Annotated in this window: 108 protein-coding genes (1 of these 108 cut by a window edge); 57 read left to right on the top strand and 51 right to left on the bottom strand. The window is 67.4% G+C overall.

All coding sequences use genetic code 11. The features are described from left to right. The 5 genes from AC1REK_RS11855 to AC1REK_RS11835 all read left to right on the top strand — a co-directional run. Positions 1-452, top strand: the 3' portion of a protein-coding gene (locus AC1REK_RS11855; RefSeq protein ID WP_492267890.1) for an amino acid ABC transporter permease. 742 nt of this gene lie to the left of the window's left edge; the window shows 452 of its 1,194 coding nt (coding positions 743-1,194); its start codon lies beyond the left edge, outside the window; its stop codon occupies positions 450-452. A 10-nt stretch (positions 453-462) separates the two neighbouring features. Further along, a complete protein-coding gene (locus AC1REK_RS11850) occupies positions 463-1,842 on the top strand; it encodes an amino acid ABC transporter permease (protein ID WP_492267891.1) in 1,380 nt (459 codons plus the stop codon). A gap of 20 nt (positions 1,843-1,862) precedes the next feature. Next, positions 1,863-2,657, top strand: coding sequence for an amino acid ABC transporter ATP-binding protein (locus AC1REK_RS11845; RefSeq protein ID WP_390893257.1), 795 nt, complete (start codon positions 1,863-1,865; stop codon positions 2,655-2,657). A 190-nt stretch (positions 2,658-2,847) separates the two neighbouring features. Next, positions 2,848-3,180 (top strand): hypothetical protein, encoded by a 333-nt coding sequence (locus AC1REK_RS11840; protein WP_492267892.1) that lies wholly within the window; start codon positions 2,848-2,850, stop codon positions 3,178-3,180. Positions 3,181-3,312: 132 nt separating this feature from the next. Next, positions 3,313-3,600: a hypothetical protein gene (locus tag AC1REK_RS11835; protein ID WP_492267893.1), complete on the top strand. Its 288-nt coding sequence runs from the start codon at positions 3,313-3,315 to the stop codon at positions 3,598-3,600. 89 nt (positions 3,601-3,689) lie between these two features. Here the strand turns inward: AC1REK_RS11835 and AC1REK_RS11830 are convergent, their stop codons facing one another. After that, positions 3,690-4,850 carry a glycerophosphodiester phosphodiesterase gene (locus tag AC1REK_RS11830; RefSeq protein ID WP_492267894.1) on the bottom strand — a complete coding sequence of 387 codons (1,161 nt, stop codon included), beginning with the start codon at positions 4,848-4,850 and terminating at the stop codon, positions 3,690-3,692. 120 nt (positions 4,851-4,970) lie between these two features. Continuing rightward, positions 4,971-5,111, bottom strand: coding sequence for a hypothetical protein (locus AC1REK_RS11825; RefSeq protein WP_316017254.1), 141 nt, complete (start codon positions 5,109-5,111; stop codon positions 4,971-4,973). A 148-nt stretch (positions 5,112-5,259) separates the two neighbouring features. On the opposite strand from AC1REK_RS11825, the gene AC1REK_RS11820 reads away from it, so the two are divergent. Together AC1REK_RS11820 and guaA are read left to right on the top strand one after the other, a co-directional pair. Continuing rightward, the gene (locus AC1REK_RS11820; RefSeq protein WP_492267895.1) at positions 5,260-6,558 is read left to right on the top strand and encodes an RsmB/NOP family class I SAM-dependent RNA methyltransferase; all 1,299 of its coding nucleotides are present in this window, start codon (positions 5,260-5,262) and stop codon (positions 6,556-6,558) included. Between the two features lie 51 nt (positions 6,559-6,609). After that, positions 6,610-8,184, top strand: a complete 1,575-nt coding sequence (gene guaA, locus AC1REK_RS11815) for a glutamine-hydrolyzing GMP synthase (RefSeq protein WP_492267896.1) — start codon at positions 6,610-6,612, stop codon at positions 8,182-8,184. Positions 8,185-8,282: 98 nt separating this feature from the next. Here guaA and pdxR read toward each other — a convergent pair whose 3' ends face one another. Next, positions 8,283-9,770, bottom strand: coding sequence for a MocR-like pyridoxine biosynthesis transcription factor PdxR (gene pdxR / locus AC1REK_RS11810; protein WP_492267897.1), 1,488 nt, complete (start codon positions 9,768-9,770; stop codon positions 8,283-8,285). A 111-nt stretch (positions 9,771-9,881) separates the two neighbouring features. Here pdxR and AC1REK_RS11805 point away from each other — a divergent pair, with 111 nt between their 5' ends. Next, a complete protein-coding gene (locus AC1REK_RS11805; RefSeq protein WP_492267898.1) occupies positions 9,882-11,111 on the top strand; it encodes a benzoate/H(+) symporter BenE family transporter in 1,230 nt (409 codons plus the stop codon). 49 nt (positions 11,112-11,160) lie between these two features. On the opposite strand, the gene AC1REK_RS11800 is transcribed toward AC1REK_RS11805, so the two are convergent. Further along, entirely contained in the window at positions 11,161-11,790 is a 630-nt protein-coding gene (locus tag AC1REK_RS11800; RefSeq protein ID WP_492267899.1) for a Vgb family protein, read from the bottom strand. A 54-nt stretch (positions 11,791-11,844) separates the two neighbouring features. Continuing rightward, the gene (locus AC1REK_RS11795) at positions 11,845-13,065 is read right to left on the bottom strand and encodes a helix-turn-helix domain-containing protein (protein ID WP_492267900.1); all 1,221 of its coding nucleotides are present in this window, start codon (positions 13,063-13,065) and stop codon (positions 11,845-11,847) included. Between the two features lie 119 nt (positions 13,066-13,184). Between AC1REK_RS11795 and AC1REK_RS11790 the strand changes: the two genes are divergently transcribed. The 3 genes from AC1REK_RS11790 to AC1REK_RS11780 all read left to right on the top strand — a co-directional run bounded on the left by AC1REK_RS11790 (position 13,185) and on the right by AC1REK_RS11780 (position 14,929). Continuing rightward, positions 13,185-13,964, top strand: a complete 780-nt coding sequence (locus tag AC1REK_RS11790) for a DUF899 domain-containing protein (protein ID WP_492267901.1) — start codon at positions 13,185-13,187, stop codon at positions 13,962-13,964. A 7-nt stretch (positions 13,965-13,971) separates the two neighbouring features. Next, positions 13,972-14,232, top strand: coding sequence for a hypothetical protein (locus AC1REK_RS11785; RefSeq protein WP_492267902.1), 261 nt, complete (start codon positions 13,972-13,974; stop codon positions 14,230-14,232). Between the two features lie 121 nt (positions 14,233-14,353). Continuing rightward, a complete protein-coding gene (locus AC1REK_RS11780; RefSeq protein ID WP_492267903.1) occupies positions 14,354-14,929 on the top strand; it encodes a 2'-5' RNA ligase family protein in 576 nt (191 codons plus the stop codon). Between the two features lie 15 nt (positions 14,930-14,944). Here the strand turns inward: AC1REK_RS11780 and AC1REK_RS11775 are convergent, their stop codons facing one another. Then, positions 14,945-15,529: a phosphoribosyltransferase family protein gene (locus AC1REK_RS11775; RefSeq protein ID WP_492267904.1), complete on the bottom strand. Its 585-nt coding sequence runs from the start codon at positions 15,527-15,529 to the stop codon at positions 14,945-14,947. A gap of 199 nt (positions 15,530-15,728) precedes the next feature. On the opposite strand from AC1REK_RS11775, the gene AC1REK_RS11770 reads away from it, so the two are divergent. The 3 genes from AC1REK_RS11770 (at position 15,729) to AC1REK_RS11760 (ending at position 18,099) form a co-directional block, all read left to right on the top strand. Next, on the top strand, positions 15,729-16,085 hold the full coding sequence (locus AC1REK_RS11770) for an ArsC family reductase (RefSeq protein WP_492267905.1): 357 nt from the start codon (positions 15,729-15,731) through the stop codon (positions 16,083-16,085). Positions 16,086-16,171: 86 nt separating this feature from the next. Then, on the top strand, positions 16,172-17,296 hold the full coding sequence (tgt, locus tag AC1REK_RS11765; protein ID WP_492267906.1) for a tRNA guanosine(34) transglycosylase Tgt: 1,125 nt from the start codon (positions 16,172-16,174) through the stop codon (positions 17,294-17,296). Next, complete coding sequence (locus AC1REK_RS11760; protein ID WP_492267907.1) at positions 17,293-18,099, top strand: hypothetical protein; 807 nt, start codon at positions 17,293-17,295, stop codon at positions 18,097-18,099. Before tgt ends, AC1REK_RS11760 begins: the two co-directional genes overlap by 4 nt. A gap of 27 nt (positions 18,100-18,126) precedes the next feature. Here AC1REK_RS11760 and AC1REK_RS11755 read toward each other — a convergent pair whose 3' ends face one another. Then, positions 18,127-19,044: a DMT family transporter gene (locus AC1REK_RS11755; protein WP_492267908.1), complete on the bottom strand. Its 918-nt coding sequence runs from the start codon at positions 19,042-19,044 to the stop codon at positions 18,127-18,129. A gap of 90 nt (positions 19,045-19,134) precedes the next feature. Then, entirely contained in the window at positions 19,135-20,418 is a 1,284-nt protein-coding gene (gene eno, locus AC1REK_RS11750; protein ID WP_316017239.1) for a phosphopyruvate hydratase, read from the bottom strand. 227 nt (positions 20,419-20,645) lie between these two features. Between eno and queF the strand changes: the two genes are divergently transcribed. Beyond that, complete coding sequence (gene queF / locus AC1REK_RS11745; protein ID WP_066468859.1) at positions 20,646-21,101, top strand: preQ(1) synthase; 456 nt, start codon at positions 20,646-20,648, stop codon at positions 21,099-21,101. Positions 21,102-21,158: 57 nt separating this feature from the next. On the opposite strand, the gene AC1REK_RS11740 is transcribed toward queF, so the two are convergent. The 3 genes from AC1REK_RS11740 to AC1REK_RS11730 form a co-directional block, all read right to left on the bottom strand. Beyond that, positions 21,159-22,364, bottom strand: coding sequence for an MFS transporter (locus AC1REK_RS11740; RefSeq protein WP_492267909.1), 1,206 nt, complete (start codon positions 22,362-22,364; stop codon positions 21,159-21,161). Next, the gene (gene kdsA / locus AC1REK_RS11735; protein WP_492267910.1) at positions 22,357-23,226 is read right to left on the bottom strand and encodes a 3-deoxy-8-phosphooctulonate synthase; all 870 of its coding nucleotides are present in this window, start codon (positions 23,224-23,226) and stop codon (positions 22,357-22,359) included. The genes AC1REK_RS11740 and kdsA overlap by 8 nt, the downstream gene beginning before the upstream one ends. A 154-nt stretch (positions 23,227-23,380) precedes the next feature. Continuing rightward, entirely contained in the window at positions 23,381-23,989 is a 609-nt protein-coding gene (locus AC1REK_RS11730) for a LysE family translocator (RefSeq protein ID WP_492267911.1), read from the bottom strand. Between the two features lie 129 nt (positions 23,990-24,118). On the opposite strand from AC1REK_RS11730, the gene gcvA reads away from it, so the two are divergent. The 4 genes from gcvA (at position 24,119) to AC1REK_RS11710 (ending at position 27,682) form a co-directional block, all read left to right on the top strand. Then, positions 24,119-25,024: a transcriptional regulator GcvA gene (gene gcvA / locus AC1REK_RS11725; protein WP_492267912.1), complete on the top strand. Its 906-nt coding sequence runs from the start codon at positions 24,119-24,121 to the stop codon at positions 25,022-25,024. A 72-nt stretch (positions 25,025-25,096) separates the two neighbouring features. Continuing rightward, complete coding sequence (locus AC1REK_RS11720) at positions 25,097-25,759, top strand: tetratricopeptide repeat protein (protein ID WP_492267913.1); 663 nt, start codon at positions 25,097-25,099, stop codon at positions 25,757-25,759. 49 nt (positions 25,760-25,808) lie between these two features. Beyond that, a complete protein-coding gene (gene der, locus AC1REK_RS11715) occupies positions 25,809-27,206 on the top strand; it encodes a ribosome biogenesis GTPase Der (RefSeq protein WP_492267914.1) in 1,398 nt (465 codons plus the stop codon). A gap of 23 nt (positions 27,207-27,229) precedes the next feature. After that, the gene (locus AC1REK_RS11710; RefSeq protein WP_492267915.1) at positions 27,230-27,682 is read left to right on the top strand and encodes an NUDIX hydrolase; all 453 of its coding nucleotides are present in this window, start codon (positions 27,230-27,232) and stop codon (positions 27,680-27,682) included. A 111-nt stretch (positions 27,683-27,793) separates the two neighbouring features. On the opposite strand, the gene AC1REK_RS11705 is transcribed toward AC1REK_RS11710, so the two are convergent. From AC1REK_RS11705 to rpsF, 10 genes are all read right to left on the bottom strand, one after another. Continuing rightward, a complete protein-coding gene (locus AC1REK_RS11705) occupies positions 27,794-28,534 on the bottom strand; it encodes an SDR family NAD(P)-dependent oxidoreductase (protein WP_492267916.1) in 741 nt (246 codons plus the stop codon). A 17-nt stretch (positions 28,535-28,551) separates the two neighbouring features. Then, positions 28,552-30,024 carry an amidophosphoribosyltransferase gene (purF, locus tag AC1REK_RS11700; protein WP_316017230.1) on the bottom strand — a complete coding sequence of 491 codons (1,473 nt, stop codon included), beginning with the start codon at positions 30,022-30,024 and terminating at the stop codon, positions 28,552-28,554. A gap of 29 nt (positions 30,025-30,053) precedes the next feature. Then, positions 30,054-30,752 carry a CvpA family protein gene (locus tag AC1REK_RS11695; protein ID WP_316017229.1) on the bottom strand — a complete coding sequence of 233 codons (699 nt, stop codon included), beginning with the start codon at positions 30,750-30,752 and terminating at the stop codon, positions 30,054-30,056. Between the two features lie 194 nt (positions 30,753-30,946). Continuing rightward, entirely contained in the window at positions 30,947-32,371 is a 1,425-nt protein-coding gene (gene radA / locus AC1REK_RS11690) for a DNA repair protein RadA (RefSeq protein ID WP_492267917.1), read from the bottom strand. Between the two features lie 6 nt (positions 32,372-32,377). After that, on the bottom strand, positions 32,378-33,508 hold the full coding sequence (alr, locus tag AC1REK_RS11685; protein ID WP_492267918.1) for an alanine racemase: 1,131 nt from the start codon (positions 33,506-33,508) through the stop codon (positions 32,378-32,380). After that, a complete protein-coding gene (locus tag AC1REK_RS11680) occupies positions 33,505-34,995 on the bottom strand; it encodes a replicative DNA helicase (RefSeq protein WP_316017226.1) in 1,491 nt (496 codons plus the stop codon). Before AC1REK_RS11680 ends, alr begins: the two co-directional genes overlap by 4 nt. 254 nt (positions 34,996-35,249) lie before the next feature. Continuing rightward, positions 35,250-35,816, bottom strand: coding sequence for a 50S ribosomal protein L9 (rplI, locus tag AC1REK_RS11675; protein WP_316017225.1), 567 nt, complete (start codon positions 35,814-35,816; stop codon positions 35,250-35,252). Between the two features lie 36 nt (positions 35,817-35,852). After that, positions 35,853-36,797 carry a DUF2232 domain-containing protein gene (locus AC1REK_RS11670; protein WP_492267919.1) on the bottom strand — a complete coding sequence of 315 codons (945 nt, stop codon included), beginning with the start codon at positions 36,795-36,797 and terminating at the stop codon, positions 35,853-35,855. A 179-nt stretch (positions 36,798-36,976) separates the two neighbouring features. Further along, positions 36,977-37,222 carry a 30S ribosomal protein S18 gene (gene rpsR, locus AC1REK_RS11665; protein WP_038367644.1) on the bottom strand — a complete coding sequence of 82 codons (246 nt, stop codon included), beginning with the start codon at positions 37,220-37,222 and terminating at the stop codon, positions 36,977-36,979. Between the two features lie 3 nt (positions 37,223-37,225). Then, positions 37,226-37,675, bottom strand: coding sequence for a 30S ribosomal protein S6 (rpsF, locus tag AC1REK_RS11660; protein ID WP_316017223.1), 450 nt, complete (start codon positions 37,673-37,675; stop codon positions 37,226-37,228). Positions 37,676-38,019: 344 nt separating this feature from the next. On the opposite strand from rpsF, the gene fabD reads away from it, so the two are divergent. The 7 genes from fabD (at position 38,020) to gmk (ending at position 44,718) form a co-directional block, all read left to right on the top strand. Next, entirely contained in the window at positions 38,020-38,967 is a 948-nt protein-coding gene (gene fabD, locus AC1REK_RS11655; protein WP_492267920.1) for an ACP S-malonyltransferase, read from the top strand. Between the two features lie 75 nt (positions 38,968-39,042). Next, positions 39,043-39,780: a 3-oxoacyl-[acyl-carrier-protein] reductase gene (gene fabG / locus AC1REK_RS11650; protein ID WP_492267921.1), complete on the top strand. Its 738-nt coding sequence runs from the start codon at positions 39,043-39,045 to the stop codon at positions 39,778-39,780. 254 nt (positions 39,781-40,034) lie between these two features. Further along, a complete protein-coding gene (locus AC1REK_RS11645; RefSeq protein WP_066468900.1) occupies positions 40,035-40,268 on the top strand; it encodes an acyl carrier protein in 234 nt (77 codons plus the stop codon). Positions 40,269-40,321: 53 nt separating this feature from the next. Continuing rightward, the gene (gene fabF / locus AC1REK_RS11640; RefSeq protein ID WP_492267922.1) at positions 40,322-41,587 is read left to right on the top strand and encodes a beta-ketoacyl-ACP synthase II; all 1,266 of its coding nucleotides are present in this window, start codon (positions 40,322-40,324) and stop codon (positions 41,585-41,587) included. A 138-nt stretch (positions 41,588-41,725) separates the two neighbouring features. Next, a complete protein-coding gene (gene mltG, locus AC1REK_RS11635; RefSeq protein WP_316017219.1) occupies positions 41,726-43,099 on the top strand; it encodes an endolytic transglycosylase MltG in 1,374 nt (457 codons plus the stop codon). A gap of 84 nt (positions 43,100-43,183) precedes the next feature. Further along, positions 43,184-44,065 carry a YicC/YloC family endoribonuclease gene (locus tag AC1REK_RS11630; RefSeq protein ID WP_492267923.1) on the top strand — a complete coding sequence of 294 codons (882 nt, stop codon included), beginning with the start codon at positions 43,184-43,186 and terminating at the stop codon, positions 44,063-44,065. Beyond that, on the top strand, positions 44,065-44,718 hold the full coding sequence (gene gmk / locus AC1REK_RS11625) for a guanylate kinase (RefSeq protein ID WP_414644909.1): 654 nt from the start codon (positions 44,065-44,067) through the stop codon (positions 44,716-44,718). The genes AC1REK_RS11630 and gmk overlap by 1 nt, the downstream gene beginning before the upstream one ends. Before the next feature lie 37 nt (positions 44,719-44,755). On the opposite strand, the gene rsmA is transcribed toward gmk, so the two are convergent. Genes rsmA through lptF form a run of 5 tightly spaced genes read right to left on the bottom strand, consistent with a single transcriptional unit; the run spans position 44,756 to position 51,543 of the window. After that, on the bottom strand, positions 44,756-45,619 hold the full coding sequence (rsmA, locus tag AC1REK_RS11620) for a 16S rRNA (adenine(1518)-N(6)/adenine(1519)-N(6))-dimethyltransferase RsmA (protein WP_492267924.1): 864 nt from the start codon (positions 45,617-45,619) through the stop codon (positions 44,756-44,758). Then, a complete protein-coding gene (pdxA, locus tag AC1REK_RS11615) occupies positions 45,616-46,635 on the bottom strand; it encodes a 4-hydroxythreonine-4-phosphate dehydrogenase PdxA (RefSeq protein WP_492267925.1) in 1,020 nt (339 codons plus the stop codon). Before pdxA ends, rsmA begins: the two co-directional genes overlap by 4 nt. A gap of 46 nt (positions 46,636-46,681) precedes the next feature. After that, entirely contained in the window at positions 46,682-49,216 is a 2,535-nt protein-coding gene (locus AC1REK_RS11610; RefSeq protein WP_492267926.1) for an LPS-assembly protein LptD, read from the bottom strand. A gap of 48 nt (positions 49,217-49,264) precedes the next feature. Then, a complete protein-coding gene (gene lptG, locus AC1REK_RS11605) occupies positions 49,265-50,353 on the bottom strand; it encodes an LPS export ABC transporter permease LptG (protein ID WP_492267927.1) in 1,089 nt (362 codons plus the stop codon). After that, a complete protein-coding gene (gene lptF / locus AC1REK_RS11600; protein ID WP_327521487.1) occupies positions 50,353-51,543 on the bottom strand; it encodes an LPS export ABC transporter permease LptF in 1,191 nt (396 codons plus the stop codon). Before lptF ends, lptG begins: the two co-directional genes overlap by 1 nt. 179 nt (positions 51,544-51,722) lie before the next feature. Here lptF and AC1REK_RS11595 point away from each other — a divergent pair, with 179 nt between their 5' ends. Genes AC1REK_RS11595 through AC1REK_RS11585 form a run of 3 tightly spaced genes read left to right on the top strand, consistent with a single transcriptional unit; the run spans position 51,723 to position 54,123 of the window. Further along, positions 51,723-53,216 (top strand): leucyl aminopeptidase, encoded by a 1,494-nt coding sequence (locus tag AC1REK_RS11595; RefSeq protein WP_492267928.1) that lies wholly within the window; start codon positions 51,723-51,725, stop codon positions 53,214-53,216. Between the two features lie 47 nt (positions 53,217-53,263). Beyond that, complete coding sequence (locus tag AC1REK_RS11590) at positions 53,264-53,716, top strand: DNA polymerase III subunit chi (RefSeq protein ID WP_327521485.1); 453 nt, start codon at positions 53,264-53,266, stop codon at positions 53,714-53,716. After that, positions 53,713-54,123 (top strand): hypothetical protein, encoded by a 411-nt coding sequence (locus AC1REK_RS11585; RefSeq protein WP_327521484.1) that lies wholly within the window; start codon positions 53,713-53,715, stop codon positions 54,121-54,123. Before AC1REK_RS11590 ends, AC1REK_RS11585 begins: the two co-directional genes overlap by 4 nt. Before the next feature lie 87 nt (positions 54,124-54,210). Here AC1REK_RS11585 and AC1REK_RS11580 read toward each other — a convergent pair whose 3' ends face one another. Both AC1REK_RS11580 and AC1REK_RS11575 read right to left on the bottom strand, forming a co-directional pair. Beyond that, the gene (locus AC1REK_RS11580; protein ID WP_327521483.1) at positions 54,211-55,227 is read right to left on the bottom strand and encodes an exonuclease domain-containing protein; all 1,017 of its coding nucleotides are present in this window, start codon (positions 55,225-55,227) and stop codon (positions 54,211-54,213) included. A gap of 81 nt (positions 55,228-55,308) precedes the next feature. Continuing rightward, complete coding sequence (locus AC1REK_RS11575; protein ID WP_492267929.1) at positions 55,309-57,189, bottom strand: ABC-F family ATP-binding cassette domain-containing protein; 1,881 nt, start codon at positions 57,187-57,189, stop codon at positions 55,309-55,311. 154 nt (positions 57,190-57,343) lie between these two features. On the opposite strand from AC1REK_RS11575, the gene AC1REK_RS11570 reads away from it, so the two are divergent. The 6 genes from AC1REK_RS11570 to AC1REK_RS11545 all read left to right on the top strand — a co-directional run bounded on the left by AC1REK_RS11570 (position 57,344) and on the right by AC1REK_RS11545 (position 63,730). Next, the gene (locus AC1REK_RS11570) at positions 57,344-57,526 is read left to right on the top strand and encodes a hypothetical protein (RefSeq protein WP_492267930.1); all 183 of its coding nucleotides are present in this window, start codon (positions 57,344-57,346) and stop codon (positions 57,524-57,526) included. A gap of 57 nt (positions 57,527-57,583) precedes the next feature. Further along, entirely contained in the window at positions 57,584-59,722 is a 2,139-nt protein-coding gene (locus AC1REK_RS11565) for a methyl-accepting chemotaxis protein (protein WP_492267931.1), read from the top strand. 39 nt (positions 59,723-59,761) lie between these two features. Beyond that, positions 59,762-60,262, top strand: coding sequence for a pantetheine-phosphate adenylyltransferase (gene coaD, locus AC1REK_RS11560; protein ID WP_492267932.1), 501 nt, complete (start codon positions 59,762-59,764; stop codon positions 60,260-60,262). Between the two features lie 120 nt (positions 60,263-60,382). Continuing rightward, positions 60,383-61,714 carry a proline--tRNA ligase gene (gene proS / locus AC1REK_RS11555; protein WP_492267933.1) on the top strand — a complete coding sequence of 444 codons (1,332 nt, stop codon included), beginning with the start codon at positions 60,383-60,385 and terminating at the stop codon, positions 61,712-61,714. Positions 61,715-61,727: 13 nt separating this feature from the next. Further along, the gene (locus AC1REK_RS11550) at positions 61,728-63,026 is read left to right on the top strand and encodes a lipoprotein-releasing ABC transporter permease subunit (protein WP_492267934.1); all 1,299 of its coding nucleotides are present in this window, start codon (positions 61,728-61,730) and stop codon (positions 63,024-63,026) included. Between the two features lie 14 nt (positions 63,027-63,040). After that, the gene (locus AC1REK_RS11545) at positions 63,041-63,730 is read left to right on the top strand and encodes an ABC transporter ATP-binding protein (protein ID WP_327521478.1); all 690 of its coding nucleotides are present in this window, start codon (positions 63,041-63,043) and stop codon (positions 63,728-63,730) included. A gap of 135 nt (positions 63,731-63,865) precedes the next feature. On the opposite strand, the gene AC1REK_RS11540 is transcribed toward AC1REK_RS11545, so the two are convergent. Continuing rightward, positions 63,866-64,819, bottom strand: coding sequence for a DMT family transporter (locus AC1REK_RS11540; protein ID WP_492267935.1), 954 nt, complete (start codon positions 64,817-64,819; stop codon positions 63,866-63,868). A gap of 445 nt (positions 64,820-65,264) precedes the next feature. Here AC1REK_RS11540 and dnaE point away from each other — a divergent pair, with 445 nt between their 5' ends. From dnaE to pncA, 3 genes are all read left to right on the top strand, one after another. Then, positions 65,265-68,735, top strand: coding sequence for a DNA polymerase III subunit alpha (gene dnaE / locus AC1REK_RS11535; RefSeq protein WP_492267936.1), 3,471 nt, complete (start codon positions 65,265-65,267; stop codon positions 68,733-68,735). Positions 68,736-68,972: 237 nt separating this feature from the next. After that, positions 68,973-69,695 (top strand): FkbM family methyltransferase, encoded by a 723-nt coding sequence (locus tag AC1REK_RS11530; protein WP_492267937.1) that lies wholly within the window; start codon positions 68,973-68,975, stop codon positions 69,693-69,695. Continuing rightward, positions 69,692-70,318, top strand: coding sequence for a bifunctional nicotinamidase/pyrazinamidase (gene pncA / locus AC1REK_RS11525; protein WP_492267938.1), 627 nt, complete (start codon positions 69,692-69,694; stop codon positions 70,316-70,318). The genes AC1REK_RS11530 and pncA overlap by 4 nt, the downstream gene beginning before the upstream one ends. A 14-nt stretch (positions 70,319-70,332) precedes the next feature. On the opposite strand, the gene AC1REK_RS11520 is transcribed toward pncA, so the two are convergent. Both AC1REK_RS11520 and AC1REK_RS11515 read right to left on the bottom strand, forming a co-directional pair. After that, on the bottom strand, positions 70,333-71,499 hold the full coding sequence (locus tag AC1REK_RS11520; protein ID WP_492267939.1) for a GGDEF domain-containing protein: 1,167 nt from the start codon (positions 71,497-71,499) through the stop codon (positions 70,333-70,335). A gap of 131 nt (positions 71,500-71,630) precedes the next feature. Then, entirely contained in the window at positions 71,631-71,795 is a 165-nt protein-coding gene (locus AC1REK_RS11515) for a hypothetical protein (protein WP_492267940.1), read from the bottom strand. Positions 71,796-71,817: 22 nt separating this feature from the next. On the opposite strand from AC1REK_RS11515, the gene AC1REK_RS11510 reads away from it, so the two are divergent. From AC1REK_RS11510 to pyrH, 4 genes are all read left to right on the top strand, one after another. Further along, positions 71,818-72,144 carry a pore-forming ESAT-6 family protein gene (locus tag AC1REK_RS11510; protein ID WP_316017281.1) on the top strand — a complete coding sequence of 109 codons (327 nt, stop codon included), beginning with the start codon at positions 71,818-71,820 and terminating at the stop codon, positions 72,142-72,144. A 315-nt stretch (positions 72,145-72,459) separates the two neighbouring features. Continuing rightward, positions 72,460-73,464: a 30S ribosomal protein S2 gene (locus AC1REK_RS11505; RefSeq protein ID WP_316017196.1), complete on the top strand. Its 1,005-nt coding sequence runs from the start codon at positions 72,460-72,462 to the stop codon at positions 73,462-73,464. A gap of 167 nt (positions 73,465-73,631) precedes the next feature. Continuing rightward, the gene (gene tsf, locus AC1REK_RS11500) at positions 73,632-74,555 is read left to right on the top strand and encodes a translation elongation factor Ts (RefSeq protein ID WP_316017195.1); all 924 of its coding nucleotides are present in this window, start codon (positions 73,632-73,634) and stop codon (positions 74,553-74,555) included. Between the two features lie 107 nt (positions 74,556-74,662). Beyond that, positions 74,663-75,370, top strand: coding sequence for a UMP kinase (gene pyrH / locus AC1REK_RS11495; RefSeq protein ID WP_316017194.1), 708 nt, complete (start codon positions 74,663-74,665; stop codon positions 75,368-75,370). Positions 75,371-75,397: 27 nt separating this feature from the next. On the opposite strand, the gene AC1REK_RS11490 is transcribed toward pyrH, so the two are convergent. Further along, complete coding sequence (locus tag AC1REK_RS11490) at positions 75,398-75,811, bottom strand: VOC family protein (protein WP_316017193.1); 414 nt, start codon at positions 75,809-75,811, stop codon at positions 75,398-75,400. A 264-nt stretch (positions 75,812-76,075) separates the two neighbouring features. On the opposite strand from AC1REK_RS11490, the gene frr reads away from it, so the two are divergent. From frr to lpxB, 11 genes are all read left to right on the top strand, one after another. Beyond that, complete coding sequence (frr, locus tag AC1REK_RS11485; protein ID WP_316017192.1) at positions 76,076-76,639, top strand: ribosome recycling factor; 564 nt, start codon at positions 76,076-76,078, stop codon at positions 76,637-76,639. A gap of 57 nt (positions 76,640-76,696) precedes the next feature. Further along, a complete protein-coding gene (locus AC1REK_RS11480; protein WP_316017191.1) occupies positions 76,697-77,461 on the top strand; it encodes an isoprenyl transferase in 765 nt (254 codons plus the stop codon). A 20-nt stretch (positions 77,462-77,481) separates the two neighbouring features. Then, complete coding sequence (locus AC1REK_RS11475) at positions 77,482-78,285, top strand: phosphatidate cytidylyltransferase (RefSeq protein WP_492267941.1); 804 nt, start codon at positions 77,482-77,484, stop codon at positions 78,283-78,285. A gap of 7 nt (positions 78,286-78,292) precedes the next feature. Then, positions 78,293-79,474 (top strand): 1-deoxy-D-xylulose-5-phosphate reductoisomerase, encoded by a 1,182-nt coding sequence (dxr, locus tag AC1REK_RS11470; protein ID WP_492267942.1) that lies wholly within the window; start codon positions 78,293-78,295, stop codon positions 79,472-79,474. A gap of 23 nt (positions 79,475-79,497) precedes the next feature. After that, complete coding sequence (gene rseP, locus AC1REK_RS11465) at positions 79,498-80,646, top strand: RIP metalloprotease RseP (protein ID WP_316017188.1); 1,149 nt, start codon at positions 79,498-79,500, stop codon at positions 80,644-80,646. 300 nt (positions 80,647-80,946) lie between these two features. Next, the gene (gene bamA, locus AC1REK_RS11460; RefSeq protein WP_390893234.1) at positions 80,947-83,466 is read left to right on the top strand and encodes an outer membrane protein assembly factor BamA; all 2,520 of its coding nucleotides are present in this window, start codon (positions 80,947-80,949) and stop codon (positions 83,464-83,466) included. 42 nt (positions 83,467-83,508) lie between these two features. Next, positions 83,509-84,573, top strand: a complete 1,065-nt coding sequence (lpxD, locus tag AC1REK_RS11455; RefSeq protein ID WP_492267943.1) for a UDP-3-O-(3-hydroxymyristoyl)glucosamine N-acyltransferase — start codon at positions 83,509-83,511, stop codon at positions 84,571-84,573. A 90-nt stretch (positions 84,574-84,663) separates the two neighbouring features. After that, on the top strand, positions 84,664-85,122 hold the full coding sequence (fabZ, locus tag AC1REK_RS11450; protein ID WP_316017185.1) for a 3-hydroxyacyl-ACP dehydratase FabZ: 459 nt from the start codon (positions 84,664-84,666) through the stop codon (positions 85,120-85,122). Between the two features lie 66 nt (positions 85,123-85,188). Then, positions 85,189-85,998: an acyl-ACP--UDP-N-acetylglucosamine O-acyltransferase gene (gene lpxA / locus AC1REK_RS11445; RefSeq protein WP_327521467.1), complete on the top strand. Its 810-nt coding sequence runs from the start codon at positions 85,189-85,191 to the stop codon at positions 85,996-85,998. 44 nt (positions 85,999-86,042) lie between these two features. Further along, positions 86,043-86,864: an LpxI family protein gene (locus AC1REK_RS11440; RefSeq protein ID WP_492267944.1), complete on the top strand. Its 822-nt coding sequence runs from the start codon at positions 86,043-86,045 to the stop codon at positions 86,862-86,864. After that, on the top strand, positions 86,861-88,051 hold the full coding sequence (lpxB, locus tag AC1REK_RS11435) for a lipid-A-disaccharide synthase (protein ID WP_492267945.1): 1,191 nt from the start codon (positions 86,861-86,863) through the stop codon (positions 88,049-88,051). Before AC1REK_RS11440 ends, lpxB begins: the two co-directional genes overlap by 4 nt. A gap of 7 nt (positions 88,052-88,058) precedes the next feature. Here lpxB and AC1REK_RS11430 read toward each other — a convergent pair whose 3' ends face one another. From AC1REK_RS11430 to gltX, 3 genes are all read right to left on the bottom strand, one after another. Further along, positions 88,059-89,057: a Bug family tripartite tricarboxylate transporter substrate binding protein gene (locus AC1REK_RS11430; RefSeq protein ID WP_316017181.1), complete on the bottom strand. Its 999-nt coding sequence runs from the start codon at positions 89,055-89,057 to the stop codon at positions 88,059-88,061. A 144-nt stretch (positions 89,058-89,201) separates the two neighbouring features. Beyond that, complete coding sequence (gene gltA / locus AC1REK_RS11425) at positions 89,202-90,491, bottom strand: citrate synthase (RefSeq protein WP_316017180.1); 1,290 nt, start codon at positions 90,489-90,491, stop codon at positions 89,202-89,204. A gap of 310 nt (positions 90,492-90,801) precedes the next feature. Next, entirely contained in the window at positions 90,802-92,220 is a 1,419-nt protein-coding gene (gene gltX / locus AC1REK_RS11420; protein ID WP_492267946.1) for a glutamate--tRNA ligase, read from the bottom strand. Between the two features lie 289 nt (positions 92,221-92,509). Between gltX and AC1REK_RS11415 the strand changes: the two genes are divergently transcribed. Next, complete coding sequence (locus AC1REK_RS11415; RefSeq protein WP_492267947.1) at positions 92,510-94,654, top strand: ComEC/Rec2 family competence protein; 2,145 nt, start codon at positions 92,510-92,512, stop codon at positions 94,652-94,654. Here the strand turns inward: AC1REK_RS11415 and lexA are convergent. Then, positions 94,648-95,379 carry a transcriptional repressor LexA gene (gene lexA / locus AC1REK_RS11410; RefSeq protein ID WP_492267948.1) on the bottom strand — a complete coding sequence of 244 codons (732 nt, stop codon included), beginning with the start codon at positions 95,377-95,379 and terminating at the stop codon, positions 94,648-94,650. The two genes, AC1REK_RS11415 and lexA, sit on opposite strands and share 7 nt — an antisense overlap. A 177-nt stretch (positions 95,380-95,556) precedes the next feature. Here lexA and AC1REK_RS11405 point away from each other — a divergent pair, with 177 nt between their 5' ends. After that, positions 95,557-95,916, top strand: coding sequence for a hypothetical protein (locus tag AC1REK_RS11405; RefSeq protein WP_492267949.1), 360 nt, complete (start codon positions 95,557-95,559; stop codon positions 95,914-95,916). Positions 95,917-95,922: 6 nt separating this feature from the next. Here AC1REK_RS11405 and AC1REK_RS11400 read toward each other — a convergent pair whose 3' ends face one another. The 9 genes from AC1REK_RS11400 to AC1REK_RS11360 form a co-directional block, all read right to left on the bottom strand. Further along, positions 95,923-97,134 carry a molybdopterin molybdotransferase MoeA gene (locus tag AC1REK_RS11400; protein WP_492267950.1) on the bottom strand — a complete coding sequence of 404 codons (1,212 nt, stop codon included), beginning with the start codon at positions 97,132-97,134 and terminating at the stop codon, positions 95,923-95,925. Beyond that, on the bottom strand, positions 97,131-97,619 hold the full coding sequence (gene moaC, locus AC1REK_RS11395; RefSeq protein ID WP_492267951.1) for a cyclic pyranopterin monophosphate synthase MoaC: 489 nt from the start codon (positions 97,617-97,619) through the stop codon (positions 97,131-97,133). The genes AC1REK_RS11400 and moaC overlap by 4 nt, the downstream gene beginning before the upstream one ends. Beyond that, positions 97,616-98,428: an indole-3-glycerol phosphate synthase TrpC gene (trpC, locus tag AC1REK_RS11390; RefSeq protein ID WP_492267952.1), complete on the bottom strand. Its 813-nt coding sequence runs from the start codon at positions 98,426-98,428 to the stop codon at positions 97,616-97,618. The genes moaC and trpC overlap by 4 nt, the downstream gene beginning before the upstream one ends. 7 nt (positions 98,429-98,435) lie before the next feature. Continuing rightward, complete coding sequence (gene trpD, locus AC1REK_RS11385) at positions 98,436-99,449, bottom strand: anthranilate phosphoribosyltransferase (protein ID WP_492267953.1); 1,014 nt, start codon at positions 99,447-99,449, stop codon at positions 98,436-98,438. Between the two features lie 14 nt (positions 99,450-99,463). Next, complete coding sequence (locus AC1REK_RS11380; protein ID WP_316017171.1) at positions 99,464-100,081, bottom strand: anthranilate synthase component II; 618 nt, start codon at positions 100,079-100,081, stop codon at positions 99,464-99,466. Between the two features lie 143 nt (positions 100,082-100,224). Next, positions 100,225-100,755, bottom strand: coding sequence for a DUF1579 domain-containing protein (locus tag AC1REK_RS11375; RefSeq protein ID WP_492267954.1), 531 nt, complete (start codon positions 100,753-100,755; stop codon positions 100,225-100,227). Positions 100,756-100,860: 105 nt separating this feature from the next. Then, positions 100,861-101,280 carry a DoxX family protein gene (locus tag AC1REK_RS11370; RefSeq protein WP_492267955.1) on the bottom strand — a complete coding sequence of 140 codons (420 nt, stop codon included), beginning with the start codon at positions 101,278-101,280 and terminating at the stop codon, positions 100,861-100,863. A 119-nt stretch (positions 101,281-101,399) separates the two neighbouring features. Beyond that, a complete protein-coding gene (locus AC1REK_RS11365; protein WP_492267956.1) occupies positions 101,400-101,825 on the bottom strand; it encodes a VOC family protein in 426 nt (141 codons plus the stop codon). Between the two features lie 141 nt (positions 101,826-101,966). After that, entirely contained in the window at positions 101,967-102,383 is a 417-nt protein-coding gene (locus AC1REK_RS11360; protein WP_492267957.1) for a VOC family protein, read from the bottom strand. Positions 102,384-102,489: 106 nt separating this feature from the next. Between AC1REK_RS11360 and AC1REK_RS11355 the strand changes: the two genes are divergently transcribed. Beyond that, a complete protein-coding gene (locus tag AC1REK_RS11355) occupies positions 102,490-102,999 on the top strand; it encodes a MarR family winged helix-turn-helix transcriptional regulator (RefSeq protein WP_492267958.1) in 510 nt (169 codons plus the stop codon). 111 nt (positions 103,000-103,110) lie between these two features. Here AC1REK_RS11355 and AC1REK_RS11350 read toward each other — a convergent pair whose 3' ends face one another. From AC1REK_RS11350 to AC1REK_RS11335, 4 genes are all read right to left on the bottom strand, one after another. Beyond that, positions 103,111-104,373 (bottom strand): RNA polymerase sigma factor, encoded by a 1,263-nt coding sequence (locus AC1REK_RS11350; RefSeq protein WP_492267959.1) that lies wholly within the window; start codon positions 104,371-104,373, stop codon positions 103,111-103,113. Positions 104,374-104,375: 2 nt separating this feature from the next. After that, the gene (locus AC1REK_RS11345; protein ID WP_492267960.1) at positions 104,376-104,741 is read right to left on the bottom strand and encodes a YciI family protein; all 366 of its coding nucleotides are present in this window, start codon (positions 104,739-104,741) and stop codon (positions 104,376-104,378) included. 220 nt (positions 104,742-104,961) lie between these two features. After that, positions 104,962-105,996, bottom strand: coding sequence for an aldo/keto reductase (locus AC1REK_RS11340; RefSeq protein WP_492267961.1), 1,035 nt, complete (start codon positions 105,994-105,996; stop codon positions 104,962-104,964). Between the two features lie 34 nt (positions 105,997-106,030). Continuing rightward, positions 106,031-107,221 carry an MFS transporter gene (locus AC1REK_RS11335; RefSeq protein ID WP_492267962.1) on the bottom strand — a complete coding sequence of 397 codons (1,191 nt, stop codon included), beginning with the start codon at positions 107,219-107,221 and terminating at the stop codon, positions 106,031-106,033. 102 nt (positions 107,222-107,323) lie between these two features. Here AC1REK_RS11335 and AC1REK_RS11330 point away from each other — a divergent pair, with 102 nt between their 5' ends. Further along, positions 107,324-108,238: a LysR family transcriptional regulator gene (locus AC1REK_RS11330; protein ID WP_316017161.1), complete on the top strand. Its 915-nt coding sequence runs from the start codon at positions 107,324-107,326 to the stop codon at positions 108,236-108,238. A 98-nt stretch (positions 108,239-108,336) separates the two neighbouring features. Here the strand turns inward: AC1REK_RS11330 and AC1REK_RS11325 are convergent, their stop codons facing one another. Beyond that, positions 108,337-109,131: an ABC transporter ATP-binding protein gene (locus tag AC1REK_RS11325; RefSeq protein WP_492267963.1), complete on the bottom strand. Its 795-nt coding sequence runs from the start codon at positions 109,129-109,131 to the stop codon at positions 108,337-108,339. Beyond that, complete coding sequence (locus tag AC1REK_RS11320) at positions 109,128-110,051, bottom strand: ABC transporter permease (RefSeq protein WP_492267964.1); 924 nt, start codon at positions 110,049-110,051, stop codon at positions 109,128-109,130. The genes AC1REK_RS11325 and AC1REK_RS11320 overlap by 4 nt, the downstream gene beginning before the upstream one ends. Positions 110,052-110,167: the final 116 nt, after the last annotated feature.

The raw sequence follows: 110,167 nt of genomic DNA, 5'->3' as shown, positions 1-110,167 counted from the left end.
CGGAGCTCGCCGGCTTCAACCTGCGCGGCGGCATCCAGATCTTCCCCGAGTTCGTGGCGCTGCTGCTCGGCCTGACTACCTATACGGCGGGCTTCATCGCCGAGGTCGTGCGGGCCGGCATCCTCGCGGTCTCCAAGGGCCAGACCGAAGCGGCCAATGCGCTCGGCCTCAGGGCAGGGCCGACGCTCAAGCTCGTGGTGATCCCGCAGGCGATGCGGGTGATCATCCCGCCGCTGACCTCGAACTACCTCAACCTGACCAAGAACTCCTCGCTCGCGGTCGCGATCGGTTATCCCGATCTCGTCCAGGTCTTCACCGGGACGGTGCTGAACCAGACTGGCCAGGCGGTCGAGGTCGTCGCCATCACCATGGCGGTGTACCTCACGATCTCGCTGGTGACGTCGCTGTTCATGAACATCTACAACCGGCGCATGGCGCTGGTCGAACGGTGAGGGCGCCCCGATGACCGATGCAACCACCGAACTGGCGCCCTACGCCTTCGTCCGCAAGGAAACCCTCGAGCAGCAGGCGGCGCCGCTTTCCGTCGCCGGGCCGCTGGCCTGGGTTCGCAACAATCTGTTCTCCGGGCCGGTGAACACGCTGCTGACGCTGCTCTGCGTCTACATCGTCGTGGTCTCGGTGCCGGAGCTCGTCCGCTTCTACTTCATCGACGCGGTCTGGACCGGTGCCAATCGCGATGCCTGCCTCGCCGAAAAGGTCGGCCGGCCGGTCGGGGCCTGCTGGGCCTATGTCGCCGACCGCCTGCAGTACTTCATCTACGGCTCCTATCCGATCAGCGAGCGTTGGCGGGTCAACATCGTCTTCGCGCTGTTCGCGATCGGCGTGGTCTGGATGCTCTGGAACCAGGCGCCGAAGAAGAAGCTCGGCCTGTTCTACTTCTTCGTGCTGATGCCGATCGCCGCCTATGTCCTGCTCCTGGGCGGGGCTGGCGCCGAACGCCTGCTGCGCAACGGCCTGATCGTGTCGCTGGTGCTCGCGGCGATCTATGTCGTGCTCTCCTTCGTCCCGCAGCTGGTGGGCTCCTATCTCGGCGCGGCCAACCTCGCCGTGGTCCGGGAGGCTTCGCCGCTGAAGCGCTTCTCCGGCCCCAAGCAGCTGGTGCTCTTCGCGCTGGTCGTTTTCGTGCTGCTCGGCCTGCTGGCCAGCTCGATCGGCCTGCCGCGCGTCGATACCGGCCTCTGGGGCGGCATGACGGTCACCTTCCTGATCGCGGCGGTGGGCATCGTCTTCTCGCTGCCCTTCGGCATCCTGCTCGCTTTGGGCCGGCGCTCGAAGCTGCCGATCATCCAGCTGCTCTCGGTGATCTTCATCGAGTTCGTGCGCGGCGTGCCGCTGATCACCGTGCTGTTCATGGCCAACACCATGCTGCCGCTGTTCGTGCCGCAGGAATGGTCGCCGGACCGGCTGCTGCGGCCGCTAGTCGGCGTCGCCATGTTCGCCGCCGCCTACATGGCGGAGGTGATTCGCGGCGGCCTGCAGGCGATGCCCAAGGGCCAGTACGAGGGCGCGATGTCGCTCGGGCTCGGCTATTGGAGCATGATGCGGCTGATCATCCTGCCGCAGGCACTGCGGATCGTGATCCCGGGCATCGTCAACACCTTCATCGGGCTGTTCAAGGATACGACGCTGGTCACCATCGTCGGCATCTTCGACTTCCTGCGCACCATCGAGGCGACCCTGGTCGACCCGACCTGGGCAACACCGACCACCCGCGCGACCGGCTATGCCTTCGCTGCGATCTTTTATTTCCTGTGCTGTTGGGGCATGTCTCGCTATTCGATCTCGGTCGAGAAGCGGCTTGCCGCCGGCCAGAAGCGTTGAGGAGGACCAGAAACATGGCCATGGCAGAGACCAAGACCAGCGCCGCGCGCCCCGCCGCCCTGAAGCAAACCTCGCTGAACACGGCGACGGCGGTCGAGATGATCGGCGTCAACAAGTGGTATGGCGAGTTCCACGTGCTGCGCGACATCAACCTGAAGGTCGGTCGCGGCGAGAAGCTGGTGATCTGCGGCCCGTCCGGCTCGGGCAAGTCGACGATGATCCGCTGCATCAACCGGCTGGAAGAGCACCAGAAGGGCCAGATCATCGTCGACGGCACCGAGCTCACCAACGACCTCAAGAAGATCGACGAGATCCGCCGCGACGTCGGCATGGTCTTCCAGCACTTCAACCTGTTCCCGCATCTGACGATCCTCGAGAACCTGACGCTGGCGCCGATCTGGGTGCGCAAGATGCCCAAGAAGGACGCCGAGGAGATCGCGATGCACTATCTGCGCCGGGTCAAGATCCCGGAGCAGGCGGCCAAGTACCCGGGCCAGCTCTCGGGTGGTCAGCAGCAGCGCGTCGCGATCGCCCGCTCGCTCTGCATGAGCCCGAAGATCATGCTGTTCGACGAGCCGACCTCGGCGCTCGATCCGGAAATGGTCAAGGAGGTGCTCGACACCATGGTCTCGCTCGCCGACGAGGGCATGACCATGCTCTGCGTCACCCACGAAATGGGCTTCGCCCGCCAGGTCGCCGACCGGGTGATCTTCATGGACGCCGGCCAGATCGTCGAGATGAATGAGCCGAACGAGTTCTTCAAGAACCCGCAGCACGAGCGCACCAAGCTCTTCCTCAGCCAGATCCTGCACTGAAGTCGTCCATTTCCGACTTCAGCTCGGCTTTCGAGAACGGCGTCCGCACAAGCGGGCGCCGTTCTCCGTCATGGCGCCGGTGGCGCGCGCCGCTTGGACCTGCGTTCACGATCGGTTCAAAAATTCTTGCCCATGGTCGCGCCAAGTCCGCGGCAGCGCTATCGGCTGCCGCCGTGTTTGGAGAATGACCATGAAGCGCATCATCCCCGCCCTCGTCGCGGTTCTGCTGGCCGGCGGCGGCGCCTATGCCCAGAGCCTGAACATCGGGCCGGGCGGCATCACGGTCGACCCGCGCACCCCGCATGAGCGCGCGATGGATCGCGAGATTCGGCGCGAGGAGAGGGCGCGCGAGATCCGTCGCGAAGAGCGCGCCCGCGAGCGCGAAGCCTATGAGCGCCGGCGCGATTGGGAGCGTCGTCGCGACTGGCGCGACGGCCGCCGCGGCGGGCGCTGCCGGACCATCACCACCACCGAGGAGACCCGCCGCGGCGCGGTGCGCCGCACGACCCGCATCTGCGATTGAGCGGGTTTTCCGGACGGCATCGGGCCGGCGCTGATCGCGCCGGCCTTTTTCGTTCCCGGCTCCGTAAAAGGGGCCATGCGGAACTTTTCGGCGATTTTCCCGTTGTTTGCCCCGAAAGCGGAGGAAAACGTCATGAAACTTCTTCTCAGTACGCTCGCCGTCGGTCTGATGCTCGGCACTGCGGGCGCGAGCGCCCAGTCCGTCAACATCGGTCCCGGCGGCGTCACCGTCGATCCCCGCAGCCCGCGTGAGCGCGCGATCGACCGCGATATTCGCCGCGAGGAGCGCTGGCGCGAGCGCGATCGTTATGAGCGCCGCCGCGACTGGCGGGCCGAGCGCGGACGCGATTGCCGGACCGTGACCGAGACCCGCGAGACCCCGCGCGGCGAGGTCAGGCGCACGACACGCGTCTGCGACTGACCGCTGGAAATTCCACAGCAGGAATCGAAAGGCCCGTCCCGTGGCAACGGGGCGGGCCTTGCTCTTGTCGGTCTGCTGCGCGGTGCGGGTTACTTCGCGTCGCGCGCCTTCACGGCCGTGCCCGGAAAATCGGAGAACAGCCCGTCGATGCCGAGCGCAAGGAACGCCTTGTACTCGGCCGCCGGATCGCCCTTGAAGTCGGAGGCGAGGCGCTTGGGCTCGCTGCGGAAGGTCCAGGTGTGGACGAAAAGGCCCGCGGCGTGAGCGTCCTTGACCACATTGGTCGGCGCGATCAGCACCCGGTCCTGCTCGTCGATATTGCCGTCGCCGTTCAGGTCCTTCGGCTTGCCGTCGTCGCCGATGACCTGCTTGCCCGCCAGAATATAGGGCTTCCAGGGGCCGACACCGTCGGCATAGGTCTTGATCTCCTTCAGCCCCTCGGCGGTGACGAGGTCCTTGAAGGTGCGCTTGTCGCCGGTGACGACGAAGTCGTAGGGCTTGTCGAAGGGGGCGGCGAGCACGATGCCGCCGTCCTTGTCGACATCGTCGGCATCGACCAGCTGGACGAGGCGCAATTGCGTCTTGCCGCGCAGATATTTGAGATTGGCGGTCTCGAAGCTCTGGATGATCACCGGCGAGCTCTTCTCGGTCCAGCCGGCGGCCTTGAGCTGGTCGAGCAGGCGATCCTCGAGCGGCAGACCGATCGCGGCATGGAAGATCGGGTGCTTGGTCTCCGGATAGATCCCGATGGTGCGGCCGGTGCGGGCGCTCTCGGCCTTGGCGAGGTCGATCACCTGCTGCAGGGTCGGGATCTCGAACTTGCCGTTATGCGACTGGTCGCGATCGGCAAAGGCCTGCTTGGCCCGCAGGGTCTTGAGTTCCGCCAGGGTGAAGTCGCCGGCGAACCAGTCATTGGTGTCGACGCCGTCGACCTTCCTCACGGTCTTGCGCGCGGCGAATTCCGGCCGGGTCGAGACGTCGGTGGTGCCCGACAGCATCGGCTCGTGCCGTGCCACCAGCACCCCGTCCTTGGTCGCGACCAGGTCCGGCTCGATGAAGTCGGCGCCCTGTTCGATCGCGAGCTTGTAGGCTTCCAGCGTGTGCTCGGGCAGGGTGCCGCTGGCGCCGCGATGGGCGACGATCAGCGCCGGCTTGCCGTCGAGCGTCGGAGCCTGGGCGAGGGCGGCTGGCGCCCCCAAAGCGAGGGCGAATGTGGCCAGCAGCGAGGCCGAATACAGCAAGGGCTTCATGACGATCCGATCCTTGGTCGCAAAATCAGGCGGCAAGCGTGGTCGGTCGATATGACAGCGCTTTGAAGGCGGCGCTCTTGTTGTTGGGGCGCCGGTTTCCGGCGCCCACTCCGGCAAATTTCAGCGCCGGCCGCTTTCCAACTTGGTCTTGGCATCGACCGGCTTGGCAGGCGGCGGGGTCAGATCCTGCTGCTGGGTGGCGCAGGCGGCGAGCGAAAGGCAGAACAGGCCGGCGAGGGCAAGGCGGGTAAGCTTGGTCATTGACGGCGTCCCGAAGCTGGGTTGGCGTTGCGTAAGCTATTGTGTCGTCTTTCTGCTTGTGGAACGACGGCGTCAAGAGCCCCTAGCCCAGTTCAGAATCGGTCGAGATCGCGCACGATCCGACAGGCATAATCCCAGGAAGCCGGACATGACTCCCGCCGCCCGCATCAGCGCCGCCATCGAGGTCCTGGCCGATCTGATCCAGCGCCGCCGGCCCGCCGCCGATGCCTTGAAGGATTGGGGCCTGGCCCGCCGCTTCGCCGGCTCGAAGGATCGCGCTGCCGTCGCCTCGCTGGTCTACGACGCGCTGCGGCGCCGGGCGTCATCCGCCCATGCGCTCGGCGAGGAGACGCCGCGGGCGCTGGTGCTCGGCATGCTGGTCAGCCAGCGCGGGCTTCGGCCCGACGAGATCGCCGCGCTGTTCACCGGCCAGAACCATGCGCCCGCGCCCCTGACCGAGTTCGAGGTCGCCGGGCTCGCCACCTTCGACCTCTCGGCTGCGCCGGGCTGGGTCCGGGCCGACGTTCCCGAATGGCTATGGCCCTCCTTCGTCGAGGCCTTCGCCGAACATGCCGTCGCAGAGGGCGAGGGGCTTTCGGCGCGCGCACCCGTCGACATCCGCACCAACCGCCTGAAGACCGGGCGCGACGCGTTGCGCGCGGCGCTGTCGCATCTCCAGCCGGAAATGGGCGCCTGGTCGCCGGATGCGCTGCGCTTCCAGCCCGGCCCCGACGGGCGTGGCCCCACGCTGCAGAGCGAGCCCGCCTTCTTCGCCGGCGAGTTCGAGATCCAGGACGAGGGCTCGCAGCTCGTTGCTGCACTGGCCGGTGTGAAGCCCGGCGACACCGTGATCGATCTCTGTGCCGGCGCCGGCGGCAAGACCCTGGCGCTCGCTGCCCTGATGGGCAATGAGGGCCGCATCTTCGCGACCGATCTCGACAGCCGCCGCCTATCGCCGCTCCACGACCGGCTGACGCGCTCCGGCGCGAGCAATGTCGAGGTGCGCGTGCCGCGCAGCCGTGGCCATGACGCGCTCTCCGATCTCGCCGGCACCGCCGATCTCGTGCTGGTCGACGCCCCTTGCACGGGATCCGGCACCTGGCGGCGCAATCCCGACGCCAAATGGCGCGTGCGTCCGGGCGCGCTCGCAGAGCGGATCAGGGAACAGGCCGAGGTGCTGGACCGTGCTGCCGGTCTGGTCAGGCCGGGCGGGCGGATCGCGTACATCACCTGCTCGATCCTGCCCGAGGAGAACGATGTCGCGGTCGAGGCATTCCTGGAGCGGCATCCCGGCTTCGCCTTGGTCCCGATGCGCGATCTGCTGAGCGCTGGCGAGGTCGATTACGGCCTGCTCGTCCGTTTTGCGACGCAGAGCGGGCTGCAATTGTCGCCGGCGCGGACCGGGACGGACGGGTTCTATCTGAGCTGCCTCGCGGCGCCGGGCTGAGCTGCTCGCTCGCCCGTTGCGCGCTCGCCCGCGATGGCGTAACCGAGCGCGATGAGCGCCCAGCCCCAAAACCCCGTCCACGACTCCATCCTCATCATCGACTTCGGCAGTCAGGTGACGCAGCTGATCGCGCGTCGCGTGCGCGAGATCGGCGTCTATTGCGAGATCGCCCCGTTCCAGTCGGCTTCCGAGGCTTTTGCCCGGATGAAGCCGAAGGGCGTGATCTTCTCCGGCGGCCCCGCCTCGGTGCCGGACGCGAATTCGCCGCGTGCGCCGCAGGAGGTCTTCTCCTCCGGCCTGCCGGTCCTCGGCATCTGCTATGGCCAGCAGACCATGGCCCACCAGCTCGGCGGCAAGGTCGAGGGCGGCCACGCCGCCGAATTCGGCCGCGCCGATGTCGAGATCGTCACGCCTTCGGCGCTGTTCGCCGGCGTCTGGGAGCAGGGCGGGCGCTATCCGGTCTGGATGAGCCATGGCGACCGGGTCACGCAGCTCCCGGCCGGCTTCAGCGTGAAGGCCACCTCCGAGAACGCCCCCTATGCGGTGGCGAGCGACGAGGATCGCCGCTTCTACTCGACCATGTTCCACCCCGAGGTCGTGCACACCCCGGACGGGGCGAAGCTGCTGCGCAACTTCGTCGTCGACATCTGCGGCTGCAAGCCCGACTGGAGCATGTCGGCCTATCGCGCCGAGATGCAGAAGAAGATCCGTGATCAGGTCGGCAAGGGCCGGGTGATCTGCGGGCTCTCCGGCGGTGTCGACTCGGCCGTCGCCGCGGTGCTGATCCACGAGGCGATCGGCGACCAGCTGACCTGCGTCTTCGTCGATCACGGCCTGATGCGGATGAACGAGGCAGAAGAGGTCGTTCGCCTCTTCCGTGACCACTACAACATCCCGCTGGTTCATGTTGAAGCCGAAGAGCTTTTCCTCTCCGAACTCGCCAAGTGCGGTTCCGATCCCGAGGCCAAGCGCAAGACCATCGGCCGGCTCTTCATCGACGTCTTCGACGCCGAGGCCGCCAAGCTCGGCGGCGCCGACTTCCTCGCCCAGGGCACGCTCTATCCAGACGTGATCGAGAGCGTCTCGTTCTCCGGCGGCCCTTCGGTGACGATCAAGAGCCACCACAATGTCGGCGGCCTACCCGAGCGCATGAAGATGAAGCTCGTCGAGCCGCTGCGCGAGCTGTTCAAGGACGAGGTCCGCGTGCTCGGCCGCGAGCTCGGCCTGCCCGACGCCTTCGTCGGCCGCCACCCCTTCCCGGGGCCGGGCCTCGCCATCCGCTGCCCGGGCGAGATCACCAAGGAGAAGCTCGACATCCTGCGCAAGGCGGATGCGATCTATCTCGAGGAGATCCGCAAGGCCGGGCTCTACGACGTGATCTGGCAGGCTTTTGCTGTGCTGCTGCCGGTGCGCACCGTCGGCGTGATGGGCGACTACCGCACCTACGACCATGTCTGCGCCCTGCGCGCCGTGACCTCGGTCGACGGCATGACGGCGGATTTCTACCCCTACGACATGGCCTTCCTCGGCCGCACCGCGACCCGTATCATCAACGAGGTCAAGGGCATCAACCGGGTGGTCTACGACGTGACGAGCAAGCCGCCCGGCACGATCGAGTGGGAGTGACCCGGTCGAGCCGATAAATCTCCGGAGGGCGTCGAAGTTGTCAGCGCCCTTTTTTGGGCCGACGTGCCCGAAACGGAGATGCGCCGGGGCTCGGCGTGTCAGCGCTTTGCCTCCCGCAGCGCGTTCGCGAGCGTCCTGACTGCGCCGTCGATCTCGTTCGGCGCATAGGCGGCAAAGCCCATCAGGAAGCCCGGCTTGCCGTCCCCGGCAGCGTAGAGCGACGACAGTCCCAGCAGCGCGATCCCTGCACGTCGCGCTGCGTCGACGGCAGCGCGCTCGGACAGGCCGGGAGGCAGCAGGCAGGGCATCTGCAGCCCGCCGGCAGGCACCTGCGCCTCGGCGATCCCCGAAAGATGCTTGCCGACAAGGCCGGCTAGCAGACCAAGGCGCTCGGCATAGATGCCGCGCATGGTGCGGACATGCGCGCCGAAATGACCGCCTTCGATGAAGCGGGCAAGCGTCATCTGCGCCAGCGGCGCCGAATGTCCGTCGAGCAGCGTGCGTGCCACCGTCATCGGCGCCACCAGCTCACGCGGCAGCACGACATAACCGATCCGCAGGCCCGGAAAGAGCGATTTGGTGAAGGTGCCGATGTAGATGGTCCGCTCATGCGGATCGAGCCCCTGCACGCAGGCCGTCGGCTTGCCGGCATAGTGGAACTCGCTGTCGTAATCGTCCTCGATGATCCAGGCCTGATGGCGGGCGGCCCATTCGATCAGCGCCAGGCGGCGGTCGAGCGACAGCGTCGTGCCGGTGGGAAACTGGTGCGAGGGCGTGAGGAACACGGCCCTGGCCCGGCGCGGCTCTGAGACGATCTGCTCGACCAGCAGGCCTTGGTGATCCAGTTGGATCGGAACGCACTCCAGCCCGGCGGCATCGAACGCCTTGCGCGCGCCGTAATAGGCGGGGTCCTCGATGAAGATGCGCTCGCCGGCGTCGAGCAGCACGCTCGCGCACAGTGCCAGCGCCTGCTGCGAGCTGGTCAGGATCAGAACCCGGTCGGCCGTGGCATGAGCCCCGCGCTCGAGGTTCACATAATCGGCTATCGCCCGCCGCAGCGGCTCGACGCCCTGCGGGTCGCCATGCAGCAACGCTGTCGTGCCGGTTTCCTTCAGTACCTGCCGCTCCAGGCGCTCCCAGAGCCGGAGGGGAAAGCTGCGCGTCTCCGGTATCCCGGGCGCGAAGGGCCGCGGCGACAGGAGCTCGCGAACGCCGCCGCTGCGGAACATCGCCTCGCCGCGCCGGCTGAGATTTGGTGCCTGGCTGCGGAAGGCCGTGTCGCGCGAGGCGTGACGACGACTGGACGCCAGCTCCGTCGCTTCAGCCACGAAGCTGCCGCTGCCGACGCGCCGCTCGATGAAGCCCTCGGCATGAAGCTGCGCATAGGCGGTTTCGATCGTGTCGCGCGAGAGGCCGAGCGATTTTGCGAGGGCGCGCGAGGCGGGCAGCGGCTTCCCGCGCCTTAGGGCGCCGTCGAGGATGAGCTGGCGGATCGCACGCTGGATCCTGGCATGCAGCGGCAGCGCGGCATGGGCGGGATGGGCCAGCCCGGCTTTCACTGTCTCCAGTTGCGAATGCTTGAACAAATGGTCTGAGCCTCCTTTCGAAAGTGGCTGGGATTGTCAGACCATTGATCGGCTAGTTGTCAACGCGCCCCGCAGCGCCTGCGCCCATCTCTCGGAAGACCCGTCACGACCATGCCGTCCGGTTTCGCGCCATCCAGCCGCCTCAACGATCTCGTGCATCCCGTCGTAGCGGGGCTGATCTCGGTGATCGTCAACTATGGCGGTACCTTCATCCTGGTCTTCCAGGCCGTCAAGGTTGCGGGCCTCAGCCCGGAGCTGACCGCCTCCTGGGTCTGGTCGGTCTCGATCGGCGTCGGGCTGACGGGCCTTGTCCTGAGCTGGCGCTATCGCGAGCCGATCATCACCGCATGGTCGACGCCGGCGGCCGCCTTCCTCGTCACCGCGCTCGCGACGACGCCCTATGCCGAGGCGGTGGGGGCCTACATGGCCTCGGCCGCAGCCTTCGTCGCACTCGGCCTGTCGGGCTGGTTCGACAAGGTCATCCGCCTGATCCCGGCCGGAATTGCGTCCGGCCTGCTGGCCGGCATCCTGCTGCAATTCGGTATCGGCGCCTTCGGCGGCGCAAGCGTCGATCCGCTGCTGGTCGGGCTCTTGATCCTCGCCTATCTTGCTCTGAAGCGTTGCGCGCCGCGCTATGCCGTGGTCGGCATCCTGATACTCGGTCTCGTCTTCCTGCTGGCGCAGGGCCGCGTCGACCTGTCCGGCCTGCGGCTTCAGCTCGCGGCGCCGGTCTTCACCATGCCGGAATTCTCGCTGAACGCGCTGCTCAGCGTCGCGCTGCCGCTGTTCCTGATCACTCTGACCGGCCAGTACATGCCGGGAATGCTGGTGTTGCGGAACGATGGCTTCAAGACCAGCGCCGACCCGATCGTCACCGTGACCGGCCTCGGCTCGCTGCTGATGGCGCCCTTCGGCTCCCACGCTTTCAACCTCGCCGCGATCACCGCGGCGATCGCCACCGGCAAGGAGGCGCATGAGGATCCCGCGAGGCGCTGGATCGCCGGCATCGCCGCAGGCTGCCTCTACGCGCTCGTCGGGGTGTTCGGCGTCACGCTGGCGGCGGTGTTCATGGCATTCCCCGCGACCTTCATCACGACGCTCGCGGGCCTTGCCCTGCTCGGCACGATCGGCGGCAGCCTCGCGGGTGCTCTGGCCGATCCGGCTTCCCGCGAAGCGGCGCTGATCACCTTCCTCGCGTCCGCCGCCAACATCCAGCTGCTCGGCATCGGCGGCGCGTTCTGGGGCCTGCTGATCGGCCTCGTCGCCTACGCCGTCCTGAACGGTCGCCTGCCGCGCCGCGCGCGCAGCGTTGTGGTCGCAAGCGGTGGCGCCGCAAAGTGACGGCTGTGACCCTGGCCACCGGGCCGCTCTGCGGAGATGCCGGACGGTCTTAGCGCGGCCGCCGCACGGCCCTGAGCAGGCCGATCTTGCCGCCGCCGCAGTAGAAGCGGTCGCCGCCATCGGCCTCGAGACCCGAGACGCCGGTGCCGGCCGGCATGTCGAGCCGTTCCAGCACCGCCCCGGTTTGCGGATCGACGCGCCGGAGCTCGCTCTCGTCGTTTTCCCAGGTGCCGTGCCAGAGTTCTCCATGGCTCCAGGTGACGCCGGTGACGAAGCGGTTCGACTCGATGGTGCGCAGGATGGCGCCGGTTTCCGGGTCGATCTGGTGGATCTTGCGGTCGCGATGCTGGCCGACCCAGAGCGTGCCTTCCGCCCAGGCCAGCCCGGAATTGCCGCTGCCCGGTGCCGGGATCGTATTCAGAACCCTGCCTGTCTGCGGGTCGATCTTCTGGATGCGGTCCTCGGCGATCTGGAACAGGTTCTGGCCGTCGAAGGCGGTGCCGGCATCGGCGGCGACATCGAGCGAGCGTTCCGTCTTGCCGCTCTCGGGATCGAGCGCGTTCAGCCTGCCGTCGGTTGCGAACCAGACATGCCGGCCGTCATAGGAAACGCCGTGAACGCCGTCGACGCCGGGGAAGGGGCCGTATTCGCGGATGATCTCGGCTGCTGATCGTTTCATGGCGCGGCTCCGGAACGGGGCGGGGGCTTGCGGATCTGGTTGTCGCAGTCCCTTCTAGCTGCCCGGCGGCGGGGCCGGGAGTAACAAGACTGTCGGGAAGCCGGGCACTGGCGGCGTCACCCAGCGGCGCGCCGGCCCGCGGCCGAAGGACTGGACCCGGCCCGCCGCGGCGAGGGCGTCGAGGGCGCGCTGCACGCTGCGCGAGCTCGTCCCGAGCGCGAGCGCGAGCCCCGAGCTTGACCACGCCTCGCCATCCGCGAGCAGGGCGAGCAGTGTCGCATGCCGTTCCTCGACCGGCGGAGCCAGAACCACGATGCCGGAGACGTGGTGCGGCAGGAGGGCGAAACCGTCGGCGGTGGCGCTGATCTCGGCGAGCCCCCGAAGCGCTGCGCGCAACCGCCCGATCTCGACCCGCAGCCGGGCGCGATGCGATTCATCGGCCTCTTTCGCCCGGAAGGCCCGCGCGACCAGTGCGTTGCGGGAGACGTCGCCGGGCCAGGCTTCCGCAAGGGCGCGCGCGAGCGCGAACAACACCGGCCGGGTGGCGAGCGCGACGATCGCATCGGCGGTCCGCACGCTGTTCCGGCAGGCGTCGATGATCAGCGCGCCCGTTGCGGGAAGTCTCTCGACCTCTTCCAGCAGGAGCAGCCTGGCCCCGCCGCGCGCGATCAGGCGCGCAGCCGGGGCGCGTAGCAGAGCCGTCGCGCTTTCGACCTCGGCGACCAGCGCCGCGATGCCGGAGTGACGCGCGGCGCGCGCGGCCTGCGCCAGGGCCGTGCGGGCGACCTGCGTCCGCAGCCGCCTGATCGCGATGCCGGCGATGACGAGTTCGTGCGCCGCCCGCAGGGCCGGCGGGAAGGGGGCGGGGTCGATTTCGGCGAGCGTTTGCTCCGCCTCTTCGAGCTGTCCGATCAGCACGAGGCGTCGGACCGAAAGGTGCCGGGCATGGGCGGCGTTCAGCCGGTCGCCGCGCCGCTCCAGCACCGCCCGCGCCGCTTCGAGGCTCTTGGCAGGCCAGCCGAGATCGCGTGAGACCAGGGCGATCTCGGCCTGTGCGACGATGCATCGCGCGCGGGCCACCGCTTCCCTCGGGCCGAAGCCGCGCGCCGCCTTCTGCAGCAAGGCTTTGGCGCGGGCAAAGTCTCCGAGCCGGGCCATGGCGATGCCGCGCAGCGCCAGTGCCGGCGGGTCTTCGCGCAGCGCGACGCGGTTCAGCACTCCGAGCAGATCGCCCGCCGCCAGCGCACGCGCCGCGGCCGTGATCATCGAGTCCATTCAGATCCCGCCAAACTTGTCACTCCCACCGTCTCACGGCCGGCGACTACCAACAAGGCGACGCCGCACCGACACGAAAACCCGCGGCGATGGCCAGGCGACGACAGGAGACGAGATCGATGACGATGCATCAGACCGGTTCACGCGACGAATGGCTCTCAGCGCGCATCGCGCTGCTCGAGAAGGAAAAGGAGCTGACGCGGCTCAGCGACGAACTCGCCCGGCAGCGCCAGCAACTGCCCTGGGTCCGTATCGACAAGGTGTTCCGCTTCGAGACCGAGGAGGGCCCGGCCTCGCTGGCCGATCTGTTCCGCGGGCGCTCGCAGCTCCTTGTCTACCACTTCATGTTCGGGCCCGATTACAAGGCGGGCTGCCCGTCCTGCTCGGCGATCGCCGACGGCTTCAACGGCATCACGGTGCATCTCGCCAACCACGACGTGACGCTGATGGCGGTGTCGCGGGCGCCACTGGCCAGGCTCCTTGCCTACAGGGAGCGCATGGGCTGGGGCTTCCCCTGGGCCTCGTGCTCGGACGGCGCCTTCAATTTCGACTTCAACGTCTCTTTCACCGAGCAGCAGCAGCGCGACGGTGCGATCGAGTACAATTTCCAGCGCGAGCCGGCCTTCGTATGGCGTTCGCGTCTGGAGGGCGACAGCGCCTCGGTCACTGAGCGCTTCGCCGCCACGACTGGCACCGATGTGGCGAGCTATACTCGCGAGCGGCCGGGAGTGAGCGCCTTCGTCATCGAGGATGGCGTCGTCTATCACACCTATTCGACCTATGCGCGCGGCGTCGACGGCATCTGGAGCATGTATCCCTGGCTCGACCGGGCTCCCAAGGGCCGCAACGAGGCGAACGGTCCGTGGTGGCGTCGCCATGACGAATACGGCCGGAGCTGAGACGGCCATGGTGAGCCGTCGCGATCTCGCCGGTGTCGCATCTCTCCGCGCGGCGGACTGGCTGGCCTTGGCCGCTGCGCCGACCTTCGCCGCCATGGGCCTGCTCACCCTGGTCTTCGAGAACGACGCGCCGACGCTGCTTTGCGCGGCCATGCCGGGCGGCGCGCCGATGAACGGTATGGCTGCGATGTACCTGCTGATGAGCGTCTTCCATCTGGCGCCCTGGCTCAGGCTGGCCGCCGGTCTGAGTTCAAGCACCTCGGCCTGATGCCGGCAGCAAGGCGGGCGCGCTCGCCTTGCTGAAAATTCGCCAGCGGGGCGCTAGGTTCTTGCGTTTTTGTTCTCTATATGTTCTTGTCCATCGTGGGGGCGCATCCGAGGAGAGGCGCATGTTCATGGTCGAACCGGGCGGGTATCCCCGCCACCAGCCTAACAATAACTATTTCTTCGCGATCGTGCCGACCGCCGAGGCGGGCAGGGCGATCGACCGCATCGCCGACGGTTTCCGGCGATTGCACGATCTCCGCGGCTCGATCATCGGTCCCGGCCGCTACCATATCTCGCTCTGCGGTGTCGGAGGGCCCGGTCCGGCGCCGGACGAGGTGCTGTCCAAGCTGCAGGCCATCGGCGACCAGGTTCGTTGCCGGCCATTCGATGTCGGTTTCGACCATGCGGTGAGTTTCAGCCAGGGCGCGCGCAAACGGCCTCTCGTCCTCGCCAACAGCGAGGGCTTGCCGGCGCTGGGCTGGCTTCAGGCCGGACTCCGACGCGCGATGGCAGCCTGTGAACTCCAGGCGAAGAGCCAGTTCAATCCGCATCTGACCATGCTCTATGACGAGCAGATCGTGCTGGAGACCGGAATCCGGCCGCTGCGCTGGACGGTTCTCGACTTCGTACTGATCCAGAGCGTGCATGGCGAAAACCGGCATCGCCATCTGGCGCGCTGGCCGCTGGGCGGCGGGTAAGCGTGCCCGCGTTCTTCAGGCGCTCTCCGCTGCCTCCGGCGCCGTTCGCGGAACGGAGCGCAGCACTTCCGCCCGGATGCCGCCTTGGGCGAGGCGCTCGCGGCCGCCCATGCCCTCGATCTCGAAGACGAAGAGCGCCGTGTCGCAACGGCCGCCGAGCCGGCGGATCAGCCGCGCAGTCGCCAGCGCCGTGCCGCCGGAGATCAGGCAGTCGTCGACGATCGCGACATGGCGGCCCGCCAGCCCGGCGCCTTTCGAGATCACGACACCTTCGCCGAGTTCGTAGTTCGCGATGATGCTGCGCATCACTTCGTTGCGCAGCGAATCGACCTTGCGGATGTCGATGAAGCCGAGGCCGTTGCGATAGGCCAGCGCTCCGGCGAGGCCGAGCCCGCCGATATCGATCCCGGCGAGCACTTCGACATCGGCCGGTATCCACGACGCGAGCGCATCGACGATGGGGCGCGTCCGGGCCGCTTCGCTGGTTGCGATGGAGAGGTCGGGGAAATCCACCCCGGCAGCCGGATGGTTCTTCCAGGAGCGGAACGGAATATCGAGCTCGTCGTCGCGCTTCGCGGCCTGTTGCAGCTGATCGATCATGACGCGTCCATGCGATTCTCCGCTCGCCCGATACATGCCATCGTTGCCGATCGGATGACGGAACGCGAGAGACGGCTGCTTGTCCGCGCTATTCAACCAGCCCCGCGCGCCTGGCATGCCGATGCCCTGTGGCGCGCCCGCTTGATCTCATAAGGCCGCCATGCCACCCCCGCGCCGACAGCAATCAAGGACAGGCGCGATGATGGTTACGCTCTACGGCATCAAGAACTGCGACACGATGAAGAAGGCCTGGAGCTGGCTCGACGCGAACAAGGTGCCCTACGCCTTCCACGATTACCGTGTCTCCGGCATCGACAAGACGAGCCTCGAGGCCTGGTGCCGCGAGTTCGGCTGGGAAAAGGTGCTCAACAAGGCCAGCACCACCTTTCGGGCCCTGCCCGAGGCGGAGAAGCAGGGGCTCGATGCCGGGAAGGCCGTCGCCCTGATGCTTGCACAGCCGACCATGATCAAGCGTCCGGTGCTCGATCTCGGCGAACGTCGCCTGCTCGGCTTCAAGCCGGACGCCTACGCGGCGGCTTTCGCCACCAAGGCCTGAGGCGGCAAGCCGTTCGGCGGCGCCGGAACGTCCGGTCGGCGTCGGCTGCACTTCCTTCGCCGGCCCGGCTGGGCTAGGCCGGCGAAATGACAACCGATTTCAGCTTCCATCTGCTCGGCCGCGATGGTGCGGCGCGCACCGGCGAGGTCCGGATGCCGCGCGGCGTGATCCGCACCCCCGCCTTCATGCCGGTCGGCACGGCCGCGACCGTCAAGGGCATGTATCCGGAGCAGGTCAAGGCGCTCGGCGCCGACGTCGTGCTCGGCAACACCTACCATCTGATGCTGCGCCCGGGTGCGGAGCGCGTCGCCAAGCTCGGCGGGCTGCACAAGTTCATGACCTGGCCGCATCCGATCCTGACCGATTCCGGCGGGTTCCAGGTGATGTCGCTCGCCAATCTGCGCAAGCTGACCGAGGAGGGCGTGACCTTCCGGTCCCATATCGACGGCTCCAAGCACGTGCTGACGCCGGAGCGCTCGGTCGAGATCCAGAACCTGCTCGGTTCCGACATCGTGATGCAGCTCGACGAATGCGTCGCCCTGCCTTGCGAGCACAAGGTCGCCGAGAAGGCGATGCGGCTTTCGCTGCGCTGGGCCGAGCGCTGCAAGGCGGCCTTCGGGACGCAGCCGGGCAGGGCCCTGTTCGGGATCGTCCAGGGCGGCGACGTGCCCGCTCTGCGCGTCGAGAGCGCCCGCGAGCTCGCGGCCATGGACCTCAAGGGCTACGCCATCGGCGGGCTCGCGGTCGGCGAGCCGCAGGAGGTGATGCTGGCGATGATCGAGACGGTCGAGCCGCACATGCCGCAGGAGAAGCCGCGCTATCTGATGGGCGTCGGCACGCCGGACGACATCGTCGAGGCGGTTCGCCGCGGCGTCGACATGTTCGATTGCGTGATGCCGACCCGGGCCGGGCGCCATGGCCAGATCTTCACCCGCTTCGGCCGGATGAACCTGAAGAACGCCAAGCATGCCGAGGATACGAGGCCGATCGATCCGCAATCGAGCTGCCCGGCGGCGAACACCTATTCGCGCGCCTATCTCCATCACCTCGTCAAGGCCGAAGAAATGCTCGGCAAGATGCTGCTGACCTGGATCAACCTCGCCTACTATCAGGATCTGATGGCGGGGCTGCGAGCCGCGATCGCGGCTGGGCGTCTCGACGATTTCATCGCCGAGACCAAGCAGGGCTGGGAGCGGGGCGAGCCGGCGTGATCGAGCCCTGGCTCGGCCTGCTGCTCATGAAGATGGCGGTCGCGGCCGCCATCGTCGTCAGCTGTTCGCTGCTCGCCGAGCGGTCGGGGCCGCTGCTCGCGGCGATGATCGCGACGCTGCCGATCTCGGCCGGGCCGGTCTATGTCTTCCTGGCGCTCGATCACGATGCGGCGTTTATCGCCGGCAGCGTGCTCGGCAGCATGAATTCCAATCTCGCCAATGCCGGGCTGTCGCTGGTTTACGTCCTGCTGGCGCAGCGCTTCGGCACGGTCATCTGCCTCGCGGCGGCCTTGCTGACCTGGCTGCTGATCGTCAGCGCCCTGCAGAGGCTGGCATGGCCGTTCGTCGTCGCATTGGCGGTGACGCCGATCGTCTTCCTGACCTTGCACCGTATCGTTCACCCGTACCTCGCGGCGCGTCCGGCGATCACGCCGCGGCGGCCATGGTATGCGATCCCCTTGCGCGCCGCTGCGGTCGCGATGCTGGCGGGAACGGTCACCACCATCAGCGCCCGCGTCGGTCCGGCCTGGTCAGGCGTTCTGGCGACCTTTCCGATCGTTCTGTCGAGCCTGATCGCGATCCTGCAGCCGCGCATCGGCGGGCCGGCCAGCGCCGCGGTGATCGCCAACGGCGTGCTCGGCCTGCTCGGCTTCGGCTTCGCGCTCGCGCTGGTCCATGTCACGGCCGTGCCGCTCGGTTCCTGGGCGGCGCTCGGCCTCGGCCTGCTGGTCTGTATCCTCTGGAATCTCGGCCTGATGGCGCTGGCGCGCATTTCGGTCGGCAGGAAGCGGCCGAACGAATAGAGCTCGCGCGGGCTCCGGGCGAATGCCCTAGCGCGCCGGGCGCCGCCATGAGGCGATGAACAACCCGCCGATGATCATGGCGATGCCGCCGATCTGCAGGCCGCTCGGGATCTCGCCGAGCATGGGAATGGCGAGCAGCGTGCCGACGACGGGGATCATCGGCGGGAAGCGCCCGGCGACCGAGGGACCGAGCACCGGCGTCGACCAGCTCCAGATCCACAGCCCAACGATGACGTTGAGCACGCCCTGATTGATCGCGTGCGCCAGCAGAACCCACCAGGGTGCAACGTCGAAGCCGCGGAAATAGAAGGCGAAGTAGATCGGCAGATAGGCCATCGACAGCACGGACACGACCGCGGTCGCCTTGAGCGCATCGACACGCCAGAGCTGGATCAGCAGGGGATAGCCGCCCCAGATCAGTCCGACGCCGAGGAAACAAAGATCGCCGAAGACGATGCCCGGATTGGCATAGGCTGTGCCGGCGATGCCGAGGCAGGCGAGGCCGATGAGCACGGCCGCGACGCCGAGCACGAGCTGCCGGGTCAATACCGCGCCGAACAGGACGACGCTGCCGACGATCCCGATCACCGTGACGGTGCCGGGGCCGATCACCGCGCCATGCGCCGCGGGGGCGTAGGTCAGCCCGGTCATAAGCAGGAAGCTCATCGGGAAGCCGCTCATCACGGCCAGGACGAGGCCTCGGCCCCAGCCGAGCCCTGCGCAATCGCGCAGTCCCCCGGCCATCATGAAGCTGGGCAGCAACAGGAAGCCGGCGGTCACGAAGCGCAGCGCCAGCATGTCGTGCGAGGAGAGGCCGTTCAGCACCGCATGGCGGCTGACGACGAAATTGGCCCCGAAGATCAGCATGGCGAAGGCCATGCCGACAAAGGCGAGCTTGCGACGCCGGCGCAAACGCTCGTCCGAAAGGGGCACGGTCTGATGCATGCTCCGGCTTAGCGCCGGAGCATGGACTTCGTTAGTGGGTTTGCCGCATGGGCCGTGCGCGCCGCTAGCGCTGCAGCGCACAAGAAAGCGTCAGGCGAGCGCCTTCAGGGCGGAACGACCGGCATAGATCGCCTGGTCGCCGAGCTCCTCCTCGATGCGCAGGAGCTGGTTGTACTTCGCGGTCCGGTCGGAACGGGCGAGCGAGCCGGTCTTGATCTGCCCGCAATTCGTCGCGACCGAGAGGTCGGCGATGGTCGAATCCTCGGTCTCGCCCGAGCGATGCGACATCACGGCGGTGTAGCCGGCGCGCTGGGCCATCTCGACGGCGGCAAGGGTCTCCGTCAGCGTGCCGATCTGGTTGACCTTGACCAGGATCGAGTTGGCGGTCTTCGTCTTGATGCCCTGCGACAGGCGGGTGACGTTGGTGACGAAGAGGTCGTCGCCGACGAGCTGGCACTTGGAGCCGACGAGGTCGGTCAGCGCCTTCCAGCCCTCCCAATCATCCTCGGCCATGCCGTCCTCGATCGAGACGATCGGATAGCTGCCGACGAGCTTGGCGAGGTACTTGGCCTGCGCCTTCGGATCGCGGGTTTTGCGTTCACCCGCATAGACATAGGCGCCGTCCTTGAAGAACTCGGTCGCGGCGCAGTCGAGCGCCAGCGCGATGTCCTCGCCGGGCTTGTAGCCGGCCTTCTCGACCGCCTGCATGACGAAATCGAGCGCCGCTTCCGCCGACTTGATGTTCGGAGCGAAGCCGCCCTCGTCGCCGACATTGGTGTTGTGGCCGGCGTCGTGCAGCGCCTTCTTCAGCGTGTGGAAGATCTCCGCGCCCATGCGCAGGCCTTCGGCGAAGGAGGCGGCGCCGATCGGCATCACCATGAATTCCTGGAAGTCGATCGGGTTGTCGGCATGGGCGCCGCCATTGACGATGTTCATCATCGGCACCGGCAGGACGCGGGCCTGGGTGCCGCCGACATAGCGGTAGAGCGGCAGGCCGGAGGCGTCGGCGGCGGCCTTGGCGACGGCGAGCGAGACGCCGAGGATCGCATTGGCGCCGAGCTTGCTCTTGTTGGGCGTGCCGTCGAGATCGATCATCGCCTCGTCGATGGCGACCTGGTCCTCGGCGTCCATGGCGACGAGGGCTTCGGCGATGGTGATGTTGACGGCCTCGACTGCCTTCTGCACGCCCTTGCCGAGATAGCGGCTCTTGTCGCCGTCGCGCAGCTCGACCGCCTCATGCGCGCCGGTCGAGGCGCCCGACGGGACGGCGGCGCGGCCCATCGAGCCGTCCTCGAGGATGACGTCGACCTCGACCGTCGGGTTGCCGCGGGAATCGAGGATCTGGCGGCCGATGATGTCGATGATCGCGGTCATGGCTGGCTCCGGAGAAGAGGCGGGAACGGATGGATGCCGCGCTTCTAGACATAAGGAGCGGCGACGGGAAGGGGCGGTGGCGTTTGCGGGGTGTCGGCGATACAAGCCGCGCTTGAAAAGAACCGGACGCCGCTTGCCGGCGCTGTCACTGAAACATCCCCGATCCCTAGCGGCGCGCTCTTTCGAGCGTTCCTCGGGATGCGGGATGGATGTCGATTGGAGCGACCATGACCCTCGATGCCTCGACCCTGCAGCTCGGCCAGGCGAGCGCCCTGCCGCAATCGCCGGAGGAAGCCCGCCTCGACCGCGTGCCGAACCCGCATGCCGGCACGGACTATCTCGCCCGCTTCACCTGCCCGGAGTTCACCTCGATCTGCCCGGTCACCGGCCAGCCCGATTTCGGCATCCTGGTGATCGACTATCTGCCGGGCGACTGGCTGGTCGAGTCGAAGTCGCTGAAGCTCTATCTCGGCGCCTTCCGCAACCACGGCGCCTTCCACGAGGACTGCACCGTCAACATCGGCAAGACGCTGGTCGAGCTGCTGCAGCCGAAATGGTTCCGGATCGGCGGCTACTGGTATCCGCGCGGCGGCATCCCGATCGACGTGTTCTTCCAGACCGGAGAGCCGCCCAAGGGCCTGTGGTTGCCCGACCAGGGCGTGGCGCCCTATCGCGGACGCTGAACCGTCGTCCTTCCGGGCCTCTCGACATGCGACGGCCCGGAGGGAGGTCGGTCGTTCTCAGGTCCTGCTGCCTCCGAGCCGCAGGGCCCGCGGCACCAGGAGGCCGAGCAGTCCGACCGCCACGGCGAAGGACAGGATCGCGCCGCTGGTGCCGAACAGATGCAGGGCCGTGCCCATCAGCAGCGGCCCGAGCGCATGCCCGCAGAACAGCGCGCAGGCGAACAGCGCCACCGCCGAGCCGCGAGCGCTCGGCGCGAGCTCTGTCGCCAGCGCCTGGAAGGTGCCGTGCATCAGGAAGAAGCCGAAGCCGCTCAGCGTGAAGATCGCGATCGCGCTCCACCAGGGCAGCATCGGCAGTGCGAACAGGCAGTAGGCCAGCGCCATCAGGGCACCGCCGGCCGTGGTCATCCGCGCCGGGCCGAGCCGCTCGACCAGCACCCGTGTCAGGATGCCGTAGACGATGCCGCCGAGGCCGGTGCCGGCGATGACGATGCCGGCCTGCGAGGGGCCGGCCCCGGCCCGTTCGTGCAGGATCGCCGCGACATAGGGGGGCATGCCGAAGACCAGCGCGCCCTCGATGATGACGAGGCCGTAGAGCACCTTGGTCTGCGGGTTCGCGAAGACGGTGGCGTAGCGCGCCAGTGCGCCTGAAAAGCTCAGCTTCGGGCGCTGCGCGTCCGGCCGCGGCTTCAGCACGATCATCACGAGGACGCCGGCGATGGCGGCTAGCGCGCCGGCGACCAGGAAGACGCCGCGCCAGCCGATATGCGCGGCGATCAGGCCGGAGCAGGCCGCCCCCGCCATCTGTCCGACGATCATCAGCACGAGGAAGCGCCCGAGCTGGACCTGGCGCTCGGCCATCGGGGCCCGGTCGCCGATCGCTGCCATCGCTGCGGGAATCACGCCGCCGGCGACGATGCCGGCTGCGGTGCGGACCAGCATGAGCGTGTCGAACGAGCCGGCGAAGGCGGCTGCGGAGGAGAGCAGCGCGAGCACGAGCAGACAGGTCGAGATCGTCCGCAGCTTGCCGAGCGAATCCGCCACCGGCCCGAGGAAGGGCTGGCCGACGGCGTAGGCGAAGGAGAAGGCGGTCGCGATCGCGGCGACCTGCGGGATGCTGCGCGTGAATTCGCTCGCCAGCGTCGGAACCAGCGGATCGAGGATCCGCATGGTGAAAGTCGAGGCGAAGCCGCAGGCACCGAGGACGAGGATCAGCGCCTTGAGCGAGCCGGGGGCGGGCCGCGGCTGCGCCGCCTCAGCCATGGGCTGGCGCTGCCTGCGCGAAGCGCTTGGCGACGCGGTCGAACTCCTGCAGCTGACTGATCAGAGCCGGGAACTCGCGCAGCGGTACCATGTTGGGGCCGTCGGACGGCGCCTTGTCCGGGTCGGGATGGGTCTCGATGAAGACGCCGGCGACGCCGACCGCCACCGCCGCGCGGGCCAGAACCGGCACGAATTCGCGTTGTCCGCCGGTCGAGGCGCCTTTGCCGCCGGGCTGCTGCACCGAATGGGTGGCATCGAAGATCACCGGCGCGCCGATCTCCGCCATGATCGGCAGGCTGCGCATGTCCGTGACCAGCGTATTGTAGCCGAAGGACGCGCCGCGCTCGGTCAGCATCACGTTCGGATTGCCGCTCTCCGTGACCTTGGCGGCGACGTTGACCATGTCCCACGGCGCCAGGAACTGGCCCTTCTTGACGTTGACGATCTTGCCGGTCGCAGCGGCCGCGACGAGCAGGTCGGTCTGGCGGCAGAGGAAGGCGGGGATCTGCAGGACGTCGACGACTTCAGCGACGGCCGCGCATTGGCCGGCCTCGTGCACGTCGGTCAGCACCGGCAGGCCGGTGCGCTCGCGAATCTCGGCGAAGACGGGCAGGGCGGCTTCCAGTCCCATGCCGCGCTGGCCCTTGACGCTGGTGCGGTTGGCCTTGTCGAAGGAGGTCTTGAAGACGAGGCCAATGCCGAGCTTCTCGGAGGTTTCCTTCAGCGCCAGCGCGACTTCCAGCGCATGCTCGCGGCTTTCCATCTGGCAGGGGCCGGCGATCAGGGCGAGCGGCAGGGCGTTGCCGAAGCGGACCGGCTGGGCGAGATCGGCGCCGGCGGTGACGATGGCATTGGCGCTCATGGCAATCTGATCCTGCTGTCGGGCGGGCCGATGGCCCTCGCGTCGGGCAGGGGATCGATCGGTCTGCCGCGGACCGCGGTGCCACCCCTCCGGCGCGCCCCGGCTCTAGGGCCTCGGCAGGTCGCAGGTCAAGCTGGCGCGGTCCGCGCGGCGCTCACGACAGCGCCAGATAGGCGGCCACCAGCAGCATGCAGGCGCCGAAGACGATGCCCTGGACCCGGAGTGCGCCTGGCGAACGGAAGCGCCCGAGAATCACCTTGCCGCCATAGATCCAGGGGAAGTGACAGGCGATGCCGACCAGCAGGAAGGCCAGGGTGAACTGCCCCACCTGGGCCGCAGTCGAGCCGGCGGGATCAAGAAACTGCGAGAACATCACCGCGATCGTCGAATGGATCTTCGGGTTGAGCACGACCGCCAGGAAACCGTCGGCGAAGCTCAGCCTTGCCGGGTTCGCAGCATCCGGCTCGGCCGCCGGTACCGAGCTGCGGATGAAGCTCCAGCCGAGATAGACGAGGTAGACGATGCCGCCCCATCTCAGCGCGAACTCGAACTCCGGGTGGCCCTGCAATGCCCGCCCGAGCCCCAAGCCGTACAGCAGGCAGAGGGCGACGTTCGCGGCCTCGAAGCCGGTCCAGAATGGCACGGTCCCGCCGACGCCGAAGCGTGCGCCGGCCGTCGCCAGCAAGGTGTTGCCCGGCCCCGGACTGAACACCATCGGAACAGCGAACCCCAGGAACAGCAGCCAGACATCCCAGGCGATCATCGTTCTCATCCACATTGCGGGGAGGGGCGGGCAACACCTTGCTGACGCCGGCGGCGCGAATAGAGCTCGCTTCCAGGGGCCGGCAAAGCGAACTATCCTCACCCGCTCGATAAGCTGGGATCATCGAGCATGCGTCGTCTTCCGCCGCTCGGCGCACTGCGCGCCTTCGAGGCCGGCGCCCGTCATCTCAGCTTCACCCGGGCGGCGAACGAACTCTGCGTGACGCAGGCGGCGGTCAGCCATCAGGTGCGCCAGCTCGAGGATTGGCTGGGCGTGCGGTTGTTCGCGCGACGCGGGCACGCACTGGCGCTGACGCCGGAGGGCGCGGCCTACCTGCCGGAGCTGACCGAGGCCCTGGACCGGATGGCCGCGGCGACGCAGCGCCTGCGCAGACGCACGGACGGGCCCTTGCGCCTGACCGTGCTGCCATCCTTCGCGATGTGCTGGCTGGTGCCGCGTCTCGGCCGCTTCCGTGCCCTGCATCCGCAGGTCGATCTCAGATTGACCACCACGGCGGCACTCTGGAACTTCGCGAATGAGGGCTTCGATCTCGCCATTCGTTCCGGTCTGGGCCGTTGGCAAGGGCTGCGGGCGGACCTGATCGCGCGTGAGGACCTGAGCCCGGTCTGCAGTCCGGCACTGGCCGCAGGCCCGCCGCCGCTGCGCGAGCCGGCCGATCTGCGAAACACCACGCTGCTGCACGATACGCCGCGCTCCGGCTGGGCGCGCTGGCTCGCCCATGCCGGCATTACGGGTGTCGATGCCGGGAGCGGCATTGCCTTCGATGATGCCGGTCTGGTGCTGCAGGCGGCGACCGAGGGGCAGGGCATCGCGCTCGGGCGGCTCACTCTGGCGGCCGCAGCCCTGCAGGCCGGGCGGCTCGTCCAGCCCTTCGAGACCGTGCTGCCGAATGACTATAGCTATTGGCTCGCCTATCCCCGGCTGGTGCTGGAGCGGCCGGAGGCCGTCGCGTTCCGGGACTGGCTTCTGGCCGAGGCGAAGAAGGGCGCAGCCTTCGAAAGCTCGCCCAATTGAGATTCAGCGATCCGGCTCGCAATCTGCCGGCGAAAGTGCTACCCGGCAGGGCAGCAAGCATTCCGAGGCATTATGTCCGATATTTTCCGCGAGATCGACGAGGAGGTCCGCCGCGAGAAGGCGGCCGCCATCTGGAGCAAGTACAGCACCGTCTTCATCACCGTCGCCGTGATCGCGGTGGCCGGCGTCGCCGGTTGGCAGTTCTGGCAGCACCAGGAGCGGCAGAAGGCCGAGGCCGTCGGCGCGAAGTTCGAAACCGCGATCCGCGCCGCCCGCGACGGCAATGGCAGCGAGGCCGAGTCGCTCCTGTCCGAGCTTTCGGCCAATGCGCCGGCCGGTTACCGCCAGCTCGCCCGCTTCCGCCTCGCCGGCGAAGTCGGCAAGCGCGATCCGGCGGCCGGCGCCGCGGCCTTCGATGCGCTCGCCAATGACGGCTCGCTCGATGCGAACTATCGCGATCTCGCCCGGCTGCGGGCCGGGTTGCTCCGTATCGACCTCGTGCCCTATGCCGAACTGCGGACCGCGCTCGAGCCGCTTGCAACGCCGACCGGCAACTGGCGCCATTCCGCCAGGGAGGCGCTCGGCATCGCCGCACTGAAGGGCAACCTCTATGAGGATGCCGGTCGCTGGTTCGACGCCATCGTGACCGATGCCGACGCCCCGCCGGGACTGCGCCAGCGGGTCGAACTCTATCTCACTCTGGTACGCGGCGGCGCCGTCGAGACCAAGAACTGACGCCGAGCGCCGGTCCGTATCGGCCGGTGCCGGCCCAACTGGACGGATCATGACCGCGACCATCGCCATTGTCGGCCGCCCGAATGTCGGCAAGTCGACCCTGTTCAACCGGCTCGTCGGCAAGAAGCTGGCGCTGGTCGACGACCGGCCCGGCGTCACGCGCGACCGGCGCGAAGGCGAAGCCAGCCTCGGCCATCTGCGCTTTTCGGTGATCGACACCGCCGGCCTCGAGGAAGCCGACGAGAACACGCTCGCGGCCCGCATGCGGGCGCAGACCGAGACTGCGATCGAGCAGGCCGATGTCATCCTGTTCATGATCGACGCCAGGCTCGGCCTGACGCCGATGGACCAGGTCTTCGCCGATCTGGTGCGCCGTTCCGGCAAGCCCGTCATCCTGCTCGCCAACAAGGCGGAAGGGAACAAGGGCAAGGACGGCGTCATGGAGTGCTATTCGCTCGGCCTCGGCGACCCCGTGCCTTTTTCCGCCGAGCATGGCGAGGGCACCTCCGACCTGCTCGAAGCCCTGATGCCCTATGTCGCCGACGAGCCGGAGGAGGAGGACGAAGAGGAGGCCTGGGCCGATGCGCCCGCCGCGCTGGCGGACGATGAGGACGAGGGCGACGACCCCAACAAGCCGCTGCGCGTGACCATCATCGGCCGCCCCAATGCCGGCAAGTCGACCCTGGTCAACCGGATGATCGGGCAGGACCGCCTTCTGACGGGCCCGGAGGCCGGCATCACCCGCGACACCATCTCGGTCGACTGGGAATGGCGCGGCCGTCCGGTGCGGCTGTTCGACACGGCAGGCATGCGTAAGCGCGCCCGCATCGAGGAGAAGCTCGAGAAGCTCTCGGTTGCCGATGCGCTGCGCGCCATCCGCTATGCCGAGGTTGTGGTCGTGCTGCTCGACTCGACGATTCCCTTCGAGAAGCAGGACCTGACGCTGGTCGACCTGACCGAGCGCGAAGGCCGCTGCGTCGTCATCGGCCTCAACAAATGGGACCTCGTCGCCGACAAGCAGGGCCTGCTCGCCGAGCTGAAGGAGAAGGCGCACCACCTGCTGGCGCAGGTCCGCGGCGTCGAGATCGTGCCGCTCTCCGGCCTTGCCGGCGAGGGCATCGACCGGCTGATGCAGGCGGTCTTCCGCGCTTATGGCGTCTGGAACCGCCGTGTCTCGACGGCGCGGATCAACCGCTGGCTCGAAGGCGTGCTCTCGGCCCATCCGCCGCCGGCGGTCGCCGGCCGCCGGATCAAGATCCGCTACATGACGCAGGCCAAGGCGCGTCCGCCGACCTTCGCGCTGTTCGGCAACCAGCTCGACCATCTGCCGGTGTCCTACACGCGCTATCTCGTCAACAATCTGCGCGACGCCTTCGAGCTGCCGGGCACGCCAATCCGGCTGCATACCCGCGGCGGCGACAACCCGTTCGACAAGAACAAGCGCTGATGCTTCGAGACTGAGCAGGATCGATGCGAAAAACCGGTTCCCACTTTTTCGCATCCTGCTCCGGCGCACCCGAAACGGTCAGCGCGCTCTTCCTCAGATCGGACGGCAAGGTGCTGCTCGGCCTGCGCGCTTCCTGGAAGCGCGCCTGGGCGGATCATTGGGACGCGATCGGCGGGCGGGTCGAGGCCGGTGAAGGGCTCGACGAAGCGCTGCTGCGCGAATGCGGCGAGGAGGTCGGGCTCCGGCCGACGGTCTATCGCCTGATGCTCTCCGCGCCGGAGCATTTCCCGGAGCGCAACGGCGCGGCGCTCCACCACATCTACGTGGTTTCCGCCTGGGACGGCGGCGAGGCGGAAAACCTCAGCGACGAGCACAGCCAGATCGGCTGGTTCTCGCTCGACGAAATGGCGGCCCTGCCGAATCTGACGGTGGCCGAGCTGATCGCGGTGGTGCGCGAGTATGGGGCGGCGCGGTGACAACGCCGTCATGCTCGGGCTCGACCCGAGCATCTCCTGACGAGAAGGCGCGCTTACCGGCCTGAGATTCTCGGTTCTACGCTTCGCTTCAACCGAGAATGACGGCTGCGCTCACGCCGGCATCTGCGGCGTCAGCACCTTGCCCTGCGGGAAGTCGAAGATCTTGCCGGTCTCTCTCCAATCCGGCGAGGCGAGCTCGACGAGATGCGGCGCCAGCTCCTCCGGCGTCCTCAGCGTCTGCGGATCCTCGCCGGGCATGGCCTCGGCGCGCATCCGCGTCCGCAGCGGGCCGGGATTGACCAGCATGACGCGCAGCGGGGTCCTGAGCGTCTCGTTGGCATAGCTGCGCGCCATCGCCTCGAGAGCGGCCTTGGAGATCGAGTACGGCCCCCAATAGGCCATGCATTTATGCGCAGCGCCCGAGGAGAGCATGATCACCCGGCCGGCATCGGAGGCCTGCAGCGCAGGCTCGATCGACTTCAGCAACCGCCAGTTGGCGGTGACGTTGATGTCGAAGACCTTCGCCCATTCCTTGGGGCTGGCATGGGTCAACGGCGAAAGCGGCCCGAGGATGCCGGCATTGGCCAGGAAGATGTCGAGCTTGCCCCAGCGCTGCAGCAGGGCCGGGCCCAGGCGCTCGATCGCGCCGGCATCGGCGAGGTCTGCCGGGACCAGGGTGGCGCTGCCGCCGACTGCCCGGATCGCGTCGTCGAGCTCCTCGAGCGCGCCGGTTGTGCGCGCCATCGCCACGACATGGGCGCCGGCTTCGGCATAGGCGATGGCCGCCGCGCGGCCGATTCCGCGCGAGGCGCCGGTAACGAGCGCGACGCGCCCCTGCAAAGGCTTGGTCATGACAATCCGCCGAAGGTTCAGCCGGCTTCGGCCAGCAGCGACAATTTCTGCTTGGCGCTCTCGCCGATCACGTCGGTCAGCGAGGTCGGGTAGTCGCCGGTGAAGCAATGATCGGTGAAGGCCGGCTTGGCCGGGTCGCGGCCGGGATGGCCCATGGCGCGGTAGAGCCCGTCGACCGACAGGAAGGCCAGCGAGTCGGCCCCGACGAACTGGCGCATCTCCTCGAGCGTATGCGTCGCGGCCAGCAGCTTTTCGCGGTCCGGCGTGTCGATGCCGTAATAGTCCGGATGGGTGATCGGGGGCGACGAGATGCGGAAATGCACCTCGCGGGCGCCGGCCTCGCGCATCATCTTGACGATCTTGAACGAGGTCGTGCCGCGCACGATCGAATCGTCGACGAGGACGATGCGCTTGCCCGCGACGACGCTGCGATTGGCCGAGTGCTTAAGGCGCACGCCGAGCTCGCGGACCTTCTGGGTCGGCTCGATGAAGGTACGGCCGACATAGTGGTTGCGGATGATGCCGAGCTCGAACGGGATGCCGCTCGCCTGGGCATAGCCGAGCGCCGCCGGGACGCCGGAATCCGGCACGGGAACGATCACGTCGGCGTCGGCCGGCGACTCGGCCGCGAGCTGGGCACCCATGCGCTTGCGGCGCTCATAGATGCTCTGGCCCTTCACGACGGAGTCGGGACGGGCAAAATAGATGTACTCGAAGATGCAGGGCCGCTCGGGCGCCGGCGGGAAGGGCTTGTGGCTCTCGATGCCCTGCTCGGAGATGACGATGACCTCGCCATTCTCGACCTCGCGCACGAACTTGGCGCCGATGATGTCGAGCGCGCAGGTCTCGGAGGCGAGGATCGGGCAACCGTCGAGCTCGCCCAGCACCAGCGGCCGGATGCCGAGCGGATCGCGCACGCCGATCAGCTTCTTGTTGGTGATGCCGACGAAGGCATAGGCGCCCTCGATCTGGCGGATCGCCTCGACGAGGCGGTCGATGAAGCGGCCCTTGCGGCTGCGCGCCACCAGATGCAGCAGCACCTCGGTGTCCGAGGTCGACTGGTAGATCGCGCCGTCGCGGACGAGGTTGCGCCGCAGCGTCAGCGCATTGGTCAGGTTGCCATTATGGGCGACGGCGAAGCCGCCGCCATGCAGCTCCGAGAAGAGCGGCTGGACATTGCGCAGGATGGTCTCGCCGGTGGTCGAGTAGCGCACATGGCCGATCGCCTGCGTGCCCTTGAGCTTGTCGATGACGCCTGCGTCCGAGAAGGCGTCCCCGACGAGGCCGAGGCGCCGCTCGGAATGGAAACGCTTGCCGTCGAAGGAGACGATGCCGGCCGCCTCCTGGCCGCGGTGCTGGAGCGCATGCAGGCCGAGCGCCGTCAGCGCCGCCGCATCGGCGTGCCCGAAGATGCCGAAGACGCCGCATTCCTCACGCAGACGGTCGGCATTCGGGTCGAACGCAGCCTCGCTATCGCGGATTTGGCTCATCTTTGGCTCCATCGGGAGGGGCTCTCCAGTCAGGGACGCGGTGCGGCCGGGGCGGTGGTGCCGGTCGGGCCGTTGGAATCGATCACGCGCTGCAGCGCCTGGCGGTCGGTCGCGCCCGGGGCCTGGGTCCGCCGCTGCGGATCGGTCGAAGGCGTGCCGGCGGGCGGGGTGCGCGGCTCCTCGGCCGGCGCCTCGGTCGGCTCGCCACCGGTCTTGGGCTGAAGCAGCTTCTTGATGAACTCGGAATCGATGTCCTGCGGCAGCATGGTCAGCAGGCTGCGGCCGGTCTCTTCCAGAATCGGCTTCGAACGGGAATCGCGCGCCCAGGCCGGCTGCATCTTCTCGGGAACGAGCGCGGTGAAGAAGAGATAGCCGACGACCGCCAGGAGCAGGCCGCGGCCGGCGCCGAAGACGAAGCCGAGGGTGCGGTCGAGCGCGCCGATGCGCGAATCGAGCACGAAGTCGGAGATCCGCGCCGTGATCAGCGAGACGATGATCAGCGTTGCCAGGAAGAGGCCGGCGATCACCACGACCAGCGCCACGGTCTTGTTCGGAATATGCTGCTGGGCGATCGGCAGGAGCTGCGGATGGAATATCCACGCGACGACCGCCGCAGCCGCCCAGGAGGCGATCGCGAGCACCTCGCGGGTAAGCCCGCGCACCGCCGCGAGCAAAGCGGAAACGAGAACCACGCCGATGACGACGAGATCGAGAAGGGTCACAGGCATGTCGGGGCCGCTTCGCTGAAAAACCGGGGCCAGCCCCCGAGAGATGGGGAGGCCATGCGGGTTTTGCTATACAAGTTCGTGTGTCGCACGTCACCCATGCAGTCGGCTCATTTTGCACTGCGAGAGCCGGGGCCGACCAGGGCGTATCCAGAGTGAGCGGTGAACCGGTCTCGCCATAGTCGGACAGGGATGCCTTACCGGTCGGCTTGCTGGGCGCGCTGGCCGGAACGCGCGCGTGGCGCCATTGCGGCGATCTCCGCGACGAGCTCGCCGACATGGCCGAGCCGCTTCAGCCCGAGGCCGCCGCCATCGCCCGATTCGGCCCCGCCTGCGGGCATGACCGCGCTGCCGAAGCCGAGCTTCGCAGCTTCGCGCAGCCGGGCCGCCGAGACGGAGACCGGGCGGATGGCGCCTGAAAGCGCGATCTCGCCGAAATAGACCGATCCCGCCGGCAGGATCGCGCCGGTCAGGGAGGATACCAGTGCCGCCGCGACCGCGAGGTCTGCGGCCGGCTCGGCGACGCGCAGGCCGCCGGCGACGTTGAGATAGATGTCGTGCTGGCCGAGCTTCAGCCCGCCATGCGTTTCCAGCACGGCGAGCACCATGGCGAGGCGGCTGTTTTCCCAGCCGACCACGGCGCGCCGCGGCGTACCGAGCGCGGTCGGCGCGACCAGCGCCTGGATCTCGACCAGAACCGGCCTCGTGCCCTCGACGCTGGCGAGCACTGCGGCGCCGGGCGCGCCCTGATCGCGGCCGGTCAGGAACAGGGCCGAGGGGTTGCCGACCTCGGACAGGCCCTGTCCGGTCATCTCGAAGACGCCGATCTCGTCGGTCGCCCCGAAACGGTTCTTCTGGCCGCGCAGGATGCGGAAGGCATGCGCGCCTTCGCCCTCGAAGGAGAGCACGGCGTCGACCATGTGCTCGACGACCCGCGGGCCGGCGATCTGCCCGTCCTTGGTGACATGGCCAACCAGGATCAGGCAGGCACCCGAGGTTTTGGCATAGCGGATCAGCGCCTGGGCCGAGCCGCGGACCTGGGTCACCGTGCCCGGGGCGCTTTCAACCTCGCCCGACCACATGGTCTGGATCGAATCGATCACCACCAGGGCAGGGCGCTCGCCCTGGCCGAGGGTCGCGATGATGTCCTCGACATTGGTCTCCGAGGCGAGGTCGACCGGCGCCTCGGCGAGGCCCATGCGCTGCGCCCGCAGGCGGACCTGGCTGGTCGATTCCTCGCCCGAGACATAGACGACGCGGCGCCCTGTCAGCGCCATTGCGGCGCAGGCCTGCATCAGCAGCGTCGACTTGCCGATGCCGGGATCGCCGCCGATCAGCAGGACAGAGCCCGGCACGAAGCCACCGCCGGTGACGCGGTCGAGCTCGCCGATTCCGGAGACGATGCGCGGCGCGTCCTGCGTCTCGCCCTTCAGGCTCTCGAGCGCGAAGATGCGGCCGCGTGCCCGCCCGCCGGCTGGCGCCCTGCCGCCGCCCGGGATCGGGGCGGCCTGCGCCTCTTCGGACAGCGACGACCAGGTGCCGCAGGCATCGCATTTGCCCTGCCAGCGGTGATAGACCGCGCCGCAGGCCTGGCACGCATAGGTCGGACCACGCTTCGCCATTACGGCCTAGAGTCCGGTATAGCGCCGGGCGTGGCGCCAGCCGAGGCTGGTGAGCACCTCGTAGCCGATGGTCTTGGCGCCGGCGCCGACCGTTTCGAGATCGAGTTCGCCGCCGATCAGGGTGACGGGCGCTCCGCGCACGGCCGCACCGGCCGGGGCATGGGTGACGTCGACGATGATCAGGTCCATCGAGACCGTGCCGACGAAGGGGCAGCGCAGCCCGCCGACCAGCGCCGAGCCGCCCGGCGTGATATCGGTCCAGCTCGCATTGCGCGGATAGCCGTCGGCATAGCCGAGACTGATCGTCGCCAGCTTGCGGCGCCCCGGCGCCGTCCAGCGGCCGTTATAGCCGACCTGTGTGCCGCCAGCGATCTCGCGGACCTGGATGATGCGCGCCTCGAGGCCGATGACCGGCTGCATCGGATTGGGTTGGCCGGGGGTCGGGTTGCCGCCATAGAGCGCATAGCCCGGGCGGGTGAGCTGGTAGGACGGGCAATCCGGCAGGAAATGCGCCGACGAGTTCTTCAGCGAGGCCGGCACGTCCGGAAAGGCTGCCGCGATCTCGGCGAAGGCGGCGATCTGGCGGGCATTGGCCGGATTGGCCAGGTCCTCCGAAGCGGCGAAATGGCTCATCACCAGCCCGATCCCGGCGGCAGCAATGACGCCGGAGCGCTCGCGGGCGAGGTCGAGCCCTTCGCCGGCCCAGAGGCCGAGCCGGTTCATCGCCGTATCGACATGCAGCGCCGCCGGCCGGACCTTGGCACCGCTCTGGCGGAAGCCGGCCCATTCGAGCAGCTCTTCATGCGAGCCGAGCACCGGCGAAAGGTCATGCTCGGCGAACAGCCCGGAACTGTCGGGAGGCAGGCCGTTGAGCACATAGATCGTCGCGTCGGGAGCGGTCGCGCGGGCACGGATGCCTTCGGAGAGATGCGCGACGAAGAAAGTGCGGCAACCGGCGGCGGCGAGAGCCGTCACGGCCGGCTCGATACCGATGCCGTAGGCGTCGGCCTTGACCACGGCGGCCGCTTCGGTGCCGGCCCGCGCGCCAAGTGCGCGCCAATTGGCGACGAGCGCGCCGAGGTCGATCGTCAGCAGCGGGCCGTGGTCGGCATTGGTCGGCGTGTCGAAGGGGTTCATTCAAGACGCTCCGGAAGTCCACTCTGGTCGGCCCTGTCGGAGAAGCGCGTCACGTCGGCGTCGAACTGCAGGGCGATGGTGCCGGTCGGGCCGTGGCGCTGCTTGCCGATGATGAGCTCGGCGAGGCCGTGGGCCGCCTCCATCTCGATCTGCCACTTGTTGTGCTCTTCGGTGCCGGGGCGCGGCTCCTTGCCCTTCAGATAGTACTCGTCGCGATAGACGAACATGACCACGTCGGCGTCCTGCTCGATGGAACCTGATTCACGCAGGTCGGAAAGCTGGGGGCGCTTGTCGTCGCGGGATTCGACCTGGCGGGAGAGCTGGGACAGCGCGATGATCGGGACGTTGAGTTCCTTGGCCAGCGCCTTCAGGCTGGTCGTGATCTCGGTCAGCTCCTGCACGCGGTTCTGGCTGTTCTTGGAGGAGCCGGCGAGCAGCTGAAGGTAGTCGATGAACAGGACGTCGAGCCCCTTCTGGCGCTTCAGGCGCCGGGCGCGCGCCATCAGCTGGGCGATCGAGATACCACCGGTCTGGTCGATGTAGAGCGGCAGCTTCTCGATCTGCGCGGCGACGTCGCTGAGCCGGGCGAATTCGCCCTCGGTGAGGCGGCCTTGCCTGATCTTGTAGGAGGAAATGCTCGCCTGCTCGGCGACGATACGGGTCGCGAGCTGGTCGGACGACATTTCGAGCGAGAAGAAGCCGACGATGCCGCCATCGACGGATTTGAGCTCGCCGTTCTCCTGACGCTCGGCCCGCCAGGCCTTGGCGATATTGAAGGCGATGTTGGTGGCGAGCGAGGTCTTACCCATGGCGGGGCGGCCGGCGAGCACGATCAGGTCGGAGCGCTGCAGGCCGCCCATGCGGGCATCGAGGTCGCGCAGGCCGGAGGAAATGCCGGAAAGGCCGCCCGCGCGCTGGAAGGCGCTGGCCGCCATGTCGATGGCGAGGCGCATCGCCTGGTCGAATTTCTGGAAGCCGCCTTCGTAGCGGCCCTTTTCGGCGAGTTCGTAGAGCTTGCGCTCGGCGTCCTCGATCTGCTCGCGCGGCGCCATCTCGACCGGCGCGTCATAGGCGACGTTGACGAGTTCCTCGCCGACGCCGATCAGCTGGCGGCGGATCGCCAGGTCGTAGATCGTGCGCCCGTAGTCCTGGGAGTTGATGACGGTCGTCGCTTCGGCCGCGAGCCGCGCCAGATATTGCGAGGCGGTGATTCCGCCGAGGTCGAGCTCGCCGACATAGGTCTTCAGCGTGATCGGCGTCGCGATCTTGCCGGCGCGGATCAGCCCCGACATCAGTTCGAAGATGCGCCGGTGCAGCTCCTCGAAGAAGTGCTCCGGCTGCAGGAAGTCCGAGACCCGGTAGAAGGCTTCGTTGTTGACCAGGATCGCGCCCAGCAGCGCCTGCTCGGCCTCGATGTTATGAGGCTGGACGCGGAAGTTCGCCTCGCTGTTGTCGAGGCGGGCGATGAGGGCGGTAGCGCTGGACATGGCCTTGGATAGGTCAGAGTCGGCGAGTCATGAACCTGAACAAAGTGGGAACGGAGGGAATAGCCGGAACTCTGCCCGCTGTCCACAGCGCCTACGAAAAGGGCGCCGTGTTGCCACAGCGCCCATTGACTCCAATCTGGATCGCCACGCGTCCGTCCGGGCGCGATCGCGGCGATCCATTTCATTGTTATCGCATCAGAGCTTCCGAAAAGTGGGGTCCACTCTTCGGTCCGATGCTATCGCTGGAAAACCGATCAGCGATCGTCGTCCTCGCCGGCTTCGGCCAGCGCGGCACCGACCTCGAGGCCGAGATCGTCGAGATCGAAGGTCTCGCGAGCGGTGACGTCCTCGCCGCGCACCTGGCGCTCGGCCTCTTCGGCCGAACGGGCGATGTTGACGGTGACGGTGACCGAGACTTCCGGATGCAGCACGACCGGGACGGAGTGCAGGCCGAGCGTCTTGATCGGCGCGTTCAGGGTGATCTGACCGCGGTCGACCGAGAAGCCGTCATTGCTCAGCGCCTCGGCGATGTCGCGGGTCGAGACCGAGCCGTACAGCACGCCCGATTCGCCGGACTGACGCAGCATCACCACCGAGTGGCCGTCGAGCGTCTCGGCGACCGAGTCGGCCTCGCGCTTCAGCTCGAGATTGCGGGCCTCGAGCTGGGCGCGCTGGTTCTCGAAGCGCTTCTTGTTCTCCTCGGTCGCGCGCAGGGCCTTGCCGCGGGCGAGCAGGTAGTTGCGGCCGTAGCCGTCGCGCACGCGCACGGTCTCGCCCATCTGGCCGAGCTTGGCGACGCGTTCGAGCAGGATCACTTCCATGGTCTTTCTCCTTGATGTTCGTCGATAGGATTGATGTCAGGCGGTAGGCGGCGTCGACGATCTGCGCCGGCGCAAGTCGATCAGCGCGTCGGCAATGCCGAGCAGCGCGAGGAAGGGGAACACCGTGATCAGCATGATCAGCAGCGCCAGATAGACCGCGAACAGGGTCGGCATCCGCCAGGCCTTGCCGCGGCTGAGGTCGTGAACTGCGGCAAGGCCGGCGAGCCCGAAGGCTGCGATCAGTGCACCGGTCATCGCGGCGCCGGCCAGGCCGACGAAGCCACCCATCAGGCTCAGCAGGAAGCCGACGCCGAGCGCAGCGACGGCCTTGGCAGGAAGGCGGGTCGCCGGAATGAAGGGCCAGGGGCGGGGCAGGCGGCCCGAAAGCTGGACGGCCTTGGCCGCCAGCCAGAGATTGGCGACGATCATCGGCACGAAGGAGGCGCCGGCGGCGGCCGGAACCAGCGCGGCGAGACGGGCTGCGAGATCGGCGACATCGATACCGCTCGGCAGGCGCACCGACGGGCCGACGCCCTCGCCGCCGCTGAGCACCAGCTGCAATCCGCGCGTCATCACGCTGCGATAGGTCTCGTAGTCGGACGAGATCGCCAGCGCGCCGCCGATCGTCACCAGGGTGGCGACCGCGGCGATCCAGACCAGCAGACGCCCGAGCGGATACCATTCGCTGGTGCCGTCGCCATTGTCGCGGGCCAGCAGGGCGAGATAGGCGATCCACCAGGCCGGCAGCGCGGCGCCGATGGCGAAGGCGAGCCCGAGCGGGACCTTCAGCACCAGCGCGACGGCGGCCGTCCCGCAGGCGGCAGCGACCAGTCCGGCACGATGGTTCCAGCCGAGCGCTGCGATGAAGACCGGGAGCGGGGCGACGTAGGACAGCAGCAGCGCCAGCGGCGATCCGGTGATCACCACTGTGAAAAGGAGGGCTGAAACCAGCCCGGCGCCGATGCCGACGATGGGTAGCATGTCCGTCCTGCTGTCCCGCTGCTCTCGCGTGCTTTCCGTCAGATCGGAACAGGCTCGCGGCAGGGTGAGAGGGTTCTTCGCCTCAACATACCCGGAGGGGTTTCACCGCCGGGCGACTAATGGTCTATCGATCTAGAAAACCGGTGGCGCCGAAGCGCCACCGGGAAACATTCAGCCGCTCAGCGGATGACGTAGGGCAGCAGGCCGAGGAAGCGGGCGCGCTTGATCGCCTGGGCGAGCTCACGCTGCTTCTTGGCCGAGACGGCCGTGATGCGCGACGGCACGATCTTGCCGCGCTCGGAGATGTAGCGCGAGAGCAGACGCACGTCCTTGTAGTCGATCTTCGGAGCGCCTTCGCCCGAGAACGGGCAGGACTTGCGACGGCGGAAGAAGGGGCGACGGGCGCCAGCAGATGCGGTCGACATGGATCAGGCCTCCCCGGCGGGCGTTTCGGTGGCTTCGTCTTCGCGGCGCGGACGCTCGCGGCGCGGGCCACGGTCGAAGCGATCGCCGCCGCCAGGGCCGCGGTCGAAACGGTCGCCGCGCTCGTCGCGGTCGCGCTTCTGGAGCATGACCGACTGGCCGTCCTCGAGAGCCTCGACGCGGATGGTCATGAAGCGCAGCACGTCTTCATTGATGCGCATCTGGCGCTCCATTTCGGCCACGGCGGCCGCCGGGGCGTCGATGTTCAACAGCGAATAGTGCGCCTTGCGGTTCTTCTTGATGCGGTAGCCCAGGGACTTGACGCCCCAGTACTCGACCTTGGCGACGGAGCCGCCATTGGCCTCGAGGATGCCCTTGAACTGCTCGACAAGGGTCTCGACCTGCTGCGCGCTGACATCTTGTCGCGCGAGCATCACATGCTCGTACAATGCCATGAGTGGCCTTCCTTCTTTCACCTGCTTCGTCCGGCGCGGAGCCCTCCGAGCCCTGGATAAGGCCCGACAGGATTTCATCGAAGGCGGAGACACGGGATGATGGCTGCCCAGGAGAGAAGCCGAGCGGAGCACCTCCGGAAAGGAAAGCTCCGCCATCCGTTCAGCCTCCGGCCGAACAAGCAGAGGGCTCGTTACAGGGAGACGGCCTTCCGCGCAAGCCGAAAACATCGGAAAATGTCCGCGCAAGTCGAGTTTGGGGCTGTCGAAGCCTTGACTTGCCGGGCCGCACGGTGCGACTGCGCCCCGCAACGTTAACCAGGCGCGATCTTCAGGACCAGCAGGACATGGCGACGGCTTTCATCTTTCCAGGGCAAGGTTCGCAGGCGGTCGGCATGGGCAAGGGCCTGGCCGAGGCCTTTCCGGCGGCCCGCGCCGTCTTCGACGAGGTCGATGCGGCTCTGTCGCAGAAGCTCTCGACTCTGATGTGGGAGGGGCCGGGCGAGGAGCTCACCCTGACCGCCAATGCCCAGCCGGCGCTGATGGCGGTGAGCCTGGCGACGATCCGCGTGCTCGAGGCGGAGGCGGGCCTGTCGCTGGCGCGCGATGCCGCCTTCGTCGCCGGCCATTCGCTCGGCGAGTACTCGGCCCTGGCCGCCGCCGGCACCTTCTCGATCTCCGATGCGGCGCGCCTGCTGCGCATTCGCGGCGACGCTATGCAGAAGGCCGTGCCGGCGGGCGAGGGCGCCATGGCGGCGCTGCTCGGCGTCGATCTGGAGCAGGCCCGCGCTATCGCGGCCCATGCGGCTGAGGGCCAGGTCTGCGAGGCCGCCAACGATAATGGCGGCGGGCAGGTCGTGCTCTCCGGTGCCAAGGCCGCGGTCGAGCGCGCCATCGCCCTTGCAGGCGAGCGCGGCGTGCGCCGCGCCATGCTGCTGCCGGTCTCGGCTCCGTTCCATTGCGCATTGATGAAGCCGGCTGCCGATGCAATGCAGGCTGCCCTGGCCGAGGTATCGATGCAGGCGCCTGCCGTGCCCGTGATGGCCAATGTCGGCGCCGCGCCGCTGAGCGATCCGGCCGCGATCCGTGCCTCGCTGGTGGCCCAGGTCACCGGTACCGTCCGCTGGCGCGAATGCGTCGAGGCGATGGCCGGCGCCGGCGTGACGCAGTTCTACGAGATCGGCTCGGGCAAGGTGCTCGCCGGACTGGTCAAGCGCATCGCCGCCGGGGCGTCGTCCGCCTCGGTCGGCACGCCGGACGATATCGCGAGCTACAAGGCCCAGCAGGGCGTCTGACTGGCTGTGACGAGACGGGCCGGCTCCTCGCATGAGCCGGCCGAGAAGACGGCAGAACGCCGAAAAGGAGGAAGAATGCTTGATCTGACCGGAAAGAAGGCGCTGGTCACCGGCGCTACCGGCGGGCTCGGCGGCGCCATCGCACGGCGGCTGCATGCACAAGGCGCCACCGTCGCCTTGTCGGGAACCCGGGTCGAGGCGCTGGAGGCTCTGGCGAAAGAACTGGGTGAGCGTGTCGAGATCGTTCCCTGCAATCTCTCCGATCGCGATTCGGTCGAAGCGCTCGTGCCGGCGGCCGAGGCCAAGCTCGGCGGGCTCGATATCCTCGTCAACAATGCCGGCGTGACCCGCGACAACCTGTTCATGCGCCTCAAGGACGAGGACTGGGACCTCGTCCTCGCCGTCAACCTGACCGCGGCCTTCAGGCTCTCGCGCGCGGCGGTGAAGAGCATGATGCGCCGGCGCTATGGCCGCATCATCTCGATCGGCTCGGTGGTCGGCACCTCCGGCAATCCCGGGCAGGGCAACTATGCGGCGTCGAAGGCCGGCCTGATCGGCATGTCGAAGTCGTTGGCAGCCGAGGTCGCCAGCCGCAACATCACCGTAAACGTCGTCGCGCCGGGCTTCATCGAGTCGCCGATGACCGAGGTGCTGAACGAGAAGCAGCGCGAGTCCATCCTCGCCGACGTGCCGATGGGCCGTTTGGGTGTGGGTGACGACATTGCCGCGGCAGTGGCCTATCTCGCCAGTTCGGAAGCTGGCTACGTCACCGGTCAGACGCTTCATGTAAACGGCGGAATGGCAATGATCTGAGGCGGTTAGAGAATTTTCCTGGAGCGGTTCGAGGCTTTGGGACAACTCTCGCCAGCCCATTACGAGTGTGTTAACTAGCCAGCCGGCCGCGTGACGATCGGCAACCGGGGGGCTTGACGCCAACCTGGTTGTTGCGTTTGTGCAGCCATGAACACCCCGACCGGCGCACCGCAAGGTGCGAGCGCCGGCCGGGAAACCGATTTCAACCACGCGTCGCTTCCGGCGGTGTGTTTTCAAGGTTTGAGGAAAGACCCATGAGCGATGTCGCCGAGCGCGTGAAGAAGATCGTGATCGAGCACCTCGGCGTCGACGCCGACAAGGTGGTCGAAGGCGCGAACTTCATCGAGGATCTGGGTGCGGACAGCCTCGATACCGTCGAGCTGGTCATGGCCTTCGAAGAGGAATTCGGCGTCGAGATCCCCGATGACGCCGCCGAGACGATCGTGACGGTCGGCGACGCCGTCAAGTTCCTCTCGAAGTCCGCCTGAGCGGCTCAGAGTCTGGCGCGCGATCCAGCGTCTTGACCGAGCGAGGAATACCGATGCGGCGCGTCGTCGTCACCGGACTTGGCATGGTGACCCCGCTTGGATGCGGGGTCGATGCGACATGGTCCCGTCTGATTGCCGGCGAGAGCGGCGCAGGGCCGATCACGAGCTTCGACGCTTCTGATCTGCCTGCGCAAATCGCATGCAATATTCCGCGTGGCGACGGCTCGGCCGGCACATTCAATCCCGACGATTGGATGGAGCCCAAGGAGCAGCGCAAGGTCGACGACTTCATCGTCTTCGCCATGGCTGCAGCGACCCAGGCCCTGCGCGACGCAGACTGGAAGCCGCAGTCCTATGAGGATCAGATCGCGACCGGCGTCGCGATCGGCTCCGGCATCGGCGGATTGGGTGGCATCTACGAAGCCTCCATCCTGCTGAAGGAACGTGGCCCGCGGCGCCTCTCGCCCTTCTTCATCCCGGGGCGACTCAGCAATCTCGCGGCCGGCTACGTCTCGATCGAGCACGGGCTGAAGGGCCCGAACCACGCCGTCGTCACCGCCTGCTCGACCGGCGCGCACGCCATCGGCGATGCGGCCCGCATGGTCGCGCTGGGCGATGCCGAGGTCATGGTCGCCGGCGGCACCGAATCGGCGATCAACCGCATCGGCATTGCCGGATTCTGCGCCTGCCGCGCATTATCGACCAGTTTCAACGATACGCCCGAAAAGGCTTCGCGGCCTTACGACAAGGACCGTGACGGCTTCGTCATGGGCGAGGGCGCCGGCGTCGTCGTTCTCGAGGAACTCGAGCACGCCCTGGCGCGTGGCGCGAAGATCTATGCCGAGGTCGTCGGCTACGGCATGTCGGGCGACGCCTATCACATCACCTCGCCGGCCGAGGACGGGGACGGCGCCTATCGCTGCATGCAGGCCGCGCTGAACCGCGCCGGCTTGCGCGCCTCCGATGTCGATTACATCAATGCCCACGGCACCTCGACGCAGGTCGGCGACGAGATCGAGCTGCGCGCGGTCGAGCGTCTGCTGGCCAATGCGCCGCAGCGGCCGGCCATGTCCTCGACCAAATCGGCGACCGGCCATCTGCTCGGAGCCGCCGGTGCGATCGAGGCGATCTTCTCGGTCCTGGCGATTCGCGACCAGGTTCTGCCGCCGACGATCAATCTCGATAATCCCTCCGTCGAGACCGAGATCGACCTCGTGCCGCACAAGGCCAAGAAGCGTAAGGTCGACGTAGCGCTTTCCAATTCCTTCGGTTTCGGCGGCACCAACGCCTCGCTGGTCATGCGGCGTTTCGTCGGCTGATTCCGCGACAGCGCGCTTTCGCCATAATTTTCGCTAGCCTGTCGCCGCTGCCGTGCCAGAATGCCTGGAGCGCGGCCGACAGGTGGAATCCATGCCGGCAAAGCGGATCGTGATGTCGGGAGATCGAGCGTAAGCATCATGAATCAGCCGCCCCGCGTTGCGCCGAGGAGCCCGAACGAGGCGTTGAAGCCGGTCGCGCCGCCATCACCGCCGCCGAAGGTGCGCCGCCGCCGGCGCTCGCCCTTTATCGCCATGCTGAGCGGCCTGTTCACCACAGCTCTGGTGCTGGCTGGTGCGGTGGGAGGCGGCATCGCCTATCTCGACAGTCGCAGCAAGGCGCCCGGGCCGCTCGCGACCGATCGCGTCCTGATCATCCCGAAAGAGAACGGGGTGACGGAGATCGCCGATCTCCTGCAGCGCGAGGGGTTGATCGAGCATCCCTGGGCCTTCAAGGTCGCGGCCTATACATCGGGCAAGGCAGCGAGCCTCAAGGCCGGCGAGTACCTGTTCAAGGCACGCGCCAGCCAGAAGGACATCCTCGACATCATCGCCGAGGGCAAGGCTGTCGAGCACTCCGTCACCATCCCCGAGGGCCTGACCAGCGAACAGATCATAGCCCGCCTGAAGGAGAACGATCTGCTCTCCGGCGAGATCATCCAGGTTCCGCGCGAGGGTGCAATTCTGCCGGACACCTACAAGTTCCAGCGCGGCTCGACGCGGCAGGCCATGGTCGACCGGATGACCCGCGACCAGCGTCGCATCCTCAACGACATCTGGGCCCGCCGTCCGGCCGACCTGCCGATCAAGACTCCCCAGGAGCTCGTGATCCTGGCTTCGATCGTCGAGAAGGAAACCGGGCGCGCCGACGAGCGCACCCGCGTCGCCGGCGTCTTCATCAACCGGCTCAACCGCAAGATGAAGCTGCAATCGGATCCGACGATCGTCTACGGGCTGGTCGGCGGCAAGGGCACGCTCGGACGCGGCATCATGCGGACCGAGATCACCCAGGCGACGCCCTACAACACCTATGTGATCGATGGCCTGCCGCCGGGGCCGATCGCCAATCCCGGCCGGGCCGCGCTTGAGGCGGTGGTCAACCACTCGCGCACCAAGGATCTCTATTTCGTTGCGGACGGCAGCGGCGGCCACGCCTTCGCCGAGACGCTGGAGCAGCACAACCGCAATGTTGCGCGCTGGCGCCAAGTCGAGGCCAACAGGCGCGAGGCGGGCAAGCCGGCGCCGGAGGCCAGCATCGACAAGGCCGAGCCGCCCCCGTCGCCCGATTCCCGCACCGAAGCGCCGGGCGGCGCCGGGCAGGGCATGCAGGCCGCGGGGCAGCCCGAGAGCTTCCCGGTACCGGGCAACCGCCGTGCCGGCCAGACGGCGCAGGGCGGGACTGACGGTACCCGCGCGCGCGCCTTCGACGCTTCGGAAGGAACCGATCGCGATCCGCTGCGCAACCGGACCTTCGACCTGAACAGCCCGAAGGTCGTTCCGGCCCTGCGGCCCTGACCGCGTCTTTCCACATCGCGCGCTTGTCGTTGTGACAAGCGCTGTCTAGGGTCCGGCCGCATTCGCGGGCAGGAAGATCGTAATATGGCAATCGAAAGCATGACGGGCTTCGCGCGTGAGGCCGGGACCGTCGCCACCCACGCCTTTGCCTGGGAGGTGCGCAGCGTCAACGGCCGCGGCCTCGATGTCCGTGTCCGCGTTCCGCCGGGCTTCGAGCAGTTCTCGGAAGCCGCGCGCAAGCAGATGTCCGCTGCCTTCTCGCGCGGCACGCTGCACGTCAATCTCGCCATCACGAGCGCGGCGGCGCCGGCGCGCCCACGGATCAACCAGGAGGCGCTGGCCGCCCTGGTCGAAGCTGCGGCCACCGTGTCCCTGCCGGCCGGCATGGCTCCGGCCTCGCTCGACGGTCTTCTCGCCATTCGGGGCGTCGTCGAGATCGCCGAGGAGGCGGAGGATGCCGCCTCGGCGCTCGAGAAGCCGGTTCTGGCCGCGCTCGAGCGGCTCGTCGCCTCGCTCAAGCAGGCGCGTCTCGGCGAAGGCCTCGCGCTGGAGACCGTGATCGGGGGGCATCTCGCCACCATCGCCCGGTTGACTGGGGAGGCCGAGAGCCACCCCGCGCGCAGCGTCGAGGCGGTGAAGGCGCGTCTCGCCGCGCAGGTCGCCGCGCTGCTCGAAACCGGCAATGCCCTGGACGCCCAGCGCCTGCATCAGGAGGCGGCCCTGCTCGCCGTGCGGGCCGATATCCGCGAGGAGATCGACCGGCTGCATGCACACGTCACCGGTCTGCGCGAACTGCTCGCCCAGGGCGGGCCTATCGGCCGCAAGCTCGACTTCCTCGCGCAGGAGTTCGGCCGTGAATCCTCGACGCTCTGCGCCAAGGCCGGCGATCCCGGCCTGTCGCGCATCGGCCTCGATCTGCGCACGACGGTCGACCAGCTCCGCGAACAGGTTCAGAACGTGGAATGATGGCGATGGCTGATCTCGTCCGCCCGGCCCGTCGCGGCCTGATGCTGATCCTGTCGTCGCCCTCCGGCGCCGGCAAGTCGACCCTGACGCGCACGCTGTCGCAGAAGGAGACCAATCTCGACCTCTCCGTGTCGGTGACGACGCGCGCCCGCCGGCCGTCGGAGATCGAGGGTGTTCACTACCATTTCATCGAGCGCGATTTGTTCGACGGTTTGCGCCAGCGCGACGAGCTGCTCGAATCCGCGGAAGTCCATGGCAATGGCTATGGCACGCCGCGCAAGCCGGTCGAGGAGGCGCTCAAGGCCGGTCGCGACGTGCTCTTCGACATCGACTACCAGGGCACGCAGCAGATCCTCGAAAAGGCCCGCGACGACGTCGTCGCGATCTTCATCCTGCCGCCCTCCATGGCCGAGCTGCGCTCGCGCCTTGTGCGGCGCGCCGAGGATGCACCCGAGGTCATCGCCAAACGCCTCGCAAATGCCCGCGACGAGATCGCGCGCTGGAGCGTCTACGACTACGTCATCATCAATGACGATCTCGGCGCGGCCTATGAATCGGTTCGCGCGATCCTCGTCGCCGAACGCCTGAAGCGCGCACGCGCGACCGGAATGGCGAGCTTTGTTGAGCAACTGCTCGAGGAGCCGACGGTCTGAGAAGCTGGCGGGGCCGCTGATTGCGCCGCCCCCCAGCCTACAGCGCTTCTGCCAGCGCGTTCGCGAGGCGCACGAAGCCCGAGACCGGGATCTCTTCGGCCCGCGCCGTCGGCAACAGGCCTGCGGCCTCGATGATCGGCGTCGGCTCGGCGAGCACCGGCTTCAGGCTCTGGCGCAGCATCTTGCGACGCTGCCCGAAGGCGGCGAGCGTGACCCGCTCCAGCAGCCGGCGGTCGCAGGGCTCGGGGTGCTGCCGCGGCATGAGTTGCACGATCGAGGAGGTGATCTTCGGCGGCGGCACGAAAGCGGTCTTCGGCACATCGAACAGGATTTTCGCTTCGCAGCGCCAGCCGGCAAGCACCGCAAGGCGTCCGTAGGCGGCGCGCTGATCGGGCGTCGCGACGATGCGTTCCGCAACCTCGCGCTGGAACATCAGGGTCAGCGAACTCCACCAGGGCGGCCAGGGCTCGGCGCTGAGCCAGCCGACGAGCAGAGGCGTGCCGATATTATAGGGCAGGTTGGCGACGATCCGCGCTTCGCCGCCGCCAAGCAAATGCGAGAGGTCGACGGCGAGCGCGTCGCCGTCGACGACCTCTAGCCGCCCGGGATAGTGCGCCGCAATCTCGGCCAGCGCCGGCAGGCAGCGGCGGTCGCGCTCGATCGCGATCACGCGTTCGGCGCCGTTCGCCAGCAGCGCCCGTGTCAGTCCGCCGGGGCCAGGCCCGATCTCGACGACCGTCTGTCCGGCGAGCGGCCCGGCCGCCCGCGCGATCCGACCGGTCAGGTTGAGGTCGAACAGGAAGTTCTGGCCGAGCGCCTTCTGGGCCATCAGGCCATGGCGCTCGACCACCTCGCGTAGCGGCGGCAGCCCGTCCTGGGCAAGGCCATCCGATGCGCTCATGCCTGCGTCTCCATCTCGGCTTCCGCCATCCTGGCGGCGAGCCTCAGCGCCGCGCAAAGGCTGTCGGGCCGCGCCGTGCCCTTGCCGGCGATATCGAATGCGGTGCCATGGTCCGGCGAGGTCCGGATGAAGGGCAGGCCGAGCGTGACGTTGACCCCCTCGTCGAAGGCGATCGTCTTGATCGGGATCAGCGCCTGGTCGTGATACATGGCGAGCGCGACATCATAACTGGCGCGCGCCCTTTCATGGAACATCGTATCGGCCGGGTAGGGTCCGCTGGCGTCGATGCCGAGCGCGCGCAGTTCAGTGACCGCCGGGGCGACGACCGCATCGTCCTCGGATCCGAGCGCTCCGCCTTCGCCCGCATGCGGATTGAGCCCGCTCAGCGCCAGCCGGGGACGGGTGATACCGAAGCGCCGCGCAAGATCGGCCGCGACGATCTTTCCGGTCTCGACAATCAGTTCGGTGGTGAGCAGACCCGGCACGGCCGAGAGCGGCACATGGATCGTCACGGGTACGACGGCGAGCCCCTCCGACCAGATCATCATCACCGGCTGCGGCACGGCCTTGCCGCTGCGTCCGGCGAGCTCGGCGAGGAACTCGGTGTGGCCGGGATGGCTGAAGCCTGCGGCATAGAGCACGCTCTTGGCGATCGGGTTGGTGACGAGCGCCGCCGCCAGTCCGGATTCAACGGCTGCGACACCGCGCTCGATCGCTCCGATCACGCCCGCCGCATTGGCCGGGTTGGGCCTACCCGGCTCGGCGGGCGACGCTCCATCGATCTCGACAACCGGAAGTGCCTCGTCGAAGGCGGCGGTCGCCTCTTCCCACGTGACGCTCCGGACCGGTACCGCCAGCCCAAGCCGTTCTGCCAGCGCCTGCAGGGCAAGGGCATTACCGAGATAGGCGAAGGCCGGCAGCCGCTGCTGCCTGCGCAGCAGCCAGGCCATCAGGCTGATCTCCGGGCCGACCCCGGCGGGATCGCCCTGTGTCAGGGCCAAAAGATGATTGCGCAAGCGCGGCCTCCCTCCGGAGCGATGGCGAGACCGCGTCTTTACTTCGTCAGTTGCTGGCGACGCCGTCGCCAGAGCTGTTGGTGCCGAGATTCTGCGAATAGCTGATCTCGCCCAGGGTCCGCAGTTCGAGCCGGAACATCACGGTCCGCGTGTCGTCCTTCGCTCCCGCCTGCCGGTCGGCATAGGACTGCGTATAGGTCACGTCGAAGATCGTGCACTCGTCCTGGTATCGCAGCCCCGCAGACAGACCGGCCGTCTGGAACGGCCCGGTCTTGGGATAGACCGGGGCAGCATAGAGCGCCGGATTGAGCTGGTTGGCGACAAAGGCGTCGCGATAGCGCTCGCGGTCGTACTTGTACTTGTCGAGGTCGAACAGCACGCTACCGCGGACGCTCCAGTACTGCGCGAAGCTGAAGGACTGGCTCAGGCTGAGACCTTCACGCCGCCGCGGGATGCCGAGTTGCGGCTGCGGCTCGTAACGGCTGTAGCCGACGGTAGTCGCGAAGAGCTTGTGCGTGTAGGAGGCCGAGGCGTCGATGCGCTGCGCCTCCCAGTTCGACTCGTCGAACCTCGCTCCGCCCTGGAAGAGCAGCCCCTTGAACGGCTGGTACTGTGCGCGGGCGACGTAATCCGAGTTGCGGGTATCGAGGCCGGACTGGAGGCCGGTATTGACCAGATCGCCGGTCGCGTACGAGTTGCGGCCACCGAGATGGTAGGACTGGCCGAAGAGCAGATTGGCGTAGGAATCCTTGCCGAACGTACCGGAATAGCGCAGGCCGATATTGGCGCGGGTGCCGCCCTCGACCCGGTCGTAGCCCGAGAATTTGTTCCACTCGAACAGGTTGGTGTCGTCGAAGACCATGCTCTGCGCATCTTCGTTGGCGACGCGCATGCTGTTGGTTTCGTTCGGCCGGGCGACGATCTGAGCCACGGGCTCGAGAATGTGCGTGCCCCACGAGGTCGTGGCAACGAAGGGGTAGCGGTACATCAGGCCGGCCGCCGGCATCACCCGCCCGAACACGTCGTCCGTCGCGTCGGCGATCGTGCGGACATGGTAGTTGGTGTAGTCCGTCGTGTTCGGATTCACGGAGAAGATGTCGGCCCGCATCGAAGCGTAAGGCGTCCAGATCTGGCCGAACGAGTCGGTGAAATTACGCCGCCAGGCGACCTCGGCCGTCGCACGGGCGATGTTGCCAGCGAGGCCACGGATCAGGCAGCGGTCCTTCTGGTAGACGGCGCAGCCGTCGTACAAACCATAGCCGGCCATCGTCGGGGTCGCCGGGATGTTCAGGAGATATCGGTCCTGGTTCGGGATGCCCTGGAACGCCGCCGCCTCACGCGAAAGATGCGTGATGTTGACGGTGAAGGAGAGCTCGCCGCCGATCAGCGAGGGCTTGTGGAGCCGCTTGTTGTAGTCGACCACCGGTAGCGCGACTGGCTGCTGCTTCTGCCAGTCGAGATAGCTGAGCGGTTGGAAGTAGTAGCCCCGCATATCGAACCAGGCGTTGGCGCTCTGGCCGTTAAGCCCCACGCTCGACGTCGATTCCTGCAGGTAACTGCCGTTCGTGATGCTCTCGCTTCGGATGCGGTAATTCTTGTAGAAGAACCGGTCGGTCGAGCCGGCGATATCCCAGTTGAAGGTCCAGCGCGGATTGATGAAGACCTTGCCGGCGGTCTCGATCGAGCCGCGGAAATCATCGTCGCCCGCGCCGAAGGGGCTCTTCAGGAAAGCGTCCTTGTCCTGCTGGAAGATACCCGCGGCGCGGATGTTGTAGGAGCCGTTAGCGAAGCGATGGCGCCATTCGACCTCGCCGAGGAGACCCTGGCGGGACAGATAGGTCGGGGTCAGCGTGACGTCGTAGTTCGGCGCGAGATTGATGAAATAGGGCAGGCCGACGCCAACACCCAGCGCCGACGTGTTGATGAATTTCGGCGACAGGAATCCAGTCTTGCGCTTAACGGTCGCGTCCGGCCCCGACATGTAGGGGATATAGGCGATCGGAATGCCGGCGAACTCGAGCCGGGCATCCTCGTAATAGATCATCTGCTCGGATTTCTTGTGAATGATCCGGGCAGCGCGGACTTGCCAGAAGGGCGGCTTTTCAGGGTTCTCGGCGCAGGGTTCGCAGGCGGTGTAGATGCCCTTGTCGAAAACGAAGACCTCGCCGTCGGTGCGCTCGGCCCGCGGAGCCGAAAAGCGGGTCTTGTCGGTGTTCACGACGCGCAGCGAATCGATGAAGCCGTCGCGGAAGTCGTCGGTCAGATTGAAGCGGTCGCCGGTGATGACGGTGCCGTTAGACTCGGTGATGCGGGCGTTGCCGGTCGCCACGACGCGCTTGCTCATCCGGTCGTAGACGACGCGGTCGGCTTCGATGGTGCGGCCCTGATAGAGAATCTGGACGTCGCCGACGGCCGAGACCGTGTTCTTGTCCTTGTCGTAGACGAGCTCGCGCGCGTCCACGACCATACGCTCCTGCGGCTTGGCGGCGCTTTGCGCGAAGGCAAGGTTCGGTCCCGCGAAGACCGGCGCGAGCGTCGTCGCCAGCGCGGTCGCTGCGGCAAGGCGCGCGATGCGTCTCACGCCCGGAACCATGAACTCAATCCAAAATTAACCATAGGCACCGTACTATCAGCCGTCTTCCTGATGAAGGAGGGCAAGAGCGCCGAGCAGGCTGCCCACGATCGCGGGCAGCCACGCGGCCACCGGGGCGTTGATGATCCCCGATGAGCCCAACTCCTCAGATAGTTGCGTAGCCACATAGAGCATGAACCCGGCCGCCACGCCACCTACCACCAGCTTGGTAACACCACCAAACCGGAAAAATCTTAAGGAAACGGATGCAGCCACCAGAATCATCGCGATGAGCAGCAGCGGGCGGGCTTTCAGGGATTCGTAGCGCAATTCGTAGCGCGTCGTGTCGAGTCCGGCCTTGCGGGTCCGCTCGATCACGGTCGGCATCGACCAAAAGCCTACCGAGTCCGGTGGAGTGAAACTTTGCCGCACCTGCTCGGGCTCCAGATTGGTCGCGACGAGGTATGTCGTGTAGCTCTGTGGCTCTTCCATGACCGAGGTCACCCGGGCATCCGAAAGCTCCCAGTAGCCATGATGCAGCACCGCCTGGCGGGCCTCGATGCGCTCGCTGAAGCCGCCGTCCGGGGCGTAGTTGAAGAACGCGACCTGGGCGAGGCCTACGCCGTCCTCCAGAGCTGCTGCCGCCCTGATGATTGCCTGGCCATCAATGCTGCGCTGGCGAATCCAGATCTCCTTGCCGCTGGCTACCTGCCCGGTTCTGGCGAATAGCGAGGCTTCCAGTTTGGTGGCGCGCTGCTTCAGCTCGGCCGCGACGGGGTTGTAGATGCCGATCGAGATCAGACCGATCAGCCCTGCGACCAGGGCAGCCGGCTGCAGGAATTGCCAGGCCGAGATTCCGACCGAGCGGGCTACCACCAATTCGAGCTTCCGGCTCAGATTCAGCAGGGCGAACATTCCGCCGAAAAGGACGGCGAAGGGGAAGATCTGCTCGGCGACCGAAGGCGCGCGATAGAGCGCGAGCTGGATGATGCTCGGCGTGGTCGCGACCGGCGAGTCGCCGGCGCGGCGCATCAGTTCGACGAAGTCGAGCGTCAGGATCAGGAAGAAAAACGTCCCGAACACGCTCAATATGGCGCGGAAGAAGCGCTGGGTGAGATAGCGCCCAAAGGTCTTGAAGAGCAGCATCAGCTTCGCCGCCAGCGTGCCGAGATGGCGAGGAAAGGTGCGGCCAGCGAGTCCGTCAGCCGGTCGAGGACCGCTCGCGCCCGCGCGCCGAAGGCGATCATGCTTGCCGACACAGCGATGGTGACGAGCGGCAGCACATAGAGCAGCACGACCGCGAATCCAGAGCGGACGCTCGCGGTCCAGGCGGCGTAGGCACCGATTCTGATCGCCCCGACCAGCAGGATCGCGAGCTGGATGGCGACGGCGCGGCCCTGGCGGGTGGTGCGCGCCTCGCCGAGCACGGCGAAGGCGACCAGCATGAAGGCAATCGGGTAGAGCGGCGCCGAGAGACGGTTGTGCAGCTCGGCGCGGAAGCGGCCTTCCTGAATCTTGTAGTAGGGCTCATTCTTGTCCTGGGTCAGCAGCGCCCAGGTCGTTCGCTCGCGCGGCTTATAGATCACCTTGTCGCCGTCGCCGCCGCCGGCTCCGTCGGAATCGCCCGACAGGGCGGAGAGGTTGAGCGCATAGCGCTCGAACGAGATGATCGAGCTCGAGTTCCGGTCGCGGCTCTCGCGCTGGATCGTGCCTTTTTCCAGCATCAGGAAGCTGTTGCCGTCGGCTTCCGCGGTCTGGCCACGCTCGGCGATGTAGATGGCTGGTTGGTTCGGGTCGCGCCGGTCCTGCATGAAGATGCCGAGCAGGGCCTGGCCCGAGCGCTCGCGGTAGTGGAAGGTGACGCCGGAATCGAGTGAGACGAATTGGCCTTCCTTGACGACGTTTGCGACGAAGTCGGCACGGATCATGGTGATCAGGTCGCGCAAGGCGCGGAAGCCGGCCGGCATGACCGAGACCGACATCCAGCCAACCAGCGCCGCCGTCGCCAGCGTCAGCACCAGGAATGGCCGGGTCAGGCGCTTCGGCGCGACCCCGGTCGCATTCATAACGATCAGCTCGGAATCGCTGTTGAGCTTGTTGAGCGTGTAGAGGGTCGCCATGAACAGCGCGACCGGCGCGATGCCGGCGATCAGCGCCGGCAGCGAGAGCAGGGTCACGGTGAAGAAGATCACCACCGTCTGGCCCTTGCCGGTGATCAGGTCGACTTCGCGCAGGGCCTGCGTCACCCAGATGACGCTGGTCAGGCCGACGAGCAGGATGACCGTCGCCACCGCGGCAATCTTGAGGATGTAGCGGTCGAGCAGTCCAAAACGCACGCGGTTCGATCCTGGGCAGGCGGGCACAAGGGCGAAGGCGCTGCCCTTGGACGGCTCGCCTCGAAGCTCCTATGGTATAGCTTCGATCATGGCGCAAACGGGAATCGTTTGTGGCCGTCCCGCGCCATTGCCAGTCGATCCCGCCCCTTCCGTCCGCCCTCCGCCAATGTGAGCCGTCGATGTCGCAGCGCCTGAAGCTTGAGGTCAAAGCCCCGAACGCCGTCACCGGGGAGGATCTCGTCATCCTCGTCTCGGACAAGCTCGTGCCGGCGCAGGCCGCCGAGGAATGGCTGGGCGAGGGCGGTCGCAGCCTGATTGCCCGGGCGGCCGCGGCCGAGCGCTTCAAGGGCAAATCTCTCTCGGGCCTCACCGTCCTGGCACCCGAAGGGGCAAGCTACGAGCGGCTGATCCTGATCGGAACCGGGCCGGATGGCGAGCGCGACAAGCTCGATTTCGCCCTGCTCGGCGGCGCCATCGCCGGCCGGCTCGGCCATGGTCGCAGCGCCGACATCATCGCCGCCCTCCCGGAAAGCGAGCTCTCCGCCGCCGAGGTCGCCGAGATCGGCCTTGGCCTGAAGCTGCGTTCCTATGCCTTCAACCAGTACAAGACCAAGAGCCGCGAGGCTGAGCAGAGCGAGCCGAAGACCGCGATCCTGCGCGTCGCCGACCCGTCGGCTGTCAAGAAGGCGCTGAAGGCGCGCGAGGCGATCGCCGGTGGCGTAGAGCTCGCTCGCGATCTCGTGAACGAGCCGCCGAACGTGCTCTACCCCGAGGAGTTCGCCGACCGCGCGGCCAAGCTCGAGAAGCTTGGCGTCGAGGTCGAGATTCTCAACGAGAAGCAGCTGAAGAAGATCGGCATGCGCGCGCTGCTCGGCGTCGGCCAGGGCTCGCGGCGCGAGAGCCGCGTCGTGGTGATGCGCTGGAACGGCGCTGGCAAGGGCGAGCAGCCGGTCGCCTTCGTCGGCAAGGGTGTGACCTTCGACACCGGCGGCATCTCGATCAAGCCGGCTGGCGGCATGGAGGACATGAAGGGCGACATGGCGGGCGCCGCCTGCGTCACCGGGCTGATGCACGCGCTCGCGGCCCGGAAGGCCAAAGTCAACGCGGTCGGCGTCATCGGTCTCGTCGAGAACATGCCTGACGGCAACGCCCAGCGTCCCGGCGACATCGTGACCTCGCTCTCCGGCCAGACCATCGAGATCATCAATACCGATGCCGAAGGCCGGCTCGTGCTCGCCGACGTGCTCTGGTACACGCAGGAGCGCTTCAAGCCGGCCTTCATGGTCAACCTGGCGACGCTGACGGGCGCCATCCTGGTCGCGCTGGCGCAGGAGAATGCCGGCCTGTTCTCGAACAATGACGCGCTGGCCGAGCGGCTTTTCGCTGCCGGCAAGGCCACCGGCGAGACGGTCTGGCGCATGCCGCTCGGCGCAGCCTACGACAAGATGATCGATTCCAAGTTCGCCGACATGAAGAACTCGGCCGGGCGCCATGGCGGCTCGATCACCGCGGCGCAGTTCCTGCAGCGCCATGTCAACGACACGCCCTGGGCCCATCTGGACATCGCCGGAACCGGCATGGGGTCGCTCAGCACCGAGATCAACCGCTCCTGGGGCTCGGGCTGGGGCGTACGCCTGCTCGACCGGCTGGTGGCGGATCACTACGAGGCTTGATTCGCATTATCAGCCCGCGCGCGTAAGCTGCTGGAAAAGCCGGCGTCATGGCCGAGATCTGGTTCTACCATCTGCAGTCCCGTCCGCTCGAGCAGGTCTTGCCGACCTTGCTCGAGCGCTCGCTTGTGCGCGGCTGGAAGGTGGTCGTCGAGTGCTCCAGCCGCGAGCGTCTCGCCTCGCTCGACGACCGGCTCTGGACCTATGCTGACGATTCCTTCCTGCCGCACGGTACCGCCAGCGAGCCGGACGCCGCCGGCAACCCGATCGTGCTCACCACCGACTCGGACAATCCGAATGCGGCGCAGGTCCGTTTCTGCGTCGATGGTGTCCGCATTCCCGACGCATTGGACGCCTATGAGCGCGTCATCCTGATGTTCGACGGGGATGATCCGGAAGCTTTGGCTTCGGCCCGCGAGGACTGGAAGAAATTGCGAGCGCGGGGCCTGGCTGCGACCTATTGGCAGCAGGACGACACCGGCCGCTGGGAGAAGAAAGCGTGAAAATTCCTGTTGCCCTGGCCCTGGCGGCTGCGCTCGCCGGCTGTTCCGTCGACATGGGCGGGTATTCCTTCGTTTCCGACGAGCGCGGCACGCGCAGCAGCAGCGCCACGGCCCGCGTCTCGACGCAGGAGGCGATGCTGACGCCCGAAGGCGAATGCGCGGCCGATGTTTCGCTCGATCCGGCGACGCGACCACTGCCGAGGGAGATCGCGCCCGGCATCACCGAATGCGAGCTGGTCAGGCTGAAGGCCAAGCGGCCGACCGACGTGCTCATCGGCGAGAGCGGCAAGGGCCAGCGCGAGGTCCAGGTGCTCTATGCCGAGCCCGGCGGGCGCGAGATCTACATGTTCACCGACAACCGCCTGAGCCGCATCGTCAAGCCGGGGCAGCCCGAGCAGCAGGGCTAAGGCCGCTCATCGTGCTCAAGCCCGTTCTTTTGGAGCCGGGCACCTCGCCAAGCAGCACCTGAGCTTCACTAGGCAGAGGCGCCGAGGTCATTGGGCGCTGAAAGGGCGCTGCTTCAGAAGCACCTCCTTCACTTTTCCCAGCGCCGCGCGCTCATCGGCAACAAATATTCCGTCGGCCATGACCATTGCTGTCATGAGCTTCGGCAAGTGTTCACGCCACGTTTCATCGCCGAGAACGGCATCCATCGCGCGGGTGACTAGGGTGCGCGTCGGCACCAATTCCAGCAACTCCGCCGCGACCGATTCTGTGTCCAACTCGGAAGACGGTAGGTCGAGTCTCTCCGCGGCTCTCCGAACCAGATCCCATATCACCGCCTTTTCCTGAGTGGCGAAATGGCTGTCCGAAAGGGCAAGGAAAACGAGGAGAATCGCTACCGGTCGCGCGAGACGCTCAGCCGCCTTTCGTTGCGAAGGCGTCCATCGCAAACCGGCGGTGCCCGGTCGCTTGGCGTGGCGCCTGGGGAGGTTCCCGATTGGCCTAGGAGGGGCGGGGCGCATATTCTCGGGTTCCGGCCACTGGCTGCGACGCGAAAGCCTCGGGACGCCCTGGAAATACCGATATAGATTCCAGGTCAGAAAGGCGTCCTCAAGCGGGTGGTGCTTGTCGGTTACCCGCTCGAGGCCCAGGCGTTTGGCGCAGGCATCCAGGCCTGCCTTGCCGGGCCACGCCGATCTTGCCCGCTCCAGCGTGCAATAGACCGGCGCCGTCAGGGGCGGGAGGCCACATTTTCGAAACTCCCGATTGACGAAGTGGAGATCGAACTCGGCGTTGTGCATCACGAGCAAGTCGCTCTGTGAAAGCCAGCGATGAAGTTCGTCAGCATGGTCGGCGAACAAATCTTGAAACCGCGTCGTCCAATCATCCCAGCCATGGATGCGGGCGGCGCCGGGATGGCTGTCCTTGCGCGGGTCGAAGCAGCGATAGAGGGTTTCCGGCGTTTCGCTGTTTTCGCTCACCCGGATTGCCGCCAGCGTGACGATTCGATCGTATCGCTGAACGCCCGTGGTTTCCGTGTCGAGAATGACGATATGCTTAGATGTCATGGCCCAGTCCCCATTGCCATGAAACTGCGCCCTCGAAGGTAAGTCCAGCCGACAGGGAGTTTAGCGAGCACGGAGGCGCATTCAGGCGCTCTCCAGCTCTTCGCTCAGCGAGAGCCATTCCTCTTCGGCCGCGCCGAGAGCCTCGGCGAGTTCGGCGCGCTGGCGTGAGAGCTGCAGCGCCTTCTCGGGGTCGCGCGCGAAAGCCGCGCCATTGCCGAGTACTTCGTCGACCTTCTCGATCAGCCCGGTGAGCTTGGCGATTCGTGCCTCGGCGAGGTTGAGCTTCTGGCGCAGCGGCCCTTGCGCCGCGCGCTTCTGGGCGTTGCCCTTGCGATCCTCGGCCTTGCCGCCAGAGGGGGGCGCCTCCTGCTTGCCCGATTTCTCGCGCCGCGCCGCCTTGGCGCCGCCGAGCACCAGGCTGCGGTAATCCTCCATGTCGCCGTCGAAGCTCTTCACCGTGCCGTCGGCAACCAGCCAGAGCTGGTCGGCGCAGGCCTCGATCAGGAAGCGATCGTGGCTGACCAGAATCACGGCGCCGGGATAGTCGTTGATCGCCCTGACCAGCGCCGTGCGGCTGTCGATGTCGAGATGGTTGGTCGGCTCGTCGAGGATCATCAGATGCGGCCCGCCGAAGGTGGCGATGCCAAGCATCAGGCGAGCCTTCTCGCCGCCGGAGAGATTTTTCACCGGCGTGTCGGCCTTGGCTGCGGGAAAGCCGATCTGCGCCGTCCGGGCGCGGACCCGGGCCTCCGGCTGGTCCGGCATCAGCTCGCGGATATGGCCGACGGGCGTGTCCTCCATCCGGAGTTCGTCGAGCTGGTGCTGGGCGAAGTAGGCGGATTGGAGCTTGGACGAGCGTCGCATCTGGCCGGTCTTCGGCTCGAGCCGCCCGCCGATCAGCTTGCAGAAGGTCGACTTGCCGTTGCCGTTCGAGCCGAGCAGGGCGATGCGATCGTCGGGCGACAAGGTCAGGTTGAGCCGCGACAGGATGGTTCGGTCGCCATAGCCGGCGCTTGCGCCTTCGAGCACGACCATCGGCGGCGACAGCGGCCGTTCGGGTGCGGGGAAGGAGAAGGGCTGGACGTCGCGATCCTCGATGGTCGCGATCTCCTGCATCTTCTCCAGGCGTTTGACGCGCGATTGCGCCTGCCGCGCCTTGGTTGCCTTCGCCTTGAAGCGATCGACGAAGGCCTGGAGATGCTTGCGCTCGGCGTCCTGCTTCTCGCGCTGCCTGGCGAGATTGGCCTGCTTCTCGGCGCGGAGCTTCTCGAAGGCGCTGTAGCCGCCGCGATAGATCGTCAGCTTGCCCTGGTCGAGATGCAGGATGTGGTCGACGCAGGTGTCGAGCAGCTCGCGGTCATGGCTGACCACCAGCACGGTATGCGGATAGCGCTCGAGATAGTCGTAGAGCCAGAGCGTGCCTTCGAGGTCGAGATAGTTGGTCGGCTCGTCGAGCAGCAGCAGGTCGGGCTCGGAGAACAGCACCGCGGCGAGCGCGACGCGCATGCGCCAGCCACCCGAGAAGTCGGAACAGGGGCGCTGCTGCGCGGCCTCGTCGAAGCCGAGCCCATAGAGTACCGTCGCGGCGCGGGCCGGGGCGGAATGGGCGCCGATATCGGCGAGCCGGGTCTCGATCTCGGCGATGCGCAGCGGGTCCGTCGCGGTCTCGGACTCCTTCATCAGCGCGGAGCGCTCGGTATCGGCCGCCAGCACGACCTCGATCAGCGTTTCCGGTCCGCCGGGGGCCTCCTGCGCGACCCCGCCAATGCGCATGCCCCGCGGCAGGCTGACGCTGCCACCTTCGGGCGAAAGGTCGCCGGTGATGATGCGGAACAGGGTCGTCTTGCCGGTGCCGTTGCGGCCGACCAGCCCGACGCGCGCGCCTGTCGGCAGCGCCGCGCCGGCCTTGTCCAGCAGCAGCCTGTCGCCGAGCCGGTAGGTGATATCGCTGAGGGTGAGCATGGGCTGGCTTTAGGCAAACTTGTCGGCGCGATGCAAACACGAAATGGCCGGTGAGGGCGCAGACACGAATTCGACATATTCCAGCCATGCTGGAGCCCGCCGGCTACCGCACCTCGAAGCTTCGTGCAACGCACTGATTCGCAAAGAACAATCCATGCAGCTCGGCTTTCTTGTCCAGCGTCGGCGTCGCGTTTCGCTCATGGCTGTCTTCATCGTTCTTCTGGCCGTCGTCGTCGGCAGCGCCGCCGCACTCGCGGCGCTGACCCCGTCCCCGGGCTCTCTCCGCGGCAAGGCGGGGGCTCCGATCGGCCAAACCGGCAGCTTCAAGCAAAGTTAACCGGCTTAGGGTTGTATCGCCCGCAATCGACTGAAGATCGAGCGGGGATACAGAGCAGTGTTCAGCCTAAGGGTGCGGCTTCCCGCCGCCATGCTCGCGCTCGCCTGTCTTGCAGCGATAGCCGTCGGTGTCTCCGCCTATCTCGCCATCTCCAACTGGGCCCATGAAGCGGCGCGAGCGCGGCTGCATGCGCTGGCCGAGAGCCATTCGCGCGCCATCGAACGCCGACTCGTGCTGCTGCGGTCCGAACTCGCGGTGCAGGCCCGCAGCGCCTATACGGTCTCGGCGCTGGACGAGCTCGGCAAGTGGCTGGAGCTCGGCTCGCATGATCTCAACAGCATCCTCGCTCACTATCAGGGAGACGGGATGCGACCCGCGGCCGAGCGCATCGCGCTGACCGGCCAGGGCCACCAGCATGGCTATTCCTGGCGTCATGTCCGGATCCACGAGACCTATGCGGCGGCTCTGAAGCAGTTCAACTACGCCGACATCTACCTGGTCTCGATGAAGGGCAGGGTGGTCTACAGCGTCACCAAGGGCCCTGAATTCGGCCGTCTCCTCAGCGATCCGCAGCTCGCCGATACCGGGCTCGCCCATGTGGTCGATGAGGCCCGCCACAAGCCCGCCGGCACGCAGATACTGCGCGATTTCGCGCCCTACGAGTTGTTCGGCGGCGAACCCCGCGCCTTTCTGGCAGCGCCCTTCTACGACACTGAATCCGGGGAAACCGAGCAGAGCGGGACCATCGTCATCGCCGTCAATTCCGGGCTGATCGACGATGTGCTCCGCGCCAATGCTGCCGGGGTCGGTGAGATCGGTGTCTTCGTCATCGGCGATGACGGCATCATGCGTTCCAGCCCCTCGGCGCGCCGCGAGGCATCGGCGCCGCGCGATACGCTCGACCAGCGCCGGCTGGCCGCGCTTTCGGGTGATGCGTTGCTGCGGATGTCGAGCCTTGACGGCACGCCCCTCGTCGCCAGCGGCCAGAAGATCTCGGCCGGCGACTGGCACTGGCAGCTCTGGCTCACCGAGCCGGAACGCACCGCCTTCGCCGTCGTCGGCAAGATCCAGGGGGCGATCGTCACTGCGGGCCTGCTCGTCCTGGCGCCTCTGCTAGGCTTTGCGATCCTGCTCGGCTGGTCGGTGGCGAGGCCGATCGGTGGGCTCTCCGACGCGCTTGCCGGCATCGCAGCCGGCCGCACCGACCAGCCCATACCCGGCGCCCAACGACGCGACGAGATCGGCGGCATCGCCGCCTCGATCGGCGTGATCCGCGAGACATTGCAGCGCGAGGCGCAATGGCGCGAGGCGCAGCAGGAGACGCGCCGCGCCGAGGCCGACCGGCATCGCCGCAGCCTGCTCGGCGAACTTGCCGGCGAGCTCGAGCAATCGGTCCGCACCGTCAGCGCGTCCGTCGCGACGGCGGCAGGGGCGCTCGCCGCCACTGCCGACCAGCTCAGCGAGAGCGCCAGCGAGGCCAGGACTGGCGCCGCCGACGCCGATGTCTCGACCGGCAATGCGATCGCCCGGGTCCACTCGATCGAGCGCGCGGCGCAGGATCTGCTCGGCGCCGTAGACAGCCTGTCGGCCGAAGTCCGCCACTCCGATCTCACGGCGGGGCAGGCGCACAGGCACGCCGACGAGGTCAGCCAGGTCGTCGACGGGCTGGCCACGGGCGCGGCTCGTGTCTCCGAGGTCGTCGGCCTGATCTCGGCCATTGCCGGCCAGACCAATCTGCTCGCCCTCAACGCGACCATCGAGGCGGCTCGGGCCGGCGAGGCGGGAAGGGGCTTTGCCGTCGTCGCCGCCGAGGTGAAGTCGCTCGCGACCCAGACCGCCGGTGCCACTCAGGATATCGCGCTACAGATCGACGCGATGAACCGGGCGACCGCCGCCACGGTCGAAGGCATGGCCGGGATTCGGGCCATGGTGCAGGAGCTGAGCGAGGCGACGCGGCGCACCGCGCACACCATGCTGCGCCAGCACGAGGCGACGCATGCCATTGCCGCCGACGTCGTCGCCGCGACGCAGGAGATCGTCCAGATCGGCCAGGCGACGGGGCAGGTGGCGCTCGCCTCGCACCAGACGGCCGGCTCGGCCGAGGCCGTGCTGGCCGCAGCGGGCGAGCTGACTGGGCTGGCGCAGGCGCTCGAAGGCCGCGTCGACCGGCTGATCGCCGAACTTCGCGTCGCCTGAGCGCTTGTCGTCGCTCAGCGCTTTGGCTAACGCTGGCGCATGCGTACCGCCTTCTACACCGGCTCCTTCGATCCCGTGACCAACGGCCATGCCGACGTCATCGCGGCGGCGTCCAAACTATGCGACCGGCTCGTGCTCGCGATCGGCGTCCACCCCGGAAAGAAGCCGGTGCTTTCCGTCGAGCAGCGTGCCGCGCTGCTGCGTGTCGTCGCGCAGCCGTTGGCGGAGGCGGCCGGCGCGAGCTTCGAGGTCGTGACCTTCGATGATCTGGCCGTCGACGCGGCCCGCAAGGCCGGGGCGAGCATCATCATCCGCGGGCTGCGCGACGGTACCGATCTCGACTACGAGATGCAGATGGTCGGCATGAATGCGGCGATGGCGCCGGAGCTGCAGACCGTGTTTCTGCCGGCGACGCCGCTGACCCGCCATATCACCGCCACCCTGGTGCGCCAGATCGCTGCCATGGGCGGCGATATCTCGGCCTTCGTGCCGGCGCCGGTCGAACACGCGCTGAAGGCTGCCTTCGCCACCAAGGCGTGAGGGCGCTGTCCAGCGTTTAAGGCACTCGCCGGGTTGCAATTTCGCGACCGGGATGGTGTTTCTGAAGCCTTGCCGACTCGCTGCGCCGTCCGGCGCAAACTCCTCCTGAAGAGCCCTGCGATGCGCCTCTCCCGCTATTTCCTGCCGATCCTGCGCGATACGCCCAAGGAGGCCGAGATCGTCTCGCATCGGCTGATGCTGCGCGCTGGCATGATCCGCCAGCAATCGGCCGGCATCTACTCCTGGCTGCCGCTGGGCCTGCGCGTCCTCAACAAGATCAGCGCCGTGGTCCGCGAGGAGCAGAACCGCGCCGGCGCCGTCGAGATCCTGATGCCGACGATCCAGTCGGCCGATCTCTGGCGCGAGAGCGGACGCTATGACGCCTATGGCAAGGAGATGCTGCGGCTCAAGGACCGGCACGACCGCGAGATGCTCTACGGCCCGACCAACGAGGAGATGGTCACCGAGATCTTCCGGTCCTACGTCAAGTCCTACAAGGACCTGCCGCTCAACCTCTACCACATCCAGTGGAAGTTCCGGGACGAAGTCCGTCCGCGCTTCGGCGTGATGCGCGGCCGCGAGTTCCTGATGAAGGACGCCTATTCCTTCGACCTCGACCAGGCCGGCGCGCGCCATGCCTACAACCGGATGTTCACCGCCTATCTGCGCACCTTCGCGCGGCTCGGCCTGAAGGCGATCCCGATGCGGGCCGACACCGGCCCGATCGGCGGCGACCTGTCCCACGAGTTCATCGTGCTCGCCTCGACCGGCGAGAGCGAGGTTTTCTGCCATCAGGACTATCTCGGCTTCGAGACGCCGTCGGCTGACACCAATTTCGACAGCGTCGCCGGGCTGCAGGGCGTCGTCGACAAGTGGACGAGCCTCTACGCCGCCACCGAGGAGATGCACGACAAGGCGGCCTTCGACGCCATTCCGACCGACAAGCAGGTTTCGGCCCGCGGCATCGAGGTCGGCCACATCTTCTATTTCGGCACCAAGTACTCCGAGCCGATGGGCGCGACGGTCGCCGGCCCGGACGGGCGCGAGACGCCGGTCCATATGGGCTCCTACGGCATCGGCCCGAGCCGGCTCGTCGCCGCGCTGATCGAGGCCGGCCATGACGAGGCCGGCATCGTCTGGCCCGACGAGATCGCGCCCTTCGACATCGCGATCCTCAACCTGAAGACTGGCGATGCCGCGACCGATGCCGCCTGCGAGCAGCTCTACAAGGGCCTCGCCGCCAAGGGCTACGACATGCTCTATGACGACCGCGACGAGCGACCGGGCGGCAAGTTTGCCACTGCCGATCTGATCGGCATGCCCTGGCAGGTGATCGTCGGGCCGAAATCCCTCGCCGAAGGCAAGGTCGAGCTGAAGCGGCGCGCCGGCGGCGAACGCGAGCTGGTTTCGCTGGAGGCGGCCCTGGCCCGCTTCCCCGGCAAGAGCGTGTGAGCGGGGCGCGGCGATGAGCATGGCCAGCGAGGCGCCTCCTGCTGCAGCGGCGCCCACCGGCACGAAGCCCTTTGCCGGCTTCGAATGGTTGCTCGCCGGACGCTATCTGCGCACGCGCCGCCGCGAAGGCTTCGTCTCGGTCATCGCCGGCTTCTCGTTCCTCGGCATCCTGCTCGGCGTCGCCACGCTGATCATCGTGATGTCGGTGATGAACGGCTTCCGCAAGGAGCTGCTGGAGAAGATCGTCGGCGTCAACGGCCACATCTTCGCGACCCCGATCGATCGGCCGCTCGACGATTACGAGGCGGTGGCGCAGCGGCTGCGCAAGGTGCCCGGCATCAAGTTCGCGATCCCGCTGGTCGAGGGGCAGGCGTTGGCCTCCTCGCAGGTCGGCAATGGCGGCGTGCTGGTGCGCGGCATCTCGGAGGAGGACATCAAGTCGATCCCCTTCGTCGCCAACAACATCAAGCAGGGCACGCTCGACGGTTTCGGGGCGTCCGGCGGCGTCGCCATCGGCCGGCGGCTCGCAGGCTCGCTCGGCCTGCAGGCCGGCGACACCATCACCATCGTCACGCCGCGCGGGGCTTCGACGCCCTTCGGCACGGCGCCGCGGATCAAGGCCTATCCGATCACGGCGATCTTCGAGATCGGCATGTCGGAGTTCGACGCCTCCTTCGTCTTCATGCCGCTCGGCGAGAGCCAGGCCTATTTCAACCGCGACGGTGACGTGAACGTCATCGAGATCTTCATCGACAATCCCGACCAGACACAGGCGGTGCGCGATGCGATCGAGGCAGATGCGCCGCGCCCGCTCGTGCTGTCCGACTGGCGCCAGCGCAACCGAACCTTCTTCAACGCGCTCGAGGTCGAGCGCAATGTGATGTTCATCATCCTGACGCTGATCGTGCTGGTCGCGACGCTGAATATCGTCTCGGGCCTCATCATGCTGGTGAAGGACAAGACCGAGGACATCGCGATCATGCGCACCATGGGCGCCTCGCGCGGCACGGTCCTCCGGGTTTTCCTGATCACGGGGGCGGCGATCGGCGTCTTCGGCACCATAGCCGGCTTCATCCTGGGCGTAGTCTTCGCCAAGAACATCCAGACCATCAACAAGGGGCTGAGCAGCCTGCTGGGCGTCAATCCCTGGGACCCGACGGTGCGCTTCCTCAGCGACATTCCCTCGGTGATCGACTGGCGCGAAGTCGCCGTCGTCGTGGTGATGACGCTCGTCCTGTCGCTGCTGGCGACGCTCTATCCGGCCTGGAAGGCGGCGCGGCTCGACCCCGTCAAAGCCTTGCGGATGGGCTGAGGAGCAGAAGGCTGATGGCAACCGAAACCCCCGCGCTCTTCCTCTCGCAGATCGAGCGCTTCTATCCGCAGACCGATGGGCCGCTGGAGATTCTGCGCAAGGCCGATTTCGCGATCTGGCCCGGCGAGATGGTGGCGCTCGTGGCGCCGAGCGGGACCGGCAAGTCGACCTTGCTCCATGTCGCCGGCCTGCTGGAGAGCCCCGATGCCGGCGAAGTCTTCGTAGGCGGTGTTGCGACCTCGCAGCTCGACGACAAGGACCTGACCCGGCTGCGGCGCACCGAGATCGGATTCGTCTACCAGTTCCACCACCTCCTGCCCGAATTCACCGCGCTGGAGAACGTGGTGCTGCCGCAGCGCATTCGCGGCCTCGGCAAGCAGGAGGCGTCCGAGCGGGCGACGGAGCTGCTGACCTTCCTCGGGCTGGGGGACCGGCTGGACCATCTGCCGAGCGAATTGTCGGGCGGCGAGCAGCAGCGCGTCGCCATCGGCCGCGCCGTCGCCAACGCGCCGCGCCTGCTCCTGGCCGACGAGCCGACCGGCAATCTCGACCCGCACACCTCGCTGCACGTGTTCGGCACGCTGGTGGCGCTGGCCCGGGCCTCCGGGCTAGCGGCGCTGATCGCGACCCATAATCTCGATCTGGCCTATCGCATGGACCGGCGCGTCACCATCCGCGAGGGGCTGGTCGTCCCGCTCGACTGAGGCCGGGCCGCGGGACGGCGGCGACCGGGTCGAGGCTGCTTGACCGACGCATGCGCCGCGCGTGCATGGCAGATTGCAGGACCGCCCGGCCGGGCGCTTGGTTCCGGTTCGGAACCGCGCAAGCCTCTGGCCTGGTCAGGACGACCTTGCTTTCCGGCGCGGCGCGACGACGATCAGGCCGGCGACGACGATCACCGCGATCCCGGCCCAGGTCGCCGGCGCCGGAAAGTCGCCGAACACTGCAAGCCCCAGAATGGTCGCGCCGACCAGCTCGAGATAGACCAGCGGCGACAGCGTCGAGACCTGGGCGAAGCGGAAGGCGCTGATCGTCATCAGATTGCTGGCCGCCGAAACCAGGCCCATGAGCAGGATCAGCATGAGGCCCTCGCGGTCGGGCACGCTCCATTGGAAGGCGACGAAGGGCGTCAGCATGGCGATGCCGAGGATCAGTTGCAGCGTCAGGGTCGATAGCGGCGAGGAGGCCTTCGCCGTGGCGCGCGTCATCACGAGATAGCAGGCCATCAGCGCTCCCGAGAGCAGAGCGATCAGCGTGCCGCTGCTGGTCTCGGCGCCCGGACGCACGACCAGCAACGCACCGGCGAAGCCGAGCCCGACCGCCGCGAGGCGGCGCCAGTCGAGCCGCTCGCGCAGGATCGCGGTCGCGAGCAGGGTCGCGATGATCGGGGCGATGAAGTAGGCGCCGAGCGCATCGGCGAGCGGCACATGCTTGATGGCCATGAAGTACGAGGTCATGGCGCCGACGAGGAAGACGGTCCGGACGATCTGGGGCAGGAGCTGCCCGCGCGCGACCAGCGGCTCGGGCGAACGCCACTGCGCGACGGCCACGATCGGAAGCAGGAAGCCGAGCGCCGCGACATAGCGGGCCCAGCTCAGGAAGACGGCCGAATGCGCGCCGCTGAGATATTTCGCGATCGCGTCCGAACTCGGGATGATCAGCATCGATCCCGCCATCAGCGCGATGCCGAGCGCCGTGTTGCGCCCGTGATCGGTCTGGCTCTTGCGGGGGCTCGTCGTCGCGGCCGCCTCGTTCCCGGTTTCGCGCGCGCTGGTCTTCTGATGCGTATCCATAAGCGGGGGTCTCGGCCGGCTCGGCTCCGCGGTCATGGATGCGAAGCCCGTGCCGGCTTGGCGTGGAGCTGCCTTCGGCGCAAGTCTGTCGAAGCTGCAGAAAGGTTTTGTTAACCGCTGTCGAATGCGAGGCAGATGGAACTAACCTACCGGCATTGACGAGAACAAAAGAGGAACTAATCTGAACATAGATCGAACGAAGGAGATCGACATGCTGATCGCTCGCAAGCTGATGGCCGGCGCCGCCGAGTTTTTCGCCCTGGCGCTGTTCGTCGGAATGATCTGGGTCTGGGCTGCGCTCGCCGCCGCTCCTGGCGTCTGAGAAGGTTGATGGCGTGCCTCGCGGCCACGGCTGCGCGGCATGCGCCGGGCGTCCACAGGCCCGGCCCCGGCAGCGTCTCGACCCCGGCGCGGCGCTGCGCGATAACCCGCCCGAGAGGGCATCATGAGCGACCGGAAGAACGATTCGCAGGTTGAGGACGAGGTCGGATTCGTCCACCTCCACGTCCATTCGAGCTATTCCCTGCTTGAAGGCGCGATCCAGGTCGGCGCGCTTGCCAAGCTCGCGGCCGGCGACGGTCAGCCGGCGATGGCGCTGACCGACACCAACAACCTGTTCGGCGCGCTTGAATTCTCCGAGAAACTGGCGGGCGTCGGCGTGCAGCCGATCGCCGGCGTGCAGCTCGGCGTTGATTTCGGTGACGACGAGACGGGTGGCCGCAAGCCTGTCCAGCCGGTGATCGGCCATCTCGTCCTGCTCGCCATGAACGAGGCGGGCTACGGCAACCTGATGAAGCTGGTGAGCCAGGCCTGCCTCGCCGCCGGCACCGGCCAGCCCGTGGTGACCATCGAGCAGCTTGCCGAAAGCCGGGAGGACCTGATTGCGCTGACGGGCGGGGCTGGCGGTCCCCTCGACCTTGCCCTGCGGGCCGGACAGCCGGCGCAGGCCGGGGCGCGGCTGCAGCGGCTGCAGACGATCTTCGGTGATCGTCTCTATGTCGAGCTGCAGCGCCATGAGCGCGATGACGGCCCCTCGGTCGAGGCCGGGTTGCTCAAGCTCGCCTATGACGCCGACCTGCCGATCGTCGCGACCAACGAGCCCTATTTTGGCAAGCCGGCGGATTTCGAAGCGCACGACGCCTTGCTCGCGGTCGCGGCCGGGCGACTGCTGTCCGACAATGAGCGCCGCCGCGTCACGCCGGAGCACTATTTCGCGACGCGGGCCGAGATGAAGCGCCGCTTCGCCGATCTGCCGGAGGCGCTGGCCTCGACCGTCGAGATCGCGCGGCGCTGCTCCTGGCGCGTCGGCACCCGCAAGCCGATCCTGCCGCGCTTCGGCGAGGAGGGCCGCGACGAGGCGGAGGAGCTCGAGGCACAGGCGCGGGCAGGGCTCGCCGCGAGGCTGGAGAAGCATGGGCCAGCCCAGGGCTTCACCGTCGAGGATTACGACAAGCGGCTCACCTTCGAACTCTCGATCATCACCCGGATGAAGTTCCCGGGCTATTTCCTCATCGTTTCCGACTTCATCAAATGGGCCAAGGACCACGACATCCCGGTCGGGCCCGGCCGCGGCTCGGGCGCGGGCTCTCTCGTCGCCTATGCGCTGACCATCACCGACGTAGACCCGCTGCGCTTCGGCCTGCTGTTCGAGCGCTTCCTCAATCCGGACCGCGTCTCGATGCCGGACTTCGACATCGACTTCTGCCAGTACCGGCGTGAAGAGGTGATCGAGTACGTCAAGCACCGCTATGGCGAGGAGCGCGTCGCCCAGATCATCACCTTCGGCACCTTGCAGGCGCGCGGCGTGCTGCGCGACGTCGGCCGCGTTCTGGAAATGCCCTACGGCCAGGTCGACAAGCTGACCAAGCTGGTGCCGCAGAACCCGGCCAAGCCGATTACGCTGCCGGAAGCGATTGCCGGCGAGCCGAAGCTGCAGGAGGCGGCGGCCGAGGAGCCGGTCGTCGCGCGGCTGCTCGAAATCGCCCAGAAGCTCGAAGGCCTGCACCGCCACGCCTCGACCCACGCCGCCGGTGTCGTCATCGGCGACCGGCCGCTGGAGCAGCTGGTCGCGCTTTCGGTCGATCCGCGCACCGGCATGCGCGTCACCCAGTTCAACATGAAATGGGTCGAGCAGGCCGGGCTGGTGAAGTTCGACTTCCTCGGCCTGAAGACGCTGACCACGCTGACCATCGCGGTGAAGCTGATCGCCCAGCGCGACATCAAGGTCGATCTCGCTCAATTGCCCTTCGACGACCCGACCACCTACGCCATGCTGGCCCGCGGCGAGACGGTCGGCGTGTTCCAGGTGGAATCGGTCGGCATGCGCAAGGCGCTGGTCGAGATGAAGGCCGACCGGATCGAGGATCTGATCGCGCTGGTGGCGCTCTACCGCCCCGGCCCGATGGACAACATCCCGACCTATTGCCGCCGCAAGCTCGGGCTGGAGGAGCCGACCTATCTCCATCCCGGCATGGAGCCCTACCTCTCAGAGACGCATGGCATCATCGTCTACCAGGAGCAGGTGATGCAGGTAGCGCAGGCGCTCTCGGGCTATTCGCTCGGCGAAGCCGACCTGCTGCGCCGCGCCATGGGCAAGAAGATCAAGGCGGAGATGGATGCCCAGCGCGACCGCTTCGTGAAGGGCGCCATCGAGAACGGCATCAAGAAGGACATCGCGTCCGAGATCTTCGACCTGCTGGCGAAGTTCGCAGACTACGGCTTCAACAAGAGCCATGCCGCGGCCTATGCCGTCGTCGCCTTCCAGACCGCCTATCTCAAGGCCAATTTCCCGGTCGAGTTCCTTGCGGCGTCGATGACGCTCGATATTGGCAACACCGACAAGCTCTCGGAATTCCGCCGCGATGCCGAGCGCCTCGGCATCAAGGTCGAGCGGCCCTCGATCAACCGCTCGGGTGTCGATTTCGACGTCGCCGACGGCGCGATCCGCTATGCGCTCGGCGCGATCAAGGGCGTCGGGCGGGCCGCGGTCGAATCGATCGTCGTGGCGCGTTCCAAGGAGGGGCCGTTCCGCGACCTCGCCGATTTCGCCCGCAGGATCGATACGCGGCTGGTCAACCGCCGCACGATCGAGGCGCTGATCTGCGCCGGCACGCTCGACGAGATCGAGCCGGAACGCGCCAAGGCAATGGCAGCGGTCGACGGCATGCTGGCGCTCTCCAACCGCACCCGCGATGCGGCCGAAGGCGGCCAGTCGGAGCTCTTCGGCGGCGGCGGGGTGGCGGAAGCCTTCCGCATTCCGCCCTTCGAGCCCTGGGCACCGGCCGAGCGCCTGCAACGCGAGCATGACGCCGTCGGCTTCTTCCTCTCCGGCCACCCGCTCGACGATTACGAGCATGTGCTGAAGCGGCTGCGGGTCCAGAGCTATGCCGATTTCGCCCGCACCGTCCGGGCCAGCGGCACCTCGATCGCCAAGGTCGCCGCCTCCGTGATCGACCGCTCGGAGCGCCGGACCAAGTCCGGCAACAAGATGGGCATCGTCCAGCTCTCCGATCCCAGCGGCCAGTTCGAGGCGATCCTGTTCTCGGAAGGCCTGCAGCGCTATCGCGAGTTGCTCGAGCCCGGCGCTGCGCTGGTGCTGCGGCTCTCTGCCGTGCTCGACGGCGAGGAGGTCCGCCCGCGGATCGAGGATGTCGAGCGCCTCGACGAACTGGCCTCGCGCCAGAAGCAGGATCTCTGCGTCTTCCTGCGCGACGACAAGGCGCTCGCCTCGATCGCCGAGCGGATCAAGCCGCGCGGCGACGGCGCCCGGGCCGTGGGCAAGGTCTCGCTGGTGATGATCCTGGACGACGGTGCCCAGGAGGTCGAGGTCGAGCTGCCCGGGCGTTACCCGATCAACCAGCAGGTCGCGAACGCTGTCCGCGCCGCGCCGGGCGTGGTGAACGTCGAGCTGCGCTGACGGAAGGCATGTCGAAGCAGGGCCTTCCGGCCCCTCTTCCTGAGGAGCAGCCGAAGGCTACGTCTCGACGGATGTTCCCGGAGGCTCTGGAACCAGCTCGACCATGCTTCGAGACGCGATCCAATGAATCGCTCCTCAGGGCGCGGCGAACGGCCGGAAGCGGTTTCTTGAGCTTGCGCCGTAAGCCGCTGCTGCCTCAGAGTGTTTGGACAAGACGATGATGTCCGGGGGGACCTGATGAAGCAGTATGTCGCGCGCATTCCGATGAGCCTTGCCGTGCCGGACGCCATGCATTGGGCGATCAAGGACGTGCTCGAGGGCGAGTACGAGGCCGGGTTCGACGGCGTCGGGCTCGACATCCTGGACATCGGTGCGAATGTCGGCTCCTTCGCGCTCTGGGCGACGGCGCGCTGGCCGGGCAGCGTCGTCACCTCCTATGAGCCGCATCCCGGCACCTTCGAGCTGCTCAAGCGCAACACCGATCGGCGCCGCGACATCCGGGCGGTGAATGCGGCGCTGTTCCCCGGCGGCCAGAAGGCGGCGAGCTTCGTCAGCCGTTTCGCCGGCGACGGGGAATCGGGTCTGGCCTCCTATGCCGGCGACACCTTCATCGACGGCGCCATGGTCGAGCGCTACGAGGTCGCGGTGGTCGATCCGGCGAGTCTGCCCTCGGCCGATATCGTCAAGATCGACATCGAGGGCGGCGAGGGCGACGTGCTCGACCACATCGACCTCTCGCAGACCTCGCTCGTCCTGCTGGAATATCAGAACCGCAAGAACCGGCTGCAGCTCGAGGCCCGGCTCGCCGCTGATTTCGAGCTGATCGATACGGTGGAGCATATCTGGGACCCGCTGCTCGAGCAGCGCTGCTACCGCCCCGATCTCGCCGGCGACGTCTATGGCCGCATGTTCGCGGCCCGCAGGGGGATCACCCGGATGACCAGATCGGCCACGCGATGATCGACGCCGGGACGGCACTGATCGCCGTCGATCTCCAGAACGATTTCTGCAGCGGCGGCAGCCTCGCCGTGCCGGGAGGCGAGGAGGTCGTTCCGCTCGTCAACGCGCTCGGCAGAAACTTCTCCACGGTCGTGCTCACGCAGGACTGGCACCCTGCCGGTCACGCCTCCTTTGCCTCGAGCCACCCGGGGCGCGCGCCCTTCGAGGTCATCGAGATGCCCTATGGCCCGCAGGTGCTCTGGCCGGACCATTGCGTCCAGGGACAGGCCGGTGCCGATTTCCATCCGGCAATCGAACTCAGCATGGCACAGGCCGTCATCCGCAAGGGCTTCCATCGCGGTGTCGACAGCTATTCCGGCTTCGTCGAGGCCGATGGCCGCACGCCGACGGGGCTCGCCGGCTATCTGCGCGAGCGCGGTGTCGGGCGCATCGTCATAGCCGGGCTCGCCACGGATTTCTGCGTCAACTGGACGGCGCAGGATGCGGTCCGGGGCGGCTTCCAGGTGCTCGTCGTCGAGGAGGCCTGCCGGGCGATCGATCTCGACGGTTCGCTTGATCGGGCCTGGGCCGAAATGAACGCGCTCGGCGTCCGGCGCGTGAGCATGGCGGAGTTCGCTGGCTAGACCAGCATCGTGCTTCAGTAGAGCGCGGCGGCCGGGTGCAGCTCGGCCCGGTCGCGGCCGAGGCGCTTCGAGCGATAGAGCGCTTCATCGGCCTGCTGCAGCAGCGCTTCCAGGCGATTGTCGGCGACGTTCCCCTCGGCGACGCCGATGCTGAGCGTCGGCTTCACCTTAGTCTCGCCCCAGGCCGCCAGGGCCCGCCCGAAGGCGGCGCGAATCCGGTTGGCGACGCCGATCGCCTCCGCCGCCGTCAGATGCGGGAGCACGACGACGAACTCGTCGCCGCCTTGCCGCGCCAGGATATCGCTCGCGCGCAGCTCGCTGCGCGCCGCATCGGCGAAGATCAGCAGGATCTTGTCGCCGGCAGCGTGGCCATGGGTGTCGTTGAGCCGCTTGAAATGATCGATATCGATGAGCAGGACGGCGAGCCTGCGCGGGCGCCGCACAGCTTCGGCCGTCAGTTCCTCGATCGAGCGCTCCAATCCGCTGCGGTTCAGAGCTCCCGTCAGCGCATCCTGCTGAGCGAGCGAGACGAGCGCGTTGCGATGGCGCTCGGTGGCGAGCAGCAGCAGTGCGCAACCGCGCAGCAGCAGGAAGGCGGTGCCGGTGACCGCCAGCCAGGGCTGTGCCTCGTTCGGTGTGAAGAGCTCGGGGCCGATCTGGCTGGAGGCGGCGAGGTAGGCGTTGAAGGCGAAGGTCGCGGCGGTCGGCGCGAACAGGCCGATCAGGATCGCGCCCGAGACCAGACGCTCGCGCCGCAACAGGTTGAGCCCCTCGCGGACCACGGCGATGTCGCAGCCGCTCGCCAGCACGGACATCAGCACGACGCGGTTTGTGAAGCCTTCGGGCTCGTTCCAGAGCAGCAGCAGAATGCCGGCGATGGCGATGGCGGCGAGGTAGATCGGCAGGCGGGCCGGACGCCCGGCGAAGGTCCTGACGCTGTAGAGCGTGAGCAGATAGCCGGTCCAGCTCACGAGATTGGCGAGCGGTATCGAGATCAGGTCCGGGATCGAGCCGCGCAGGGCGACCCCGATCGTGCCGATCCCGATCAGCAGGTTGCTCAACCCCCACCACAGCGGCCAGCGCTCGAATCGACCCGTGGCGAACGCGAGCAGCTGCACGAGCCCGAGCAGCGTGCAGGTGATCGCGCCTGCCAGATAGATTGTCCTCAGGTCGAGATCCACGCAGCCGCCAAGTCGATTCTGTCGTAGCGAAACGCCTAGCAGCATCCCGTGAATCGTTGGTTCACGGCGCGTCTCCCGTTCGGGAAGCGGCCAGCGCGTTCTGCTGGCGCCGCCGGCGACGATCCTGTCAATCAGTGTTCGCTCATGATCGTCATGCGCTTGTCTTCGGCCTGACGCAACGCTAGCTCGGACACGGCCGGGGGGCGCCACCGCATCGACAGATGCCATGATCGGAAACGGAAGATCCCCATGACATTTTCCTTGAAGTCTCTTTGCGCTGCCGCTGCGGTCTCCATCCTGGGCTTCGGCCCTGGCGCTATGGCTCAAGCTCCTGCCGATCAGATGGCCATCGCCTATCAGGCGGGGCGCAATCAGCTCGGCATTCTCGCCTATTGCGCGGAGAAGGGCCATGCCGGTGCCGACGTCGTCGAGATCCAGCGCAAGATGCTCGGCCTGATTCCAGTGCCCGCCGACAAGAGCGCCGGCGATACGGCCGAGGAAGCCGGCCGCAAGGGGACGATCTCGATGATGGGCGTCACCCAGGACATCGAGACGATAGCGAAGGCGCAGGGCGGCTCGGCGGCGAGCTACTGCAAGCAGATCGGCGATGTCGTGAAGCAGGCCGGCGCCTCGCTGCCGAAATGACGCCGATCAGGGCAGAGGCGCTGTCTGCTCGAGATCGTGACGTATTCTCAAGGGCATGCTCGGCTATTCCAAGGTATTGATCGAGCATGCGCGGCGGCGTTGATCGCTCGCCTCCGCCGGCGCGGCCCGTATCGGCCGCCCGGCAATGCTGTCTCACCGCGGGGTTCCGCCTTGCATTTTCGCCGCGCGCCCTGTAAGGCGCAGGCCATTCCACATGGGGAGCATCACCTCGATACCGAGGCGTTCCGGTGACCGGCCAGTCGATGCCCGGCTCATTTCGCTCCCCAGAGGCTCAACCGGAAGGACAAGAATACGATGGCTCTGCCTGATTTCTCCATGCGCCAGCTCCTCGAGGCCGGTGCCCACTTCGGCCACCAGGCCCATCGCTGGAACCCGAAGATGTCGCCGTACATCTACGGGACCCGCAACAACATCCACATTCTCGACCTGTCGCAGTCGGTGCCGATGCTGTCGCGCGCCCTGCAGGCGGTCAGCGACACCGTCGCCCGTGGCGGTCGCGTGCTCTTCGTCGGCACCAAGCGCCAGGCGCAGGATGCCATCGCCGACGCCGCCAAGCGTTCGGCCCAGTACTATGTCAACTCCCGCTGGCTCGGCGGCATGCTGACCAACTGGAAGACCATCTCGGCTTCGATCCAGCGCCTGCGCAAGGTCGACGAGCTGCTGAACGGCGCCAGCACCGGCCTGACCAAGAAGGAACGCCTGATGCTGGCGCGCGAGCGCGACAAGCTCGAGAAGGCGCTCGGCGGCATCAAGGACATGGGCGGCACGCCCGACATGATCTTCGTGATCGACACCAACAAGGAGCAGCTGGCGATCAAGGAGGCTCAGCGCCTCGGCATCCCGGTCGCCGCCATCGTCGATTCGAACTCGGATCCGGACGGCATCACCTTCCCGGTCCCGGCCAATGACGACGCCGGCCGCGCCATCCAGCTCTATTGCGACCTGATCGCCCGTTCGGCCATTGACGGCATCTCGCGCGCCTCGGGCGATCACGGCATCGACCTCGGCGCCGCCGAGGCCCCGCTCGTCGAGACCGCTCTGGCCGAGCCGGCCGCCGATGCGGCCGCCGCCTTCGAGCTGCTGACCGCCCCGCGCGGCGCCCCGGACGACTTCATGAAGCTCTCGGGCATGGGCCCGGAGATCGTGCAGAAGCTCAATGACGGCGGCATCTTCCACTTCTGGCAGCTCGCTGCCATGAGCCCGGCGGATGTCAGCAAGGTCGATCATGACCTGAAGCTGGCCGGCCGCATCGAGAGCCAGGGCTGGGTGGCCCAGGCCCGCGATCTCGCCGACGCCTGATTTTCCAGGATTGCGGCGCGTCATCGGCGCGTCGCACTTCGATACTGACTAAAGCCGAAGCAGCGCCGACGGCCGGAAACGGAGCGTCGGCGTTTGCCGATCGGAACCACGACCAGGATTGCGGCACGCCATCGGGCGGCGCCGCCAAGAGAGCAAGGACGACGCAAATGGCTGCGATCACCGCCGGCATGGTGAAGGAACTCCGCGACAAGACCGGCGCGGGCATGATGGACTGCAAGGCCGCCCTGTCGGCCACCGACGGCAATATGGAAGCCGCCGTTGACTGGCTGCGTGCCAAGGGCCTGTCGAAGGCCGCCAAGAAGGCCGGCCGCGTCGCCGCCGAGGGCCTCGTCGCCGTCGCCGTGCGCGGCAACAGCGGCGTCGTGGTCGAGGTCAACTCCGAGACCGACTTCGTCGCCCGCAACCTGGAGTTCCAGGCGCTGGCCCGCACCATCGCCGATGTCTCGCTCGAGCGGGGCGGTGATGTCGAGGCGCTGGCCGCCCATCACTATCCGGGCGGCGGCACGGTTGCCGACGCGATCGCCAACGCCATCGCCACGATCGGCGAGAACATGACGCTGCGCCGTGTCGCGCAGGTCTCGGTCTCGGCCGGCGTCATCGGCTCCTATGTCCATGGTGCCGTCACCGACGGTCTCGGCAAGATCGGCGTCATCGTCGGCCTGGAAACGTCCGGCCAGGGCGAGGAACTCGCCACGATCGGCCGCCAGGTCGCCATGCATATCGCCGCCAGCAACCCTGTCGCGCTCGATCTGGCTTCGGTCGATCCGGCCGTGCTGGAGCGCGAGAAGGGCATCCTGGCCGAGAAGAACGCCGGCAAGCCCGAGCATGTCCTCGCCAAGATCGTCGAGAGCGGCATGAAGAGCTACGCCAAGGAGTACTGCCTGCTCGAGCAGACCTACATCCATGACGGCTCCAAGTCGGTCTCGCAGGTGCTGAAGGAGGCTGAGGGCAAGGTCGGTGGTCCGATCAAGATCACCGGCTTCGCGCGCTTCGCGCTTGGCGAAGGCATCGAGAAGGAAGAGCAGGACTTCGCGGCCGAGGTCGCCGCGGCCGGCGGGACCGCTGGCTGAAAAGCCGGTTGATAGAGACCAGAAAGGCCGCGCATCGCGCGGCCTTTTTTGCAAGAAGCTGACATCGCTCCCAATCCGAGAGTGGCGGCACGAAACGGAGAGCCCCGATGAGACCCAAACGCGTGCTTGTGAAGCTCTCGGGCGAAGCCCTGGCGGGAGCGAGCGGAAACGGCCTCGACGGCGCGACGCTGACGGCGCTAGCGGCGGATATCTCGGCTGCGGCGCGCGAGGGTGTCGAGATCGGCATCGTCGTCGGCGGCGGCAATTTCTTCCGTGGCGTCCAGGGGCTGAACAAGGGCCTCGACCGCACCAGCGCCGACTCGATCGGCATGCTCGGCACGGTGATGAACGCGCTCGCGCTCGAACATGCGATCGAGACGGCCGGCGCTCCGGCCCGCGCCATGTCGGCGGTGCCGATGCCCTCGCTGTGCGAGAGCTATGCCCGCAAGCGGGCGCTCGACCATCTCAGCAATGGCAAGGTGGTGATCCTCGGCGGCGGTACCGGCAATCCCTATTTCACCACCGACACCGGCGCCGCGCTCCGCGCCGCCGAGCTCGACTGCAGCCATCTGCTCAAGGCGACGCAGGTCGACGGCGTCTACACCGCCGATCCGAAGAAGGATCCGGATGCGGTGCGCTTCGATCGGCTGACCCATGTCGAGGCGATCACCCGCGACCTCAAGGTGATGGACACCGCCGCCTTCGCCCTGGCGCGCGATGCCGGCCTGACCATCGTCGTCTTCTCGATCGCCGAGCCCGGCATGCTCGCGGCCGTGCTGCGCGGCGAGGGCAGGGCGACCTACGTCACGCCCTGAGCGGAGCTCAGGGCCGAGCGCGCCGGCTCAGTAATTTGGCCACAGGCCGGGCGTCGCCAGTTCGAGCATGTGGCCGTCGGGATCGCGGAAGTAGAGGCTCCTGCCACCGCGGTCCCAGCTCATCCGGCCCTCGATCGCAATGCCCTGCTGCTGCAGCCTCTCGTCCCAGAGGGCGAGTTCGTCGAGATCGACGGCAAAGCAGATGTGAAGCGGGCCGGAGCCGTCATGCGGCGGTATGCTGCCACCGGCGGACATTTGCGTCCTGAGCGACTGGCCACGCAGGAACAGCAGCAGCACGCTGGCGCCGCCGACATCGTAGGCGAACAGCGTCCCGGTCTTGAGCATGGGGGGCAGGCCGAGCTTGACTTCGTAGAAGTCGCGGGCGCGCTCGAGGTCGTCGACATAGAGCGCGGTCTCGATGATGCGGTTGAGGCGGGGCACTGGCTTGCTCCTCGGTTGTTCAGAATGGAAGGCCGATGGGCTGGCGCTGCCTTCCAGATCGGCTATGAAGCAAAGGGCGGCATGGTCGCCGCCGCAAGGCTTTCCGGGCAGGTGCAGTACGCGCTACCGGGAGGCTGATATCCAGCTTGCTCCGGCAAAGTGCCACCGAGGCATGAAATCCTTGACCCTGCGCGAGCCGCTCGCCATGGTCGCGCGCATTTCCGGTTCGGTCCTCTGCCGGGTTTCGACAAGGTTTTGAAGACGATGGCCCAAACCACTTTCGATCTCGCCGACCTGAACCGCCGCATGGACGGCGCCGTCCAGTCGTTCAAGAGCGATCTCGCCTCGCTGCGCACCGGCCGCGCCTCGGCCAATGTGCTCGATCCGATCACGGTCGAGGCCTATGGCGCGCGCACGCCCCTGACCCAGCTTGCCACCGTCAGCGTCCCCGAGGCGCGCCTGCTTTCGGTCCAGGTCTGGGATCGCAGCATGGTCCAGGCGGTCGAGAAGGCGATCCGCGAATCCGATCTCGGCCTCAACCCGCAGACGGAAGGCCAGGTGCTGCGCATCCGCATCCCCGAGCTGAACGAGCAGCGCCGCAAGGAGATGGTCAAGGTCGCGCACAAATACGCCGAAGAGGCGAAGATCGCGGTCCGCCATGTCCGCCGCGACGGCATCGACCTGATCAAGAAGCTCGAGAAGGACGGTCACCTGCCCAAGGACGACGTCGCCAAGCAGTCGGACCAGGTCCAGAAGGCGACCGACAAGCACATCGGCGAGATCGATCAGGCGCTGGCGTCGAAGGAAAAGGAAATCCTGCACGTCTGAGCCGCGGCACGGACCTGCAATCATCGACGGACGGGCTCGGCCCGAAGAGGCATAGGAATGTCAGACGGCCCGCGCCCGGTATCGCCCGGCATCCAATCGGCCCCGACCCATGTCGCGATCATCATGGACGGCAATGGCCGCTGGGCGCAGATGCGCGGCCTGCCGCGGCAGGAAGGCCATCGCCGCGGGCTCGAGTCCCTGCGCCGCGCGGTCCGCAATGCCGGCGAGCTCGGCATTCGCGTCCTGACGCTCTATTCCTTCTCGACCGAGAACTGGCGCAGGCCGAAGGCTGAGGTGTCCTTCCTGCTCGGCCTGCTCCGCCGCTTTGTCGAAAACGACCTCGCCGAGTTGCATGAGGCTGGCGTCCGCGTCCGCATCATCGGCAGCCGGGATCTCGCGCCGGATCTGCGCCAGCTGATCGAGCGCGCCGAGAGCATGACCGCCGGCAATCGCGGCCTTACCCTGGTCGTGGCCTTCAATTACGGCTCCCGCGACGAGCTCGTGCGGGTCACCCGTGCGCTGGCTGCCGACGTTGCAGCCGGCCGGCTGAGCCCGGAGGCGATCGACGAGGACATGCTGACCTCCCGGCTCGACACCGGAGACCTGCCGGAGCCCGATCTGGTGATCCGGACCTCCGGCGAGACCCGCATCTCCAACTTCCTGCTCTGGCAGGCCGCCTACGCCGAATTCGTCTTCACGCCCGTGCTCTGGCCCGACTTCGACCGCAAGGCACTCGAGGATGCGGTGGCGGAGTTCCACCGCCGCGAGCGTCGCTTCGGCGGCGTCAACCAGCCTGCCGCCTGCAATGTGGGGGTCGCGTGAATGAGCCTTCCGGCGACGCTGTGAAGGCCGGCGCTTCCGAACTGCGTCTGCGCGTCCTGTCCGCGCTGGTGATGGCTGCCGTGATTCTGGCGGTTACGCTGCTCGGCGGTCCTGCATTCCGTTTTGTCTGGGTGCTGGTGGCTGGCCTCGTTGCCTATGAATGGCTCGCCATCATCAGTGCGCGCAACGCGATCGCTGGTGGGATCGGTGTCGCCCTCGCCGGATTCGCGCTGGGCTTTGCGCCGGTGAGCGACCCGGCGCTGGCAGGCTCCGCGGCGGTACTGGCCCTGGTCGGCGCGGTCGTGACCACGCAGGTCGATGATCGCCGCATACTCGAGGCCTGCGGCGTCGCCTATGCGCTTTGCTTTGCCCTTGTCACGCCCGCGTTGCGCCAGGTACCGGAGATCGGGCTGTTCCTGATCGTCTGGACCTTCGCCGTGGTCTGGTTCACCGATATCGCCGCCTATTTCACTGGCCGTGCCCTGGGTGGCCCGAAGCTGATGCCGAGCGTCAGTCCAAAGAAGACCTGGTCGGGTGCCCTCGGCGGCGCTGCGGCCGGTACGGCAGGGGGGCTGGCGGTCTGGTACCTGTCGCCGGTGGCGACGGGGCTCGGCCTTGCTATGGTGTTCGCAATCTCGCTCGCGGCCTCGGTCTTCAGCCAGGCCGGGGATCTGTTTGAATCGGCCATCAAGCGCCGCTTCGGCACCAAGGATTCCAGCCGCCTGATCCCCGGCCATGGCGGTTTCCTCGACCGGCTCGACGGCTATTGGGCCGTGCTGGTCTTCGCGGGCATGCTGCTTTATCTCGCCCGCCTGGGGCACTGATCGTACCATGCGCCGTCTTGTCACCATCCTCGGAGCGACCGGCTCCGTCGGCCGTTCCGCCCGCGATGTCATCGCCGAGAATCCGGACCGCCTCGCGGTGGCCGCAGTCGTTGCCGGTCGCGAGGTGTCGGGCGTTGCGCAGGTGGCGCGCGAAACCGGGGCGCGCTTTGCTGCGATCGCCGACGAGACGCTTGCCGGCGCGCTCCGCGAAGCGCTCGCCGGCAGCGGCATCGCGCACGGTGCCGGGCGCACCGCCGTGCTCGAGGCCGCAAGCCTGGATAGCGACATCGTCGTCAGCGCGATCTCCGGCGCCGCCGGCCTGGAGGCCACCTTCGCCTCGCTCCTGCCCGGGCGCGTCGTCGCGCTCGCCAACAAGGAGAGCCTGGTCTGCGCCGGCGAGGCCGTGATGGCCCAGGCGTCCCGGGTCGGGGCGCGCATCCTGCCGCTCGATTCCGAGCATAATGCCCTGTTCCAGGTGCTTGGCACCGAGCCGGTCTCGGCGATCCGCTCGATGACGCTGACCGCGTCGGGCGGCCCGTTCCGGACCTGGAGCGCCGAGCGGATCGCTGCGGCGACGCCGGAGCAGGCGCTCGCCCACCCGAACTATGCGATGGGCGCCAAGATCACGATCGATTCCGCCAGCATGATGAACAAGGGACTCGAACTGATCGAGGCCCGCTTCCTGTTCCAGCTTGGCGCCGATCAGATCGACGTGCTGGTCCACCCGCAGCAGATCGTGCATGGGCTGGTCAATTTCCGCGACGGCTCCGTGAGCGCCGGCATGGCCATCCCCGACATGCGCGTCGCCGCGGCGCATTGTCTCGGTGTCGATGGCAGGCTCGACGCACCGCAGGACCGGTTCCTCGACCTCGCGAGCTGCGCGCCGCTCGTCTTCGAGCGCCCGGATCTTGCGCGCTTTCCGGCGCTCGGTCTGGCTATGGCGGCGCTCGCGGAGGGCGGGGCTGCCCCGGCAATCCTGAACGCCGCGAACGAGATCGCCGTGGCGGCTTTCCTCGCGCGTCAGATCCCGTTCTGGGCGATCCCGGCCCTGGTCGAAGCCGTCTGCGCGCAGCCGAGCGGGCAGGGGCGCGAGGCGCCGGCGAGCGTCGCCGCGGCGCTGGCGATTGACCAAGATGCGAGAAACCGCACCCGGCTCCTCTTGTCGGAAGGCCGCTTCGCTGTCACCTAGTGGCGGTAAGTCGGGAGAGTTTTATGGATATCCTGGGATCGGTCTGGCACGCGGGAAGCTTCCTGCTGGGCTACCTCGTGCCCTTCCTGTTCGTCCTGACCATCGTCGTGTTCGTCCATGAGCTCGGCCATTTCCTGGTCGGGCGCTGGTGCGGCGTCGACGTCAAGGTCTTCTCCATCGGCTTCGGCCGCGAGCTTTTCGGCTTCAACGACAAGCATGGCACGCGCTGGCGCTTCGCGCTGATCCCGCTCGGGGGCTACGTCAAATTCTCCGGAGATGCCGACGCCTCGAGCACGCCGGACGGCGAAGCCGTGGCGCATATGAGCCGCGAAGAGCGCGAGCGCTCCTTCCCGGCCCAGTCCGTCGCCGAGCGTGCGGCGATCGTCGCCGCTGGGCCGATCGCCAATTTCCTGCTCGCGATCGCGATCTTCGCGGTCACGGCCTACAGCTTCGGCAAGCCGGTGCTGGCGCCGCGCGTCGAGATGGTCACGGCGGGGGGCGCGGCCGAGCGGGCGGGCCTGAAGGCGGGCGACCTGATTCTCAAGGTCGAGGATCGCGAGATCAAGAGCTTCTCCGATCTGCAGCGCCAGATCTCGACCCGTCCGAGCGAGCCTCTGCCGGTGACGTTCGAGCGGGACGGAGCGACCATGGTCCTGACCGTGACGCCGGATCTCGTCGAGACCTCCTCGCCCTTGGGCAAGCAGCGTCTCGGCATCATCGGCGTGCAGGCCTCGTCAAAGCCGAGCGACTGGACCACCCAGCATTTCGGCCTGGTCGAATCGTTGAAGCTCGGCGTGAGCGAAACCTGGTTCGTGGTCGAGCGGACCTATGACTACCTCGCCAAGCTCATCAAGGGGAAGGAATCGACGGACCAGCTCTCCGGGCCGATCCGTATCGCTCAGGTCTCCGGAATGGTCGCCTCGAGCGGTGGTCTGCTCGCGCTGATCAACCTCGCCGCGATTCTGTCGGTCTCGATCGGCCTGATGAACCTGTTCCCGGTGCCGATGCTCGATGGCGGGCATCTGATGTTCTATGCCATCGAAGCGGTGCGTGGCCGGCCGCTGAGCGAGCGGGCGCAGGAGATCGGCTTCCGGGTCGGGCTCGGCCTGGTGCTGATGCTGATGCTGTTCGTGACATGGAACGACCTCGTCCATGTCCGCTCGCTGCTCTGACCGGAGTCCGTTAACGGAACCGGCCGAATCCGACCTTTTCGGGTTGTGATATCCCTGCCACGCTGACGCGCCGGATTATGGCATTTTCTGGCCGCTTCCGGCCGTGAGCCCCGATTCTATCGGGGCCCGCGCGTGACCTGACGGCAACGAACGACGTAAAAACACTTTGTTAACGACAATGCTGGTTTGCGTCCCGCGGGAAACTTTGTAGAAGCGTTTGGTCTTCAATGTCGCCGTGCTCCCGCCGCTTGCGGGGGTCCCCTCACGGGGTGGTGACCCAAGAATGGAATAGGCGACCCGATGACGTCGACGCTTCAGAGCCGGTCCTTGAGAATGCGGCTCTCTCGATCAGTCGGACTTTCGGCCTTTATGTTGGCCGTTAGCGGTGGCGTGGTGTTTGCGCAGGCCGTGATTGTCCAAGGAAACAGGCGCGTCGATGCGGAGACGATCCGCTCCTACGTGACCGCTCAGGGTTCCGGGAGCCCGGCGGAGATTCGTCAGAATCTCCTGTCGACCGGACTCTTCTCCAATGTTCAGGTCAGCCGCCGCGGTTCGCAGACCGTTGTCTCCGTCCAGGAGAACGACACGATCAATCGCGTCGCTTTCGAGGGTAACCGTCGCCTCAAGAGCGATGTCCTGCTTGGCCAGGTTCAGTCCAAGGCCAACGGGCCGCTGAGCCAGGCGCTGGTCGATGCCGACGTCGAGCGTCTGAAGGAGGTCTATCGTCGCGCGGGTTACGGCTCCGCGACCATTTCCGGCCGCATTCAGGCGCTGCCGAACGGTCGCTCGGACGTCGTCTTCACCATCGCCGAAAGCGGCAAGACCGGTATCAAGGAGATCAATTTCTCCGGGAACGGCGTCTATTCGTCGTCGCGTCTGCGCAACCTGATGAGCTCGACGGAATCCAACTTCCTCAGCTTCATCAAGACCTCCGACGTCTACGATCCCGATCGGATCGCGGCCGATCTCGAGCTGATCCGGCGCTACTATCTGAAGAACGGCTACGCCGATTTCCGCATCGTCGCGAACGATGCGCGCTTCGACGACGCCAAGGGTGGCTGGATCGTCGACGTCACGGTCGACGAGGGGCCGCAGTATCGCGTCGGCAATGTCTCGGTCGATTCCCGCCTGCGCGATATCGATCCCGGTGCGCTCGAGCGGCTGGTCAGCACCTCGTCCGGCGACACCTACAACGCCGAGGCGGTCGAGCGGTCGCTGGTCAATCTGACCACCGAGGTTTCGCGCCGCGGCTATGCCTTCGCGCAGGTTCGCCCGCGCGGCGAGCGCGATGCGAACGGTCAGATGATCGGCATCACCTACGTCGTCGAGGAAGGTCCGCGCGTCTATGTCGAGCGGATCAACGTCCGCGGCAACACCCGTACGCGTGACTATGTCGTGCGTCGCGAGCTCGATCTCGGCGAAGGCGATGCCTACAACAAGGTCTTCATCGACCGCGCCGAGCGTCGCCTGAACAATCTCGGCTTCTTCAACAAGGTCCGGATCACCAACGAGCCGGGCAGCGCGCCTGATCGCGTCGTCGTCAACATCGACGTCGAGGACAAGGCGACGGGCTCGTTCTCGATCGCCGGCGGCTACTCGACTTCCGATGGTATCATCGGCGAAATCTCGCTCTCGGAATCGAACTTCCTCGGGCGCGGCCAGTTCGTCCGCATCGCCGGCACGATGGGCCAGCGCACCCAGGGCATCGATTTCTCCTTCACCGAGCCTTATTTCCTCGGTCGTCGGATCGCGGCGGGTATCGACCTGTTCTCGAAGTTCAACGACAACTACAATATCGGCCGTTTCGAGAGCCGTGTGACGGGCGGCCAGCTCCGGTTCTCCTTCCCGATCACGGAAGAGTTCTCGATCACGCCGCGCTACTCGATCTATACGACCGAGATCAAAATCCCGAACAACTACAGTCATCCCTATAACGACTGTAGCTACCCGATCCCTGGCGTCACGCCCGTCGGAGCGCAGGCCAACAACTTCTTCAACTGCTTGAGCAATGGCGAAGCTTCGATCGCTGTGAAGGAAGCTCAGGGGACGACCTTGACCTCCCTGGTCGGCCTCAACTTCAATTACAACTCGCTCGACAACTTCCAGAACCCGCGCAACGGCTTCACGGCCGAGCTGAAGCCCGAGTTCGCCGGTCTCGGCGGCGATTCGAAGTTCCTTCGCGTCAGCGCCGATGCGCGCTACTACAAGGAGTTCCTCGACGACTTCGTCGGTATCGCGCGCGTCCAGGGCGGCCACGTCCAGGCAACAAGCGGCGATCTGCGCATGATCGACCACTACTTCCTTGGACCGACGCTGGTTCGCGGCTTCGCGCCGTCCGGTATCGGCCCGCGCGACGTGCTCAACGATCCGACGGCGAATGCGCTCGGCGGCACCACCTATTTCGGCGGTTCGCTCGAAGTGCAGTTCCCGATCTTCGGCTTGCCGCGGGACCTTGGCCTGAAGGGCGCGGTCTTCGCCGACGCCGGTACGCTGTTCAACTATGACGGCGGCTCGAAGAGCATCACCAATGGCTCCTTCGCGGGCTGTCCGGCCGGCTCGGAGGCGCGCCAGTTCAATGTCGCGTCGACGTCGATCTACCAGTCCAACGTGGCCTGCGTTCGCGACAAGAACGTGATCCGCTCGTCGATCGGCGTCAGCTTGCTCTGGCAGTCGCCGCTCGGCCCGATCCGCTTCGACTACGCCTACGCGCTGACCAAGGACGACGGTCAGATCGGTACCGATCCGCGTACCGGTATCACCGCCAAGTACGGCGGCGACCGTCTGCAGGCCTTCCGCTTCTCGGGCGGCGCCCGCTTCTGACCCCCAGCAGGGCGCGTCTCGCGCCCTGCGACGGACCATCTCATGGCAGATCCCAGTTTCTTTCCCGTGGCGACCTCGTTGTCCTTCAACGAGGTCGCTTCGCTTTGCGGCCTCACACTGCCTGAGGGCGCCGACCCGGCGCGCCGGGTCGAAGGCGCGGCTCCGCTCGAGACGGCCGGCGCCAACGACGCCGCCTATATGGACAACCCGAAATATGTCGCGGCGCTGACGGGCACATCGGCCGGGCTCTGCTTCGTCTCGCCGCGTTTTGCCGATCGCGTGCCGGCGGGCACCGTCGCGCTGGTGACGCCGGCGCCTTACCACGCTTTCGCCAAGCTGCTCGCCACCTTCCATCCGCAGGCTCTGCGACCGGCTTCGATGTTCGGCTCGGCCGGCGTTGCTCCGGGCGCCTTCGTCCACGCCACGGCGCGGCTCGAAGCCGATGTCACCGTCGACCCCGGTGCCGTGATCGGACCCGGTGCTGAAATCGGCGCCGGCAGCATCATCGGCCCCCAGGCCGTGATCGGGCCGCAGGTCCGGATCGGCCGGGACTGCAGCATCGGTGCCGGCAGCACTTTGCAAAACGCGCTGATCGGCAACCGCGTCATCATTCATCCCGGCGTGCGCATCGGCCAGGACGGCTTCGGCTTCGCCATGAGCCCGAAAGGGCACATGAAGGTGCCGCAGGTCGGCCGCGTCATCATCCAGGACGATGTCGAGATCGGCTCCAATAGCTGCATCGACCGCGGGGCCAGCCGCGATACCGTGATCGGCGAAGGCACCAAGATCGATAACCTGGTGCAGATCGGCCATAACTGCGTGATCGGCCGCCATTGCGTGATCGTTTCGCAGGTCGGCATCGCCGGCTCCAGCACGCTGGAGGACTTTGTCGTTCTCGGCGGGCAGGTCGGTCTTGCCGGTCACCTGACCATCGGCATGGGCGCGCAGATCGCGGCACAGAGCGGCGTCGCCGGCGACGTTCCGCGCGGCGCGCGCTATGGCGGGTACCCGGCGCAACCCGCTTTGAGCTGGGCCCGCGAGTCGGCCCTGCTCAAGCAGCTCGTCGCCAAGCGCGGCAAGACGACGGGCGGCGACGAAAGCGCTTGATCTGCGGCCGGCTTCCGGCAATGCAGCTTGCATGGCAGAGAGTGAGCGACCGGAGGCGTGGCCGGAAGGCGCTTTGGGAGAAGTGATAAGATGACGGATGCGACGAAATCGCTCGGCGTGGCCGATATCCAGAAGATCATGGCCTGCATTCCGCACCGCTATCCTTTTCTGCTTGTCGACCGCGTGATCGAGATGGATGGCGATGCTTCCGGCGTCGGCATCAAGAACGTCACCGTCAACGAACCTCAGTTCACCGGACATTTCCCGGGCCGACCCGTCTTTCCGGGCGTACTGATGATCGAGGCAATGGCCCAAACGGCGGGCGTGCTCGTCGTGAGCTCGCGCGGCGACGATGAGGCTGCGGTCTCGACCGTGCTCTTCACCACGATAGACAAGGTCAAGTTTCGCAAGCCGGTGATTCCGGGGGACAGCCTGCGCTTTCACCTCACTAAGATCGCACGCAAGCGCAATATCTGGTTCTACCGCGGCGAGGCCAAGGTCGATGGCGTTCTCGTCGCCGAGGCCGAGCTCTCCGCCATGGTGATGTGAAACGCGGCACAGTCTGACCCCGCGCCGCTGCTTCCGACCAGAATCCAAGTCGACAGGTCCCATTTCATGAGTGCCACGATCCACCCGATGTCGGTCGTCGACCCCGCTGCACGGCTGGGCGAGGGAGTCGTCATCGGTCCGTTCTGCACGGTCGGTCCGCAGGTCACGCTCGATGACGGGGTCGAGTTGATCAGCCATGTCGCGGTTGCGGGCATCACCAGCATCGGCGCCCGCACGAAAATCTACCCCTTCGCTTCCATCGGGCATCCGCCTCAGGATCTGAAGTTCAAGGGTGAGCCTTCGACGCTAACCATCGGGGCTGATTGCGTGATTCGTGAAGGCGTCACGATGAATCCGGGCACCGAGGGCGGCGGCATGAAGACCGTGATCGGTGATCGCGGCCTGTTTCTCGCCAATTCGCATGTCGGTCATGACAGCATCATCGGCAGCAACGTCATCTTCTCGAACAATGTGATGTGCGCGGGGCACGTCACCGTCGGCGATTTCGTCATCGTCAGCGGTGGGACCGGGTTGCACCAGTACATCCGCGTCGGGGATCACGCCTTCATCGGCGGCGGTGCCGGCGTGATGCACGATGTCATTCCGTTCGGCATGGTGCGGGACAACCCGGCTCATCTCGCCGGCCTCAACCTGGTCGGCCTGAAGCGCCGCGGCTTCTCCCGCGAGCAGATCCATGAGCTGCGCCGGGCCTACCGTCTGCTCTTCGCCGATGAAGGCACCTTGTCGGAGCGCGTCGAGGACGTCGCCAGCGAGTTCGCCTCGCATCCGCTGATCCACGAGATCCTCGACTTCATCCGCAGCGGCGGCGAGCGCGCAATCTGCGTGCCGCACGACGTTACCGCGCCGGACCGGTGAACACGGGCCCCGCGGAAGGGCCCGGCAGACGAGCCGGGCTGCGCTTGGCGATCCTGGCTGGCGCCGGCGAATACCCGGCTCATGTCGCTCGTAATGCTCTGGCCGCAGGTGCCGAGGTTTATGTCGCGGCTCTTTCGGGGGCTGCGAATGTCACGGATTTCCCGGGCTGCGACGCGCAGGAATACCGGCTTGGCCAGCTCGGCCGCCTTCTCGATGCGTTGAAGCGTCGTGAGGTCACCGATATCGTGATGATCGGCGCGCTGCCGCGTCCGAGTTTCGGTGCGCTGGCGCCCGAGCTGTCGACCTTGAAGTACCTGCCGCATTTCGCGCGCGCCTTCCAGGGCGGTGACGATCACCTGCTTCGGGGTGTCGTGAGCTTTTTCGAGGGGCAGGGGTTCCGGGTCGGGAGCCCGGCGGAGATGGCGCCGGAAATCGTCGCGCCGCTCGGGCCTCTCGGACGGACGGTGCCGGCTTCGGTCGCCCGCGACGCCTTGCTGCGGGGCTTCGACCTCTTGGCGGCGCTGTCGCCTTTCGATATCGGCCAAGGCGCCGTGATCGCCGATCATCGCGTGATCGCGGTCGAGGCGGCCGAGGGCACCGATGCCATGCTCGAACGCGTCGCAACTCTGGTCAGGGCAGGGCGCCTCAAGCTCGGAAAGGGCGACGGTGTCCTCGTCAAGGCGCCGAAGCACGGCCAGGACCTGCGCGTCGATATGCCGGCGATCGGACCGGACACCGTCGCGCGTGTTGCCGAGGCAGGGCTCGCCGGAATCGCCGTGCGCGCCGGAGGCGTCCTGGTCGGCGACCGTGCCCGCCTCGCGGCCCAGGCCGATGCCGCCGGCATCTTCGTCGAGGGCGTGGCGTGAGCATCCGGCCGTTCCGGCTCTTCATCGTCGCGGGCGAAGCCTCCGGCGACGCGCTCGGTGCCCGCTTCGTGCAGCAACTACGCCAGCATCTCGGCGAGCGCCCTCTCGTGTTGCATGGCGTCGGTGGCGAAGTCCTGGCGGCCGAAGGGCTGGAGAGCGTCTTCCCGCAGGAAGACATCGCGGTGATGGGCTTCGGCCCGGTCGTGGCACGCCTGCCGCTGCTGCTGCGGCGGATATCTGACGCTGCGAAGGCCGCGGCGGCCTGCGCTCCCGATCTGATGCTGACGATCGACGCTCCGGATTTCGGGCTGCGCGTCGACAAGAAGCTGCGCAGGCTCAATCCGGCAGTGCCGATCGCACACTGGGTCTGCCCGAGCGTCTGGGCCTGGCGACAGGGCCGGGCGCGGCGCATGCGCCCGCATGTCGACCGCATCCTGGCGCTGTTGCCGTTCGAGCCGGAAGCTCTGGCGCGCCTCGGCGGACCGGAGACGGTCTATGTCGGGCACCCGCTGATCGAGCGTCTGGATGAGCTGCGCCCCGATGTCGACGAGGCCCGCTTGCGAGCCGATGCGGCGGCTCCCCTCATTCTCGTGCTTCCCGGCAGCCGTGGTTCCGAGATCCGCCATCTCATGCCGGCTTTCGGCGAGACGATCGCTCGTATCGCCCAGGCCTTGCCGCAGGCGCGCTTCGTCCTTCCGGCCGTGCCGCGTCTAGTCGACACCATCAGCCAGGTCGTTGCCGACTGGTCGGTGAAGCCAGAGATCGTCACGGGCGAAGCGGCCAAGCTCGCGGCTTTCCGTCAGGCGCGCGCCGCGCTCGCTGCGTCCGGCACGGTGACCCTTGAGCTCGCTCTGGCGCAGGTACCGACCGTCGCGGCCTATCGTGGCGCCGGCTGGGAGGCTGCACTGGCTCGCCGCCTGATCAAGCTGCCGACCGTGATCCTGCCCAATCTCATTCTCGGCGAGAATATCGTTCCCGAGTTCATCCAGGACGATGTAACGCCGGACGCGCTGGCGCAGGCGCTGCTCGCAGTGATCCCGGAGGGGGCTGCCCGCACGCGCCAGCTCGATGGTTTCGCCGGAGTCGAGCGCGAGATGCGCCGTGCCGGACCGAGTCCGGCCGCGAATGCCGTCGAAGCGGCGCTCGCGCTGGTGGAAGCGCGAGCGGCCGCCGTGTCCGGACGATAGCGCCGCGCTATTCGACGGCCGCGCCCGAGGCCTTGGCGATCGGCGCCCATTTCGCCAGCTCAGCCTTGACGTGCTCGCCCAGGGCTTCCGGGGTTGAGCCGACGATGACGGCGCTGACATCCTCCAGCCGTTGCTTCACGGTCGGATCGGTCAGCGAACTGTTCGCCGCGGCATTGATCTTGTCGACGACCGCCTTTGGCATGTTGGCGGGGCCGAAGAGTGCGTTCCAGGTGTAGGTCTCATAGCCAGCAAGGCCGCCTTCGGCGATCGTCGGCAGATCCGGGAAGGACGAAACCCGCTCCTTGGTGGTCACGCCGATGGCGCGCAACTGCCCAGTGCGGATGAACTGCGCCGAGGAGGGCAGGTTGTCGAACATGATCGGCACCGCGCCGGATACGACATCGTTCAGCGCGGGCCCGGCGCCGCGATACGGCACATGGTTCATGCTGACGCCGCCGAGCGACTTGAAGAGCTCTCCCGAGAGGTGCAGCGGCGTGCCGACGCCGGACGAGGCATAAGAGTACTTGCCCGGATTGTCCTTCAGGACCTTCAAGACCTCCTGGACCGTCTTCGCCGGGAAGCTCGGATGCACCACCATGACATTGGGCACTACTGCCAGCAGCGAGATCGGCGTGAAATCCTTGACCGCGTCGAAGGTCACCGTCTTCAGGATGGCCGGGTTGAGGGCATGGGTCGAGATCGTGCCCATCAGCAGCGTGTACCCGTCCGGCGTCGCGCGCGCGACGGCCGTCGAGCCGATATTGCCGCCGGCGCCGGCGCGATTGTCGATCACCACGGACTGGCCGAGCAGCTCGCCCATCTTCTGGCCGACGAGGCGCGCGACGATGTCAGTCGAGCCGCCGGCTGCGAAGGGAACGATCAGCGTGATCGGCCGGGTCGGAAAATTGGCTTGTGCATAGGCGGGGGCAGCGAGCCCGCCGGCGAGCGGAAGTGCCGAGGCGCCGACGAGGAAGCTGCGGCGGCTCAGATCTGTTGGACGAGGCATTATTCAAATCCTCCTGGACGTTGTAGCTGACTGTAGCGCGTCGAGGCGGCAGGTCACGATCAGGCTAAAGCTCAATGCCTGGAAACAATGAGGCCGCGGCGGTTTCCCGTCGCGGCCCCAAAAAGGCTTGGAATGGCGTGCGGCTCAGCGCCGGCCGATCGGCGCGTAGTCGCGCTTCGGCGCGCCGGTATAGAGCTGGCGCGGACGGCCGATGCGCTGGGACGGATCCTCGATCATCTCCTTCCACTGCGCGATCCAGCCGACCGAGCGCGCCAGCGCGAACAGCGCCGTGAACATCGAGGTCGGGAAGCCCATCGCCTTGAGCGTGATGCCCGAATAGAAATCGATGTTCGGATAGAGCTTCTTCTCGATGAAGTAGCTGTCGGAGAGGGCGATGCGCTCCAGCTCCATCGCGACGTCGAGCAGCGGGTCGTCCTTGATGCCGAGCTCGTTGAGCACCTCATGCGTGGTCTTCTGCATGATCTTGGCGCGCGGATCGTAGTTCTTGTAGACGCGATGCCCGAAGCCCATCAGGCGGAAGGGATCGTTCTTGTCCTTCGCCTTGGCGATGTATTTCGGGATGTTGTCGACCGAGCCGATCTCCTCGAGCATCTTGAGGGCGGCCTCGTTGGCGCCGCCATGGGCGGGCCCCCAAAGGCAGGCGATGCCGGCCGCGATGCAGGCGAAGGGATTGGCGCCCGAGGAGCCGGCGAGGCGGACCGTCGAGGTCGAGGCGTTCTGCTCGTGGTCGGCGTGCAGGATGAAGATGCGGTCGAGCGCCCGCGCCAGCACCGGGTTGACCTTGTACTCCTCGGCCGGGACCGCAAAGCACATGCGCAGGAAGTTCGAGCTGTAGTCCAGCGAGTTCAGCGGGTACACGAAGGGCTGGCCGATCGTGTACTTGTAGGCCATCGCCGCCAGCGTCGGCATCTTGGCGATCATCCGCATCGACGCGATCATGCGCTGCTGCGGGTCCGAGATGTCGGTCGAGTCATGGTAGAAGGCCGACATGGCGCCGACCGAGGCGACCAGTACCGCCATCGGGTGCGCGTCGCGGCGGAAGCCCTGGAAGAAGCGGGCCATCTGCTCGTGCACCATGGTGTGGCGCGTGACGCGATAATCGAAATCGGCCTTCTGGGCCGCGGTCGGCAGATCGCCGTAGAGCAGCAGGTAGCAGGTCTCGAGGAAGTCGCCGTGCTCGGCGAGCTGTTCGATCGGGTAGCCGCGATAGAGCAGCACGCCCTCGTCGCCGTCGATGTAGGTGATCTGCGACTCGCAGCTCGCCGTCGAGGTGAAGCCGGGATCGTAGGTGAACATCCCGGTCTGGGCGTAGAGCTTGCCGATGTCGATGACCGAAGGTCCGATCGATCCAGCCTTGACCGGCATGTCGACGGTCTTGCCGTCGACACTCAACTGACTCGTGGTTCCGCTCATGGATGCCGATCCTTTCAGGCTCGATCTCAAATCATCTCAGCGGCCGAATGTCGTTCCGACCGATCACTGGTCATCTGGCGCCGTCCGAAGCTCCGCAATGCCGGCTCCATGACGGAATGTGAGGGTGCCGCTGCGGCGAGGAAGCGTTCATCAGACTGATTTTGAAGCGTTTTTGGCAGCGGCCGCTCCGGGGAAGGAGCAGCCGCCACGCCGCGTTGCTAGACCATTTCCGGGAGGGGTTCAACAGAGAGCGACATGGCCTCCGCTGTTACCTCCCGCAGTGCGGCATCGCCGCTCCTGCGCTGCCGGCTCAGGCGACGTCGGAGAGCCGCGCCAGAACCTCCTCGCGCCCGAGCACGGCCATCACGTCGAACAGCCCCGGAGAGGTGGTGCGGCCGGTCAGGGCGGCGCGCAGCGGCTGCGCCACCTGGCCGAGCTTGACGCTGTTTGCCTCGGCGAATTCACGCACGGCGGCTTCGAGCGCCGGGGTTTCCCAATCCGGCAGCGCCGCGAGCTTCGCGGCCAGCTTCGGCATCCGCTCGCGCGCCGCATCGTCGAGCAGTGCAGCCGCCTTGGGCTCGAGGGCCAACGGACGCTGGGCATAGAGATAGAAGGCGCTGTCCAGCAGTTCGACTAAAGTCTTGGCGCGTTCCTTCAGTCCGGGCATGGCGGCTAGGAACCGGCTTTCGAGCGCCGGGGCGAGTTTCGCCGGCACACCGCGGGCCGGCCCGATCTCGGGCAGGATCGCCTTGAGCGCCTCCAGCAGCTCGCGGTCGTCCGACTGGCGCATATAGAGCCCGTTCAGGTTCTCCAGCTTGGCATAGTCGAAGCGCGCCGGAGAGCGCCCGATCGACGAGAGGTTGAACAGCGCCGTCATCTCCTCGGTCGAGAAGATCTCCTGGTCGCCATGGCTCCAGCCGAGGCGCAGCAGATAGTTGCGCAAGGCGGCCGGCAGATAGCCCATGGCCCGGTAGGCATCGACCCCAAGCGCGCCATGGCGCTTGGAGAGCTTGGCCCCGTCAGCGCCGTGAATCAGCGGGATGTGCGACATGCTGGGAACCTTCCAGCCCATCGCCTGATAGATCTGCGTCTGCCGCGCCGCATTGGTGAGGTGGTCGTCGCCGCGGATGACATGGGTGACACCCATGTCATGGTCATCGACGACCACGGCGAGCATATAGGTCGGGTTGCCGTCGGAGCGCAGCAGGACGAGGTCGTCGAGATTCTCGTTTTGCCAGACGACGCGGCCCTGGACCTCGTCCTCGACCACGGTCTCGCCGGTCTGCTCGGCCCGCAGGCGGATCACCGGCTTGACGCCGGCCGGCGCCGTCGCCGGGTCGCGGTCGCGCCAGCGCCCGTCATAGCGCATCGGCCGGCCTTCGGCCTTGGCCTTCTCGCGCATCTCGTCGAGTTCCTGCGGCGTCGCATAGCAATAATAGGCCTTGCCGGCGGCGAGCATCTGCTCGGCGACCTCGCGGTGACGAGCGGCGCGCTGGAACTGGTAGACGGTCTGACCGTCCCAATCGAGGCCGAGCCAGGACAGACCGTCGAGGATCGCGGCGATCGCAGCATCGGTGGAGCGCTCGCGATCGGTATCCTCGATACGCAACAGCATCCTGCCGCCGTGGCGGCGTGCATAGAGCCAGTTGAACAGGGCGGTGCGGGCGCCGCCGATATGGAGGAATCCGGTAGGCGACGGCGCAAAGCGCGTGACGACCTCATCGCTCATGAAAGAAGGACTCCGACGGAACGGGCGGATGAAGGGCGAGGGCCGGCTCACGGGCGGTCTCGGCCGGGGCTGACAACCGGCGCGGTCGCTGTAACATGGCTTTGCGGCCGCCGTTAAGCGCTTCCTGCGCTGGCGGCAAAAGGGAGGCCGATTGCTCTCCGTTCCGCCCCGGCGTCGCCGCAAGACCGTTGCGGCTGTCCTTGCCTTGCAGGGCGGGGCAGGATGGACGCGCCGTCTGACGCAGAGCCCAGCCTGGAATCCCGCCAGCTGGCGCATGCACCTCGGTGCCATGCTTGAAACCGAGGTCGAGCGCCGCCGCCTCTTCAACTGGCTTCCCGTGCCGCTCGGGCTCGGCGTCATCCTGTATTTCCTCGCCGATCGTGAGCCGGGCCTGATTGCGCCGCTGCTCGGCTTCGCCTTGTCGGCGCTCGCAGCGTCGCTGCTGCGCCATAAGCGCCTCGCCATGGCGATCTGCCTGGGGTTCGCCGCCGTCTTCGCCGGCTTCGCGGCCGGAGCCTGGCGCACGGCGAGTATCGCGGCGCCGGCGCTCGCCCGCCTCCATGTCGGCAAGGTCACCGGCTTCGTCGAGGCACTGGAGCAGCGCGAGAAGGGTGTCCGCCTCCTCGTCGTGGTCACCGACATGCCGGGCGTCGACCCGCAGCAGCGGCCGCGCCGGATACGTGTCAGCACAGCCGCGACGACCCTGAAGCCGGGCGATCACATCGTCGCGACCGCGCGGCTCCTGCCGCCGCCCGGGCCGGCGCGTCCCGGCGGCTACGACTTTGCCCGCGACGCCTTCTTCCGTGGCATCGGCGCCGTCGGCAGCATCGCCGGCAAGGTCGCGCTGGCACCGGCGCCGGTGCCGCAGTCGCGGCAACTTGCCTGGAGCGTCGCGATCGACCAGGCCCGCAATGCGCTGACCGAGCGCATCGCCACCATCGGCGGCGGGCAGGCGGGTGCGATGGCGGCCGCCCTGGTCACCGGCAAGCGTGGCCTGATCACTGAGCCGACCAATGACGACCTGCGCGCCGCCGGCATCTACCACATCGTCTCGATCTCCGGCCTGCACATGGTCCTGGCGGCCGGCACGATCTTCTGGCTCGCGAGGGCATTGCTGGCGCTGTCGCCAGGCATCGCGCTGTTCTGGCCAGTCAAGAAAATCGCCGCGCTCGCCGCGATGTTCGGCGCTACCGCCTATTGCGTCTTCTCCGGCGCAGAGGTTGCGACCGTGCGCTCGCTGATCATGACGCTGGTGATGCTCGGCGCCATCCTGGTCGACCGGCCGGCCCTCAGCATGCCCAATCTCGCACTCGCCGCGATCATCGTGCTGCTGCGCGAGCCGGAGGCGCTGCTCGGGCCGAGCTTCCAGATGTCCTTCGGCGCGGTCGCGGCGCTGATCGCCTTCGCCGAACGCTGGCAGGAGCGCCCGCCGGATGCGGCCGCCGCAAGCTGGCCCTGGCCGCTGCGGCCGCTCTGGCTCTCAGCCGTCGGCATCATCGTCACCACCTTGCTGGCGACGGCCGCGACTGCGCCCTTCGGCGTCTACCACTTCCAGACCTTCAACCCGTTCGGCCTGCTCGGCAACGCGCTCGCCCTGCCTTTCGTCTCGCTGATCGTCATGCCGGCCGCGGTCTTCGGCGTGCTGGCCTATCCATTCGGGCTCGACTGGCCGGCCTGGGCCCTGATGGGCTGGGCTTCCGGTCTCGTCCTGCAGCTCGCCCATTGGGTCGCCAGCATGGAACGCTCGACCGTGGTGCTGCCTGCCTTCGATGCCATGGCGCTCGCCCTGTTCGCGCTGGCGCTGCTCTGGCTGACCTTGTGGACGACGGCCCTGCGCTTCCTCGCGGCCCTGCCGCTCTGTGCCGGCCTGGCGCTCGCCTCGGACCCGACGCGGCCCGACATCCTGATCGAGCGCGACGGCTCCGGCATCCTGGTGCGCGGTGCCGAAGGACGACTCGTCCTGGCAGGCAAGCCGAGTCACTTCGTGTTGACGCAATGGCTCCATGCCGACGGCGATTCCCGCCCTCCGGATGATGCCACCTTGCGAGAGGGCGCCGCCTGCGACGCGCGCGGCTGCGTGATCCGTCTCAAGGATGGCCGCAGTGTCGCCTACACAAAGGACCGCGTCGCCATCGTCGAGGACTGCCAGCGCGCCGACCTCGTCGTCACGCCGCTCCACGTCAACGGCACCTGTACCGCCCGACTGATCGACCGGGCCGCGCTCGCCCGCGATGGCGCGACGGCGCTTGGGTCCGTGCGCGGCGGCAGCTGGCGCGCCTACACCGCCGAGGACGCAACGCGCCTGCGACCCTGGACCCGGGCCCGGCCCGCTCCCGCCGCGCCTTCTCCAGCGGAGCCAGCTCGTGCGCCTCCCGCCCCATCGTCCGCCGCTGCACCGATTGAGCAGGCGGAGGACAGCGGGATGCTTCAGTAGCGCCGCATCAGATTGACGAGCCGGCCCTGGATCTTGACCCGGTCCGGGCCGAGCACGCGGGTCTCATAGGCCGGGTTGGCCGCCTCGAGCGCGATCGAGGAGCCGCGCTTGCGGAGGCGCTTCAGCGTCGCTTCCTCGTCGTCGATCAGGGCGACGATGATGTCGCCGGTATTGGCCGTGTCCTGCTTGCGGATGACCACGGTGTCGCCGTCGAGAATACCGGCCTCGATCATCGAATCGCCGCGGACTTCGAGCGCATAGTGCTCGCCGCCGCCGAGCATGTCGGCGGGCATGGAGACGCTATGGCTGCGATCCTGGATCGCCGAGATCGGCGTGCCGGCGGCGATGCGGCCCATAACTGGGATGGAGACGGTGGAGCGCCCGCTGTCCTCGGCGCCCGCCGGGCGCGGCTTGGCTAGATTGGCTGCCGGGGCAGGCGGGGTCTGGCCGAGTCCGCCCTGGACGACCGAGGGGCTGAAGCGCCCGCGCTGCGCCTGCGGCCCGCCGATCCCGTCCGGCATCTTGATGACTTCGAGCGCGCGGGCGCGGTTCGGCAGCCGGCGAATGAAACCGCGTTCCTCCAGCGCCATGATCAGCCGGTGGATGCCGGATTTGGAGCGCAGGTCGAGCGCGTCCTTCATCTCGTCGAAGGAGGGCGGTACGCCGGATTCCCGCAGGCGTTCATGGATGAAGCGAAGCAGTTCGAACTGTTTGCGTGTCAGCATGATCTCGCCGCCCCGGCCTTTCGCATCGGAATCGAAACAAAGCACGAACAACATACCCGTTCGCCTTGTGTTCCGCAAGGGACGTCCGTCGGCCGTATTGCGCCGCGCGAAACTGGCCCTTCTGCGTGCAAGCGAAGCTTTGCCCAGCGTGGGGCGCCACGGCGAGAGGAGGGAGCGATGGCGGTCAGGTTGAGGATATTGAGCGCGCTGATGGCCGCGGCGGTGGCCGGTATGGCGAGCGCCGCCGAACTGCCGGTGCGCGGCGAATTCGGCGATCCCGCGCAGCAGGGCTGCAGATGGCTGAAGGAGGGCACCGAGGGCGCCTATGTCGGCTTCAACCGCGGCGGCCGCACCGGCGAGGCCGGCGAGGGCGGTTGCCATTTCAGCCGGATAGACCGCGTATCCGCCAACGAATACAGGATGAGCGGCACCTGCTTCAGCATCGACGGGCCGAAGCGTCGCGCCAGCCGGACCCTCAAGGTCGTCTCGAACGACGAGGTCGTCTATGGCGGCACGCGCTATCTGCGCTGCCGCTGATCGGCCTCAGCGCAACCGGATGATCCGGCACGGATCGCCCGCCTTGGCCGGTTCGGCGAAAACCGGCCGGATCACCAGCGCCTCGGCCCGGGCGAGGTTCGCCAGCATCGAGGAATCCTGCTTGGGAAAGGGCTTCACCCGGCGCTCGCCGGCTTCCGTCACGAAGGTCGAGCGCAGATAGTCCTGGCGTTCGTCATTCGCCGGCAGGTCGACGGCGAGGACCGCCGGCTCGCCGCGGTCGCGCTCTGGCTCGGCCATGCCGAGCAGGGCCTCAATCAGCGGCGTGACGAAGAGGTGTCCGCAGACGATCGAGGAGACCGGGTTGCCGGGGAGGCCAAGCGCGACCATCGGGCCGAGCCTGCCCATCATCATCGGCTTGCCCGGCCGCATCGCGATCTTCCAGAAGCCGAGATCCATGCCCTGGGCCTTGAGCGCGGCCTGGACGAGGTCATGCGCGCCGACCGAGGCGCCGCCGAGCGTGATCAGCACATCGGCATTCGCCGCCTTCGCCGCCTCGATGCGGGCGGCGAGGTCGGGGTGGTTGTCGCGGGCGATGCCGAGATCGAGCGCTGTGCCGCCCGCCTGCTCGACCAGTGCGGCCAGCGCATAGCTGTTCGAGGCGACGATCTGGTCGGGTCCGACCGGCTCGCCCGGCAGGACGAGCTCGTCGCCGGTGGCGAGGATCGCGACCACGGGCTTGCGGCGCACCGACAGCTCCGGATGCCCCATTGCGGCCGCAAGGCCGAGCGCGGCGCTGTCGAGGCGGCGGCCGGCCGCGAGCAGGATCTCGCCACTGCCGAAATCGAGCCCGGCGGCGCGCACGAACTGGCCCTTGGCCGCCGCCTTGGTGACGCGGATCACCGGGCCGTCGACGCCCTCGGCATGCTCCTGGATCAGGATGGCGTCGGTGCCCTCGGGCAGCGGCGCTCCGGTGAAGATGCGGACGGTCTCGCCGGGGGCGACCGCGCCGGAAAAACCGCGGCCGGCGGCGGATTCGCCGATGACCCGCAATTCCTTGCCGGGCTGGAGATCATCGGCACGGGCGGCATAGCCGTCCATCGCCGAATTGGCGAAGGGCGGCTGGGTGCGCAGCGCCGCGACATCGGCCGCCAGCACCCGGCTGGCGCAGCGCGCCAGCGGCAGGGTTTCGGCGCCGGTGGTCCCGGGAACGCTGTCGAGCAGCGCGCGCAGCGCGACCGCAACCGGTGTCAGGCTCATCTCTGCCCTTCCGCAACTTCGTAGACGCCGGACTTGCCGCCGGATTTGTGGACGAGCTGGATCGCTTCGATACGCATGCCGCGATCGACCGCCTTGACCATGTCGTAGACCGTCAGGCAGGCGACGCTGACGGCGGTCAGCGCTTCCATCTCGACGCCGGTCTTGCCGGTGAGGCGCACTTCGGCCCGCACACGCACGCCCGGCAGGGCCTCGTCGATGGAAAGGTCGACGGCGATCTTGGTCAGTAGCAGCGGGTGGCAGAGGGGGATCAGCTCGTGGGCTCTCTTTGCCGCCATGATCCCGGCGAGGCGGGCAGTGCCGAGCACGTCGCCCTTCTTGGCGTCGCCGGCGCGCACGATCGCGAGGGTTTCCGCCTGCATCACGACGCTGCCTTCGGCGACGGCGATCCGGGCGGTTTCCGCCTTGTCGCCGACATCGACCATGTGGGCCTGGCCCTGGCTGTCGAGATGCGAAAGCCGGCTCACGCCGCCGCCTCCGTCGCCTTTCCGGTCAGGAGCTGGCGGGTCGCGCCTGCAACATCCTGCTGACGCATCAGGCTTTCGCCGACGAGGAAGGTGTTGACGCCGCAGCCCTGAAGCCGGGTGATGTCGGCATGGCTGAAGATGCCGCTCTCCCCGACGAGATGCCGGTCGGCCGGGACCAGCGGTGCCAGGCGTTCGGTCACGGCGAGGCTGACCTCGAAGCTGCGCAGGTCGCGATTGTTGATGCCGACGAGACGGGTGTCGAGCTTCAGCGCCCGCTCGAGCTCGGCTTCGTCATGGACCTCCGCCAGCACGGCCATGCCGAGCGCCTTGGCGGTATCGGTCAGCTCGCGGGCGGCACCGTCGTCGACCGAGGCCATGATCACGAGGATGCAGTCGGCGCCCCAGCTGCGGGCCTCGAAGACCTGATAGGGCTCGAACATGAAATCCTTGCGCAGGCCCGGCAGACCGGAGGCCTCGCGCGCCTGCGCCAGATATTCCGGCTGGCCCTGGAAGGAGGGGGTGTCGGTCAGCACCGAAAGGCAGGCGGCGCCGCCTTCGGCATAGGCCTTCGCCAAGGCCGGCGGATCGAAATCCGGCCGGATCAGGCCCTTGGACGGGCTCGCCTTCTTGATCTCGGCGATCAGTGCCGGCTGCCCGGCCCGCCGCTTGGCTTCGAGCGCGCCGAGAAAGTCGCGCGGCGGCGGCATGGCGGCGGCGCGGCGCTCGATCTCGGCCTGCGGCACGGCGCTGCGAGCGGCGACGATCTCTTCGCGCTTATAGGCCTCTATCCGCTTCAGAATGTCGGACATGGCTGCCTCAGGCGTTCGAGCTGGCGACGAGCGCGGCGAGCACGCCCTTGGCCTTGCCGCTGTCGAGGGCCTGATAGGCCTGCGCCAGACCGTCGCTGAGCGTGCCGGCCTTGCCGGCGACGACGAGGGCTGCCGCGGCATTGAAGGCTGCGATGTCGCGGAAGGCGCTCTTCTTGCCGTCGAGCACGTCCTGCAGGGCCTTGGCGTTCTGCTCCGGCTCGCCGCCGCGCAGATCCTCGGACTTCGCCCGGGCGATGCCGACATCCTCGGGCGAAATCGAGAAGCTCTCGATCTTGCCGTCCTTGAGCGCGACGACGCGGGTCGGGCCGGTGGTGGTGATCTCGTCGAGCCCGTCCGAGCCGTGCACGGCCCAGATCGACTGCGAGCCGAGCGAGGCGAGCACCTTCACCATCGGCTCGAGCCAGGTCTCCGAGAAGGCGCCGACGAGCTGCTTCTTCACCCCGGCCGGATTGGAGAGAGGCCCGACGAGGTTGAAGATCGTACGGGTGCCGAGCTCGGTGCGCACCGGCGCGACATGGCGCATCGAGGCGTGATGGGCGGGGGCGAACATGAAGCCGACGCCGGCATCGCGGATGCTGCGTTCGATTCCGGCGGGCTCGAGCCCGACCTTGACGCCGAGCGCCGTCAGCACGTCCGCCGCGCCGGAGCGCGAGGACGCCGCGCGGTTGCCATGCTTGGCGACCGGCACGCCGCAGGCGGCGGTGATGATCGAAGCCAGGGTCGAGACGTTGTAGGAACCCGACGCATCGCCGCCGGTACCGACGATGTCGATCGCCTCGGCCGGGGCCGAAACGGTGAGCATGCGGGCGCGCATGGCGCTGACGGCACCGGCGATCTCTTCGGTGCTCTCGCCGCGAACGCGCAGCGCCATCAGGAAGGCGGCCGCCTGGGCGTTGGTGACGCCGCCCGAAAGCATGGTCTCGAAGGCGTCGCGGGCCTCCTCGCGCGAAAGCGAGGCGCCGGTCGCGACCTTGGCGATGAAGGGCTTGAAGTCTTCCATGGGAACTCGATCGATCAGGCTGTCGCGGAAAGGGCGGCGGAGTCGGACGCGGCCGACCATCGTTCGGCGAGATCGAGGAAATTACGCAGGATCGTCGCGCCGTGCTCCGAGGCGATGCTTTCCGGATGGAACTGCACGCCATGCACCGGCAGCTCGCGATGCGAGAGCGCCATGATCATGCCGTCGCCGGATTCCGCCTCGATCGAGAGCACCTCCGGGCAGGTTTCGCGCTTCACCACCAGCGAGTGGTAGCGCGTCGCCTCGAGCGGACCGTTGATGCCGTGGAACAGGCCGCGCGCGCGGTGCGTCACGGTCGAGACCTTGCCGTGCATCGGCAGCGGTGCGCGCACGACCTCGCCGCCGAAGACCTGGCCGATGGTCTGCAAGCCCAGGCAGACCCCGAACATTGGCACCTTGCCGGCGCCTTCGCGGACGAGGTCGAGGCAGATGCCGGCTTCGGTCGGTGTGCACGGGCCGGGCGAGAGCACGATGGCGCCGTGGCCGCCGGAGAGCGCCTCCGCGACCGTCAGCGAGTCGTTGCGGCGAACTTCGACCTCGGCTCCGAGCCCGCCGATCAGGTGGACCAGGTTCCAGGTAAAGCTGTCGTAATTGTCGATCAGCAGGATGCGCATCGCCGTCCGGGGCCGTCCCCACCCGTTGTCATTGCGATTGCACATGGCCCCGAACGCGCGTGCGGGTCAAGCACGAGGGCGCGGAGCCGGCCGGCCCGCGCCCTCGTCCAATGGTTGCCGCAGCCGCGTGCGGCGCCTTGGCGCTACCGCTTGCGGCGGTAATGCGCGGTCATGAAGCTGTGCCACTGCCCGTCCGGACCCTGCGCCTGCGATGACAGGGTATGGTGGTCGTCGCTCTTGATCTCGAGGATGTCCTGATACTTCGCGGTCTTGCCCGGCGTGGTGAAGTCGGGACCTTCCGTGTCGAGGGTGAGGATCTTGCCGGAAGCGTCGAGCTTGCCGGAGTAGACCCACTGATTGGACATCATCGAGCCTATGAAGCTGCCGACGAACACACCCTTCAGGGCATCGTAGCCGAGGGTCAGCCGGGTCTGCGCCGGTGAGCCGTCCGGCATCTTGCCCTCGCCGTCGCCGACGATCCAGAGGCCGCCGAACGAGGTCGTCCGATGGGTTCCGCTCGATTTCATCGGCGGCTGGTCAGGGCCCATCAGGCAGTCGGCCTCATAGGTCCATTCCCCGACGAGCTTGTGCAGCCATTCATGCTCCGCCTGAGCCTTGGCCGGCGTGCATCCGGAGAAGTCCTGGGCCTTGTCGGCTTCTGCGGTGGTGGACATGGCGGCTTTCCTCCTGTGTTGGCGCCTCCGAAGAGACTTGCTGAAGAAGGTAGGGCGGCTTCCCGTCAGTTTGCGACAGGATGGCGGCACGCATTTGGCGAAGATTCAGGATTCTGCGCGCAGCGGGATCATGCGCCGCAACTTTGTGTCGCGCAGGTAGAGCCCGCCCCAGGCGAGCAAGCCGAGATAGAGGCCGAAGAAGAGATGGCTGAAGAGCGGGCTCCCGACGCGCAGATGCGTCGCCATAGCGCCGCCGAGCAGCCCGGTCAGCAGGATCGCGCCGAGAATGCTGGTCCGCGGCAGCGCGTAGAGTAGGGCGATCGCCAGCGTCATCACGCCAAGCCCGCGTGCCAGCTCGGGCGAGGCGGAGTAGCCGAGCTGCTGCATCGTCTCGGTCACCACCGAGAGCGGGGCGAGCTTGATGCCTCCGTCGAAGATCAGGAAGGCGACGACTAGCCCGCTCATCACGCGGCCGAGCCAGAGCATTGCCGGAGCTGTAGCGGTGTCTTGGATGTCCAAATGCATGGTTCTCTCCGGAACGGGCATGGCTTGATCGGGCATGGCTTCGCTGGCCCGGTGCGAAGGGCGACCGGCTGAAGCGCGCGAAATGGGATTGCGACGCCGGCCTCGCGCCGGCGCGCCGATTACTTGACCGCGGAAACCAAGGCCCAGAGGAAGCCGAACGGGTCGCGGTACTGGCCGTAGCGGTCGCCCCAGAACATCACCTCGACCGGCGTGACGACTTCCATTCCGGCTTCGACGCCGCGCTTCCACCAGAAGTCGATATCGTCGACGCGCAGGGTCAGCGTGCAGCCCTGCGGCTGCTGCCAGGGGTAGCCGTATTCCGGGTAGGGGTCGCTGAGCATCAGCGAGCCGCCATTGACGTAGAGGTGGATGTGCATGGTGCGGCCCTTGTCGTCGACCGGCTGGCGGGCGACTTCCTCGGCACCGAAGGCCTTCTGATAGAATTCGGAGGCCTTCACCGCGCCATCGACGCTGATATACGGCACGACACCGCCGCGGGTTTCCGGCTGGGCTTCTGGCTTCTGGGCGGTTGCTGCTTGCGACATGGCGAAACTCCCTTTTCTGCTGCTGGACGTTGGTTTCGTCTCTGCCGGCCGGGTTTTCCGGAGGCCTGACGCTAGGACGTTGGCGACCTGTCTAAGCCGACAAAGGTCGTGGACTATTTTTCGAAAGGCCGGTTCCGGCGCTCATTCGGCTCCTTTGAGCTCGATCGCGTTGCCGCCGGGGTCCCGGATGTAGATCGCCTGGCCTTCGCCCTCGGCGCCGTAGCGCGGGCCGGCTGCGACGATGGCGATGCCGTGGCGCTCCAGGTGTGCGCGCAGGCCGGCTTCGTCGAAAGGCCTGATCCCCAGGCAGATATGGTCGACATTGCGGCCCTCGGCGCCAGGGGCGGCGCCGCCGGCGCGGCCGAGCGGGCCGGCGACGTCGACGAGATCGATCAGCGAGCGGCCGGCGCGCAATTGCACCAGCCCGAGCTCATCCTGCCGGCGTTCGACCGGGCAGCCGAGAACGTCCTGGTAGAAGCCGAGCATGCGGGCGGTGTCAGCGGTGCGGAACACCACATGGTCGAGCCCGGCGAGCGTGAACGGAACTTGTGCTTGCATCGCTGTCTCCATTTATCTTGATGTCGAGATAAATCGCCAATTGTCTTGACGTCAAGATATATCTGACGTCTCTGCTGACAGGATCGGACAGGAGCTGGAGATCGGGATGGACGGTGCGGTTGAAGAGCGGCAGGACCATGTCGATCGGCTGCGGGCGCAATGGGCCCGCGAACTGCCGGATCTCGACACCAGCCCGATGGCGGTGATCGGCCGCGCCAGGCGGATCACCCTGCGGCTGCGACCGGGCATCGAGGCGGTCTTCGCCCGTCACGACCTCGATGCCGGCGAGTTCGATGTGATCTCGACCCTGTTGCGCTCGGGCGAGCCCTGGCGGCTGACGCCGACCGCGCTCTACCAGACGCTCATGATCTCCTCGGGCGGGCTGACGGCGCGCCTCAATCGGCTGGAAGCGGCCGGGCTGATCCGGCGCCGCGAGGCGCAGGAGGACCGGCGCAGCCTCTTGGTCGAGTTGACCGAGACCGGCCGGGCCAAGGCCGAAGCCGCCTTTCGCGAGGACATGGCGCTGGAGCGCCGGCTGCTGGACGGCCTCGATGCCACGGAGCAGGCCGAGCTCGCCCGCTTGCTGACGAGGTTGGCGCTGAGCCTTGAAAGTTAATCCAATATGTTAGGATGCTGGCGCAAGCTTTTGTAACTGCGAACTACAGCAGACTGTTCAGGCGGCCGATGAGGCGCCTCACAACCAGCGCGTCGCGAACCGGTCGCGCACTCAGCTCGCGCTGGATACGCCGCTGTCCTGCATGAGCCGGTCGATATGCAGCCTGATATGGGCCGCCTCGCTGGCACTATTCGCAAGGGCGATCGCCCGGTCGAAGGCGATCCGTGCCTCACGGCCGCGGCCGAGCTGCTGCAGCAGCCCGCCTTTGAGGCCAAAGAAGTGGAAATAGCCGGAGAGCGATGCTTCCAGCGGTTCGACGAGCGCGAGCGCAGCTTCGGGACCGCGCAGCTTGGCGACTGCAACCGCACGGTTCAGCGTTACGACGGGCGAAGGCTGGATGTGCTCCAGCGTGGCGTAGAGCAGGTCGATCCGCGCCCAGTCGGTCTCCTCAGGCCGCGCCGCGCGGGCATGGACCGCCGCTATCGCGGCCTGGAGCTGGTAGGGACCCGGGGATTGGTGGCGCATGGCCTTGTCGATCAGGGCGAGGCCTTCCGCGATCAGGTGCCGGTCCCAAAGCGCCCGGTCCTGATCGTCGAGCAGCACGATTGCCCCGCTGGTGTCGAGACGGGCCGCCGAGCGCGCATGCTGGAGCAGCATCAGCGCTGCGAGCCCCATGATCTCGGGCTCGGTCGGGAACAACCTGAGCAGCAGGCGTGCCAGGCGGATCGCTTCCTCGCTGAACGGCCGGCGGCGGTCGGCTTCCGCGCCCGAGGCGGAATAGCCTTCGTTGAAGACGAGGTAGAGCATCGCTGCGACCGCCGCGAGCCGTTCGCCGCGCTCGACAGGGCCGGGCGCTTCGAACGGCACCTCGGCGGCGGCGATTCGCGCTTTGGCCCGGGTAATGCGCTGCTCCATCGCGCTTTCGCCGACGAGAAAGGCCCGGGCGATCTGCTTGACGCTCAGCCCCGAGACGATGCGCAGGGCGAGTGCGACCTGCTGCGTTGCAGGCAGCTCGGGATGGCAGCAGATGAACAGCAGCCGCAGGATGTCGTCGCGGTAGTGGGCCCCGTCGAGCCGCTCGGCGACATCGCTTTCGGCATCGCCGAGGTCGGAGATCTGGTCGTCCTGCGGCAACGGTTCCTGCTTCTTCTGTCGCCTGACCTGATCGAGCGCGACATTGCGGCCGACGAAGATCAGCCAGGCGGTTGGGTCGCGTGGCGGTCCGTTCTGCGGCCAGGTCTTGAGCGCCCTGAGGCAGGCCTCCTGATAGGCCTCCTCGGCGATGTCGAGATCGCGGAAATAGCGCAGCAATGCGCTGATCGCCTGGGGGCGTGCCGCAAGCAGCGCCGCATCGATCCAGGCGAGATCGGCCATTTTCAGACTCCGGCCGGATAGTAGACCGCAAGCGGGCGAACCTCGAAGGCGCCACCGGGATTGGCCTCGCCGAGCTCGCGCGCGATACCGAGCGCCTCGTCGAGATCGGCGACGTCGACGATGTAGAAGCCGAGGAACTGCTCCTTGGTTTCGGCGAAGGGGCCGTCGAGGATAAGCGGTGCGTCACGATCCTTGCGCAGGGTCGTCGCCGCCGTGGTCGGCAGCAGGCGCGCGACGGGGCCGAGCTTGCCTTCCTTGGCGATGCGCTGGCGGATCTTTTCGAGGCGGCCCATGACCTCCTCGTTCTGCTCCTTCGTCCAGGCCGTGACGACCTCTTCGGAATGATAGCAAAGGATGGCGTAGTGCATCGGCGGCTCCTCTCATGGCCAAGGACGTCTGACCGGGCCCGCAGCCGACAGGCGGGAGCGCAAAAAATCAAGCCGCGTCGATGTTCCCTAGACCAAGTCATCCCGGGCGACCGAAGGGAGACCCGGGATCCATGCCTGAACCTAGATCGGGAAGGCTCCGGCACGGATCCCGGATCTCCGCTTCGCTGCGTCCGGGATGACGATGTGAGCGAAGAAGGAGCTAAACCACCGGCGGGTTGAGCCGGGCAAAGCCCTCCTGGCGATGATACGGGAAGGCAGGGTACGGCGGGACCGTCGCGCTCGCCTTGTCGAGCCTTGCGATCTGAGCCGGTGTCAGCGCCCAACCGACGGCGCCGAGATTGTCGCGCAATTGCTGCTCGTTGCGGGCGCCGATGATCACCGAGGCAACGCTCGGGCGCTGTAGCAGCCAGTTGATCGCGATCTGTGGGACGGTCCTGCCGATCTCCTTGGCGAGTTCGTCGAGCACGTCGACGATGGCGTAGAGCTTCTCGTCGTCGACCGGCGGGCCGAAATCGGCGGTCTGGTGCAGGCGGCTGCCCTCGGGCAACGGCTGGCCACGCCTGATCTTGCCGGTGAGGCGGCCCCAGCCGAGCGGACTCCAGACCAGCGCGCCGACGCCCTGGTCGAGGCCGAGCGGCATCAGGTCGAACTCGTAGTCGCGGCCGACCAGAGAATAATAGACCTGATGGGCGACATAGCGCGGGAAGCCGTGCTTCTCGGCCAGCGCGAGCGACTTCATCAATTGCCAGCCGGCGAAATTGGAGACGCCGACCTGGCGGATCTTTCCGGCGCGAACCAGTGCATCGAGCGTCGAGAGCACCTCCTCGATAGGGGTGAAGGCGTCGAAGGCGTGGAGCTGGAGCAGGTCGATATGATCGCTGCCGAGCCGGCGCAGCGCGGCCTCGGTGCCGTCGATCAGGCGGCTGCGCGAGGAGCCGGCGTCGTTGGGGCCATCGCCCATCGGCAGGGTCAGCTTGGTCGAGATCAGGACCTTGTCGCGCCGGCCCTTGATCGCCGCGCCGAGGATCTCCTCGGAAGCGCCGTTCGAGTAGACATCGGCGGTGTCGAACAGGTTGAGCCCAGCCTCGAGGCAGATGTCGACGAGACGGGTCGCTTCCTTGGCGTCGCTGGTGCCCCAGTTGCTGAAGAGCGGGCCCTGGCCGCCGAAGGTGCCGGCGCCGAAGCTGAGGGCGGGAACCTTCAGGCCGGAGCGGCCGAGATATCTGTAGTCCATGGTCGAATTCCTTCTGCGAAGTCTTTGATAAAGCTCACTGCGGGCAGGAGGCCGGGGCAGTCTGCAGCGCCGTCTGCGGGCGCTTGTCGAGGCGCAGGCTGATCACGGCCAGCACAAGGCTCGCCAGCGGCACCAGGGCGGCGACCCAGGTCACGGCGGCCAGCCCCGGGCCGTGGTCGATGGTGACGCCGCCCAGCCAGGCGCCGAAGGCATTGCCGAGGTTGAAGGCGGCGATGTTGAGGCTGGAGGCGAGATTGCGCCCGGCCGGACCGGCCTTGTCGAGCACGCGCATCTGCAAGGGTGCGACGGTCGCGAAGGCGGCGGCGCCGATCAGGCCGACGAAGATCGTCACCGCGACCGGCGAACGTAGCGTCGCGGTCATCGCGAAGAGCACGATGGCGAGCGTCGCGGTGGTGGCGAGCAAAGCGAGCGGCAGGTTGCGGTCGGCGAACTTGCCGCCGAGCATGTTGCCGACGATCAGGCCAAGGCCGAAGAGCAAGAGGATCGGCGAGACGGCTTCCTGCGAGAAGCCGGTGATCTCGACCAGGATCGGCTGGATATAGGTGAAGACCGCAAAGACGCCGCCGAAGCCGAGTACGGTCATGGCGAGGCCGAGCAGGACCTGCGGGTCGGCGAGGGTTGCAAGCTCGTCGCGCAGCGGCGCGACCTCGACCTTGCCCTTGTCGGCCGGGACGAGACGAGCCAGCACCAGCATGGCGACGACGCCGATTGCGGCGATGGTCCAGAAGGTCGCGCGCCAGCCGAAATGCAGGCCGAGCCAGGCGCCGGCGGGCACACCGAGCAGGGTCGCGATCGTGAGGCCGGTGAACATCACGGCGATGGCCGAGGCCTTCTTGTCCTCGGGCACGAGGCTGGTCGCAACCACAGAGCCGACGCCGAAGAAGGTGCCGTGCGCCAGCGAGGTGACGATGCGCGCCGCCATCAGGAGCCCGTAGCTCGGGGCGAGCGCACAGGCGATGTTGCCGAGGGTGAAGATCGCCATCAGCAGGATCAGCACCTGCTTGCGCGGCAGCTTGCGGGTGGCGAGGGTCAGCACCGGCGCGCCGACGAAGACGCCGAGCGCATAGCCGGAGATCAGCAGGCCGGTCATCGCGACCGAGACCTGCAGGTCGGCGGCGACCTGCAACAACAGGCCCATGATGACGAATTCGGTGGTGCCGATGCCGAAGGCACCGGCGGTGAGGGCATAGACGGCAATGGGCATGGGAGGCTCCGCGCCAAGCGAGACTGGAGCCAGCCAGATGGTGCAATGCAGCGGTTTGAACTAGAATGCCGCCCGTAACATCACTTGTGAACTGAATTCACCATGGCAACCCTGCTCAGCAATCGCTCCGGCGAGATGGAAGTGTTCGCGGCCGTGGTCGAGCGCGGCGGCTTCTCCGCCGCTGCCAAGCTCTTCGGCATGACGCCATCGGCCGTCAGCAAACTGGTCACGAGGCTGGAGGGCAGGCTTGGCGCAAGGCTGATCAACCGCTCGACGCGCAAGCTGCAATTGACTGCGGAAGGCCAGGCCTTCCACCAGCGCTGCGTTGCCATTCTCTCGGACATCGCCGAAGCCGAGGCTGAGGCCGCGGCCGGACGCGCGCCGCGCGGCCGGGTGCGCGTCAACGCCAACGTCGCCTTCGGCAACCAAATTCTGCTGCCGCTGCTGCCGGCCTTCCTGGCTGAGCACCCCGAGCTCTCGGTCGATCTCGTCTTCACCGACCAGGTCGTCGACCTGATCGAGGAGCGGGCCGACATCGCGATCCGGGTCGCGCCAGGTCCCTTGCGCGGCAACCAGTTGATGGCGCGCAAGATCGGCGAAAGCGCCGTCGCCGTCGTCGCCTCGCCCGCCTATCTCGCCCGCCATGGCGAGCCGAAGACGCCGGCCGATCTGGCGAAGCACAACCTGATCGGCTTCAATTTCGCCCGCTCGGTCGAGGGCTGGCCCTTTCGCGTCGACGGTGCGCTGATCTCGATCGCCGCGGTCGGCAACACCCAGGTCGGCGATGGCGAGATCGCGCGCCAGCTCGCCGTCGCCGGTGTCGGGCTCGCCCGGCTTGGGCGCTTCCATACCCAGGCCGAGGTTGCCGCAGGACGGCTCGTCACAGTGCTGGAGGACTTCAACCCTGGCGACATCGAGGTGATCCACGCCGTCTATCTCGGGCAGGGTGGCTTCGTGCCGGCGCGGATGCGCGCCTTCATCGATTTCCTGGCGCGGAATGTGAAAATCCGGGCCTAGTCGTCATTGCGAGGAGCGTAGCGACGAAGCAATCCAAGAGAGGCAGAGCTCTACGGCCCCCTGGATTGCTTCGCTGCGCTCGCAATGACGGAAAAGCCTCAGCTCAGCAGCAGGCTGTCGTCGGAGAGCTCCTCGCCGCGTACCTGCTTGAACAGGCGCAACAGGTCGGGAACGTCCATCGCCTTGCGGCGCTCGGCGGCGATGTCGAAGACGACCTTGCCCTCGTGCAGCATCACGGTGCGGCTGCCATGGTCGAGCGCGTCGCGCATCGAATGGGTGACCATCAGCGCGGTCAACTTCTGCTCGTCGACGATGCGCCGGGTCAGGTCGAGCACGAAGGCGGCGGTGCGTGGGTCGAGTGCGGCAGTGTGCTCGTCGAGCAGCAAGGTCTTGGTTCCCGCCAGCGTCGACATCAGCAGGCTGACCGCCTGGCGCTGCCCGCCCGATAGGAGCCCCATCGAATCGCCGAGACGATCTTCCAATCCGAGCCCCAGCATCGCCAGCTTGTCGCGGAACAGGGTCCGGCGCGATGCATCGAGTGCGGCGCCGAGGCCGCGGGTGCGGCCGCGCGCCTGGGCCAGCGCCATGTTCTCCTCGATCGTCAGGCGCTCGCAGGTGCCGGCCATCGGGTCCTGGAAGACGCGGGCGATCAGGCCTGCGCGTTTCGGCGTCGGCCAGCGCGTCACATCGATGCCGTCGACCTCGACCGTGCCGCTCTCGGCCCGGGCGTCGCCGCTCAGAACATTGAGCAATGTCGACTTGCCGGCACCGTTCGAGCCGATGACGGTGACGAACTCGCCATCGGCGACCTTCAGGTCGAGCCCGCGTAGCGCCCGGTTCTCCAGCGGCGTGCCGCGCCCGAAGGTGACATGAACGTCCCGGACGCTGATCATGGCGCGCTCCGCTTGAACAGGCCGCGCAGCGGGTTGGCGACACCAGGCAGCATCAGGGCGATGCCGACCAGCACAGCGGTGACGAGGTTGAGGTCGGAGGCGCGCAGGCCGAGCCAGCCGGCGTTCAAAGCGAGCGCGATGGCGAGACGATAGGCGATGGCGCCGATCAGGCAGGAGAACACCGCGATCACGATCGAGCGCGTGCGGAAGATCGTCTCGCCGAGGATGACGGCGGCGAGGCCGGCGATGATGGTGCCGGTGCCGATGCTGACATCGGCGAAGCCAGCCGTCTGCGCGAACAGGGCGCCCGCCAGCGCGACGAGGCCGTTCGACAGGGCGACGCCGACATAGACGTGCATGTCGGTACGGATGCCTTGCGCCCGCGCCATGCGCGGATTGGCGCCGGTGGCGCGCATGGCGAGGCCGAATTCGGTCTTGAGGAAGCGCGCGAGCAAAGCGGCGATCACGGTGACGATGATCAGAAGGGCCAGCACGCGCAGGGTTGGACGGCCCGGTAGCCCGGTCGCGGCGATCAACGGGTTCAGCCAGGTGAAGAGGTCGATCACCGTCGGCCGGTTCATCAGCGGGATGTTCGGCACCCCCATCACCCGCAGATTGATCGAGAACAGCGCCGTCATCGTCAGGATGCCGGCGAGCAGGTGCAGGATCGAAAAGCGGATGTTGAGCCAGGCGGTGACCGTGCCGGCGAGGCAGCCGGCGACGATAGCCGCGAGGGTCGCCAGCACCGGATTGACGCCGCCGGCGATCATCGCTGCCGCGACCGCGGCGCCGAGCGGCAGGGTCCCGTCGACCGTCAGGTCGGGGAAGTCGAGCACGCGGAAGGTGACGTAGACGCCGAGCGCCACGAGAGCGAACACCAGTCCGATCTCTATGGCGCCCAGAGTGGCGATGAGACTCATCGGTCGCCCTGCTTGTTCTTGTCGGAAACGGCGAGATAGGCGGCCGTTGGAGGCGGGGGGGCGTTGTGCCACCGCCCCCCATCCACTTATGACCCACTTTGCTCACACCCACACAG

Source organism: Allobosea sp. GW823-FHT02B03 (assembly GCF_058797755.1).
Note: the sequence above shows the minus strand (reverse complement) of the source record. Positions and strands in the feature narration are given on the sequence as shown.

What these genes read in the sequence shown, in the direction of transcription:
- fabD (WP_492267920.1), top strand. Translation starts at nt 38,020, where the DNA reads ATGGCGACGGCTTTCATCTTTCCAGGGCAAGGTTCGCAGGCGGTCGGC.
- AC1REK_RS11795 (WP_492267900.1), bottom strand. Translation starts at nt 13,065, where the DNA reads ATGGACTCGATGATCACGGCCGCGGCGCGTGCGCTGGCGGCGGGCGAT.
- lpxA (WP_327521467.1), top strand. Translation starts at nt 85,189, where the DNA reads ATGAGTGCCACGATCCACCCGATGTCGGTCGTCGACCCCGCTGCACGG.
- rsmA (WP_492267924.1), bottom strand. Translation starts at nt 45,619, where the DNA reads ATGAGCGCATCGGATGGCCTTGCCCAGGACGGGCTGCCGCCGCTACGC.
- AC1REK_RS11505 (WP_316017196.1), top strand. Translation starts at nt 72,460, where the DNA reads ATGGCTCTGCCTGATTTCTCCATGCGCCAGCTCCTCGAGGCCGGTGCC.
- gmk (WP_414644909.1), top strand. Translation starts at nt 44,065, where the DNA reads ATGGCGATGGCTGATCTCGTCCGCCCGGCCCGTCGCGGCCTGATGCTG.
- AC1REK_RS11365 (WP_492267956.1), bottom strand. Translation starts at nt 101,825, where the DNA reads ATGTCGCAAGCAGCAACCGCCCAGAAGCCAGAAGCCCAGCCGGAAACC.
- AC1REK_RS11530 (WP_492267937.1), top strand. Translation starts at nt 68,973, where the DNA reads ATGAAGCAGTATGTCGCGCGCATTCCGATGAGCCTTGCCGTGCCGGAC.
- AC1REK_RS11680 (WP_316017226.1), bottom strand. Translation starts at nt 34,995, where the DNA reads ATGTCCAGCGCTACCGCCCTCATCGCCCGCCTCGACAACAGCGAGGCG.
- AC1REK_RS11575 (WP_492267929.1), bottom strand. Translation starts at nt 57,189, where the DNA reads ATGCTCACCCTCAGCGATATCACCTACCGGCTCGGCGACAGGCTGCTG.
- gltX (WP_492267946.1), bottom strand. Translation starts at nt 92,220, where the DNA reads ATGAGCGATGAGGTCGTCACGCGCTTTGCGCCGTCGCCTACCGGATTC.
- pncA (WP_492267938.1), top strand. Translation starts at nt 69,692, where the DNA reads ATGATCGACGCCGGGACGGCACTGATCGCCGTCGATCTCCAGAACGAT.
- AC1REK_RS11800 (WP_492267899.1), bottom strand. Translation starts at nt 11,790, where the DNA reads ATGAAACGATCAGCAGCCGAGATCATCCGCGAATACGGCCCCTTCCCC.
- proS (WP_492267933.1), top strand. Translation starts at nt 60,383, where the DNA reads ATGCGCCTCTCCCGCTATTTCCTGCCGATCCTGCGCGATACGCCCAAG.
- lexA (WP_492267948.1), bottom strand. Translation starts at nt 95,379, where the DNA reads ATGCTGACACGCAAACAGTTCGAACTGCTTCGCTTCATCCATGAACGC.
- AC1REK_RS11545 (WP_327521478.1), top strand. Translation starts at nt 63,041, where the DNA reads ATGGCAACCGAAACCCCCGCGCTCTTCCTCTCGCAGATCGAGCGCTTC.
- lpxD (WP_492267943.1), top strand. Translation starts at nt 83,509, where the DNA reads ATGGCAGATCCCAGTTTCTTTCCCGTGGCGACCTCGTTGTCCTTCAAC.
- AC1REK_RS11630 (WP_492267923.1), top strand. Translation starts at nt 43,184, where the DNA reads ATGGCAATCGAAAGCATGACGGGCTTCGCGCGTGAGGCCGGGACCGTC.
- der (WP_492267914.1), top strand. Translation starts at nt 25,809, where the DNA reads ATGACCGCGACCATCGCCATTGTCGGCCGCCCGAATGTCGGCAAGTCG.
- AC1REK_RS11415 (WP_492267947.1), top strand. Translation starts at nt 92,510, where the DNA reads ATGCTTGAAACCGAGGTCGAGCGCCGCCGCCTCTTCAACTGGCTTCCC.
- AC1REK_RS11840 (WP_492267892.1), top strand. Translation starts at nt 2,848, where the DNA reads ATGAAGCGCATCATCCCCGCCCTCGTCGCGGTTCTGCTGGCCGGCGGC.
- fabG (WP_492267921.1), top strand. Translation starts at nt 39,043, where the DNA reads ATGCTTGATCTGACCGGAAAGAAGGCGCTGGTCACCGGCGCTACCGGC.
- AC1REK_RS11515 (WP_492267940.1), bottom strand. Translation starts at nt 71,795, where the DNA reads ATGGAGACCGCAGCGGCAGCGCAAAGAGACTTCAAGGAAAATGTCATG.
- AC1REK_RS11570 (WP_492267930.1), top strand. Translation starts at nt 57,344, where the DNA reads ATGCAGCTCGGCTTTCTTGTCCAGCGTCGGCGTCGCGTTTCGCTCATG.
- AC1REK_RS11790 (WP_492267901.1), top strand. Translation starts at nt 13,185, where the DNA reads ATGACGATGCATCAGACCGGTTCACGCGACGAATGGCTCTCAGCGCGC.
- rpsR (WP_038367644.1), bottom strand. Translation starts at nt 37,222, where the DNA reads ATGTCGACCGCATCTGCTGGCGCCCGTCGCCCCTTCTTCCGCCGTCGC.
- AC1REK_RS11590 (WP_327521485.1), top strand. Translation starts at nt 53,264, where the DNA reads ATGGCCGAGATCTGGTTCTACCATCTGCAGTCCCGTCCGCTCGAGCAG.
- AC1REK_RS11705 (WP_492267916.1), bottom strand. Translation starts at nt 28,534, where the DNA reads ATGACCAAGCCTTTGCAGGGGCGCGTCGCGCTCGTTACCGGCGCCTCG.
- AC1REK_RS11775 (WP_492267904.1), bottom strand. Translation starts at nt 15,529, where the DNA reads ATGATCGATCAGCTGCAACAGGCCGCGAAGCGCGACGACGAGCTCGAT.
- tsf (WP_316017195.1), top strand. Translation starts at nt 73,632, where the DNA reads ATGGCTGCGATCACCGCCGGCATGGTGAAGGAACTCCGCGACAAGACC.
- AC1REK_RS11345 (WP_492267960.1), bottom strand. Translation starts at nt 104,741, where the DNA reads ATGCACTACGCCATCCTTTGCTATCATTCCGAAGAGGTCGTCACGGCC.
- AC1REK_RS11325 (WP_492267963.1), bottom strand. Translation starts at nt 109,131, where the DNA reads ATGATCAGCGTCCGGGACGTTCATGTCACCTTCGGGCGCGGCACGCCG.
- AC1REK_RS11820 (WP_492267895.1), top strand. Translation starts at nt 5,260, where the DNA reads ATGACTCCCGCCGCCCGCATCAGCGCCGCCATCGAGGTCCTGGCCGAT.
- AC1REK_RS11350 (WP_492267959.1), bottom strand. Translation starts at nt 104,373, where the DNA reads ATGGCCGATCTCGCCTGGATCGATGCGGCGCTGCTTGCGGCACGCCCC.
- AC1REK_RS11380 (WP_316017171.1), bottom strand. Translation starts at nt 100,081, where the DNA reads ATGCGCATCCTGCTGATCGACAATTACGACAGCTTTACCTGGAACCTG.
- AC1REK_RS11740 (WP_492267909.1), bottom strand. Translation starts at nt 22,364, where the DNA reads ATGGCTGAGGCGGCGCAGCCGCGGCCCGCCCCCGGCTCGCTCAAGGCG.
- AC1REK_RS11550 (WP_492267934.1), top strand. Translation starts at nt 61,728, where the DNA reads ATGAGCATGGCCAGCGAGGCGCCTCCTGCTGCAGCGGCGCCCACCGGC.
- AC1REK_RS11595 (WP_492267928.1), top strand. Translation starts at nt 51,723, where the DNA reads ATGTCGCAGCGCCTGAAGCTTGAGGTCAAAGCCCCGAACGCCGTCACC.
- trpC (WP_492267952.1), bottom strand. Translation starts at nt 98,428, where the DNA reads ATGTCCGACATTCTGAAGCGGATAGAGGCCTATAAGCGCGAAGAGATC.
- AC1REK_RS11785 (WP_492267902.1), top strand. Translation starts at nt 13,972, where the DNA reads ATGGTGAGCCGTCGCGATCTCGCCGGTGTCGCATCTCTCCGCGCGGCG.
- bamA (WP_390893234.1), top strand. Translation starts at nt 80,947, where the DNA reads ATGACGTCGACGCTTCAGAGCCGGTCCTTGAGAATGCGGCTCTCTCGA.
- AC1REK_RS11850 (WP_492267891.1), top strand. Translation starts at nt 463, where the DNA reads ATGACCGATGCAACCACCGAACTGGCGCCCTACGCCTTCGTCCGCAAG.
- AC1REK_RS11755 (WP_492267908.1), bottom strand. Translation starts at nt 19,044, where the DNA reads ATGCATCAGACCGTGCCCCTTTCGGACGAGCGTTTGCGCCGGCGTCGC.
- AC1REK_RS11730 (WP_492267911.1), bottom strand. Translation starts at nt 23,989, where the DNA reads ATGATCGCCTGGGATGTCTGGCTGCTGTTCCTGGGGTTCGCTGTTCCG.
- guaA (WP_492267896.1), top strand. Translation starts at nt 6,610, where the DNA reads ATGAGCGCCCAGCCCCAAAACCCCGTCCACGACTCCATCCTCATCATC.
- rseP (WP_316017188.1), top strand. Translation starts at nt 79,498, where the DNA reads ATGGATATCCTGGGATCGGTCTGGCACGCGGGAAGCTTCCTGCTGGGC.
- queF (WP_066468859.1), top strand. Translation starts at nt 20,646, where the DNA reads ATGACCCTCGATGCCTCGACCCTGCAGCTCGGCCAGGCGAGCGCCCTG.
- gltA (WP_316017180.1), bottom strand. Translation starts at nt 90,491, where the DNA reads ATGAGCGGAACCACGAGTCAGTTGAGTGTCGACGGCAAGACCGTCGAC.
- AC1REK_RS11835 (WP_492267893.1), top strand. Translation starts at nt 3,313, where the DNA reads ATGAAACTTCTTCTCAGTACGCTCGCCGTCGGTCTGATGCTCGGCACT.
- kdsA (WP_492267910.1), bottom strand. Translation starts at nt 23,226, where the DNA reads ATGAGCGCCAATGCCATCGTCACCGCCGGCGCCGATCTCGCCCAGCCG.
- fabZ (WP_316017185.1), top strand. Translation starts at nt 84,664, where the DNA reads ATGACGGATGCGACGAAATCGCTCGGCGTGGCCGATATCCAGAAGATC.
- AC1REK_RS11510 (WP_316017281.1), top strand. Translation starts at nt 71,818, where the DNA reads ATGGCTCAAGCTCCTGCCGATCAGATGGCCATCGCCTATCAGGCGGGG.
- fabF (WP_492267922.1), top strand. Translation starts at nt 40,322, where the DNA reads ATGCGGCGCGTCGTCGTCACCGGACTTGGCATGGTGACCCCGCTTGGA.
- lptG (WP_492267927.1), bottom strand. Translation starts at nt 50,353, where the DNA reads ATGCTGCTCTTCAAGACCTTTGGGCGCTATCTCACCCAGCGCTTCTTC.
- rplI (WP_316017225.1), bottom strand. Translation starts at nt 35,816, where the DNA reads ATGGAAGTGATCCTGCTCGAACGCGTCGCCAAGCTCGGCCAGATGGGC.
- AC1REK_RS11830 (WP_492267894.1), bottom strand. Translation starts at nt 4,850, where the DNA reads ATGAAGCCCTTGCTGTATTCGGCCTCGCTGCTGGCCACATTCGCCCTC.
- AC1REK_RS11370 (WP_492267955.1), bottom strand. Translation starts at nt 101,280, where the DNA reads ATGCATTTGGACATCCAAGACACCGCTACAGCTCCGGCAATGCTCTGG.
- coaD (WP_492267932.1), top strand. Translation starts at nt 59,762, where the DNA reads ATGCGTACCGCCTTCTACACCGGCTCCTTCGATCCCGTGACCAACGGC.
- AC1REK_RS11645 (WP_066468900.1), top strand. Translation starts at nt 40,035, where the DNA reads ATGAGCGATGTCGCCGAGCGCGTGAAGAAGATCGTGATCGAGCACCTC.
- AC1REK_RS11360 (WP_492267957.1), bottom strand. Translation starts at nt 102,383, where the DNA reads ATGCAAGCACAAGTTCCGTTCACGCTCGCCGGGCTCGACCATGTGGTG.
- AC1REK_RS11695 (WP_316017229.1), bottom strand. Translation starts at nt 30,752, where the DNA reads ATGCCTGTGACCCTTCTCGATCTCGTCGTCATCGGCGTGGTTCTCGTT.
- AC1REK_RS11320 (WP_492267964.1), bottom strand. Translation starts at nt 110,051, where the DNA reads ATGAGTCTCATCGCCACTCTGGGCGCCATAGAGATCGGACTGGTGTTC.
- AC1REK_RS11480 (WP_316017191.1), top strand. Translation starts at nt 76,697, where the DNA reads ATGTCAGACGGCCCGCGCCCGGTATCGCCCGGCATCCAATCGGCCCCG.
- dxr (WP_492267942.1), top strand. Translation starts at nt 78,293, where the DNA reads ATGCGCCGTCTTGTCACCATCCTCGGAGCGACCGGCTCCGTCGGCCGT.
- alr (WP_492267918.1), bottom strand. Translation starts at nt 33,508, where the DNA reads ATGAACCCCTTCGACACGCCGACCAATGCCGACCACGGCCCGCTGCTG.
- AC1REK_RS11340 (WP_492267961.1), bottom strand. Translation starts at nt 105,996, where the DNA reads ATGGACTACAGATATCTCGGCCGCTCCGGCCTGAAGGTTCCCGCCCTC.
- AC1REK_RS11355 (WP_492267958.1), top strand. Translation starts at nt 102,490, where the DNA reads ATGGACGGTGCGGTTGAAGAGCGGCAGGACCATGTCGATCGGCTGCGG.
- frr (WP_316017192.1), top strand. Translation starts at nt 76,076, where the DNA reads ATGGCCCAAACCACTTTCGATCTCGCCGACCTGAACCGCCGCATGGAC.
- AC1REK_RS11845 (WP_390893257.1), top strand. Translation starts at nt 1,863, where the DNA reads ATGGCAGAGACCAAGACCAGCGCCGCGCGCCCCGCCGCCCTGAAGCAA.
- AC1REK_RS11405 (WP_492267949.1), top strand. Translation starts at nt 95,557, where the DNA reads ATGGCGGTCAGGTTGAGGATATTGAGCGCGCTGATGGCCGCGGCGGTG.
- purF (WP_316017230.1), bottom strand. Translation starts at nt 30,024, where the DNA reads ATGAGCCAAATCCGCGATAGCGAGGCTGCGTTCGACCCGAATGCCGAC.
- AC1REK_RS11720 (WP_492267913.1), top strand. Translation starts at nt 25,097, where the DNA reads ATGTCCGATATTTTCCGCGAGATCGACGAGGAGGTCCGCCGCGAGAAG.
- AC1REK_RS11780 (WP_492267903.1), top strand. Translation starts at nt 14,354, where the DNA reads ATGTTCATGGTCGAACCGGGCGGGTATCCCCGCCACCAGCCTAACAAT.
- AC1REK_RS11710 (WP_492267915.1), top strand. Translation starts at nt 27,230, where the DNA reads ATGCGAAAAACCGGTTCCCACTTTTTCGCATCCTGCTCCGGCGCACCC.
- AC1REK_RS11770 (WP_492267905.1), top strand. Translation starts at nt 15,729, where the DNA reads ATGATGGTTACGCTCTACGGCATCAAGAACTGCGACACGATGAAGAAG.
- gcvA (WP_492267912.1), top strand. Translation starts at nt 24,119, where the DNA reads ATGCGTCGTCTTCCGCCGCTCGGCGCACTGCGCGCCTTCGAGGCCGGC.
- AC1REK_RS11805 (WP_492267898.1), top strand. Translation starts at nt 9,882, where the DNA reads ATGCCGTCCGGTTTCGCGCCATCCAGCCGCCTCAACGATCTCGTGCAT.
- AC1REK_RS11430 (WP_316017181.1), bottom strand. Translation starts at nt 89,057, where the DNA reads ATGCCTCGTCCAACAGATCTGAGCCGCCGCAGCTTCCTCGTCGGCGCC.
- rpsF (WP_316017223.1), bottom strand. Translation starts at nt 37,675, where the DNA reads ATGGCATTGTACGAGCATGTGATGCTCGCGCGACAAGATGTCAGCGCG.
- AC1REK_RS11335 (WP_492267962.1), bottom strand. Translation starts at nt 107,221, where the DNA reads ATGCCCATTGCCGTCTATGCCCTCACCGCCGGTGCCTTCGGCATCGGC.
- AC1REK_RS11540 (WP_492267935.1), bottom strand. Translation starts at nt 64,819, where the DNA reads ATGGATACGCATCAGAAGACCAGCGCGCGCGAAACCGGGAACGAGGCG.
- pyrH (WP_316017194.1), top strand. Translation starts at nt 74,663, where the DNA reads ATGAGACCCAAACGCGTGCTTGTGAAGCTCTCGGGCGAAGCCCTGGCG.
- radA (WP_492267917.1), bottom strand. Translation starts at nt 32,371, where the DNA reads ATGGCGAAGCGTGGTCCGACCTATGCGTGCCAGGCCTGCGGCGCGGTC.
- AC1REK_RS11400 (WP_492267950.1), bottom strand. Translation starts at nt 97,134, where the DNA reads ATGAGCCTGACACCGGTTGCGGTCGCGCTGCGCGCGCTGCTCGACAGC.
- trpD (WP_492267953.1), bottom strand. Translation starts at nt 99,449, where the DNA reads ATGGAAGACTTCAAGCCCTTCATCGCCAAGGTCGCGACCGGCGCCTCG.
- dnaE (WP_492267936.1), top strand. Translation starts at nt 65,265, where the DNA reads ATGAGCGACCGGAAGAACGATTCGCAGGTTGAGGACGAGGTCGGATTC.
- AC1REK_RS11580 (WP_327521483.1), bottom strand. Translation starts at nt 55,227, where the DNA reads ATGACATCTAAGCATATCGTCATTCTCGACACGGAAACCACGGGCGTT.
- eno (WP_316017239.1), bottom strand. Translation starts at nt 20,418, where the DNA reads ATGACCGCGATCATCGACATCATCGGCCGCCAGATCCTCGATTCCCGC.
- AC1REK_RS11670 (WP_492267919.1), bottom strand. Translation starts at nt 36,797, where the DNA reads ATGCTACCCATCGTCGGCATCGGCGCCGGGCTGGTTTCAGCCCTCCTT.
- AC1REK_RS11825 (WP_316017254.1), bottom strand. Translation starts at nt 5,111, where the DNA reads ATGACCAAGCTTACCCGCCTTGCCCTCGCCGGCCTGTTCTGCCTTTCG.
- AC1REK_RS11375 (WP_492267954.1), bottom strand. Translation starts at nt 100,755, where the DNA reads ATGTCCACCACCGCAGAAGCCGACAAGGCCCAGGACTTCTCCGGATGC.
- mltG (WP_316017219.1), top strand. Translation starts at nt 41,726, where the DNA reads ATGAATCAGCCGCCCCGCGTTGCGCCGAGGAGCCCGAACGAGGCGTTG.
- tgt (WP_492267906.1), top strand. Translation starts at nt 16,172, where the DNA reads ATGACAACCGATTTCAGCTTCCATCTGCTCGGCCGCGATGGTGCGGCG.
- AC1REK_RS11330 (WP_316017161.1), top strand. Translation starts at nt 107,324, where the DNA reads ATGGCAACCCTGCTCAGCAATCGCTCCGGCGAGATGGAAGTGTTCGCG.